A 112288-nucleotide genomic window follows, 5' to 3' on the forward strand; every position below is an offset into this window, starting at 1 on the left:
TGCAAGAAATTCTCTAACTGCAGGGGACGCTTCTTTTACAGAAGGACAAGCTAAAGCCACATGACGCCAATGGGTTAAATTTAAGGTACCTAATTGAACGTTTGGCTGCGTTTTTAAAAATAACTCCGGACCAATTGTAATGCCAAGACCTTCCTGTACCATATTTGCTATTGTATTACAATCATGCACTTCAAAACGAATAGTTGGGTGTATATTTTCTTGCTTAAACAAAGCTTCAATATGCCGTTGATACATCCCTGTTGGCATAATAAAAGGTTCTTTTTGCAAATCTTGAATATTTATAATTTCTTGGTAATTCAACATATGATTACGGGGAAATGCTACAACCATTTTATCTTTAATAAGAGGTATTATTTCAAATGTCGAAGTTGAATCCATTTCTACAACAAACCCAATGTCAATAATACCAATATTTAGCCATTCTGTTATTTCCTCATATGAACCCTCATAAAATTTAAACTCTATTTGTGAATGCTTTTTCTGAAATTCAGAAAGTATTTTCGGTAATAAACAGGATGATGCACTGGCAAAAGTACCGATACGAATCGTACCTATTTCTAGATTTCTAACTAATGCAATCTCCTGATTAATATGTTCCATTCTATTTAAAATTTCTCTGATGTGAAGAAGTGATTTTTGCCCTATCTCAGTCAGCGTAATCCCCTTTCTTCGATCACGATTTATTAATAAAACTCCCCACTCTGATTCTAAACTCGTCATAGCATGACTCACTGCAGACTGGGTCATATTTAATTGTTGAGAAGCTTTCGTAAAGCTTCCAAGCTCTGCAATTTTACTAAATACTTCAAAACGCGCAAAACTCATGAGTAAACGCTCATCTCCTTTATGAAAAATATCAATTTTACTCATGATATCATGTTAGATAAAATAAAAACACGATAGAAAAAGGAGTGGAGAATTTTGAATCATTTTGCCATATATTTATTAACTTTAGGTGCCTTTGTAACAGGGACAGCGGAATTTGTAGTATCAGGAATTTTAGAAATAATTTCTTCTGATTTAGATATATCTGTTTCAGTCGCTGGACAATTAATCACTATATATTCCTTATGCTATGCAATAGGTGCCCTTATTTTAGTAATGGTCACTTCTAAGTTTGATCGAAAAAAAGTTCTACTCTATTCCATGGTTATCTTCTTAACAGGAAATATCATGGCATACATCAGCCATAATTACACAATTCTAATGTTTTCTCGAGTTGTGCTAGCTTTGAGTGGGGGATTATATATTGTCGTAGCAACGAATTACGCAGCTCACCTTGCTCAACCTGGCAAGCGCGGAAGTGCAATGGCAACCGTCATTACAGGATTTACTGTTTCTTTAGCGTTTGGAGTCCCGATTGGAACTTTTACTGCAGCATATATAGACTGGCGGAATATCTTTCTTATTATCGGAGTTGTAACATGTCTCAATATCATGTTACTTCAAAAATTTATTCCTAAATTAGATGGGAATAAACCAATGCCCATAAAACAACAATTGATTCTAATAAAAGATAAACGATTACTCATTGGGTTATTTATTACAGCTTTTTGGATTCTCGGATACACCCTTGTTTTCGCTTACATTTCTCCTATTCTAAGCCTGTATGCAGGTTTTTCAATAGAAATGATAAGTATGACTCTTTTAATTTTAGGAGTTTCTGCCTTTATCGGTTCACGTTTTGGAGGGTATGCTGTTGATAAGTGGGGATCGTACCTAACAATAACTATCAGTTTAGTAATTCATACAATAGTGCTAATGGTTTTAACATTTACTATACACTCTACTATAGGAACACTAATCACTATCATGATTTGGGCAATTGCAGCTTGGACAACAACTCCAGCAAACCAATTCTATCTGACTTCTTTAAAACCACAATCGTCAGAAATTATTTTAAGTTTCAATACCGCCATTATGAACATTGGTATGACATTAGGAGCTGGATTAGGTGGATTGGTAATAGAATATACAGAAATTATTTACTTGATATGGTTAGGAGGCCTAATGGTATTCATAGCCTTAGGAATAGCATGTTATTCCTTTAAACTGGGTAAAAAAACAGCCTAGTACTAAAAATCATATCATAACTTTTTTATTAAAATTTATATCTCCTAAAGATAGAATACGGAACTTGTAAACTAAAATCTAAATTCGATAAATTATAAGTAATACTAATCAGGTCCGGAAAAAGCCACCTGTTTTCCGCTGACGAGCCAGCTAGCCTCCGCTTACTTGTGTTGCAATGAATTTGAAAAAACTCGCTACTTGGACATGGCGAGATACACAAACAGCGTAAGCAGCACTCGTAAGAGACACTGACTCTACAGACCAACACGTGTTTTGTACAAAAAACCACAGAAAAAACTAAAAGGTATAGGGAATACTGGGCATTTCTGATACCTTTTAGTTTTTTAACTACCAGTCACCTTAACTTCTCCATTGTTTATAATTTTTTTGAAATGCTTCTACAAAATAGGAATCGAGCTGGACATTCATCTGTTTAAAAGCTCCTATGACTGCCCCTCCAATTGGTTGTAAAACCGGTATCATAAATCGCAAAGGTAGTGCATCCTCTTTTGCGAGTTGCTGTAATTTTGGCATAAAATAGGCTTCATTGGTAAAGACCCCACCTGCTAAAACAACAGGCACATCCTTTAGCCCCCATATCATGCGAGTGTAACATGCTTTTATCGCCTTGTAATATTTTTCACATGCACCCTCAATTATGCTAACTGCAACATTGTCCCCCTTGTCTGCCACATCAAAAACATATTGACTTAACGGTGCAATCACTGTTCGTGGATGATCCTTACCATAAATACACTCTATTAATTGCGGTACATGTTCAACAGAAAAATGATGCAATATGACATCGGTTAAGGCTGTTGGCTTCGCCCGCCGATCATAGCTTTGAAATACGGCCTTGAGCGCCTGATTGCCTAAGTCATAACCACTCCCCTCATCATCAAAAAGGTAACCCCAACCACCAACACGATGATAATTCCGCTGACTATCGTAGCCCATTGTGATAGCACCTGTCCCGGCTATTTGTACAATGCCCTCCTGTCCGAGTGTACCTGCATACAGGGCAATACAAGCATCATTTTCAATCACAATAGCCGTCGTCTTGTCAACATACTGCTGCATAATCGCTTTCACTTTTTGCTCAGCTTGTCGCTCTTTCACCCCTGCCATACCTGCAAAACAACTATGTAGCGCAGCAAATACTTGTGGATTTTGTGCCTGTAATTGTTGTAATAAATCATGAATCGTTGACTCAAAGCTATGGGCATCCATCGCAGTTGGGTTGCTTCGTGACGTGACTACTTTGGCATAAATACTGCCATGTTCATCACAAATAACTGCAGATGTTTTTGTGCCACCGCCATCAATTGCCAGTATATACATCCTCTTCTCCCCTTAAAAAAGGATTGAGCGCAAACGCTGTTGGCTCAATCCTTAGTCCAGTTATCAATTATTTCGTAAAGCCAAATGACGCCCACGGTTGAATCTGCTTTATTAAAAATTGCTCTTCTTCTACAACTCTCGCTACTACATTTGTTGAGCCCGCATTCGGTATTTCTTTTAAGACTATTTGTAGCTCCCCTTTATAGCGAACATCCAAATTATTATCAATTGTGATATCACCTGGCTTCAATGGTTGCGTATCATGGACTTGAAAATCTCCATTTTTATACTTAACACGAGACTGTGTACTACGAATAACATATTCTGAAACATCTCCACGGTTAAAATGGGGTTCTTTAAATAGTATAGCTTGCTCTAAAATACTCGTTTCGGGTGCCTGCACAACTTTCAGCTCTAGCTTGTGTCGATTCAATTGCCCTAATGCCCGTATCTCTTCTTCAGAAGCATACATATTGCCGATAATACAATCATCGATTAAACCAGTGTGCCATAAATCTTTCGCTTGCACAGTAATTGGCAGATGACGATGCTCCTCTAATGTTGGTAAGCCATGCAGTGTTTTTTCCCAAGGACCAAATATTGCATGCTGAGAGGAAATCATAGCAGCTGTATGAACGTGATTTGCTTTAAATAGGTTGGAGGTCTCTAAAAAATGCTGACGTGAAAGACCTGTAAACTGTCTAGGATAAAAATTATGGCAACCAATAATATTATCTTTGTTCGGTTGGTAGGATAATATATTTTCTAGATATTTTGTGCCATTACTAATATTTAACTCTATTTTCAAATTACTAGCATCTAGTGACATAAATGCTTCCTCTTGACCTGAAAATCCCATGTCTAAACGCAATGCCGCTAGATGATATTGTTCTTTGAAAACAGCTATGTCTTTATACGTTAAGCCAAGCTCCTCAAAAACGGCAGGTGCGATATCAGCAGATATATCAAATCCCAGTTGCTTTGCAATAGCATTAATTTGCTGTAATTTTATTCGTTCATCCTCATTGTTCAAGGACATCAGACAAGTAAAAATACGATCAAAGCCATTGTCATGCGCTAGCTGTACATACTGTTTCATTTCTTCTAATGTACTATGCTGAGGATATAGTGAAATACCTAATCGTCTCAATTCAAATACCTCCATCACTAAGCTTTTACACTTCTACATTTTGAGTTTCTGATTCCGGTTTTTGTTCTTGCTTTGCTACGCGATTTGCCATCGCTAGGAATGGTAAGTAAATACAAACTGCTACAACAATCAGTATGATACTTAATACAGCCCCACGCCAAGATTGAGTCACTAAGAAACCATTGATAATCGGTGGTGTCGTCCACGGTACTGGAACCGTCGCCGCTGGAACCCAACCCCATTTTGTGGCAAAGAAAGCAATTGTTACATTAATCATCGGTGTTAAGATAAATGGTATAAATAAAATGGGATTTAATACGATCGGTAGACCAAAAAGCAACGGTTCATTAATATTGAAAATACCTGGTGCAGTTGATAATTTTCCAACCGTATTATATTGTTTATTCTTTCTTGCAATAATGAAAATAGCGATAATAAGTGCAATTGTCGTACCCGATCCACCCATATTGATAAAAGCATCAAAGAATGGTTTATTTACGATATACGGCGCTGCTTTACCAGCTGAAATCGCTGCAACGTTCGCATCGATTGCCGGTAGATTAATAGATTGCATAAATGGTTCGATGATGTTCGCACCATGAACACCCAATGTCCATAAAAACGTAGGAATAAACGCTAAAATTAGTGCTGCAACCCATGTATTCGTTAAGCCCATAAATGGCTCTTGAATTGTTGCGTAGAATGAACCCACAATATCAGGAATATCAAAGCCAGCCGAAATGATTGTACGCACTAAAGCAAATATGCCAATTGTAATAATAGCAGGTAGTAATGCTGCAAACGATTTAGAAACAGCTGGTGGTACACCATCTGGCATTTTAATCAGCAGTCTACGATTGCCTGACAATCTACAAAATACTTCAGTAGAGAGTAATGCAATGATAATGGCTATAAATATACCACCTGTACCTGTTGTTAAGCCTGTTAAACCACCCTCACCAAAAGTACCGAAAGTCATGTAACTTGAAAGACTGATGACCCCTGCTGACAGTCCATCCTTGTCATAACCTTTTGCGAGGTGATAAGCAATAGAAAAGGCTAATAATAGTGAGATTATTCCGAATGTTGCTCCCCACATATTGCCGCCCCATTGTGTCCAAGTTTCATGTTTCCAAATGGAGTCAAGTGCATTTTGATACAGGTCTATAGGTAGGTTATTAATTAATACCGCTAGCGATCCCACTATTGTCAATGGCATTATCGTGATAAAACCGTCACGTATGGCAACTAAATGACGCTGATTCCCAACTCTTGCAGCTACCGGAACAAATTTTTCTTCTAAAAAACGGAACATTTCACACACTCCCTTTTGCTTTTTATTGTGACATCAAAAGTTGATGCTACTCCCCTGTGATACGTTCATATAGCTCTATCATTTCTTGCGCTAAATCACGGAATGTAATGGCATTCATTAAGTGATCTTGTGCGTGAATTAAGAGCATCGAGACTTCCACTTTTTCTCCCCTTGCTTCTTGCGTCAATAAAGCTGTCTGTGAATGATGTGCTTCTGTAAGCGCTTCATTCGCCATGTTTATTTTTTCCTTTGCTTCACTGATAAGCCCCTTTTTTGCTAACTGAATGGCTTCCATACATTCACTCTTCGTATTACCACTATGCACAATTAAGCCCATAATGGCCTGCATCATAACTGTTTCTTCCATTGGTCAGCCTCCTTCATCCAATCAGCTTTAGTGCCTGTTTTAAAACATTTTCACCATTCATCATGCCGTAATCAGCCATATTAATGACATCGATTGGGAAATTCTTTTCCTTATATTTTGTTTCAAATGACCCCTTTAAGTAACGCACTTGTGGGCCCAGTAAAAGTACATCAGCCGCTTTATTTGCTAATACTTTTTCAACCTCACTTTCAGCAATGGCATAAATATCAGCCTCAATATTTTGTTCTTGTGCTGCCTTCTGCATTTTTGACACTAGTAAACTCGTACTCATCCCTGCTACGCAAACTAACATAATATTTTTCATCGTCCGCACTCCTTTTCTTTTCTCAAATTGTCTGCTCGATTGAACGCCATTTTACAACTATCACATGTCATGTAATCGCTTTCTTAATATGAGAATAGCACCAATTGGTATATACCACAATATACTTTTTACATGCTTTTCTTTACTTGAAATGGGTATTAATAATTGGGCTATCACTTCATAACTTGCTAATAAATGGATTAACCCAACTGGTATAGTCCAGAAAAAACTTTAAAAATTTTTTGATATTTTAAAAATATTCATAGAATACTGGTCGATTACGCGGAATCGCTTGTTGCCACGTATCCACTACTTCTTTTATAGCATCCTTTTTTGCATAAATTAGCGCTTCCTGAACCGGAAGATAACCGACCATCATTGCAGAAAATAGATTGATTGGTAATGCTAGCATATGCTTATCCGATATCGAATTTGCCTCGATTATGGAGACATTACCATCTTTATTTATTTTGTATACACATTCATTCCAAGGACAAAAAGCATCCTCTAAAGACACATATAGTGGTTCTTGTATGTCCTCCCACGGATAACGCTGCATAAAAGCAAAAGCATCGACTATTCTTACCATTACATCCATTTTGACTTCTCTTTTAAATTGTGGTTCCTGAAATTGAAAACCAAAATGATGGTCATTTGCAGTGATACCTTCAATCGTGTATACGCTTGATGCATGTGACGTTATAAAACGCCAGATTGCCTGTTCTGCTAGCATATCCTGAGCTATAAAATCATGAATCATAAATGTTCCCTCTTGCATTGTATAACGAATATAGCCTGCTACTTTATCTTCTTGAAAATACGCAGCGAAATGGCTATCAGGTGCTCTTCTCTCAATTCTTTTCCACCAAGCTTCGTCGCGCAGCATACTACCATTGTTAAGCAGTGCTTGTGTATTATGAAAATCCTGAATAGCTTGGAAGAGATCTTCATCTCGCCATTCAAAACTCATGCGTTTCACAATATCTACTTGTTTTCCTAGGTTTGGAAACAAGGAATGTGGAATTGAATAGTGAAGTTTCTCAAAGAATAGTTCCCAGCCAAAATAACGATAGAAGGATACTGAAAATGGTGCTAATACAGAAATGGCTTGCCCATTTTGTCGCATTTCCTTAAGCGCTTCTAGCATAAGTTTTTTAATAATCCCCCGCTGACGATACTCAGGAAAAGTCCCGACAAATCCAATACCACCCATTTTATAATTCTCACCATGCACCGTCATATTTAGCGGAAGAATGAAGAGCTGCCCGACAACTTTATCCCCATCATAGGCTCCAAGTGTTGTACTTTGCTCAATCCAATATTGAAAATCCTCACGGCGAGTGCCAACATATTTATTCGGAAAACAATAATCCCTTAGTCGATGTACTTGCGTATAATCTTTTGGAGGAATTAATTTTATTTCCATAACCTATTCACCCTTATCTAATTTTAGAATATTCTAACTATTAATCTTGTTTTAATAGGAACTTCCTGACATATTCTTCTACATCAGACGCAGTAGCTAGCATTAAAATTTTTTCAACATGTTGTTTAAGTTGCTTTTGTGAATAGTTAGAAATTTGTGCACGTGTTTTTAAAATTGAAGACGCAGTCATGGAAAACTCATCTAATCCAAGCGCCAGTAATATCGGAATTGCTATTTCATCTCCTGCCATTTCGCCACACATACCGACCCATTTGCCGTGCTGATGGGCAGCATCAATAACATTTTTAACCAACCTAAGAATCGCTGGATGGTATGGCTGATAGAGGTACGAGACGTTTTCATTCATACGATCTGTTGCCAATGTATACTGAATTAAATCATTTGTCCCTATTGAGAAAAAATCCACTTCCTGCGCAAATAAGTCCGCAATCATTGCTGCTGATGGGATTTCAATCATAATGCCAACTTCGATTGTATCCGATACGATGAATCCCTCGCTTTTCAACTGGTCCTTTTCCTCAAGCAATAATGTTTTCGCCATTCTAAATTCATCTATTGTGGCAATCATCGGAAACATAATTTTCAAGTTGCCGTATGCACTTGCTCGTAGTAATGCGCGTAGCTGGGTACGGAACATTTCTGGATGCGATAAACATACACGAATCGCACGATAGCCCAAAAATGGATTCATTTCAACTGGTAGTTTAAAATAAGGAAGGTTCTTATCGCCACCGATATCTAGTGTACGAACAATTGTTGGTTTACCCTGCATTTTTTCAAGTACTGTTCGGTACGCAACGAACTGCTCTTCCTCATTCGGTAACTCCTGACGCTCCATATATAAAAACTCTGTTCGAAACAAGCCGATGCCATCGCCACCAGCGCAATTTACCATATCTACATCATCAGGTTTTCCGATATTACCAGCAATTTCTACACGCAATCCATCAGCGCTTATACTTGGTAGTGACCGAAATTGCTCAAGCTCGCTTTGTCCCTGATTATGTATCTGTTGCTGGCGGACATAAAATTGTGATGTTTCCGGCGTAGCATCTATAATGATTTTGCCGTTTATGCCATCAATGATAATAGGTGTTCCCTGTGTAATAACTTGTGTGGCAGTTTTTGTTCCTACTATCGCTGGAATTCCTAATGTACGTGCGAGAATCGCAGAATGAGAAGTCCGTCCGCCAATATCCGTAACAAATCCTTTGACATGCTTTGTATCTAACTGTGCTGTCATAGATGGTGTTAAATCTTCAGCTACGATAATTACATTCGAAGATAACCGACTAATATCCGGCATTTCTACACCTAATAGATTGGCTAATACTCGCTTCGATACATCTCGTATATCTGCTGCTCGCTCCTTCATATAGTCACTGTCTATTCCTTCAAACATCGCTATAAACATCTTAGTTGCTTCATCCAATGCAGATTCAGCATTAATGCCTGTGTTAATTTTGTTTTCAATAGTAGCTAACATTTCTGGATCCTCTAACAATAATTGATGTGCAGCAAAAATAGACGCTTCCTCATCACCAAATTTCGTCTGAGCGCTTGTATAGATTTCTTGCAGTTCTGCTTTCGATTGAACTACTGCTGCTTTAAATCGCTTCAGTTCTGCCTGTATATCCGTGATTGTTATTTTTTCAAACGATAGATCTGGTTCCATTAAACAATAGGCATTTGCAAAGGCAATGCCCTCAGAAACGGCAATTCCCTGTATTTCTAGCATTCTTCACCAATTCCTTTAGTTATCATAACGTCTGTTACCGTTTGGAAAAGCTTGTCAGCATCTGTCCCTTCTGCTGAAATATCAACAATGCTTCCTGGCGTTATGCCTAGTGCCATGACACCCATAATGGATTTTAAATTGACGGACTTTTCCTTATAGATTAGCTGAACGTCACATTTGAATGCTGTTACGGCAGTTACTAGTAAAGCTGTTGGTCGCGCATGTAGACCTTCCGGTGTTGTAATTTTATATGTCTTCTTCATCTTTACCCCTCCAATTTTCACTTGAAATTAATACGTTTTTGATAATTCGCAATCATGACTTCGTTATGATGCAGATTAGCTTCTACATTGTTACTTTCAAAAACAGGCAAGATGCCATGTTCATCTGCCATTTGCTCAATGACTTGACTAAAAATAGCATTCAGTATAGCCGAGCCAATAACCGTTGAAGCGGGAGCATACTGCATATTTTGGCGATGTAACAAACCATCACCAACCGGTATATGTGTATTTATGATGACATCGACCACATCTTCTAAACGCTTCCCACTACTGTGGCGTGACTGCTGCTCTTGATAAGCAAGTGATTGTAGCGACATGACAAGTACATCTGCCTCCTTTGCTAGCAATGCAGCATCTATAGGTGCATAATTTCGTCCCGAAGTCGAAATCACGATGAAAACATCATGTTCTTGAAAATCAAAATAATGTTTATGTCGTTCGATTATAGTAGGATCTTTTTCATTTTTTGAAGAAGTTAATGCCCCTGCATTTAATGTTAATGGCTCAATCGTAATTGGATGTACAGGTACAAGCCCACCTGCACGGTAAAATGCATCTTGTGCTAACAGGTGAGAATGGCCACAACCAAATAATTGAACAATTCCACCACGTTGAATTCGTTGAACGATCATTTGTGCAGCATCTGCTATATGCGCTTGCTCCTGCACAATCACCTCTTGTAAAAGTCTCTGTATTTCCAGAAAATAATCATGCATAGTATCACCTTTTAATTTCACTAATGAATTTGTATCGATCTGCACGATAAGTACTACGCACCAGCTCAAATGGAACACCATCTGCTAAGTAACTTATTCGTTTAATAATTAAAACTGGGGCTGTACCATTAATTTGTAAATACTTACTATCTTCCTTAGCGACAATGGCTGCCTCCATTTGTTGAATGGCATTGCCAATTTTTTGATGAAATTTCGCTTCAATCAACGCATATAGTGAGCCCATAATTTTCTTTTCATCTAATTCTGGATATACTTTTACAGGAATATACGTTCTTTCAATTGCCATAGGCTTAGAATCAGCGTTACGTATCCGCACAACAAAGAATACCTCTTCACCTGGTGCTATCAATAAATCTCCTGCTACATCTACGGGTGGAATAATTTTTTCAAAGCGTAAGACCTTACTACTTGGCTCCATTCCACGCGCACGCATATCCTCAGTAAAACTCGTTAATCCCATCAGTGGTTGCTCTAATTTGGGATTGGCTACATAAGTACCTCTCCCCTTTTCGCGGTACAAAAGCCCACTGTTCACTAAATTTGTAATGGATTGACGCACTGTCATGCGACTAACATCAAACTGCACTGAAAGCTCCCGTTCAGATGGAATATTTTCGTCAATTTTGTATTCCTCTAAATAAATGCGCTGCTTTAAAATTTCTTCTATTTGTATATAGATTGGTATATGAGAATTTTTATCTAACAAGCCTTGCACCGTCCTTATCTACTCCTACTTTGATTTCTCAAATACAACTTTACCTCGACAAATAGTTTTTTGTACATTTAATTTTTCATCCAGTAATACAAAATCTGCATCATAACCTTCTGCAATACGCCCTGTTGTTTCTAGTTGTAATTGTTGAGCCGCATTTGCAGATGACATGGCGACAAGCTCCTGTAAAGAACAATTTGTTACCGCTTTCATATTTTTCACGGCTTGTTCCATCGTCAAAACGCTACCAGCTAGGGCTCCATTCGATAAATGTGCACCACTTTCTGACACATGAACCGTTTGACCACCTAAATCATAGTCCCCATATTGAAGCCCCTTTGCACGCATTGCATCGGTAATTAATATAATCCCTGCCGCTCCTTTAATACGATAGGCTAGTCTCACAGACTGTGGATGACTATGCACAAAATCAGCAATTAACTCAACCTTCACCCTATCTTCTAAGAAAACGCCCCCTACAACGCCTGGACTCCGATGATGGAAAGGACGCATTTGATTGTATAAATGAGTCGCCTGTTTTACCCCCAATGTTATCGCCCTGTTGACCTCTTCTATTGTTGCATCAGAATGTCCAATCGAAACAAGCACCCCTTGTTTACTTAATTCTTCAATAAATGCAAATCCACCCTCTACCTCAGGAGCTACAGTCATTTGTTTAATGCGTTTTTTACTTAGTTGTTGCCAGTGAGTAAATTGCTCAATAGAGGGTAAAATGATATGTTCTACTGGCTGTGCACCTGCACGTTGCTTTGACAAATATGGTCCTTCAACATGTATGCCTAACATTCTCGCTTCTTCAGCACCAGTTTCGAATTGAGCTAAATTAACGAATACATTTTCAATCGTTGGAATAGATTGTGTCATTGTCGTAGCAAGGAAACCTGTAACACCTTCTTTTACTAATGAACGAGCCATTTGATGAAGCGATTTCTGAGTAGCATCCATCGTATCATGTCCTGCAGACCCATGAATATGCATATCAATATATCCAGGAAGTAGCAACCAGTTTTGATCCTTGCCATCAATATATTGCTCCGCCTTGTCGGTTAATTCATGACTTATTTTAATAATCTGACCATTCTCAATAAATAAATCACCCTTAAATGGCGTCTCATCATGATTAACAATTGTGACATTGGAAATTAACAACGTATTTCCCAACCGTACACCCCCTCAGCATTTATTTTTTAGAAGGCATTCTTTAAGGTAAAGACAAGCTATTTACTCAGTTGGTATAGTTGTCTATACCAATTATATAATGTTCATACAAAAATAAACAGATAATTTTTCTATTTTTCTAATTTTTTATCTTAAGGTTACATTTCTATGTATCTTGAAAAGCTGCTTTTGTTCTAAAAAAAGAAGCATCTTTATGAGTCCGTTGATTTCCACTTCGGCGGACGCTCTGCGGGGCCTTCAGCTCATGCTATTCCAGCAGAAGTCGCCGCCTGCGCTCCAATCAACTAGTGTACGTTTATAAATGATTGAGGTGATGGATAGGTTGACGATCAAAAGTAATAATGAACGACATCCATTAGACATGCTGACAATTGACCAAATGGTGCCTGAAGACCATTTAGTTCGCAAATTGGAATTTTCTTAAGTATTTATATGAACCCGTTGCTTTCTACTACGGCGGATGCTTTTCGCGGGCACGGCTTCAGTCAACTAGTGTATCCTATTCAACGACAACGAAAAAAGGCAGAAGACATTATAAATCCTGTCCATTTCAATGCGCAAGTTCTCCGTTATTGGCTCCATGTACGACGAATAATTCGGAAAATCATTGAACGTAATATTTGAACACATCATGTGGAAGAACCCGATCATTTATTTCAACAAAGTGACATGTAACAAATCTATGCACGACGTAAAGAGACGATTGAACGAGTAAGTGTGGATGCTAAAGAACCTTACGAAGGATTAAAAAATTGTCCATCCAGACAATGCTTAATGCCATGAATTTGAAGAAGCTAACTAATTGGACGTGGCAAAGTCCAAAAATGGCAGAAAATAGTTGATTGTAGCGTACTACTATCGTTAAGAGGGGCTATTTGTTACGAATATTACTCCATAAAAATTTCAAAAGGTATTCGGCATGTGATCATGCCGAATACCTCTTGTCGTAAATCTGAAGTAGCCATAACATTTAAAGGCTACTGATTTCTTATGTATGGACGAATCCCGATAGTGCCGTAATGCCGATGAAACATTCGTTTTGAACCCGCAATTTGCAGGTGGGTGCCCGCTTCATAGCGTTAAACTTCCCTCTCCGTATGGGGCATGTTTGCAACTACAAAATGGAAGGCTCCCGACGATATAGTGTTGGTCAAAACTGTTTAATATAGTTAGCAGTTAGACAAACACATCAGGATTCGTGTTACAGTTATAATAACATCATATTTCAGATAATTCAAACGATTTTCTATTAAAAATTTAAAATTCTTGCAAAAACGCAAAAAATACCTAGATTTCCAACAACTTTTGCTAGAGAATCAAGGTATTTAGCATTATATAACTCCGGTTTTGATATACTTCTGTAAACTTTATAGCTGGGTTAATTGGCGTGCCTACAACTCGACTCCAAGAGGCTTAGCTGCAGCCTCCAGGAAAGCGAGCGTATATAGACACGAAAATCCACAGTTGGAAGATACCTGAGCTTATTTTTTAAACGGTTTGATCGCTAAACTTAGCTCACTCAATTGGTCAGGAGATACTGTACTTGGTGCATTTGTCAGTAAGCAGCTTGCACTTGCTGTTTTCGGGAATGCAATTGTATCACGCAAGTTTGTACGACCCGCAAGTAGCATCACAAAGCGGTCAAGACCAAATGCAAGACCAGCATGTGGCGGCACACCGTATTCAAATGCTTCTAATAAGTAACCGAATTGTGCTTGTGCTTCCTCTACTGTGAAACCAAGTAATTCAAACATTTTTTCTTGTAGTTCACGCTCGTAAATACGTAACGAACCACCACCAAGCTCATAACCATTTAACACGATATCATAAGCTTGTGCACGAACTGCTGCTGGATCTGTATCCATTAATGCAATATCTTCATCAAATGGACGTGTGAATGGGTGATGCGCTGCTTTGTAGCGACCATCTTCTTCAGAGTACTCCAATAATGGCCAGTCTGTAATCCATAAGAATGCAAATTGTGATTCATCAATTAGTTCTAAATCTTGACCCAATTTTGTGCGAAGTGCACCAAGAGAAGCTGCAACAACAGAAGCTTTATCGGCAACAAATACTAAAATATCGCCAACTTTAGCACCCATACGTTCGACTAATGCTGCTGCTAATGCTTCATCAAAGAACTTTGCGATTGGACCATTTAAGCCTTCATCCGTTACTTTTAGCCATGCCAGACCTTTAGCACCATAAATACCAACGAATTTTGTTAACTCATCCATATCCTTACGTGAGTATTTGTCTGCTGCACCTTTTATGTTGATACTTTTTACTTGTTTGCCCTGCGCCACTGTATCAGCAAATACTTTGAAATTACAGCCATCAAAAATATCGTTAAGCGCCACTAGCTCTAAACCAAAACGTACGTCAGGTTTATCTGAACCATAACGATCCATTGCTTCTTGATATTTCATACGTTGGAATGGTGCAGGGATATCGATGCCTTTTACATTTTTCATAACGGCTTGGATAAGACGCTCGTTCATTTCTAAAATTTCTTCCTGTGTGAGGAAGCTTGTTTCGATGTCGACTTGTGTAAATTCAGGTTGACGGTCAGCGCGTAAGTCTTCATCACGGAAACAACGTGCAATCTGGAAGTATTTCTCAAACCCAGCAACCATTAATAATTGTTTAAATAATTGAGGTGATTGTGGTAATGCATAAAATTCACCTTCATGTACACGAGATGGCACTAAATAGTCACGTGCCCCTTCAGGAGATGATTTCGTTAAAATTGGTGTTTCGACTTCTAAGAAGCCTTCGTTTTGTAAAAAGTTACGAATGGTACGCGTTACGTCTGAGCGCATTTTGAATGTATCAAACATTACAGGGCGACGTAGGTCAAGGTAACGGTATTTTAATCGTAAGTCCTCTGATACATCCGTACGGTCTTCAATTTGGAACGGTGTTGTTTTCGCTGTATTAATAACGACTAAACTTGTCGCTTCCACTTCAATTTTTCCGTTTGGCACATTTGGGTTAATTTGATCTTCTGAACGGAGAATTACAGTCCCTTCAATTTCGATAACGTACTCACTACGTACTTTATCAGCTAAAGCATGCGCTTCTGCTACATCCGGGCTAAAGACAACTTGTGTAATACCTGTACGATCACGTAAATCAATGAAAATTAAACCGCCCAAGTCACGGCGACGTTGCACCCAACCTTTTAATACGACTTTTTCGCCTTGTAACGCTTCCGATAGCTCGTTACTAGCATGTGTTCTTGTTGCCATTTGTAATTCCTCCAAAGATTATTTATTTAATAGATAGTTAACTAATTCTGAGAAAGCAATCTTTTGTTGCTCCCCTGATTCCATGTGTTTTACAGCTGCTACTTGCTCTTCTAGCTCTGTTTCACCTAGGACAATTGTAAATTTAGCGCCTAAACGGTCAGCTGATTTCATTTGAGCTTTCATTTTACGGTCTAAATAATCCATCTCCGTCGAAATACCTTTTGCACGAAATGAACTTGTTAACTCTACCGCTTTTCGTTTCGCTTCATCACCCATTGCAATCATGTAGACGTCAAGTGCCGAGGCTGTTTCCAGTTCTACATTCTCTGCTTCAAGTGCTAACAATAAGCGTTCGATACTCAAGGCAAAACCGATTCCTGGTACGTTTGGTCCACCGATTTCTTCTACTAAGCCATTATATCGACCACCACCACAAAGCGTTGTAATGGAACCGAAACCTGCAGCTGTTGACATAATTTCAAATGTTGTGTGATTGTAGTAATCTAGACCACGTACTAGGTTTGGATCTACTTCATACGTAATACCAAGCGTATCTAAATACGTTTTCACCTGTGCAAAATAGGACGCTGAATCCTCTGTTAAAAAGTCTGTTAAAGCAGGAGCAGTGAACATTAATGAATGCTCACGATCTACTTTGCAGTCTAAAATACGCAGTGGATTTTTTTGTAGACGGTTTTGGCAGTCAGCGCAAAATCCCTCTATATGCGGCTCAAAGTGGTTGATCAATGCTGTACGATGTGCATCACGCGTTTCTTTATCTCCAAGTGAGTTAATCACTAATTTTAAGTCCTTTAAACCTGCTGATTCGTAAACATCCATCGCCAGTGCAATAACTTCCGCATCGATTGCTGGATCTGCTGACCCGATAGCCTCAACTCCAAATTGCACAAATTGACGATAACGTCCAGCTTGTTGACGCTCATAACGGAACATTGGTCCTAAATAGGAAAGCTTTACGGGTTGATCTGGCGCGCCAAACATCTTATGTTCCACATACGCACGAACAACACCCGCAGTATTTTCTGGTCGAAGCGTTAATGAACGACCGCCGCGATCTTCAAATGTATACATTTCCTTTTGTACAACATCCGTTGTTTCACCGACACCACGAGCAAATAATTCTGTTTGCTCGAAAATAGGTGTACGAATCTCGTTGTAACGATAAACCCTGCATAAATCACGTATAATGGCTTCAACCTTTTGCCATTTTTCTGATTGGCCTGGCAGGATATCTTGGGTACCACGTGGCACTTTAAAACTCATGGTAATACCTCCTTTATTGATTGCTTATGAGCGAGTTTACCTTACTGGATTGAGGGGATCCTTCGCACGGATCTTTCCAAACCAATAAAAAAAGCCCTCGCCTCCTTGCATAATTGCAAGGGACGAGAGCTATATAAGCTTCCGCGGTTCCACCCTAGTTGACGCATTAACTGCATGCGCCCTCCTCATAATCGGATAACGGCCGATTCCGTTTTTTCCTACTAAGCATCCCTTTTCAGAAAAAAGCCTCACAAGTGTTGTTCACGCTATACATTTTTGTAGGAAAGATTGCAGCCTAGGTCTTTCCCTCTCTTTTCCAATAGAGGTATACGCTACTCGCTTGGTCATAAGCGATTAATCATTTTTTGATTACCTTTTATGTTAGTCACAACAACAGGTAATGTCAACTATTTTCGTATTTTTCATGCAACTGTTGTCAAAATAACGAATTCCATTACCTTTTTCCCACGAACAAATTAATAAAATCATGGTAAAATAGCTCAAGAATAGGAGGAATCTGATGACGACGAAACTTTTACACTTAACCATCATCTTCGTACTATTGTTAACAATTACGATTCCAAGTATACACGATGGTCAAAGAGCTCTTGCCGACACCAGTGATTTAAAAGTATCAGGGACCATTCTTCATCTGCGCGAGGGACCAGGACTTTCTTACCCGATTATCACGACATTAGAAGAAGGTGACTCGCTAACCTCTATCGGTCGTGAGGGTGATTGGATTCAAGTAAAAACAGAGGATTATGAAGGCTGGGTAGCATCATGGCTGACAACTTCTACAAACGCTAAACAGACCATTGAAAAAACAGTCATCTCGCAGGTTGATCGGCTGAATATACGAACAGAACCAGATATTTCTTCAGCAGTTCTTGGCCAACTTTCAACTGGTAATCAAGCAATTCTAATAAAGGAAAGTGGCGAGTGGGCAAAAATCAATTGGAATGGACTAGTCGGTTGGGTATCCTCAAGCTATGTTACGATTAACGAAACAACAGAAAAAACAACTGCGAAACCAAAAGTTGAAGTATCTACTGCCAGTAAAGATAAAAGTACAACCTTTACCGTTTTAGTTGATTCGCTTAACATACGTAAAAAGCCGGATTTAACAGCTAAAAAAATAGCGACCGTTTCAAAAGGGCAAAACTTTAAAGTACTTGCTCAAGAACATAACTGGGTACAGATTCAGTACAATGATAAAAAGTCAGGATGGGTATATAGTTTCTATGGTACGTTTTCAAACATAGTGAACACTCCCTCTAAAACTTCATCTGCTAAGGAACTAGAATCTGTAACAATTATTTATAATGGGACAAACCTACGAACTGACGCTACAACAGCAGCAGAAGTGGTTGAACGTGTAGATGCTGGTGAATCTTTTCAAATTGTGGGCACTAAAGATGATTTTTATGAAATTCAATTAGATGACAAAACCGCCTTTGTGGCAAATTGGGTCGTTTCTACTTCCAAAAATAAATCGATAACAACAGTAGAAAAGACTGAAACACGTAAGAAAGGAACATTAAAAGGCATTACAATCGTCGTTGATGCTGGACATGGTGGTAATGACCATGGTACGACAGGGCAACGCGGGACCGATGAAAAAAACATCACTTTAAAAACAGCATCGCTATTAGCCTCAAAATTAAGTGCCGCTGGAGCAAACGTCGTCATGACACGTGAATCAGACGAATATGTCGCGCTGCGCAAACGGGTTTCAGTTGCTCATCAGCATGAAGCCGATGCATTTATAAGTCTACACTATGATGCAACTGATAATAGTTCCATTTCTGGCTTTACTACTTATTATTTGAACGGCAATCAGAAAGGACTTGCGGATTCTATACATAATGGACTTGCAAGTAAGATTGATTTAAAAGATCGTGGTACACAGCAAGGGAATTACTTAGTACTACGAGAAAACCGTCAAAAAGCAGTATTAATTGAGCTTGGATTTTTAAGTAATGCGAATGAGGAACGTGTTATTACAACAGAAAAATTCCGAGAACAAGCAACACTTGGTATCTATCAAGGCATTCTTGATTATTTTGAGGTAAACGAATAAGGGAAAACAAACTAAAAATAAGCACAGCCATTTTCAGTGGCGTGCTTATTTTTTATATATTCTCCATTAAACGCTTAGCAATTTTTTCAAACTCCTCTGGCCCAATACCTGGTGCAAATTCTTCTGGCATCTCGTCTAAATTTGGGATATCATAGCCCTTTGGCGAGCCTTCCTGTACATATAAACGTTGACCAGAGGTAGGATTTGTTCCTTTCCATATTCGATCGATATCTTTATAATCACCAACATTATTCCAGGTAAACAGGACATTGCCATAGCCCATATCCTCGTATTTTCGTGCATAATCGAATACACGATTATCAAGATTTGGAATTGGAATTAACTTAGAGACATCGACACCTGTAGCCATTTCAAGCGCCCTCGCATAAGCAAGTACATGCGTTCCACCACGGACAAGTAAATAGCCAATCATTTCTCTTGCTGTTGGATGATTGGTCATTTCATAAACACGCATTTTATGGGTTCTAGCACCGCATTCCAAAAAGAAATTATGCAATAAATCTAACACTAAATTACCACTCGTAAATACATTAGAACCTGTCCAAGGCATCCCCATAGAATCAACAGCAAGTGATGTTTGAGCAGAGGCAATAAATGCTGCAGTTGAGCGCATATCCTTGCCGTTTTCCAATGGTGTTAAATCTGGTGGAGCCGTAAATGAAGATCCTTTGTTCAACAAGTTTATTGTATTCGCCACCAGCTCAACATGCCCAAATTCCTCAGCGGTAATACTTGCCACTAAATCGTAAAAAGGCTTTAACTTCTTTTTTCCTCTAAAATTAAAAGATTGGTACATATAGTTATTTAATGTCGACATTTCTCCAAATTTCCCACCAAGTAACTCTTGTACCGCACTCGCTGCATTTGCATCACCATATTCGACTTCAGGTAAATCAATCACCAATTTGTTTACACGTTGAAACAAAAAAAGCACCTCCAATTCACATTATGTGAACATGAAGGTACTTATGCACTTATTTTCTTCTCGTTGCCAATGTAACCCATACAATCTCTTCCATACGAATAAAGAAGGGTGTACGACAAACCTCTACAACGATATGATCAGGTAAAACAGAGGTTAAAATACCTTGCTGAATATTTTTCACCGTTTGAACGACAATTGCCTGACCAATCATCATTCTTATTGTTTCATATAAATATGGATTCGATATGCTTCCCAACTGCGACATTACATATGCACTTCCTTCCAACAAACTAACCATTCATTTTTAGTGTATGAAGGAATTACAGGAAATGTACCATTATTTTGACTCTAGCAGTATTGTTACAGGCCCATCATTCGTAAAAGCAACGTCCATCATGGCACCAAAAACACCTGTTTCAACCCGCAACCCATGTTCGCGCAAGGTATCGTTAAAGGCCACCCATAATGGTTGTGCTACTTGTGGTCTTGCTGCACCCGTAAAGCTCGGACGATTTCCTTTTTTTGTATCCCCATACAAAGTAAATTGTGAGACGGATAGTATGGCTCCTCCGTGCTCTAAAATGGAATGATTCATTTTTCCTTCAGCATCTTCCCATAAGCGCAGATTAGCGATTTTCTTTGCTAAATAGGCTACATCCTCCGTTGTATCCTCATGTGTAATGCCAACAAGAAGTACATAGCCTTTATCTATAGCGCCTGTTACTTTTCCGTCAACAGTAACAGATGCCGCTTTACTACGTTGTAATACCACTTTCATTTTTTAAAACCTCTATTCTACCAAGTTCTGTACCAGCCACTTTATCAGTACATAAAAGCTCCGTGTCCCTGTCATTAAAACTCATCATAAATATCTGCAGCATGCATATCAGTGACTTACTATACATCACTAGCTCTACTGCATGATATTAGTTGATGACTCGCTGCACAGAGTATATATCCGGCGTTTGTTTAATACGTTCTACAACCTTATGCAAATGCGAAATATTAGAGATCGAAATTGTTAAATGAATCGTCGCAATTTTATCGCGATCTGCACGACCACTCACTGCTAAAATATTTGTTTTTGTTTCACTCACAATATGCATGACTTCGTTTAAAATGCCAGGTCGATCAAAAGCAGATACTTCAATATCAACAGGGTACTCTTTTTTCTCAGGTGTTAGTCCATGCTCCCATTCAACCTCGATTAAACGCTCTTGCTCATCTTCCACTTGGATATTCGGACAATCTGCACGATGCACAGAAACGCCTCTTCCTTTGGTAATAAAACCGACAATATCATCACCCGGCACTGGGGTACAGCAGCGGGATAATCGAATGAGCATATTATCTATGCCTTTCACGATAACGCCTGACTCCGTACGTTTTTGCGGAAGTGGATTTTTCATTTTTTGCTCAATTTTTTCAAGCGCTTCTTCCTGTTCACGCTCTTTACGGCGTTTTTCTGCCAAACGATTGACCACTTGTTGTGCAGTAATACCATTTACACCAACAGCTGCGAATAAATCATCTTCATTAGTGTAGTTAAATTTATCGAAAACACGTTTAAAGTTTTCTGCTGACATTGTTTCTTTTATGTCAAAGTCTTGTGCACGAATTTCCTTTTCAATCATCTCTTTACCTTTGATGATGTTTTCTTCACGAAGATGGCGTTTGAAAAATTGCTTAATTTTATTCTTCGCTTGGGATGATTGAGCAATTTTTAGCCAATCACGGCTCGGGCCAAATGATTGTTTCGATGTTAAAATTTCGATAATGTCACCTGTTTTCAGTGGTGTATCGAGCGGTACCATTTTGCCATTAATTTTTGCACCGATTGTACGATTTCCGACCTCTGAATGCACGCGGTATGCGAAGTCGATAGGTACTGAACCAGCCGGCAATTCAATGACATCCCCTTCAGGCGTAAAAACATACACCATATCAGAGAATAAATCGAATTTTAAAGATTCCATAAACTCCTCTGCATTGGAAGACTCGTTTTGGAATTCTAAAATTTCTCGGAACCATGTTAATTTTTGATCGACATTTTGTTTTTCGCTATCAATATTTTTACCTTCTTTATACGCCCAGTGTGCTGCGATCCCGTACTCCGCAATTTTATGCATTTCCTTTGTACGAATTTGCACCTCTAGTGGGTCACCATAAGGACCAATTACAGTCGTATGCAGGGATTGATAAAAGTTTTGCTTCGGCATCGCGATATAGTCTTTAAATCGTCCAGGCATCGGCTTCCATAGCGTATGAACAATTCCTAACACAGCATAGCAATCTTTAATGCTATCAACGAGGACGCGTATAGCTAATAAATCATATATCTCGTTAAATTGTTTCTTTTGCAACACCATTTTACGATAAATGCTGTAAATATGTTTGGGACGACCATAAACATCAGCATCAATTTCGACATCTGTCAGCTGAGATTTCATTTCACCCATGACATTGTCTAAATAGGCTTCACGTTCATCTCTTTTCTTTTTCATAAGACTCACGATACGATAATATTGCTGTGGGTTTAAATAACGAAGTGCTGTGTCCTCAAGCTCCCATTTAACGGTTGAAATTCCCAGACGGTGCGCAAGTGGTGCGAAAATTTCCAGCGTCTCTTTGGAAATACGGCGTTGTTTTTCAGCAGGTAAATGCTTTAACGTGCGCATATTATGCAGACGGTCTGCAAGTTTTATTAAGATGACACGAATATCCTGTGCCATTGCAACAAACATTTTTCGATGATTTTCTGCCTGTTGTGCTTCTTTCGATAAATATTTAATTTTCCCCAGCTTCGTCACGCCGTCTACAAGCATTGCAACTTCTTCACCAAATTCACCTACTAAGTCATCACGCGTAAATTCCGTATCTTCGACAACATCGTGTAAAAAACCAGCTGCTACTGTTTCAGGATCCATTTGTAATTCTGCTAAAATTCCGGCTACCTGCACTGGGTGAATAATATACGGTTCACCAGAGCTACGGAATTGCTCAATATGCGCATCTCGTGCCAGTTCATATGCTTTTTTCACGAATGCGACATTTTCATCATTCATGTAGGATTTGACTAAATCAAAAACGTCTTCAGGAGTCAAAATTTGCTCTTTCGCCATAATATGTCCACCTTGCCCGTCAAATTTTTCAGATTAGATATAAATTTAATTGTATAAAAAATAGAGGTCGATTGTAAAGGGACTGTGTCATTTAGTTTAGTTAATCTCGTGAACAGCTTACTTCCATGGAAAATTTATTCATTTAGATAAATAAAAAGACCCCCTGCTACGCCGGTGAGCTTCACAGAGAGTCGTAATATGTTTTAGTTTGCTTTATTATAGGCTACGGCAATTTTTGAACCGATTACTGCATTGTTTTTCACTAATGCGATATTCGCATCAAGGCTCTTACCTTCTGTTAGTTCTTTCACTTTACCAAGTAAGAATGGCGTTACGTTTTTACCCTGAATACCATTTTCCTCAGCTTCTTGTAAAGCCTTTTCAATGATGTTAGTGATGAATTCGTGCTCTAGCGCTTCAGCTTCTGGTATCGGGTTTGCAATAACCGCTCCACCACGTAAACCTAATTGCCATTTTGCACGAAGCATTGCTGCAACTTCTTCAGGTGTATCGGCCTTGAAGTTTACTTCAAAACCACTTTGGCGTGTATAGAATGCTGGAAGTTCATCCGTACCATACCCAACTACTGGTACACCTTTTGTTTCAAGATATTCAAGCGTTAAGCCAATATCTAAAATTGACTTCGCACCTGCACAAATTACCGCTACATTTGTTAGCGATAATTCTTCTAAGTCTGCTGAAACGTCCATTGTAGTTTCTGCACCACGGTGTACACCACCAATACCACCTGTAACGAAGATTTCAATGCCTGCAAGCTCTGCACAAATCATCGTTGCAGCAACCGTTGTCGCGCCTAATTTTTTTGTTGCTAGTAAGTAGGCTAAGTCACGGCGAGAAGCTTTTGCCACACCTTGTGCATTGCCAAACATTTCAAGTTCTTCTTCTGATAAACCGATTTTAATTTTCCCATCTATTAATGCGATAGTAGCTGGTACTGCACCGTTGTCGCGAATAATTTGCTCCACTTCACGCGCTGTTTGTACATTTTGTGGATATGGCATACCATGCGAAATAATTGTTGATTCTAATGCAATAATTGGTAGACCTTTCTCTTGACCTGCTTTTACCTCTTCTGATAATACGATGAATTCTTTCATGATGTTATTCCTCCATTTCATTTTTCAATAATTCTTCTGATAATTCAGGTCTTACTGTGTACGGAGACGCCAATGTTTTTTTGGCGTTTGTTAAGCCCGCATCTATACATGTTGCTAAGGGTTGTCCCCTTAACCAACTGTGTATGACCGCACTCACAAAGGCATCGCCCGCGCCAGTAACATCTTCAATTTTTTCTATGGCCTTAGCCGCAAAATGACTTGGTGCAATTGAAGTTGACGCTGCAAATACACCTTTTCCACCTGCTGTGATAATCACATGTTCAGCGCCTAGTTGCAGAAGCTGCTGAAGCGCTTTTTCATAATGTGCTGCGTTGTCAATTGCATGACCGACAATCGTCTCTGCCTCATCTGTATTGCAAATAAACCATGTGACTCCTTGCAATGTATCCGGAAGTCGATTCATTTTCGGAGAAGATACTGGCACAATTACTAGTGGAATTCCACGAGCAATCGCTACTTGCTGGATGTATGCAACTGTTTCTTTTGGACAATTTAAGTCCATAATAAAGCTGCCGGCATTCATAAGCATTGCCTCGTGTTGCTTTAACAAACTTGGCACCAATAAGTCATAGACTTCCATATTGGCAACAGCTAAAGCTAGCTCACCTTGCTCGTCCATAATTGCGGTATACGATCCTGTTGCAGCATCAGGTAGCTGTTCGACATAGCGTAAATTCATGAATGGTTCGGAAGCTTCTTGAATCACCAGCCAGTCGACATCCTTTCCAGCTGTCGTCAGTAGCGTAACCCCATGATTAAGTCGGCCTAAGTTTTCAGCAATATTTCGACCTACGCCACCTACACTAAATGAAGAACTAGCAGGGTTTGATGTTCCGAGTTGCACGGTTCCCTTTACATGAAATTTACGGTCGAGATTTGCGCCACCGATGCAAATAATTTCATTTTCCTCAGGTAAAATATATGCACGTCCAACAATTTTGCCTTGCTTTGTTAAGCTCGACACTAAATTTGCAAGTACTGGGCGAGACAAGTTCATTTTATCTGCCATCTCTTGTTGAGACATAAACGGATTTTGGCGAATTAATGCGAGTACCGCCTGTTCTCTTTCATTCATAGCATCACCTTTTGTTATATTTGTTTATATTATAAACTTTTGTTTAATTTAAGTCAAAAGTTTTCTTTGCATAAAGCAAAACACCCGTAAAATTTAGATTCGATCTAACTTTTACGGGTCAGTTTAATTCGCTTATTCTGTTAAACTTTCATTTACACTAAATTCACAGTATTTGGTTGTTGTTTTTTAACAACTATTACAAATAGACTTGCTAAAACACAGAAAACGCCTGCTAAGAAAAATGCCCATGTGTAAGAATCGAAATATTTATAGATAAGGCCGCCGCCATATGCAGCTACCGCAGCACCCGCCTGATGAGATGCAAAAATCCAACCGTAAATAATTCCACTTTTATTCGTACCAAAAATCTGCCTTGAAATACTGATTGTTGGTGGGACTGTTGCAATCCAATCTAATCCATAAAATACTGTAAAAATAACGAGCAAGGTAAATGAACCTTGTACTAATGCATAAGGTAGCAAAACGAGAGAAGCTCCTCTTAAAAGATAATACCAAAATAATAACCATCGATTATCGAAACGGTCAGATAGCCACCCTGATAAAGTTGTGCCAACGAGATTAAAGATTCCCATAAAAGAAAGAAACGAAGCAGCTGTCACTAAAGGAACGCCCAAACTAATACAGTATGAAACAAAATGAGTACCAATTAAACCACTAGTTGAAAGCCCACAGATAAAGAAGCTACCGGCCAATAACCAAAATTCTTTCACTTTCACTGCGCGAAAAAGGCCGTTGAAAGCAATAATAATAGGATTATTCTTTTGCGCTACATCGTTAACTTTTAACTCCTTTTCACGCCCATAAGGAAGAATGCCCACATCCTTTGGTTTGTTTTTCATAAATAATAAAATAATGATAAACATGATGGCACTTAGAACCATAATTAATGCAATCGCCCATCGCCAGGAATAATTCTCTATAATCATCGCCAAAATGGGTAACAAAATTAACTGGCCTGTCGCTGTACTTGCTGTTAAAATTCCGACGGCAAGCCCTCTTCTTTTTTCAAACCAATTATTAGCCACATATGGACTTAGAACTGTTAAAAAAAGGCTTGCACCTAGACCGATGATAAAGCCCCAAATAATGGTTAACTGCCATGCTTGATTCATGAAAAGAGTAAGCATAATACCTATTATTAATGTCGCCATCGCGGCTAACATCATTTTCTTTAAGCCAATTACTTCAAGCAACGCTGCCATAAAAGGACCTGATATGCCATATAAAAAAAGACTGATTGCAAAAGCCATTGCAATCATTGAACGATCCCAGCCAAATTCTTTTTCGAATGGGCCTATAAAAACGCCTGATGATGACAAAGTGATACCAGCTACAATTATTGAGAAAAATGTAATGACAAGGATAAACCAACTATAGTGAATACGTTTCAAAACTCCACCTACCTTTCTCCAAAGTATCTTAAAACAATGATTTTCTAAGTTACATTATTAAAATTTCATCCTTTTCTCAGCATTATTTTCCACATCACTAAAATACATGTATATACATATATTTGTTCAAAAAAATATAGAATATCCATTTCTTTAAATTATATGTATCTACATATATAATGATATGAATAGCGTTTTCTACTGTCAAGAAATAAATTTATGTTCAACGATGAAACAAATTGAGTTTTCCTTAACTTGAAATAACGCAAAAGGAGTTTTTTATGGATAAAGAATACACTAACATAGACTATACACAGATTTGTGTATGTGCGAACCTTAGAAAAAAGACAAGAGTCGTTACACAAATATATGACAAATTGCTCCAACCTACCAATTTAAAAATCACCCAATATTCTATGTTGGCCAATATCGATCATCAGAAAGCTGTTTCAATAAGCAAATTAGGGGAGATTTTGTTACTTGATCAAACTACAGTTACGCGTAATGTCAATCTACTGAAACAAAGTGGCTATGTTGCTATTACTAGAGATCAACAAGATGCTAGAACAAAAATCCTTTCGCTTACCGATGCAGGCATTGAAAAATTACATGAAGCTGCGCCTATTTGGCGTGAAATTCAGGAAAGAATTATCAATGATATTGGCCTAGAGAAATATAAGGACTTCTATGAAACGCTTAGACACATTCAAAAAATAATTAAATCCTACAATTACTAATACGTAGAAAAAAACGACTGTCTATAAGTTTTTCACTTATGTAGACAGCCGTTTCATTATATTAGTATTGAATCAATGTTTTCATATTTAGATCGCCCAGTTTTGCACGACCGTTTAGTTCAGTCAGTTCGATTAAAAATGCACAGCCAACAACTACACCACCCAATTCTTCAATTAAACGAACAGTTGCTTCCACTGTACCACCCGTTGCAAGTAAATCATCACAGATTAACACTTTTTGGCCTGGCTTAATAGCATCTTTGTGCATCGTTAATGTATCCTTACCATACTCAAGGCCATAGTCTGCACTGACCACCTCACGAGGTAATTTTCCTGGTTTACGAACAGGGGCAAAGCCAATTTCAAGTGCATAAGCAACTGGGCAACCAATGATGAAGCCACGCGCTTCAGGACCTACGATAATTTCCGCGCCCATCTCTTGTGCGTAAGACACTATTTGATCTGTCGCATATTTGTATGCTGGTCCATTATCCATAATTGTTGTAATATCCTTGAAGCTGATGCCTTCTTTAGGCCAGTTCTCAACTGTTGTCACATATTGCTTTAAATCCATTTAGATGTTCCTCCTACGAAACTTTTTTCGTATATTAATGTATTCGTTCATCAAACCATTGCTTTAACTCTATATAAGGTGCATAGACAAGCTTTTGCTCCATATCAATCTGTTCTGAACGTTGTTTGTAAGACGGTGCCTCCGTAAGCGCTGTTTTTGGTGCATTCACGTGGACAGTCGTCAGTCCACTGTCCATTTTAACAAAATCAAGCTCAAAAAACACCTGTGTCATAAATTTTAATGCATCTAACGGCCAGCCTGTATGCTTTGCTAAATCTGGCAAATGCATATTCAACGGGAATGCTGGGCGGTTTTTCAAAAATTTATAATACCAAGCAAATTGCTCACGCGTAGGCATACCGTTGAAATACTGGGAATCCGGCATATAAAAATGTGCATAAATGCGAGAAGGCGCTGTTTTTTGTAAAACATTTTCTAACAATTGAACATTTTGTGGCAAATCAAGTAACACAATATAATTTGTTTGCGCTATATTTGAAAGTGCTGCATCAACAAACACAATTGGTACACCAAGAAGTGATTGATAATAGGTACCCGTTTCAGGACGGAACGCTAAAAAAGTTGCTTCCTCTTTCGGTACTGTATTTAACCAACGCGAAGTTTGACGAATGCCACGAATATCAAATAATTGCCACTCTGTCGTCTGTACGTCCTCAATCATAAACTGTGGCTTTTTACGGCCTTGCCACTCATTAATTTGCAAATCCCCAATGAAGGATACTTTAATTCCATGCGTCAGTTCATCGTGTAGATGTCCTTTATTAAAGCCGACACTATCCAATGTTTCATAGCCATCAGTTAATTCCATTTTAATATGATTTTCAGCTGCACCAATTTTACGCATTGTCGCTATTTCAACATCTTCTAGCACATAGACAGGTTTCGGAAAATCCGTGCCAAACGGTCCAAGATTGGCAATTTCCTCAATAGCGTCTGCTGAAATTTCATCAAGCTTTAGTGGAATATCTATATTGAGGACTGGTGTCAATTGCTCCTCTGTTAAACAAGCTCTTGCCTGGGCGTCTAACCTTGCTCGTAATTCATCGACATGCTCAATTGGCAAGGTCATACCTGCCGCCATCGGGTGCCCACCAAAATGCGGTAAAATATCTCGATTGTTGGCCAGTTCATTAAACAAATGGAACCCTTCGATACTACGTGCCGAACCTTTCGCTGTACCTTTATCAAAGTCTAGTGATAGAACAATAGTCGGACGATAATATAGCTCAACAAGACGAGATGCTACAATCCCGACAACACCCGCATTCCAACCTTCTCCAGCAACAACTAATACCAGTGATTCTCTAATTTTTTCGTCCGCTTCAATTAATGCTACAGCTTCATCTGTAATACTTTTCACAATATCTTTGCGCTCACTATTACAAGCATTCAGTTGTTTCGCTAATGAAATGGCCTTTGTACTATCCTCTGCCATTAGAAGCTCAACACCTGGGGCTGCTTCTCCTAAACGGCCAACTGCATTTAAGCGCGGACCAAAGTAAAAACCAATTGTTTCTTCATTGATTTTGGATTGTTCAGCACTTGCTACCTCACACATTGCCTGTATCCATGGGCTTAGTGAACGGCGCATTTCTTCAATACCACGCTTGACTAGATAACGGTTTTCATCGACTAATGGCACTAAATCCGCCACTGTACCAATCGCCACAAACTCAAATAAATGCGTTGGTAGCTCCCCGTATAAAGCATGCGCCAATTTAAATGCCACACCCACGCCTGCTAGTTCACCAAATGGATAGTGTCCCTCTGGCACCCGCGGATGTAAAATAACATCCGCAGGTGGTAGTTCCTCACCAGGTTCATGGTGATCTGTCACAATGACATCCATACCAAGCTCTTTCGCCACACGAATGGGCTCAAGACCTGAGATACCGTTGTCTACAGTAATAATTAATTGCACGCCCTCTGCATGTGCCTCACGAAATAATGCTTCATTCGGGCCATAGCCGTGCAAGAAACGGTTTGGAATTTTAAACGATACATCTGCACCAAGATCTAATAACACATTAAACATCACCGTCGTACTTGTGATACCATCTGCATCATAATCACCATATATTAATATTTTTTCGCTGTTCTCAAGTGCATGTTCGATACGTGCCACTGCTTCTGCCATACCATGCATTAAAAACGGGTCATGAATATTTATGTCTGTCATATTTAGTAAACTCTCTGCTGCAGCAGGCGTTTCGCAGCCACGTGCCGCTAAAATTTTTGCCGCAATCGCAGAAATTTGCAAGTCATTTTGTAATGCTTGTACCAGTTGTGCGTCTGGACGCTCTACTAGCCATCTCTTTTTTGATAGAATCATTTTTTCACTTCCTCACGAAGGTTATTATACCGAAAATCAAGCAGGGACGCTATCTGCTAGTTTCTATGGAAGTTATTAGTCAGTCTGAGTGTGCTATCCGTCACTTTTGCAATTCTATCCGTCAGTTCGAGTGTGCTATCCGTCACTTTTCTAGTTCTATCCGTCAGTTCGAGCGCGCTATCCGTCTACAGCATAAAAAAAGCCTACTCTAATTAAAGAGTAGACTTCTCTCGCATATTTTTAGAGGCAGCGACCAGTGCTTCAACTTTGGCAAAATCGCCTTCATGTAATGCCGCAACAATCGCACTGCCTACGATCACCCCGTCACCTAGTTCACCCATGCTCACCACTTGTTCAGGTGTGGATATCCCAAAACCTGCTAACACCGGAATATGGCTCGATTCACGAAATTTCGCAAAATGTCCTGCTAATTCATTAGCAAAACTTGTACGTGCTCCTGTAATACCATTTACCGTAACAGCATAGACAAAACCTTGGCTTGCTGTGACGATACGTGCAATTCGCTCAGGCGGGCTAGTTAATGATACGAGCTGTACAATATCCACGCCATGTGGATTCAACTTTTCGCGTAAAATTGCACTTTCCTCTAATGGTACGTCAGGTACAATTAAACCCTTAACGCCAGCTGCAACACAAGCCTCCCCAAATGATTCTAATCCATAAGCCAATACAGGGTTAAAATACGTCATCACCACTAACGGGACTGTTATCTCTTCACGAAATGAGGCAAGTGTTTCGAACACTTTGCGCAATGTCACCCCATGCGCTAAAGCGCGCTCACCTGCCTGTTCAATTGTAGGTCCATCTGCTACAGGGTCAGTAAATGGAATGCCCACTTCAATCGCAGTGACTCCCATTTGTTGTAGCTTCAAGATAGTTGGTTTTACGGTTGTAAGTCCTCCATCGCCTGCCATGATATACGGCACAAATGCCTTATTGCCTGCTATCTTTGCTCGTTCAATTGCCTGCTGTAATGTTGTCATGATACCTCACCTCCAAGTACTGCGTGTACTGTATGAACATCCTTATCACCGCGACCAGATAAACACACAACAATGATGTCGTCCGCACTCATCGTTTTGGCAAGCTTTGCTGTATATGCAATCGCATGAGAACTTTCTAATGCGGGTAAAATGCCTTCCGTCCGGCTTAATAATAGCAAACCTTCAAGCGCCTCACTATCTGTTATCGAATCAAATTTTGCTCGACCAATATCATGTAAATAACAATGCTCTGGCCCCTTCCCTGGATAATCAAGACCAGCTGAAATAGAATGCGCTTCCTGAACAAAGCCATTTTCGTCCTGCAGCAAATACATGTAAGCACCATGTAATACCCCTAGCTGTCCACCTGCAATGGCGGCTGCCTGCTTGCCAGTGTCAATTCCATTACCTGCCGCCTCGACACCATACAAAGCAACTTTTTCATCATCTACAAATGGGTGGAACATCCCAATGGCGTTACTCCCTCCCCCAATACAAGCAACAACGGCATCAGGTAAACGCCCTTCTTTTTCTAACATCTGCGCACGTGTTTCCACACCAATAACGCGCTGAAAATCCCGCACAATCTTCGGAAATGGATGCGGTCCCAAAGCTGAACCTAAAATATAATGTGTATCCTCGACATTCGTTACCCAATAGCGCAAGGCCGCATTGACTGCGTCTTTCAATGTTTTTGAACCAGTTTCAACAGATTCGACTTTTGTACCGAGCAGCTCCATCCGGAAAACATTTAATTGCTGGCGTTTTATATCCTCGGCTCCCATAAAGACAACGCACTCGAGATTTAATAATGCACAAGCCGTCGCAGTGGCTACACCATGCTGGCCTGCTCCTGTTTCAGCTACAATTTTCTTTTTCCCCATACGTTTTGCTAGTAACGCTTGCCCGATAGCATTGTTAATTTTATGGGCACCTGTATGGTTTAAATCTTCACGTTTTAAGTATATTTTTGCACCGCCAAGTTCTTTCGTTAAATTTTCAGCAAAGTACAGTGGCGTTTCACGACCTACATATTCTTTTAAATAATATGCTAGCTCATCTGTAAACGCTTTGTCCGCCATTGCTTCTTCATACGCCATTTCTAGTTCCAACAGTGCTGTCATCAATGTCTCTGGAACATACTGCCCACCAAATTTTCCATAACGCCCTTCCTTTGTCGGCACGCTATTTGCAATCGATTTCGTCATTTTACGCTCTCCTTCTTTGCTACCTGTAAAAAGGCCGTTATTTTCGCTCTATCCTTGACACCATCTGTCTCGACGCCACTTGAAACATCCACCATTGACGGCAACACAAGTGACACTGCCTCCTCAATATTTTCTAACTTCAAGCCACCTGCAAGAATCAGTTTTTCATGAGGAATGCCTACCGTTTTAAGTAGCGCCCAGTCAAATGTATGGCCACTGCCTCCTTTAAAATCCGTGCCCGGTGCATCGAACAAATAATAATCGACATCATAACGTGTAGCTTTTTGTACATCTTCAGCACAACGAACGGATAGCGCCTTAATAGCAGGATACCCTTGCTGACGAATAAACTCAGGTGTTTCCTCCCCATGATATTGCACATAATCTAATGGCACTTCTTGCACTGCCGCCTGTAGTTCCTGTGAGGTTGGATTGACAAAAACACCAATTTTCAAGACCCCTTCCGGCACATGCTTTGCTAATTCCTGTGCCTGCTCAATTGACACCCGACGCTTACTCGGTGCAAATACAAAGCCAATTGCATCTGCTCCTGCCCGCACAGCCGCTTGCACATGCTGCACTTCTTTCAGCCCACAAATTTTCACTTTCGTCATACAGATGCACCCGCTTTCCTTACTTGTAAACTCTGTAGTGCAGATCCTGCATTACCACTGCGCATTAACGACTCACCCACAAGAACACCACTAGCCCCCATCGCCGCCACTGCCTGCGCATCGTCTGTCGTCCAAATACCACTTTCACTAATGAGCACGCGCTCTTCTCCAAATGGAAAGGCTTCGGCAATTTCACGTGTACGCTCTAGACTCACTTCAAATGACCGTAAATCGCGATTATTGACGCCAATTAATCTAGCACCGACAGCGATAGCTCGTTCAAGCTCCCCGATATCATGTACCTCTACTAATATTTCTAACCCTAAGCTTGTGGCATAGCTATATAGATCACATAAAAGTTCATCTTCTAAAGCTGCCACAATCAGTAAAATAATTGATGCACCTGAGGCTTTGGCAAATCGAATTTGTACACGATCAATCATGAAGTCTTTACAAAGTATGGGTATGTCGACTGATGCTGCTACGGTTGCCAAATCATTAAACGAGCCTTTGAAAAACTCTTTATCTGTTAATACAGAGATTGCTGCTGCCCCAGCCTCTGCATAAATTTTTGCCTGTTTGACCGGGTCTGCTCCTTCGGCAATTAAGCCCTTCGAAGGCGATGCACGCTTCATCTCAGCAATAACTTGCAATGTTGCCGATTCTCGTAATGTATCAAACAATGATCTACGTTTTTTTTCGGTGAAATTTGCTAATGGATCTGGCAGTTCAAGTAAAGCCCCAACTTCTAATTTTTTTTGTTCAAGAATTTTGTGTAAAATATTCATTGCCCTACCTCCACTTCTTTAATTTGCTCACTATAGGCAACGACCGCCTCTAATTTTTGTAATGCGCGTCCGCTAAATATACTTTCCTTCGCCATGTCGACACCTTCTTTAACGGTTAGAGCACTACCATAGCTGAACAATCCGATACCAACGTTTAACAAAACCGTATCAAAGTAAGCACTTTGTTCACCAGCTAGTAATTTACGCATAATAGCAGCATTGTCGTCTGCATTTCCTCCGCGAATTGCTTCTAATGGCGCATAATTTAGTCCTGCATCCTCAGCCGTTAATGCAAACGGAATTAAATCTCCCTTATCCACTAAAACAAAGGTGTTTTGCCCGGCCAAAGATGCCTCGTCTAATCCTTGTGGACCGGAAACCACCATTGCTCGTTCACGACCTAGCATTTGCAAAACGGAAGCATACTCCATCACAAAATTTGGTCGATTAATGCCCGTAAATTGTGTGGATAACGTCACTGGATTTGTTAACGGACCAACAAGATTAAAAATGGTTGGTTTGCCAAGGGCACGACGCACTTCACCGATACGTTTTAATTTTGGATGCACATTTGGCGCATATAAAAATGCAATGCCTTCTTTTTCTAAGAGCGCTATCGTTTGGTCGACAGAAATATTTGTATGAATTCCAAGAGCCTCCAAAACATCAGCGCTACCCGATGCAGATGAAATTTTACGATTGCCATGCTTTGCCATCTTGACACCTGCACCAGCTAATACAAATGCAGATGCAGTACTAATGTTAAATGTATTTAAGCCATCACCACCGGTACCGCAATTATCCATATAAATAGCAGATTTTGCTGGCACATCTAGTGCGAACGACCGCATGACTGTTGCTAGTGCAGCCACTTCGTGTGCCGTTTCACCTTTTGCTGACAAGTCCGTTAAAAAATTGGCCATTTCATCCTTTGATGTGTCATCCTGAAACATCCATTTTGCTGCATCTAACATTTCCTCAAACATTAAATGTTCACATTGCCGTACTTTTTCACGTATTTTTTCCATTAATTTGCGCCTCCTTCTTTTGCAAGTAGGTGTGAAACTAATTCCCCTGCCTCTTCCACTTTGCGGCGTATTTCTTTTACATTGCTATATTTTGTAACCGTTGCCGTCGTTTGCATATGCATGATTTCGTTTTCTACGACGATAGATTGCCCTGTTAGCGCAAAATCTAGATATCCATTAAACCCGATAAATCCTAGCGCACCACCGAAAATACCAGCTGGTTGAGTCGTGATCTTTAACTGATTTTGTACCTGTTCCTTTGGTATACCTGTAGAAACGAATGGTGGTAAAGTTGCAGCTAATACATCTAAAGCATGGAGCATCGGTAAAATTTGACCCTCGACACGTGAAGTCATATGCAAATCTTGCTTTGAACACTCAATTCTCATGGCATCAATCACCTGAATGGAATCGCGCAAACAAACAGATCGAAGCGCTTGTTGCATCGCAGTAACGACTACAGCATGTGATTTCCTCACCTCCACGTTTTCATATAACATCCGTTCATTTTCTAAGTCCTCTACTTTTGTATACCCCCGTGAATATGTCCCTTCACTAGGTGTTGTAATTACACGTTCCCCCTTCACTCGAATTAGACTTTCTGGTGATGTTCCCAAAACAATATGGTCATCAAACGTTACATAATACATATAGGGGGCAGGATTTTTTTTACGCAGTAGACGATATAGCGCAAAAGCGTCCCCTTCTAAAGTTGCTAAAAATTGTTTCGATAGTACAACACGTGCATGCTCTTTATCTAAAGTATCTTTGATCTTTGTTAAAGACATTTCAACGTGTTCACTCGATGTTGAATCCCGTATTTGATAGCTACAAATTGTATCCTCACACTCTCTACCTTTTAACAGTTGCTCAGCTAATTCTTCAAGATTGGGCTCTTTTTTCTCTGCATCAATATTTGTATGAATCAATGTCACTTCGTCTGTTACATGGTCAAAAACAATAATCGTTTCATATACATGAAAATGCACATCAGGAAGCTGCATTTTTTCTTGGCCGGCTGCTAATATTGTCGTTGCACCATGACCAACATAGCCAACTGCCCCACCTGAAAATGGGAATTGTGTTGTAGTAGAAATGCGCGGCATTAAGCGCTTTAATAATACGAATAGGTCTCCCTTATGCGTATAGCTTTTCTCTGTTTTATAGGAGAATTCTTGTATTTCATCGCCTACTCCTTTATACGTTTTCCGCGGGTTGGCTCCGATGAACGAGAAACGTCCTGTACTCTCATGCTGTGCGGAACTTTCAAGCAAAAATTTGTGCGTACCTTGTAACCGTCTAAAAATTAAAATAGGTGTGAGTGAATCACCGTTAATCGTTTTCATCTTTGTTCTTGAACTCGTTGTTTGCATATCGACTAAGCTCCTTTATTCAAAAAAATTCGTACTAGCGGCTTAAAAGCCCCTAAAAACAAAAAAAGCCCTCTGCAAAAAGGATTTTCCTAATTGCAGAGGACGATCATGACCGCGTTGCCACCTCATATTAGAGCTATATGCTCTCACTTGTGTGCTCCATCAAAAACTGCCTCAGCGAAATTGTACCCGTCATTTTTCCGTACAATAGTTCAATCTGCGACTGTCACTTTATTCAACGGCTATTTAGTAAACCGCAAAAATAAAGTCAAAGCACACCCGATAACGTGGGAATCCGTTCGCTATTATAAATAGCGACTCTCATAAGTCCATTCACATAAGCTACAAATCAGTTTCCACCACCCACTGACTCTCTTATATTGCACACCTATGCTACTACTCTTATTCAACAATTTCTCAGCTATTCTCGTCTACACTCGGCTCATCTGTTCTAAGGCTGATCTCGCTCCCGAGACCTTCTACCTTGTATCGAACGAAAAGTTAGCCTTATTCTATGCCAATCCATAACAATTGTCAATTAATTCTGATGAGAATAGGCTATCGCCATGTAAAATGTGAAATGTGATGACAGGGGAATAAATACCTCCACTATGTCCTAAGAAAGTCGGTTAAATATCTTATTATTGAATAATTTCCATGTATTGACCTTGTAAAAATATCAAGTTATAGTAATTTTAGAACATAGATTCTCTAATAAACATAGAAAGCAGGAACGTATATGTCCGTTCGCAAAAAGTTAAATATTGGTTTTAGCGCCCTCACAGTATTATTATTAATCTCCAGTATCATTGCATTTATTCAATTTAAAGCGGTTGAGAGCGACCTTGTTGAGGTGCTTGATCATCGAATTGTACAAATTCAACTAACTGAAGAAATTCAACAAGAGCTTGCTTCTCACGGTTTGTTTTTACGTTCATATGTATTAAATAATGAAGATGCTACTACCAAAAAAAACTTACAGCGTTATGAAACCCTTTTACCAGAGACGATTCAACAACTCTCAGACATTGTTCGTTCTGATTACACAACAACTATCATGCAGCAAATAAATGCGTTAAATAAGGATCTATTAACAAGTTCTACTAAGGCTGTACAAGCATTTAACGATGGTGATACTGAATTAGCCTTATCTTACATAAATGGTGACGTCACAAAATTTAACAAGGAAATTTACACGCTTACAAATGATTTAATCAACTATCATGATGAACAGCTGCAACAAGTTAAACATACAGCTAAACAAACCGTCACACGTGCGATTATTATTTCTATTGCATTACTTATTTTAAGTGCAATTGTTGGTTTATATTTTATGTACTTTGTGAAAAATTCAATCGTTCAACCGTTGCGTAAAGTGATTGCTGCCGCACATACATTAGCGCAAGGTGATTTAACAATTGCACAGCTCAAGCATCGTTCAAATGACGAGATTGGCACTCTGGCATCTGCGGTAGATACACTAAAGCAAAATTTATCTGTGTTGATTAAAAATGTACAAGATAACGCTTCCCATTTATCGGCTGCTTCTGAAGAACTTTCAGCAAGCACTGAAGAAGTGACAGCAACTTCAATAGATATTGCGCAGCGTGTGCAAGAAACTACTACACATTTAGCTTCTTCTGCGAGTGCTTCCAAGGAAAGTGCTGTGGCAATGGAAGAAACAGCTGGTGGTGTACAACGTATTGCTGAGGCTACACAAAATTTACATCATGATGCCATGAAAATGACGCAAACTGCCAATGATGGTGGTCATACGATAACAACAGCGAAAGAGCAAATGGAGACCATTTCTGTCTCAACTTTACGTATTGCCAAATTAACACAGAAGTTAAGCAAGCAATCTGAAGAAATCGGACAAATAACAAAGGTAATTACTGCAATTACAGAACAAACGAATTTACTAGCACTGAATGCAGCAATTGAAGCCGCACGAGCGGGTGAGCATGGCAAAGGCTTCGCAGTTGTAGCCAATGAGGTACGTAAGCTTGCCGAAGAGTCCAATCAATCTGCTGGGCAAATCGTTGCCCTTACTACTGAAATTCAAGTAGATACACGTAATGTAGCAACTGCGGTTGATGAAGGCTTATCATCTGTACAAGATGGTGTCACAATGATTCACGAAGCTGGAGATGCCTTCAACTCCATTGCCTCTTCCGTTCAGGCATTTACTGATCAAATTGAAGACATTTCTGCAACTACCGAACAAATTTCTGCAAGTGCGGAAGAGGTAGCTGCTTCAGTAACAGAGATCGCTAGTGGTGCTGGCATTTCTGCTAACAATTCACAAATGATAGTAGAGGCTGTAGATGAACAAGCAGCTACGATGCAACAAGTAAATGTAGTGGCTGAGGAATTAAGCAACAATGCACAGCAACTACAATCCTTACTGCAACAATTTAAAATATAGCAAAAGGCGACCACAGAGAATACTTCGTTTGTGGTCGTCTTTTGTTTTTTTGTGAAGAAAGTATAAATACTTTATTTGCCCTTTTGTGGCTATAAACAACCTTTAAGCGTACATGTACTTGTTTCAACCAACACGTTCTACAATTCCTCTCATGGCCGAACAACACAGCCTTATCTAGTAAAGTAACAACCTTATAAGTCAGCTTCATAGATGAACCCATATTTATTATTTCAATGAAATCTCAAATTTGGAGCCAACTTCTCCTGCAAATACTACTCTACCGTTCTCTGGTAACAGAACTTCATTGTTACCGCTGACCACGGTATAGTTAATGCAAACACCTGCTTGATCATATACAGCAAAAGAGCCCTTCGTAGGCATCTTAACCGTCATAACCTTTCCTTTTGCAGCCTCAGGCACTGAAAACCAGTTCGCATAGCCGTCCGCTTGAATCGTTGTCGAAGACGTAAATTCTTTACCAGTGTAGAGCGGTTTTACAAGTTGCTCACTTGCGTATAAGTTTCCTCCTGCCGTAACATACTCTAATCCATTCTTCTTAAAGAAATTGATTTCCAGAGTATCTCTCCCAGCCATGCTAGGGATTTGCAGTTGGTTAGCTGCATTGTTTTCTCCAATAATCTTATTATTTAAAAAATATCCAGGAACTTCTTTAACCATATCAATAGGTATCATTGATCCAGAATTGAAGTAAAGCATCGATGTATATTTCTCACTCACCAAGTAATATTTTTCACCTTCACGTTTCTCCCATGCGGCAGCTACGCCATTGGGTAATACATTGGCTTCGAGCTTTTCAGCATTATACCCTGAGACAGCTGTTTGTCCTAGCCCCGGGACGGTTATATATAAGCTGGACCATAAGTAAGTGCGCCCATTTTTCTCAACAACGAATTTTAATTTTTCTGTGCCTTCAGCGTTCACAAAAGAACCATCAGCCGTATACATATACTGTTGAACTGGATTGTCCGGAGCCGTTACCGTGGAAACAGACAATTCGCCTACAAGATTAATTTCTACCTTCATTAAATTACCAGAACCACCGCCGTAAATACCTGTATACTGAGAAAATTCCTGCGGCATACTCGCCTTTATAGGCAAACCATGCAACTTGTCTGGCATCCGTTCATGAATAACCCCCTTCTCCTGAAGTGCACTAAGCAGCAGTTCATTCGCTAACAATTGATTTACTACGCTGGAACCACCTGAAGAAATAACAGCCGCAGCCATATTGTGTTCTGGAAGCACGACTAACGAAGAGTGATAGTTCATCGTATCTCCACCTTTCGTAAGTGCCTTGATGCCGTATTCATTGTATGGGAACAAATTCACACTATCCCAGCCTAGTCCGTATGCGATGGAAGAAGGATCAGTTTCCTCTGGCCACATGCCTCTTTTATACTCTTCTTGTGCCATAGCTTCCACCGACTTCTTAGAAAGAATATCATCTGCATGTCCAGTGAAAATTTGTGAGAATTTAACGAGATCTTCAGCTGTGGAATACATGCCACCTGTTGCAATAATATTGTAATTCTCACTTGGGAGTTGTCCATTATAAGCAGGGGAATAGATCCCGGCCATTGTCGCTGAATCCACTCGATCCAGCGGTGTTTTCGTATGATTCATTTTTAGAGGCTCTGTCAAATACTTGTGTATAAAAGCTGTAAAAGACATGCCACTTACTCTCTCTACCAAAATCTCAGCTAATGTAAAACCATCGTTGCAATATACCGAGTACGCTCCTGGCTCTGCCTTTAAATTTTGAGTCGCCAATTGCTCTAACAAATTATCGTGTGCATAAGTATCATTATCCCCATACAAACCTGTATTACGGTACGAGGTTCCAAGTAGACCAGAGGAATGATTCAGCAGCATACGTGGTGTAATCTGTTTATAACGATCGTCTTTCATCTTAAAATCAGGTATATATTTTACAACGGGTAAATCCAAATCTACCTTACCTTCGTCTACAAGCTTCATAATGGCAGCCGTGAGTACCATTTTGCTTGTAGAACCTATACCATACATTGTATTTGAAGTAAGAGGTATATTGTCCTTTATGTCGTTTTTGCCTGCATGCCCTGAGATGACAATTTCTCCATCATCAATGATCGCATATTGCGCACTTGAGATGCCGTAAGTTTCTGTTATCAGCTTGGCTTTCTCGGTCGCTATTTTCTTAGTCGCATCAAATGTAACAACACTGCTATCGGTGGTTGTTGTGGCCATTGCAGACATTGGAGCAAGCATTGTTAGCATAAGGGTTAAAGCGACGATTGGAGTTCGTTTTCTACCTTTTCTCGGGCCCATCTTCAATTTTATTTCTTCTCTTGATTTCACTCGTATCCTCTCCTATCATTATCTGTTTATTGGGCTACCTTAACGGGCCCTAAGAAAAAGCCTATACGACGAAAATATTCTACCAGTGACGACAGTATGAATGGAGTATGAACAAATGAAAAAAATGCTACGGCGCACATGCCAGGAAGCTTGCACATAATGCCGTAGCATGGATAATACGAGGACTGTGTTTAGATAATGCGAATGAGAGCATGTTGTTACATCAAATAGTTACAAACAAACTTTCATTTTAAAAATTATCTACTGTCTTGCTTTACTTCTTCCATAAACGCCCTGAAGTTTTCAGCGATTTCTTTTGATTTGGTATGGTGTAAATAATGTGTTCCTTCAAATGTCATCACTTTTCCATATACAGAATCTTTTACTTGCTCTTCATGTAGTGTTGACCATCCTTCAATTCCAGTACTATTCGGTTGTAAAAAGAAAATAACAGGAAGGTTTTTTGGGAATGTTAAATTTTCAGCTGCTTTAAAATTAGGAAACCTATTTTCTATTTCATTCACAATGGTGGGATTTCTAAAGTTTTTGTAAGAAAGAATTCTCATTTGTTCTTTTGTTTCATCATCAACTGGTAGAGTAGCATATGGGTCAGCACTTAGTTTCATTACTAATCTGCCTAAACCTGATTCTTTGAGTAGTGTAATTACTGAATTAGGTATTGGAGATTCAACAACCTTATCACCATATTGCCTTGGAGCACTGCTATCGATCCCGACAAATGCACTCACTTCGTGTTCATATTTGTTCACATAATCTAGTCCGTAAATGCCCGCAATGGAGTGACCCATTAGAATATAGCGGTCAATTTTAAGAATCTGTAAAGCTTCATGAATTTCACTTACAATATTTTCTGTGCTTCGTTCTTTTTCGGTTATATCACTTAATCCATAACCAAATGGCTCAATCACTACGACTTTGTAAAATGGCGATAACTCTTCTACTAGCGGCTTAAAATCAAGTGCTGGTGTTCCTGTTCCCAAACCTGGTAGTAGCACGACGGTTTCTTCGCCTTGTCCTTGAATCAAAACATTCATATTTTTCCCATCTACTGTTACAGACTGACCATAGGGTTTTATTTTTCCTTCCTCTGATTTGCTAATGATCTTATCAACGACAAAAACGATGGCTATAAAAACGACGATTGCTATAACTAATGCTGCTAATATTTTAAGTAAAATGATAAGCATTTTTTTCATCTTATTAGCTGGTTTTTTGCCTGTTGTTGTGTCCAAGTCCATTTTCTTCACCTCTCGTATTTTCACTCACATCTTCTCCTATCGTTACCTCTCTATTGGACTGCCTGCCTTATCGGGCAGTTAAGACAAGCATATACGGCGAAGATGAACTCACTGTGACGTCAATATGAACCGAGTATGAACAAGCAAAAAAATGCCACATCATCATATGTACAGTGAAAAACCGCCCCAAAGGACGGTTTTCATATCACTTATGCACACTTACTTTGCTTCTTTCATAAATTCTCTAAAGTTTTGAGCGATTTCTTTGAATTGGGTATGGTGTAAATAATGTGATCCCTCCATTGGGATCATTTTTCCATGTACAGAATCTTTTACTTGCTCTTCATGTAGTGGAATCCATCCTTCTACGCCTGCATTATTCGCTTGTACAAAGAGAAGAAGAGGAAGGTCTTTAGGGAATGACAAGTCTTGAGCCCCTTTAAAATTAGAAGATATATGTTCCATTTCATTCAAGGTAGTGGCATTATACATGTTTTTATTCGAAATCATTTTCATTTGCTCTACAGTTTGAGCATCAAACGCTAGTCCAGCATAGGGGTCACCACTTACTTTCATGATCAATCTTAAGAGGCCTGATTTTTCGACAAATGCAAACGTTTTTACTGGCAATTCGACATCCATACCCGGTTGTGTTGGAACACTGCTATCGATTCCGACAAATGCACTCACTTCGTTTGGATATTTGTTGACATAATCAAGTCCATAGATACCTGTAATGGAATGGCCCATTAGCGTAAATTTGTCAATATCAAGCTGTTGTAAAGCTTCATGCATCTCACTGACAATATTCTCAGTGCTTCGTTCTTTATCGGTCTCATCACTTAATCCATATCCGAAAGGCTCAATCGCAACGACTTTGTAAAATGGAGATAACTCATCGATAAGCAGCTTAAAATCAAGCGCTGGTGTAGCTGTTCCATAGCCAGGTAGGAGCACGACGGTTTCTTCTCCTTCACCTTGAATGAAGACATTCATATTTTTTCCGTCTACTGTTACAAACTGACCATAAGATTCTATTTTTCCTTGCTCCATCTTATTGCAGATAATATTAACTAGAAAAACAATAGCTAGAAAAAGTACTATGACTATAGCTAAAACTGCTATTATTTTACCTATGATGGTTAACGTTTTTTTCATTATGTTTGCACGAGTGGTGTACAGCGGCAACTGCAGCTTGTTTTCTACCTTTACTCGTGCCCCCCTCCCTTTCATTCTCTATTCGCATCTTCTATCCACATCCGTATATTCCGGCTACTTTTACAAACCTAAATACAGCTTATACAACAAAAGTGTACTATCTATGACAACAATATGAACGGAGTATGAACAAATAAAAAAATGTTACGGCGTCACATGCTATGGAAACTGAATCGTAGCTTGGAAAATGTGGCTTAGACAATCTAATTGATACAAAACTATTACAACAATTGTGATGGGATTTTTTCACTACACTTATTTTATTTCATCCATATACGCCCTGAAATTTTCTACAATTTCTTTTGCTTTTGTACGATATAAATAATGATCCCCTTCAAATGTCATCACTTTCCCGTGTACAGAATCTTTTATTTGTTTTTTATGCTCTGGTATCCATCTTTCAGTTACTTTATGATTCGCTTGTATAAAGAAAATAACGGGTAGATTTTTTGGGAATGATAAATTTTCAGCTGCTCTAAAATTAGCATACATATTTTCAGCTTCATTTAATTGGTTAGGATTATACCTGTTTTTGTGTATAAGAATGCTCATTTGTTCTTTTGTTTTATCATCATAAGGTAGTGTAGCGTATGGGTCATCACCTAGCTTCACTTGCAATCTGGCTAAACCTGATTTTTTGAGTAGTTTTAAAGTGCCTATTATTGGAGATTCAATCTTTTTCTCGCTTAGCGTTGGCACACTGCTATCGAGCCCGACAAATGCACTCACTTCGTTTGGATATTTGTTCACATAATCCAGTCCGTAAATGCCAGAAATGGAGTGGCCCATTAGAATATAACGCTCAATGTTTAGCTGCTGTAAAGCTTCATGTATTTCACTGACAATATTCTCTGTGCTTCGCTCCTTATCGGTTAGTTCACTTAATCCATAACCAAAAGGCTCAATTACAACGACTTTGTAAAATGGAGATAACTCATCGATGAGCGGCTTAAAATCAAGTGCTGGTGCTGCTGTTCCATAACCTGGTAGGAGCACAACTGTTTCTTCTCCTTCACCTTGAATGAAGACATTCATATTTTTTCCGTCTACTGTTACAGACTGACCATAAGTTTCTGTTTTTCCTTGCTCCATTTTGTTGCAGACAATATTAACTAGAAAAACAATAGCTAAAAAAAGTATGATGGCTATAGCTAAAGCTGCTATTAATTTACTTATAATGGTTATCGTTTTTTTCATTATGTTTGCACGAGGTTGTAGAGTGTCAAGCTCGTTTTCTCCTTTGTTCTCGTGCCTCTCCCTCTCTTTCATTCTCTATTCGTATCTTCAATCCGCAACCGTGTATTCCGGCTATTTTCACAAACCGTTAAGGATAGCTTATACAATGAAGTTGTACTCCCTATGACCACAATATGAACGGAATATGAACAAATAAAAAATGTTACGGCGTCACATGCAACAAAGTTTACACATGACGCCGTAACATGGAGTATACGAGGTTGTTACCATAATTCGAATGTAAGATTTGAATGGCGTTACTCTTTCGGTGTTACGATTGGCAAAGTGACAATGAACGTCGTTCCTCTGCCGGGTTCGCTTTCCACGCGGATGTCACCTTGATGTAGCGATACAATCTGTTTAACGATGGCAAGTCCCATACCACTACCAGCATACTTACGACTGTGTGAACGATCCGCCTTAAAAAACCGCTCGAATATACGCTTCTGGTCCTCGTAGGAAATACCAATACCTTTGTCGGATATTCGTACTGTCGCATTTTTGGTATCTTGTTTGATGCTAACGTTAATAACGCTGTTATCCTTGGAAAATTTGATACTATTCACGAGAATGTTTGTCCATACCTGGTTTAATTGATCATAATCAGCTTCTAGACGAACGGCTTCCAAATCAAGCTCAAAACGGATGTTGCGAGCCGCCCACTGCGGCTGAATTGCCACGATGGCTCGTCTGATTTGTTCATCAACACTGAATGTGACCAACTGCAATTGCTGCGACTGCGATTCAAGCATACTCAATTTTAAGAGACTATCGCTCATTTTGGACATCCGATGTGCTTCAGCAATGATAATATCGAGATAACGATGTCTTTCGTTATGTGTGATGTCTTCTTGCTTGAGCGCTAGAGCATAACCCGCTATCGAGGTAAGCGGTGACTGAACTTCATGTGACACATTGGATACGAATTCCCTCCGCATCTGCTCAAGTTGCTGCAGATCGTGCGTCATTTCTTCGAAGCTGCGCGCTAAAGTACCTAGCTCGCCCTTTTGCTTAATATTCAGCTTGACGTTAAAATCGCCACCTGCTATATGCCTAGTTGCATTTGTCAGCCTTTTGATCGGTTTGACTAGGAACATGGCAGCAACCAGTATCAATAGGCTTCCCGCTATCAACGAATAGCTTGAAAAGTTCAAAATCCACTTTATTACAAAAGAGGAGGAGGGGAGGGCAATCGGTTCTATAAACATCGCTTTCGTTCCCATTTCGGTTGTCAATGGCAACCCTAAGAGAACCGTAGAAATACCACTTTTATTGATTTGAACAGTTTCCCCATCTAGTACTTTTTTTACTTGTTCCATCGTCACAGTAACAAGCTTGTGTCCGTTCAGCTCTCCGTAAGACTGGAACTGACCCGTTTCTTCGTAAATTCGAATATGATAGGAATTGAGTTGATTCATGCCACTTATGAATGTGTCCGCTTCACGTAACGGTAAAGTCTCATAAATCCGAGAAATGTCCTGACCAAAGTTAAATAAGGGGATTTGCAGATTTTCATTCAATTTCTCTTCAAATACCCAAACTGCCAGAAAAAAAGCAAAGATTGTGCCCACGATAACGGACACTAAATATGTCAAGACAACACGTGTATATAAGGACTTAATCATTCGACGACCTCAAGACGATAACCAAGCCCACGTACCGTTTCGATACGAAAATCGGTTGTATTCGAGAAGCGTTCACGCAGGCGTTTAATATGTACGTCTATCGTTCGATCATCTCCGGCGTAATCAATCCCCCAAATTTGATCGATCAACTGCTCGCGTGTATAGACTTGTCCAGGCGTTCCAGCGAGCTTATATAGTAATTCAAACTCCTTCAGCGGCAACATGAGCGCCTCCGTCCCTCGCATCACCTTATAGGTCTGTCGATCTAGAATGACATTGCCTAACTGAATTGTCTGCGTGGAGCCAATTCGGTATCGTTTCAATAGTGCCTTAACACGAACCGACAACTCCAACGGATCGAATGGTTTCGTCAAATAATCATCCGCTCCAAGTTCAAAGCCTTTCACTTTCTCCCATGTTTCGCCCCTTGCAGTCAGTAAAAGTAACGGTAAATCAGGGTTGGCCCTCCGGAGCTCCTTGCATAACGTCCACCCATCCATCGTCGGCATCATGATATCAAGCACGACAAGATCGACTTGCTCCTTAGTATAGACAGCCAGTGCTTCCTTGCCATCCGCTGCTTCTACTGTTGTGAATCCGTCCTTGCGTAAAAATAAACAAACGAGTTCGCGAATGTTCGTATCGTCGTCAGCAACCAGTATAGTAGTCATGCGTTTCATCTCTCCCTGTTTCCCATCCCATATTTGAAGTAATCATTATACTATAACTAAAATAGAATTCCCTCTAATTTTCCTATAATCCTGAACTGGCCTATTATTAACTGTGCCATCGTTCAGTATTCGAAACTCGGAACGCTGAATCTCTTTCACTCTCAACTATTCTTGAATCTAATAAGTGGAGACGTTTGCTGTATGATTTACGCTAATTATTATGATGTTTTCTATCGGATTTAAAAAAGATGCCGTCTGTAAATTACAGACAGCACCTTCTTATGTTACCTAAAGCTTTTTAAATGTCCTTTAAAGGATACACTTTATCTAGCAAGTAAGTTTATAAATATTTATTAAACAGTAGGTTCGTCAGTTCCCCATTGTTTTTTCTCTTTTTTGTGTAACTGACCATCTGATTTTTTCATCTCACGAATTTTTAGTGAGTACCAGATTTGTGCTGCGATACAGATAGAAGAGTACATACCTGTGAATAAACCAATTAATAACGCAATTGAGAAGTTTTGAATAGAAGGTGCACCAAAAATTAACAGGGCCACAACGACGATAATTACTGTTAATACCGTGTTCACAGAACGTCCCATTGTTTGACGTAATGATTTATTAACAATATTCGCCAACACTTCACGATCTTTAATTGTTTCATATTGATTTAAGTTTTCACGCATCCGGTCAAACGTAACGATTGTATCATTGATAGAGTAACCGACTATCGTCAGTACAGCGGCAATGAACGTAATATCAACCTCTAAACGGAAGAAGCTAAATACAGCAACGATTAAGAATACGTCATGGAGCAACGATACAATTGCCCCTACACCCATGCGCCATTCGAAACGAACCGCTACATAGATAATGATGCCAAGAGCAGCAAGTGATAAAGCATAAATCGCATTTTTCACAAGCTCTTTTCCGACAGTCGCGGAAACAGTACTAACTGACGGTTCATGGCCATATTTTTCGCCAGCATCTTTTTTGAATTTTAAAATCTCATCTTGTGATAAGTCATCTTTATAACGGATAACCGCCGAAGTGCTCTTTTCACCAGAAAGAACGATATCCTCTGATGGGAAGCCGATGCTATCGATATATTTAGAGACTTCTTCTTTGTTTAATGTTTGGTCTGCTTCAATCTGCACACGTGTACCACTTGAGAAATCAATGCCAAGATTTAAGCGGAAGATACCAATGACTACTAAACCAGCTACTAAAATAGCTAATGAGAAGGTATAGAATTTTTTACGATTATGAACAAAGTCAAAACGATCAAACTTCGTTGATAAATCTAGCGTACCTATATTTTCGTCTAAACTATGCTGTTTAGATTTTGCAATACCAAATAAAGCTGGGTTATTGACGTAACCACTGTTCACAAGTAATCCCAATAGTACTCGAGATCCCCAAACAGCTGTTAGGAAACTTAGTAAAATCGAAATAATTAATGTTGTAGCAAAACCTTTAACAGAGCTTGTCCCAAATTGGAAGAGTACAGCTGCTGCTAATAACGTAGTTAATTGCGCATCGATAATTGCAGATAACGATTGTTTCGAACCTATTTGGAACGCCTGCTTTACCGAGTGTCCTACGCGCAGTTCCTCTCGGATACGCTCCGCAGCTAAAATATTCGCATCTACTGCCATACCAATACCGAGCACGATGGCTGCGATACCTGGAAGTGTTAAGACAGCATTAATCCAATCGAATACGACAAGGACTAGGAATGTGAAAATACATAGTGTAATAATTGATATGAAGCCAGGTAAACGATAATAGAATAGCATGAAGAGGAAGATGATTACTACCCCAACAATCCCAGCAAAAACTGTACTTTTCAGTGCTTGGTCACCAAATTGTGCGCCAACTGAAGTAGAGTAAGTTTCCAGTAGTTTTACTGGGAGTGCCCCAGCATTTAATATGCCTGCTAAATTCTTTGTTTCTTCAACTGTAAAATTACCACTAATCATTACATCTGTAGTGTTTAATGTTTGGCTTACTGTTGCTGCTGACGCATAGCGAGGTTTAGCTTTTTGTGATTCCGCTTTATATGAATCAACACCCTCTTCAAAGTCTAACCATACAACAAGTAAGTTTTGACCTGCTGGCTTTGCTGCAATTTTACTTGTAATATCCGCAAATTTTTTCGCATCTTTTAATGTAAGTGAAACAATTGGACGATTTTGTTGGTCAAAGGAATCACTCGCTCCATTTGCCTTTAAATCATCACCGTCTAATAATAAATTATCATCGACATCACGAAATGTTAAATTCGCTGAAGTCGACAATAACTTACGCGCAGATTCTTGGTCTTCGACACCCGCTAATTGCACACGAATGCGGTTCTCACCCTCAACTTGAATGCTAGGCTCACTTACCCCCATCGTATTAATACGATTGTTAAGAGCCGTTGCAGTAGCTGTCACAACTTCTGGTGTGATTTTTTGTCCTTCTTTTAATTCTTGTACTTCATAAAGAACCTCAAACCCGCCCTGTAAATCAAGGCCAAGCTTAATGTCCTTTAAGACGCCTTCTACAGTCGTACTCATGGTTGATATAAATAACACCAAAAGCAGCACGAATGCAACAATACGACTTCTTAATTTCATCTAAAAATCCTCCTCGAAATGGTGCAAGGTCATCCCTTACACTACAAACAAGTATACTTGCAATACTTTTGAAGCGTTTATTCCTCCTTTTCTTCTAGAATAATGTTACGTGTGCTTCAAAAGAGATTGCTCACCTTATTTCAATCGTTCAATAACGCGCAAATTTGTCCCGTACTAACGGATGCTAAGACTCCCACTTGGCAATAAATAGTAAGCGGAAGAGCAAGTACCCGTAAGTACCCGATTCGTTCAACTACTAATCTGAAGGGATAAAGCCCCTCCGATTAAAGTTTCACTTTGTACAGTCAGATTTTAACGAAACTTGTACAAAGTAAAAAAGCGCAACACACTCATTATGAAACACGTTGCGCTTGGTGTCAATTCTACACTGTAGTATTCTTTTAATCTTTTACAAATCCTACATATTCTGGTTCGTTTTTAACAGGGCCAAGCAATGATTTTAGCTCGTCCGCGTTCACTTCTGTAAACCAATCATTACTTTGTAAAAACTCCACTTGGTTAAACGATACGATATCGGACGGCCTTACAGCAAAAATAGTAGCGATTACTTCATAGAGACGTAATTGCTCAACATTTTTTTTCCGCCATTTCTTTTCTACACAAAAACGCCATAGTTCCTCCGCTGTTATAGCATCGTACTGAAAATGCTTAAATTCTGCTATCTTACTATCAATTGCCGGACGAATTTTTTCAAATAGTTGCGCATGTTGCATACTCATTTTGAATCATCTCCAATCAAAGTTGTATCGTAAGACGTGTTTGCATACAAATAGTGTAAATGAATTTTTGCGGCTTGAGAAGGGACGGATGGCATGAGTTCTTTTGTACGGGGTACACTATTTTTAATGTTTGTCATTTTTTTATCTAAACTCTTTGGCTTCTTTTATAGAATGCAATTTATGCGTATTGCTGGAGAAGAGGCTGTCGGCATTTACATGACCGCCTACCCTGCTTTTATTTTCTTCATCTCACTCATTCAATTGGGACTACCTATCGCTGTAGCTAAAATTGTGGCAGAATTACTAGCAAAAAATAAACGAGAAAGCATTTTCGGTGTTATGCGTACGGCCATTCTTTGGTCGCTTATTGGTATGATTGTTTTTATGCCACTCGTTGCACTCACTATACCATATATCTCTTCTACACTTTTACATAATGAACAAACAACATTTACACTATGGATTGCTCTCTTTGCTGTGCCAGTATCTGTAGGCTCTGGGTTATTGCGTGCTTATTTACAAGGTGTCGCAAAAATAACACCAACAGCTTGGGCACAAATGCTTGAACAGATTGTACGTATTGGTTTTATTACCTTTATGCTACCATTTGTAGCTACTTATAATAATGCTGCAGTGACTGCAGCCTCTGCAATGGGTATTACGCTGCTAGCTGAAGTGGTTGCTTTCTTGTATTTATGGCTCCACTATATTGTTTCAAAGAAAAAATTATTGACACGAAAAAGCAAAATTGAGTCCTACCCTGCTACCCCCATGCTACGAGTTGCCCTGCCATCTGCGGGTAGTAAACTTTTTGGCTCCTTCACTTGGTTTCTAGAGCCAATTATATTTTTAAAAGCATTAACGATGGCAGGTCTAACTGCTTCTGCGGCAACTATTTTATACGGGGTCATTTCGGGTGTTTTAGTGCCACTTCTATTATTCCCAGCCTTCGTTTCCACAGCACTGTCAATCGTACTGATACCAGCTGTTAGTGATGCCGTAGCACGTCAACATACGTCTCTCTTACAGGAAAGGATTTCTGTGTCATTACGCCTTTCTTCTCTGGTAGGTTGCTTTGCCGCTACGTATTTTTTTATTCATGGTGACGAACTGGCGATGAAGCTCTTCCACTTAGAAGAAAACCGTGGTTATGTGAAAATTTTAGCGCCGATTTTTTATTTTTATTATATTCAAAGTCCATTACATTCGATTTTGCAAGCCATTGGTGAGGCTCGAGCTGCCATGATGAACTCCATTTATGGTGGCTTAGGTAAATTATTTGTTATGTTTGTTCTTGCTTCACAAGCGGGGATACAGGAAAAAGGTGCTGTTGTAGCCATTGGCTTTGGTGTCTTGCTCACTTCTTTCTTGCATATTGCCACTGTACGACAACGCAAAAACTTACGTGCTGGCTTCCGTATGTTTGTTGTTCCTTATAGCTGCTTTATAGCTGTTTGTATCGCTCAATATTTTATCATGCAATTCATGCCGCTTCCCTTTATTTTAAGTAGCTGTGTAACCCTATTTTTACTGTTCACGTTCTTATTATTTTCCAATCAGTTACGCATGACCGATTTACGCTATATTCGTAAGCTGGCAAAAAAAGTTTAGGATTCTTTCAGTTGGATATGAAGTCGATTGTCTTCCCATATACAGAAAAACACAGTGTTACTATCCTTAATGTTATTTTTACCTAGCTCTGCCATTAACCATTCAACATCCTTATGCAGGATCATTAAATGCCTTTCCTGAATATCACCATCGATAATAAGTGGATAGACAAAAGCCTTCTCGTCTTTCTTATAAACGGAAAGATTACCAGAAGGCTCTAAATATGCAAAAGCAATTTCAGTAATCGAAGCGATACCATTTTCTCGTAATTGCTGACATAAATCATCTAAATTATAACGTTGCTTGCGCATCTCGCTTTCTAAGATAACACCATCTCTAACGAGTAATGCTGGTTCGCCATCAACCAAATCACGTATTTTTTTATTTTTCAACGACAAATAGGCACTTACAATTTGAATGACAAGTAATATGAGTATTGGTAAGATGGCATTAAATAATGGGTTTTCATAGTCATCTAGCGCAAAGGCTGCTACTTCTGCAATTAACACAAAGACAACTAGATCAATCACGGATAACTCACCAACTTCTCGTTTACCCATCAAACGAAAAACAATTAGTATGAACACGTATAGAAAACATGTTCTAAAGATAATCATGAAATATTCTTCCATACAGACACCCCCATACTATCAAGGTGACCGTGAAAGCTACTTTTTATACAAAAAAAGCTGTGTTAAAAATGTATCACCATTTCACGACATAGCTTCCTGAATTACATAAGGCGCTGTCCAAATAAGTTTGGGACAACGCCTTTGAAAATTATTTTTGATCATTTGCTACACGTCCGATTGCTTGACGGTCAAATTTCACACGTACATTATCAGCTATGATTAATGTGACAGATGTGTCCTCGATTGAGTCAACAACACCATGTAAGCCACCGATTGTAATAATTTTATCACCACGCTGTAAGCTACTTTGCATATTTTGCGTTTCCTGCTGTCTTTTTTTAGCAGGACGGATTAAAATAAACCACATCGCAACGAACATTACTAAAATCATTATTAAGCCAGAATATTGCTCCATAATTCTTGCCCCCTTTCCAAATCTCACTTTTTTAGTATAGACTATTCCACCCTAAAAAAGCGATGGACAAGCCCAAAATTTTTCTATATTATCAATAGTTTTTCTATTACAGGTAAAATTTCGCTAAGCTGCATTCCAAATTTAGAAGTTTTTTGCATTCGGTCCGTTAAAGCCATACTTCTCGAAAAATTCTTCACGGAAATCGCCTAGGCGGTCCTCACGAATTGCTTCACGCACTTGTTCCATTAATTTCAAAAGGAAGTGCAGGTTATGATAAGACGTTAAACGAATTCCAAATGTCTCTTCCGTACGAATTAAATGACGTACATACGCACGAGAATAGTTTTTACAAGTATAGCAATCGCAGTTTGGATCGATTGGACCAAAGTCACGAGCATACTTTGCGTTTTTCACGACTAGTCGACCTTCAGATGTCATTAATGTTCCGTTACGTGCAATACGTGTCGGTAATACACAGTCAAACATATCGATTCCACGAATAGCTCCGTCAATGAGTGAATCTGGAGAGCCAACACCCATTAAATAACGAGGTTTATTGTCAGGCATTAATGGTGTCGTGAATTCTAAAACTTTGTTCATGATATCTTTTGGTTCACCCACCGATAAACCACCAATTGCATAGCCTGGGAAGTCCAGCTCTACTAAAGCTTCAGCTGAGCGGCGACGTAAATCTTCGTATTCCCCACCTTGAATAATCCCAAATAAACCTTGCTCTTCTGGTCGAGCATGGGCTTCTTTACAACGCTTCGCCCAACGCGTTGTACGATCTACCGATTTCAACATATATTCATGTGTTGCAGGGTATGGTGGGCATTCATCAAACGCCATCATAATATCTGAACCAAGATCATTTTGAATTTCCATTGCTTTTTCTGGACTTAAAAATAGCTTGTCCCCGTTTAAATGGTTACGGAAATGTACGCCTTCTTCTTCAATTTTACGGAATTGGCTAAGTGAAAACACTTGGAAACCACCTGAATCCGTTAAAATTGGGCGATCCCAGTTCATGAATTTATGCAAGCCACCTGCTTCCTTTACGATATCATTACCTGGACGAAGCCATAAATGATACGTATTAGATAGAATAATGCCGGCATTCATTTCTTTTAATTCCTCAGGAGACATCGTTTTAACAGTTGCCTGTGTCCCGACTGGCATAAATGCTGGCGTTTCAAATGATCCGTGCGGTGTATGCACGATGCCAAGACGTGCCCCTGTTTGCTTACAAGTATGGAGTAGCTCATAACGAATTGCTGGTTGTGTCATATAATAAATAATCCTCTCTTATCTGAAGTAAAAACAGTACTTCGATTTGTTTCCTTTACAGTCCTTTTGGTCGAATAAACATCGCATCGCCAAAGCTAAAGAAGCGATATTTTTCTTCTACAGCTTGTGTATAGGCACTTAAAATAGTATCTCTTGTCGCAAGTGTACTAACAAGCATCACAAGTGTAGATTTAGGTAAATGGAAGTTTGTAATTAAGCCATCTACTACTTTAAAATTATAGCCCGGATAAATGAAAATGGATGTCCATCCTTGTTCTGCACGCACTTCGCCTTCATATTTTGAGCCGATTGTTTCCAATGTACGTGTAGACGTTGTACCTACTGCAATGACATTGCCACCGTTCATCTTCACGCGGTTTATGGTCGCCGCTGCTTCTTCGGTAACACTATAAAATTCAGCATGCATTTCGTGGTTTTCAATGGCGTCTACATTTACAGGGCGGAAAGTTCCAAGACCAACATGTAGTGTGATGAAAACGATTTCTACACCTTTCGCTTTCACTTGTTGTAATAATTCTTGCGTAAAATGTAGACCCGCTGTTGGTGCCGCCGCAGAGCCACGTTCCTTTGCATATACGGTTTGATAACGCTCCTGGTCATCTAATTTCTCACGAATATATGGTGGCAGTGGCATTTCTCCTAACTGCTCCAAAATTTCGTAAAATATACCTTCGTAATTGAAGGCAAACAAACGTCCTCCATGATCGAGTTCACCTGTACAAGTTGCTGTCAGTAAACCGTCTCCAAACGTCACAACTGTGCCGACTTTCACACGTTTGGCAGGCTTTACAAGTGTTTCCCATTCATCCGTTCCTGTGATTTGCTTTAATAGCAACACCTCAATATGAGCACCCGTTTCCTCTTTCACACCCATTAAGCGCGCTGGTAAGACACGTGTATCATTTAACACAAGGCAGTCTCCTGCATTTAGTTCATCTAAAATATGTGCAAAATGATGATGCTCTACTTCCTCTAATCCTGGTGTAACCACCATTAATCGGCTCGCTGTACGGTCAACAAGCGGTGTTTGCGCTATAAGCTCTTCTGGTAATTCAAAATCAAAATCTTCTACACGCATTAAAAAAACTTCCTTCTTCTATGTTTGTTGGGGATAATCATATCCAAAATGTTCGTAAGCTAGATGTGTCGCTACTCGACCACGTGGGGTACGTTGAATAAAACCAATTTGCATCAAATACGGCTCATACACATCTTCAATCGTCACACGTTCCTCGCCTATAGAAGCAGCGAGTGTATCTAAGCCTACTGGACCTCCACGGAAGCGCTCAATCATATTGGTCACAAGTTTATGGTCAATATGGTCTAGCCCTCTAGGATCGACTTGTAGTAATTCCAGTGCTTGCTTCGCAAGATCCTCCGTTATCATACCATCTCCAAGGACCTGTGCATAATCTCGCACTCGTTTCAGTAAACGATTGGCAATACGGGGGGTACCACGTGAACGTCTTGCCATTTCACCGGCAGCGACTTGCTCAATATGCACAGCAAATAAATGTGCACTTCGCACAACGATTTCAGCGAGTGACGTATCATCGTAGTATTCTAAGCGCAGCAACACCCCAAAACGATCTCGAAGTGGTGCTGACAATGCGCCCGCTCTTGTGGTAGCACCAACAAGTGTGAATGGCGGTAAATCAAGGCGGACAGAACGAGCTTCAGGCCCCTTACCCACAACGATATCTAAACAAAAATCCTCCATCGCTGGATACAGTACCTCTTCAATCGCGCGTGGCAGACGATGTATCTCATCAATAAATAACACATCTCCCGGTTCGAGTGAGCTTAATATCGCCGCTAGATCTCCTGGTCGTTCGATAGCAGGGCCACTCGTCATGCGCACATTGACATTCATTTCATTGGCAATGACTGCAGCCAAAGTTGTTTTTCCAAGCCCAGGAGGACCGTATAACAGCACATGATCTAAACTTTCTTGACGAAATTTGGCCGCTTCAATGAAAATTTGTAAATTCTCTTTTACCTTATGCTGCCCAATATATTGCGCTAATCTTTGTGGTCGAAGAGATAATTCAAACTGGTCATCATAACTTCCTGCTTCACTAGCCATCATTCGTTCTGACATGTACTTGCCCTCCTTCCTTTATTTTATCTTCAATAGTAATTGCAATGCTTGTTTCATATAGGCGTCTGTCGTTTCAAGTTTATCATTATCCTCAAGCTGTGGACGAATTTTTTCCAGTTCCTTTTCAGAATAACCAAGTGCCATAAGCGCAAGTAGAGCTTCTTCAAGTTCATGTTTATGCGGATTCACACCAAATAATGGTAACTCATCATCTGTACTAGGTAAATCGATGGTATCTAGTAAAGAACCAAGCTTGCCTTTTAAATCTAAAATCATTTGACGGGCCGTTTTTTTGCCCACACCTGGGAATTTCACTAAAAATGTCTCATCTTCCCGTTCTATTGCACTTATCACCTGTTGCGGGTTACCTGTTGCCAAAATCGCAAGCGCACCCTTTGGCCCAATACCTGATACTAAAATAAGCTTACGAAATAGCTCTCGTTGATCTAAATTTGGAAAACCATACAACAGTTGTGCATCCTCACGAACATGCAAATGGACATATATTTGTTGTTCAGTTGCCGTTGTACGAAACGCGAATGGATTAGGTGTATTCAACTGCCACCCAATCCCTTGTTGCTCAAGCACAATGTATTCTGGGGTAATACGCATTACTTGCCCTTTTAAATAATCATACATATAAAATCCCTCACATTCATCGTCTTCGATTATAGCATATAGCGAACGAATGCTCGACTATATTAAATGGTGATAGTGGGCGTTCACACACAAAAATGACCGCCCATAGACGGTCATTTTTTCATGAATCTATCAATATCGTACCACAGTTTCGGCCAGTATGTGAGGGCACGTTTAGTAAACGGTATTAAATAATCTAAAAATACAAGCTGTTGCTCTAAAGGTAAGTCCACTGCAAAAAGCCATTCTCGTAGTAACTCATTAGGAAATTTTAAACGATGGTATTTTCTTTTATCTAAATCCTTGAGCTCAGGTAACTCAGCTAAAATTTTACCTAGGTCATAATCTACTGCCGGTAATACACGATGTAACCATAAAATATATTCATCATCAGCTTCTCCTAGATGTGCTAAATCAAAATCGATTAAGCGTAATTCTCCGTCACTACACCATAAAAAATTATGATGCACGACATCGCCATGTAATAGCGTAATATCTTTTTCTGGCACATCCTCCATAGCAATTAACTGTAATGACTTTTCACTATAATGTACTATTTGATTTACTTCTTCTTTCGTTAAAAATGCACGAAAATCATTTCGTCTGCTTTTAAAACGCATGTGACGCATTTGCCATTTTAAAAGCTGTGAATAGGTGTGCAAACCTGGCACTCGTTGCCATGCGATTTTTTTATGTGTCTCATGTAAAGCCATTAATAGCTTAAGTGATTGCTCACGATCTATTTTATGTGCAAAATTCGCACTATGACTCCCCTCTTGCCACAATTGCACAATAAGCTGCTCATCATCACTTTGCACTAAAGGTAGGACGAGTGAGGGTTCAAGACGTCCAAGTTGTCGATGAATTGCCCTCACCTTTTCTGCTACTTCTAATTGCTTCGCCCTTTTAACAAAGTAATTATTCGATCGGTAATTATATTTCCAGATATTAGGCTTTACTTCCTCTACAATGTAGGCTTTACCATCGATAAGGCGTCATCCCGCCTGGGAAAAAATGCGGGGACATCCATGGTCCACATGTTGGGCACGGCGGCGGACATGGTGGTGGACATGGTGGCGGACAGTTGCATTGGTCAAATTGCCAATTTGGCATCATCGCTGGCTGTGAACCACAACCACAGGACTGCCCCATCTGCATCTCTGGCATTGGCTCAAAATGATGCTGAACATGTGCATCATTCACAGGGAAGAATGGAGATGTGCTTGACTCTAAGAAATGACCTGCACCAGCAACGTCACTTGCAGGCATTGGCATTGGGCAAGATGCTGGTTGCTGTGGCATTGAACATGGCTCTACTTGTGGGTGCATGTGATGCATCGGCATTTGATGCATCGGCATTTGATGCATCGGCATTTGATGCATTGGCATTTGATGCATTGGCATTTGATGCCACCACATTTGATGATGCACCGGCTGATGGCAACTCGGACAATGTGGGACCATTGGCATTTGTGGCATGACATGAATAGGCGGTGCTGGTGGCGGTGTCGGTTTGGCTACTGGTGGAGGTGGCGGTGCTGGTGGTTGAATTTGAATTGGTGGTATAACAGGATGCTCAACTTGCGGCATGACTAATTGTTGATTCCAATTAAGCTCTACTGGTTGAGGCACCCACATTGGTTGCTGTGGCATTGGTTGTGGCATAGGCATAGGTATTGGATATGGTATTGGAATCATTTGTGGCTCTGGCATTGGCATCGGTGGCGGTGCGACAATAGGAGGCGCTGGCATAGGCTTCTGCACCTCTTTTTTGACACTTTCTTTCACAGGCTTATGAGTAGGCATCTCTTTATGGATTGGTGTTTCCTTTTGCTGTCCTTTGTTATGTGCTCCTTGGTTATGTGCTCCTTGGTTATGTGTTTCCTTGTGTATTTTTTCAGGCAGAATAATTTCCATGCCCGGTACAATATAATCAGGGTTGGCAAGATGGACATTGAGCCGCTTCAAATCTTCAAACGAAATGCCGTACTCTTTCGCAATCTTCCACAATGTATCTCCCTTTTGAACAATATGAATACGCAATTTTTTCCTCCCTTCTTCTCTTCGTATCATATGTTCAATGTTTCATTTGGATACAAAAAATTCACGCATGTTGTAAAAGCTTCATGGTACACTAATGCTTAAGGAATACGTTTCCTTCATTACAGGCAGAGGTGATCTCTTATGAAAAAAATGTTAGGCGAAGAACGCCGACTGCAGATTCTAGCACAACTAAAAAAAAGCAATACACCTATAACAGGAACAGACTTAGCTAAATTTGCAAACGTTTCAAGACAAGTCATTGTCAATGATATAACTTTATTAAAGGCTAGAAATGAACCCATTATAGCAACGAGCCAAGGCTATATTTATATGCACCAAGACCAACTATACCAAACTGTTGAACGTACCATTCCATGTTTTCACACGCCGGAAGAAGCAGAAGATGAGCTTCTGGTGATTGTGGATTGTGGAGGTACAGTGAAGAATGTAATTGTTGAACACCCCATTTATGGAGATATTACAGCTTCCATTATGGTATCTAATCGCCATGATGTTAAAAAATTTGTGCAACGTGTTAACGATACACAAGCGAGCTATTTATCTGCGCTAACAGGCGGGACACATCTTCATGTCATTTCTGCTCCATCTGTAGAAATTTTAGATTTAATTGAACAAAACTTACAAAAAAAGGGCTATCTAGTAATAGATTAAATAACATGAAATTGAATGTTTTCTAAAAAAGAGGGATCCCAAAAGCAAATGGGACTCCTCTTTTTAACGGTTATTTTCAGGTGTATGAATCCTCTTGCCAAGCGCATCTACCAGTAAATCATTATCATTATTAAATGACATACTATAATAAGGAGCCATCTTAATTTACAGACCGATCATCACACAAAAACGGAGCTGTCCAAAAAATTGGACGCTCCAGCGTAATTAGAGAAATCTTTTTCGTTGAGTAGGTGTTGGTAATAGACACGCTTCTTTTTTACCGAAAAGACGATAGCGATTTTTAGCAAATTTTCTATAGACGACATTTCGGATAAAAGGAGGGATGACAATGAAAGCATAACAGCTAGGCCACAAGCCATCTAAACGCCGACTAATTTTAAGAGCTGCCGTGGATTCAAAATAAGCTTTCCCATGCTCTACTAAAATAACACTATCTATGTTTCCCGGAACTTTATATGTTGCCAGAATCTCCTGTCCAACCTCACTTTGAATAGAGGCAAACTGAAAATAAGCAGCCTGATCACGTTTAATAACAAACTGTACACTGCTATGGCAAAAATTACAAACTCCGTCAAACAAAATAACACCAGCCACTATAATCCCTCCTAACCAATATTAAGCCTCGTCTGATGTTAGATACGTAAAGTATGTACCAAGTGACTTCACTTTACAGCCTAGAGCTGCTAACTCTTCCATAGCACCTCGCATCATCGGTTCTTTTTCATCGGCTAATACATCAATCATAAAGAAATAATCACCCAGTCCTGTTTTTAATGGACGCGATTCAATTTTACTTAAATTTAGCTGGCGCCATGCAAATACTGAAAGTACCTGATGCAACGCCCCTGAACGGTCCGTTGGCAAAGTAATCATGAAGGTTGTTTTTGCCTGTCCATCTGATAATTCCTGCGGCAATCGCTTGTTTTGTTTTGATAATACAAAGAAGCGAGTATGGTTAAAATGAAAATCATGAATATTTGATTGCACGATGTCTAAGCCATATCTTTCAGCCGCTACCGCGTTACCCACTGCTGCGATACACTCAGTCGGATTTTCAGAGACATACTTTGCCGCTGCCGCTGTTGATGTTGTTTGATGTAACGGAACATCACTGAAACGATAGAACAAGTACTTATGACATTGAGCTAGCGCATGAGGGTGCGAATATATACCCTCGATGGACTCCCAATTGTCCTGTTGTGCTTTGTTCACCATTAAATGTTGCTGAATTTTCAATTGTAATTCACCTGTTACATAAAGTGTCGCCTCATGGAATAAATAATCAAGGGTTAATGGCACTGAGCCCTCTAACGCATTCTCTAGTGGTACAACTGCTAAATCAACTTTTCCCTCTGCTACTGCCTCAATACACTCTGGAATCGATGCACAAGGGACTAACCATTCAGTAGGAAAAATAGCTTTTGTTGCCAAATATGTAAAAGATGCCTCTGGTCCTAAATAGGCGATTCGTTTCTCCCAATTTTGCTCTGTCATTGAATTTACCTCCTTCGCTACGATAGGTAGCTATACATCCGTCTTAATTTTTCGAAAACTCTTGCTAAAAAAGAAAGAGGCCTATGACAAGCCCTTTCTTTGAAAAAGTTTTCATGCCTACAGAACGAGGTGACTCAGATATAACTCTGAGCCACCCCTTTTACAATGCGCCAGAACTAATAACTTCCGCAGACTCTACAAAATCTAAACGCTTTAGCTGATGCATTAAATCATCAAGCTCACAGCTCATACTTGTTACATCTAAAGACAGTGTAACATTGGCACGACCTTGAATTGGAATCGTTTGATGGATTGTCAGTATATTGCAATGCGTGTTTGTTACAGTTTCTAAAAGCTTTGCAAGTGTTCCTTTACGGTCCTGAAGCTGTAAAAAGACTGTTAAAATCCGTTCTTGCACAATAGAGTGGAAAGGAAAAACAGCATCACGATATTTGTAAAACGCACTACGCGATAAATCCACTTGTTTTACCGCATCCCATATGGAAGATACCGTACCACTTGAAAGTAAGTGTTTCGCCTCCAAAGTTTTTTGCATAGCATCTGTCAAAACGTCTTCACGAACTAAATAATATCGCTGGTTAGCAACGTTTTTCATACTCTTCCCCCTAAAACCTATTCTTAGTCGACAAATTCAAATTCGAATTCTAATAAGCGTACAATATCTCCATTTTGTGCACCACGTTCACGCAATGCTTCATCGACACCCATACCACGTAATTGGCGTGCAAAACGACGTACACCGTCCTCGCGGCTGAAGTCTGTCATTTTGAAGATACGCTCAATCGCATATCCACCAAGAATGAATGTACCATCAGGATCACGAGAGATTTCGATTGAATCTGCTTCAGATTGGTGTTTGTAAAGTACCGTTGCATCAGATTCTTCATCTAGCTCATCGAATAATGGGAATTCAGGAGTCACTTCCAGTAAGTCTGCAATTTCAAATAATACCGGCTTTAAGCCTTGGCGTGAAACTGCAGATACTGGGAAGATTTTTACATCTTCGCCCACTTTTTCTCGGAAAATTTCTAAGTTTTCCTCTGCATCTGGCATGTCCATTTTGTTTGCCACAATAATTTGCGGACGCTCTGTTAAACGAAGATTATATTGTTTTAACTCATCGTTGATTGTTAAGTAATCTTCATAAGGATCGCGACCTTCCATGCCTGACATATCAATTACATGCACGATAACACGTGTACGTTCAATATGACGGAGGAATTGGTGACCAAGACCTACACCTTCGTGCGCACCTTCGATTAAACCTGGTAAATCGGCCATTGCAAAGCTACGATGATCATCTGTTTCAACCATACCTAAATTTGGCACGATTGTTGTAAAATGATAGGCACCTATTTTTGGCTTTGCCGCAGAAACAACAGATAGTAATGTTGATTTACCTACACTTGGAAAGCCTACTAAACCTACATCTGCCAGTACTTTCAACTCTAATATAACATTTAATTCTTGTCCTGGCTCACCTTTTTCAGAAAGTTCTGGAGCAGGATTGGCTGGTGTTGCAAAGCGAGAATTCCCTCGACCACCACGGCCAGCTTTTGCGATAATCGCTTGTTGACCATGCTCGACTAAATCGGCAATAACAACGCCTGTTTCCTCGTTCATTACGACTGTGCCTGGTGGTACTTTAACGATTAAATCGTCTGCGCGTCTACCATGCATCCCTTTACTCATACCATGCTCACCACGGTCAGCCTTGAAGTTACGTTTGTAACGGAAATCCATTAACGTACGCAGACCCTCTTCAACTTGAAACACAACGTTCCCACCGTGACCGCCATCGCCACCAGCGGGACCACCATTCGGTACAAATTTTTCACGACGGAAGGCTACCATTCCATCCCCACCGTCGCCACCTTTTACATAAATCTTGACGTGATCGACAAACATTTAATTCACTCCCTGCTTGCACTCAATACATATATCCAAGACGTATTTGTCTCTTCCACTGTTTGAATGTCGAATTGTTTCAAACCTTTTTCGGTGAATGCATCAGCACTCCAGCGTCCATTTAGGGTGAACGTTACAGCAAATGTATGGGCGTCAACACGCACATCAATCGCTAAGCTCTGTTCGGTAAATGGATCTAATGTATCATAAACATGCATAACTGTTTTATTTAAGTATTCTACAACTGCCGCATCTATATTATTCGTGACAGGTTTGTTAATCTCACCACTTATTTTCATTGGTAACGAAGGATAGCACCAATTTGCTGTTTGTAGCCACTCCATCGTTTGTGGTAACTGTAGTCGATTTATGCTAGAAAGCACCCGTAATTGTTCAGAAAAATTTTGAATAAGTTTCTTTGATTCATCGATTCTACCTAAATCTAAATTCATGCGAATTAGTTGAAGCTGATTCACATAATCATGATTTGCAAAACGTAATACTTCACTAATGGTTAGTGATTGACTGTTCATTCCATTCACTCCAATAAAGTTATCTTCATTAGTATAACAAGTTTTGACGTTTTTTTCTCTTAATTCCTCATAACAATTATGCTTTTTGAAGAAAAAAAAGGACTGCAATATATGCAGCCCTCCGCTTTATGATCATATTTATGAAAATTAAGCTTGTTGAGTTTCTGGGTATACAGATACTTGTTTGCGATCGCGACCTAAGCGTTCGAATTTAACAACGCCGTCAACTTTAGCAAATAGTGTATCATCACCACCACGACCTACGTTTGTACCTGGGTAAATTTTTGTACCGCGTTGACGGTAAAGAATTGAACCACCAGTTACGAATTGGCCATCAGCACGTTTAGCGCCAAGACGTTTAGACTCAGAGTCACGTCCGTTTTTAGTAGAACCTACCCCTTTTTTCGATGCGAAAAGTTGAAGGTCTAATGCTAATAACAATTTCATTCTGTTCCACCTCCTACTTGGTTGTAGTTGATTTGGATATATTGCCCGTAATTTTGCACCATAGAATACACTTGAGCTGTCATTACTTGGACAATTAATTGTAGTTTTGCATCAATTTCAGGCTCTAAATCTGTTGGTAAATCTACCTTTAGATAGCCTCCACCTTCAGCTGCTTGTTCCACTTCCGGTTGTAATTGTAATAGTGCATAAATAGCATTTACCGTACCAATAGCAATGGTAGATGCCCCCGCACATACTAAATCTTTACCAGATTCGTCGTACTCAGCATGTCCTGAAAATTCAAATGCAGACACATGTCTATTTTCATCATGATGTATCGTAACTTGTATCACTCGTTACACCTCACAATTAAGCGTTGATAGACTCAACAACTAATTTTGTGTAAGGTTGACGGTGACCTTGTTTACGACGGTAGTTCTTTTTAGCTTTCAATTTGAAAACAACGATTTTCTTTTGACGGCCTTCTTTCACAGCTTTAGCTGTTACTGTAGCGCCTTCTACGAATGGAGCTCCAACTTTAACGTTTTCGCCACCTACGAATAAAACTTTATCGAAAGTTACAACTTCGTCAGCTTCTACGCCTAATTTCTCAACATAGATTTCTTGACCAGCTTCTACTTTGATTTGTTTACCACCAGTTTCAATAATTGCGTACATTTTACTGCACCTCCTCTTAGACTCAGACTCGCCTGTATATGAAGGTGATCATACGATACTTTAACCTTCCCAGAGCGGTTGTAGTAGCACGGGTGCTACAAACAATAACATTAAAATATTACCATATGGAATTTCTCAAGTCAACCTGTTCATAACATATTTCTCAAAAGCTAAACGATATTTTCGGTAATTCCATTCTTTGATTACTTGAAGCCATATAAATAGACAAAGAACAGCTAAAAAAATAGACTGTGGCAAGTAACCTAATGTCATGATAAATAATAGCGTCACAATTGCAAGACAAAACGAGTAGTAATGTTCAAATGCTCGCACAGTCGGATAAAATAAAAATAAACATGCTATCATTATTCTTCCGCCATCTAGCGGAAGAATGGGTATTACATTTATAGCCAACAATACAAGCTGTACCTCGATAAGTTTAGTAGCAAGTAGCTCGGGCATAAAAAAAGCGAGACCAATCCCTAATAACGTAGCGATTGGTCCTCCTAATGCAATCCATAGTAGTGATGTTGCCTGCACAACCGCTGGATTATCAAATTCAATCTCCCCCCCATACGGTGTAATGACACACGATTTTACCTTTACACCACAAATTTTTGCAGCCAATAAATGCCCTACTTCATGCCAGAGTAACGAGGATAGAATAATAGCATAGTAAGCAATTTGACCACTTAAAATCATGACAAATACCAGAGGGATACATAATATATGCAATTTAATCTTCATCTTTTTCTGTTTGAAGCCACTGTACTATTTGTTCTAAACTATAGTGAGTATCATCTTTTTCTATCGATAAGTACAGTTGCCCAGCCTGTTTCATGCCAATTAAATCATTTGCCTGCACCGTTGTATACGGCAATTGAGCTAAACTATCGAGCATCCCATAGGATACCGTTGTGCCATCCTCATAGCTTATGGTCATCGTTTTGCCTGTATATTTTGTATGACCTGTAAAAACAACTAGTCCACTCTGCCCAGCATACACAGGAAGCCCGACATCATACTGCATCATAAAACCTTCTTTGAAAACCTGTGCATTGGTGAAAGTTAATAGTTCAGTTTGCCCTACATCACTGGATACCATAATGGTTTCCTCTTCTTTATTTAACCAACTTTTCCCAAGCTCACTTAAATAGGTTATATCTGCTGATGTCGTTACAAGCTTTCTCACAGGTGTTTCTAATACACCTTGATCTTCTAAACGAATAACGAGCATGATTGCAGCTACGAGTAATATCATGACAATCCATTTCCATTTTTTAAACAAGCCCTCATCCTTTTTTCACACTATATGAGGTTGCATGTCCGTTCATGCACAAAAAAGCACATTCACACGCGATTGTTGCTAACAAAAAACTTGTCCTAAGGTAACGAATGCTTGCAAGAAATCAATACGCTAAAGTACTCGTACACACTCGATAGTTCCTTGTTTTGTAGTTCCTAAACAAGAAAAAACCTTTCGCGCAATTGCACGAAAAGGTCTTCGTTATCTTGAAAATAATGCTTTAAATTTTGAAAACATCCCTCTATGCTCATCTTCAATTGCCATAAGCGGCACCGATTCTCCTAATATGCGTCGTGCAATATTACGATAACCTAAAGATGCTTTATTGGCAGGGTCCATCACTACTGGTTCCCCTTTGTTTGATGACGAAATAACACCCTCACTATCGACGATGATACCTAATAAATCAATCGACAAATGAGTTGTAATTTCATTAACATCCAATGTATCACCGTTTTTCATCATATGCTGACGAATACGGTTGATAATTAGTTTGGGTGCCGTAATTTCCTCTTGCTCTAGCAGCCCAATGATACGATCTGCATCACGCACAGCTGAAATTTCAGGTGTCGTTACTACAATTGCATGATCTGCACCCGCTACAGCATTACGATAGCCTTGTTCGATACCTGCTGGACAGTCTATTAAAATATAATCATAGTCTCTTTTTAATTCCTCTATTAAGCTCTTCATCTGCTCAGGTGTCACAGCATTTTTATCTGTTGTTTGAGCAGCAGGTAGTAAAAATAGTTTGTCATCAACACGTTTATCTTTAATTAAAGCTTGATGTATCTTACAACGTCCTTCAATCACATCAACTAAATCATAAATAATACGATTTTCCAGACCAAGAATTACGTCTAAATTTCGTAATCCAATATCCGTATCAACCAAACATACTTTTTTCCCTTGTAGAGCCAATGCAGTCCCAAGGTTAGCCGTTGTCGTCGTTTTCCCGACACCGCCTTTACCTGAAGTTATGACGATCGCTTCTCCCACACTAGCTTCCTCCCTTAGACACATTTAACAATGGTCGAATATTTTTTAACGCATGAATTTGATCGTACGTAATACGCCCATCATAGCCGATAAAAGCACAAGCCATCTCTGCTTGATTGATAGCTTTTACATGCTCATCTGACATTGCCTCAACCTGATCGGCAATCATTATATGTGTGGCTTCTAAACGAGAGGCAGCAATGATTGCTTCCTTATTACCATGTACACCAGCATGCACAATTCCCTTTAGTTTGCCTAGGACATACACATTGCCACCAGCTTCTACACGTCCATTCGGATTGACATTGCCAATAATAATAATGTCCCCGGAAGAACGGAGTATTTGCCCCGATCTGACCACACCTATATATGTATCTTGTTGACTTTCTATCATTTTCTGGTTGCTTTCATGGACAGTCAGTACATCACTTTGCACTTTAGATACGATTAGTTGTTCCGTTTCCTGAACGATTTTCACGAGCTCTTTTATTTGTTCATCAGAACAGTATCGATTGCCTAAATGTAATTGTACATCTACTTTACCATCGATACCGCCTTCTGAAACTTTTCTCTTTAACTCTTCTATTATTTCGGTATACGCACACTGATCGTCTAAGCGGAGAACAAAACCATCTTTTGTCCCCTTCATATTAACTAATTGTTTTTTCATGAATGCCTCACCTCACGTTGCTCTTATTAAGAAACTTCACGTGCTCTCTGTAAGACACGCGCATTAATTAAATATTTGAAGGCCCAACCAAGAATCATTAAAAATAACGCATTTGCAATGATCGTTGGTAGTAGTCGTGAACGTAAGAAATCCGTTAATGGTATCGTTGTAAAATCTATTAGATAAAAGAATTGATAAAGTACAAACTCTAAAATTGCTACTAAAACAACTGAAATCGTCGTTGTCACAACTAAGTGCTGATGAATAATTTTTACAATAGAACCAGCTAAAAAACAGATTAGTGGATAAAGCACAGAATATAATCCAATAATATCAATGTAAAACACATCATACAAGACACCAAAAAAAAGTCCATACATTACCGCTCTTTGACGGCTGTAATAGATGGATATAAATATTAAATATAAGATTAAAAATCGAGGAACTAGGTAAAAAATGTGCCCCTTCACTTCAATTGGTGAAAGCATAGCAAACTCTGGTTCTAGTAAAAATAACAAAACCGCCACAGAGGGGATGAGAAATCGAACCATCATTCAGCCTCCTCCTCACTCGCCTTTTGCGGATTTGATAAATCCTCATTCGTTGCCTTGCCATCGGAACCATCAATTACTGTCGTTGTACGTTTCGCAATGACAACATGATCTATAATTGAAAAATCAGCTGATGGTTTAACATAGGCCATTTTCGTTAAGCCAAAATCATCTGTACTTACTTCAGTAATTTCTCCGATTGGCACTCCTTTTGGGAAAATACCGCCAAGTCCTGATGAAACTACCTGCTCGCCTTCTTTAACTGTTAAACTTGAATCGATTCGCTTCATAATGAGTTCATTACGCTCTTTATCAAAGCCCTCGATTAAACCGTATGCTTCTTTTTCTCCTAAAACCATCGCAGAAACACGATAGTTTGGATTATTTGTATATAAAAGCTCTACCTCAGAGGTGAAAGGAGTCACTAAAGTAATCTTACCGACTAATCCTTTCGCTGTCATAACTGCCATATTTTTTTCCACACCATGAGAGGAACCCTTATTTAAAATAATCTTCTCTTCCCACTGATCAGGATTTCTAGCAATAACCGTTGCTTGAATTGGATTAAATGCATTTAAACTTTCCTTTTTATCGAGGAGCTCTTTAAGTTTATCATTATCTTTTTTCATAGCCAATGCTTCGGTTTGTACAGCTGCAAATTCTTCTAAGCGCGCTTTTAAACGTTTATTTTCTTCGTACGTGTTTAAGAGGGAGTCAATATCGTTAAAAATACCCGTAATATAATTCGCCGGCTTCGCAACAATGGATTGTGCGACGCCGACAGTATCTTTAATAATTTGCTCTGGTAAAGTTGCATTCGTTCGATCACGTAATGAGAAGCTAATCAATGCCACAAGAAAAACCATGCCCACGAGCAGCAATATTAATTTCTTATTGAAAAAAAAATGTGGCATTGCCTAAACCTCCTTAACCTTTTACTTGTTGTCGACGAATCAAATCAATATTATCTAAAGCCTTACCTGTACCAATAGCAACACAGTCTAATGGATCTTCTGCGATAAATACGGGCATATTCGTTTCACGGCTAATGACTTTATCTAAATTAGATAAAAGTGCTCCACCACCCGTTAGCACGATGCCGCGTTCCATCACGTCTGCAGACAATTCAGGTGGAGTTTGTTCTAGTGTTTTTCGCACACCATCAATAATGGATGATACTGCTTCACGTAATGATTCTGAAATTTCCTGAGATGATATTTCAATCGTTTTTGGTAAACCAGTTAATAGGTCACGACCTCTAATCTCCATTTTCTCTTCAGGACCCTCAGCAAATGCTGTACCAATCTCGATTTTGACAGCCTCTGCAGTACGTTCCCCGATTGTTAAGTTATATGATTTACGGATATATGAAATGATTGCTTGATCCATTGCATCCCCGCCGACACGTACCGATTCACTTGTTACGATACCACCTAACGAAATAACAGCTACCTCTGTAGTACCACCACCGATATCGACTACCATTGAACCCGTTGGATCCCATACTGGTAAGTTCGCACCAATAGCTGCCGCAAAAGGTTCTTCAATCGTGAAAGCCTCTTTTGCACCCGCTTGACGTGACGCATCGATGACCGCACGTTGTTCCACAGAAGTAATTCCGTAAGGCACGCAGATCATTATATTCGGTTTCTTCCAATTCCCACCAGAATTTTTAGAAGCCTCTTTTAAATAATACTCAATCATCGCTGTTGTAATATCAAAATCAGCAATAACGCCATCTTTCATCGGACGAATGGCTACAATTGAGCCAGGTGTACGTCCTATCATATTTTTTGCATCATTACCAACTGCGACGATATCGCCAGTTTTCGTATTTTTTGCTACGACTGAAGGTTCGCGTAGAACGATTCCCTTCCCTTTAATAAACACTAATGTATTCGCTGTGCCGAGGTCAATCCCGACATCTTTACTACCTAATCCAAACAAATTGTGTACTCCCTTTCTATTTAAGCCATACTTTCGTTGACATAAAATCATACCGTTCATTATAACGGAAAAACCCAAGAATTTATAGTGCCATACACCTCATCTTGCGGAAAATATACTATTTTCATCCCTCTTAAACTTAAAATAGTACGTATAGATTAGCATATAATTTTTATTCATCTAAGACAACGTCTAATAGGCTACCAATTTTTGTGAATCATAAAGTTATTTCTACCAACTACATTAACGTCATTCATCAAAAAAGGTTCGCAATTAAATTAATGACCATTAATTTTCATTGTCTCAAGAACATCAGACTGCCAACAATGACTTGCGCAAATTGCTTAGGCTTGAGTGGCGTGACAATATATTGCTAGAAATTTAAGTTCTTCCACATCAGTGTTATTTCTTCTTAGTTAATGACCTCAAAAAGCTCTGCAAAATTGCTTGCAGAGCTAAAAATACCCTTTTTCTTTTAAACTTATATATTGATGATCACCAATGATAACATGATCAATCAATTCAATGCCAATAATATAGCCCGCTTCCTGAATTCTCTTTGTTACCTCAATATCTTCTGGACTCGGTGTCGGTACGCCGCTAGGATGATTGTGCGCGCAAATAAGAGAAGCAGCTGAACGTTTTACAGCCTCTCGGAAAATTTCTCTTGGATGGACGATGCTGGCATTTAAGCTACCTATAAAAATTGTCTGTTTATGAATAATTTGATTTTTCACATTTAGAAAGAGCGCAACGAAATGTTCTTGGTTAAGGGAAGTCATATCAGGCATCAAGTACGCAGCGGCATCTTGCGGGGATCGAATCGTATATTTTTCATCATTGTGCTTTTGAGCTAAGCGTCGGCCTAGCTCAATCGCAGCTAATAACTGAATTGCCTTCACCTCTCCAATTCCTTTAATAGCCACCATTTCTTCAATCGTCGCATGCTTTAAATGATGTAAATGCTCGAAAGCACCTAATACACGATTCGCAAGGACAAGAACCGACTCTTCTTTCGTTCCTGTCCTTAGTAAAATAGCCAGTAACTCCTGATTCGATAAGCTCATGGCTCCTTGTCTTAACAGTCTCTCACGTGGTCGATCTGCAATATGCACATCTCGTATCATCATGCTTGGTAATACATCTGTTGGCAAAAATCTTCACTCCCTCGCAAATTGGATAATATGAAGTGCTACCAATTGCGTAAACAACGCTGCAAGTGGTAAGCCAACAACATTGTTATAATCACCTTCAATTTGCTTAACTAAAAGGGTACCAGCAGTTTGAATGCCATAACCGCCCGCTTTATCAAAAGGGTCTCCTGAGGCTACATATGCTTCGATAAGCTCCTGTGATAATTCGTTAAAGACAACAGTTGTTTGTTCTACAAATGTTGTTTCTTGTCCATCAGGATTAATAATAGCAACTGCTGTCATAACCGCATGACGGGCACCTGATAATCGTGTTAAGTGAGAAATCGCTTCCTCACGTGTTTTTGGCTTATGCAGTAGCTCATTGTCAAAAACTACGATAGTATCTGCACCAATAATCGTTGCATTCGGCACTTTTTTTGCTACATCGCGTGTTTTTAAAAGTGCTACACCTTTTACATAATCTTGCATTGTTGCTGCTTGGACGCTTGTCTCTTCTACTTCACTCGTAACAATATCGAAGGGAAGCGCTAGCATAGCAAGCAATTCCTTTCGGCGTGGTGAAGCAGAGGCAAGTACTAGCTTGTGTCTTGTTGTAAACATTATCTCACCATTCCTCCTTATACTTATCATAACGGAGAATTAGGTATTTGAAAATTTTCAAAAAATGAAGATAATGCCTATTTCACTATATTTCATAGTCAAAATTTAATTTGGAGACAAGTATTATTCTTCTTATAATGAGCAAATAAATGTAAGCGAATGATGTTTATATCGTTGGAAATAGAAGAAACTGCTGCACCTACAGTTTGCCAATCAGGAGGCAGCGTTGAATCTTTTGCGTTGTCCTTAAAATTTAATTTTGTAGCCTTTTTATCAGCAAACACGACCGGAAGTTCTTTAATCGTTGCTTCTTTACAGCTATCACCAGTAACACTAAACACTTTTTTAAATGTGGCAGGAGCTTCTAAAAAAACGAGTTGACTTTCCTCTATCGCAATACTTGTCCAAACATAATATTTGCCATCTACCTCTACAATGGCGCTTTCTTTTAATGCTGGATATTCTGCTAAAAATGCACTTGCACTTTCATAATTAGAAAATACACCTGCTTGACTTGCATACAGCATCGACGCGTTTGCGGTACCACCTGCTGTCGGAATTGTCTCTTTCTGTGCACCTTCACTTGCTACTTCACTATCTTGCTTTAAAGAAAACTGAGTACTTGCTTGGAGAATTCCTAAAAATATGGCAACACCAAATAGTCCTACAATACCCCCAATTAGCATTGCGCGAAATACTTGTTTTTTTATTACCTGACTAACAATTTTCATACGTCCTTCACCTCTTCCTTAACGTATCAAAATAAACATAAAAAAAGACAAGACTATTGTCGTCTATGATTTCATATTAGTATATGTTTAAAAATATGTGAAAATGCTAATTTACTGCATTTCAATTAATAGTATTTTTGGAGGTTTCAACATATAAATTGCCTACAATGTTGGCAAAAGTTTTACCACAGCCTATCGTTGTTACGCCATATTTTCATGAAGGCATCCTCTCTTTTGCACTTTTAAAAATAAATTTCAATATGAAGATGTGTGTAATTACCTCCTTGCAAAGACCTTTTAGCCTTCCACAGACATATTATGGAAGGCTAAAAACTATAGAAAGTAAGAATATTCAAGTCCGGAAAAAGCCACTCGCTTTCCAAACTGCCTTAACGCTCGGCTACAAGCTACATCCGCCCGAGTCAAGTAGGAGAATGCCATTTTCTGAACTTAAAAAATGACAAAAGCCTTCCACAGACATATTGTGAAAGGCTCAACATAAAAATTGAGGGTGCATTTAATTGTAAAAGGTGCTGCTTCTCATGATGTGTGGCTACAGAACCACACTTTAGCTGTTTCCAATTAATCTGTTACGTACTTCTGTTAATAAGTACAATGAACCAGATACTACAGTTCTGCAGTTATTTTCCGATTGTGTTTGTAAAAATTGAACATAATCACTTAACACTTCTGTTTGAGAAGCGCTAGAGAGTTCCACCATATCTTTTGCCGACATGGCACGCGGATTGTAGAAATCAACAAAATAAAAGCAATCACTCACTTGTTCTAACTGATTGAGTACCTTTTTTACATCTTTATCTGCAAGAATGCCCATAACGAAAGTAATCATCTCCTCTGGGAATTCCTGCCGAATTGTAGCGACCAATTTTTCCGCACTCGCTGGATTGTGTGCACCGTCTAATATAATATAGGGCATGATTTCTTCAAAGCGCCCTAATATTTTCGCCTTATTAATACCATTTTGAATACCTTGTATACTTATTGGTACATCCAATGCAGTTGCCACTTCAAAAAACGCAGTAATGGCTAGGGCCATATTATTTGCTTGATGCGGCCCTTTCATTTTTCGCAATAGATTGGCTATACGCAAACCGTTTTCATCATTCGTATAACACTCACCATGCTTCGTATGCTCTACATTAAATTGATGACCTAGTTCAAGAACAGTCGCTTGTTTCATACGTGCTTTTTCATAGATAACTGCCTTCGCTTCAAGCGGTAGATCACCGATAATAACAGGCTGGTGCTGCTTAATAATACCTGCTTTATGATGAGCAATACTCTCAATAGTATTACCTAAATAGGTCGTATGCTCTAACGCGATGCTCGGAATAATCGAAACAATTGGCGTCACCACATTCGTACTATCCAATAAACCACCCATCCCTGCTTCGATTATAGCCACATCCACATTACTATTAACAAAATGTAAAAATGCCGCAGCAGTAAGGAGCTCAAAATCTGTTAACTTACCACTCAGTCCCGCTAATTGCATTTGTTGAAACACCCGGTCCATCTCTTCAGCTGAAATAGGTCGATTCGCTACTTGAATTTGGTCATGAACATCTAAAATGCAAGGAGACATAAATTTGCCAACACGTAATCCATGTTCCTTTAAAATTGACTCTATGAATGTAAGTGTTGAGCCTTTGCCGTTCGTGCCAGCTAAATGGACAATTTGCAGATTTTTCTCTGGACTGCCCACAAGCGCCAATGCTTCTTCAATCGCAGCAAGACCTGGTTTGATGACATCATCGCTTTTTACAGCCCACTTTTCTTTATAAATATCAAATTTCGGAATCATCGCTCTTCCTCCTGTAGCCATTGTCGCACTTCAGCTATGAAATAGAGCGAACCTGTAATGACCACAATATCTTGTTCCTTCTTTTTTTGTATAACTGCACGGACCATATCCCGCCAATTTTCACTATATTCCTTATCGGGATGTTGTGACAAAGCAGCTAATTTTACTGCAGGCATAGCATTCGGTAGGTCTATTTGTGTAAATGACATAGCTGTTGCAACTGCATCCATTAAAGCAATACTATGCGCATGATCTTTATCAGATAACGCTGCGTAAATAAACCCATAATGTTGATTGGGATATACAACTTGTAGTGTGTGAATTAGAGCAGCTGTGCCTTCTGAATTATGGGCGCCATCTAGTACTATATTGTCGGTAAATTGTTCAAAGCGGCCTGGCCATTGCGCTTTTTGCAATGCATGAAGTATGGATGTCTGTGATACTTCAAGATGTCCCTTTTCCTGTAATAATAGTATAGCAGTGATTGCCAGGCTTGCATTAGCTACTTGATGTGGTCCAGCCATTTTCAACTGAATATCGTTTATCTCAACATCGGCTTTGCGGTAACTAAAGTGCTGCATAGCAACTTCTTGCTTATTTGCATTTACGATAAAGTCCTTTCCAATAACGTGACATTCAGCATGACGTTCTAGTGCAGCTTGTTTAATAACTGCAAATGCCTCGCCATTTTTTACACCTACTACTACAGGCACGCCTTCTTTTATAATGCCTGCTTTCTCAAAGGCTACTTTCGCAAAAGTATCTCCTAAAAACGCTGTATGCTCCAATGAAATGGTCGTAATGATTGACACTAGTGGCGTAATAACATTCGTTGCATCTAAGCGGCCACCAAGACCCGTTTCAATAAGTGCAAAATCAACGGCTTCCTCCGCAAAATACTGGAACATGATAAGTGTTACGACCTCAAAAAAACTAGGATAGTCCCCATCATAATTCGTCTCAACGATTGCAGCAATGTTGTTCATATACCTTAAAAATTGTGCGTCTGGAATCTGTTTTCCATTAATAGTCATTCGTTCATTGACACACTCTAAATGTGGAGATGTAAAAGTCCCTACAGTGTATCCAGCCTCTATTAATATTTCCCGCATCATAGTTACCGTTGAACCTTTGCCGTTTGAACCTGCGATATGAATCGTTTGTAGCTTTTCCTGTGGATTATCCAAACGTGCTAAAACTTCGCGCATCATAACGAGTGGCGCACGCTTATGGTCTACTGCCTTTAATGTAAAAATAAAATCTGTACAAGCTTTCATCGATGAAAACACAAGAAACACTCCCTCTAACTGCGATATCTCTATTTTAGTACAAAAGGTGCCTGGCACCCACACAATTCGTACACAATTTAAAAACACACAGAAAATCACTACTAAAGTGTGTTTGTGTGTGTTTTACAAGTTACTATGAAAGGCATAGATTTTATAAATATCTCATCAATTGGCAACCAGGCCATCCTAGCATGAAAGATTGTATATCTCTTCGCTTTAGACCCTAGGTTTTGCATTCCACCCTTTTGAATGGTTTGCCTTCACTTATTATACTAATCATTTTAAATCCTACTATTTAATTTACCCAAAATCATTATGTACCTTTTGATTCAAAAAAAGAAAAAACAATGGATGACTTTATTCGTCATCCACTGCCTTATATGATTACATATTTTTTAGTTCTTCTAAGCGTTTTAATACTACAGCATGTTTATCTTCATAGTCTGCTAATTTTTCACGTTCTGCATTGACTAAAACTTCTGGGGCTTTTGAAACAAATTTCTCATTTGACAACTTACCACTAACAAGCTTCACTTCTTTTGCCCATTTTTCTAATTCTTTTTCTAGACGGTTGATTTCTTCTTCTAGGTTAATGAGACCTACAAGTGGAAGGAATAGCTCAGCACCAGTCACGACTGCTGTCATAGCTTGATCAGGAGTCTCTAAGCCTTCACCGATTGTTAACGACTCAGGGTTACAGAATTTTTCAAGATATGCTTTATTTGCTTCAAGAACGGCAACCGTAGCTGCATCCTTTGCAGAAATGAATAATGGTACTTTTTTGCTCATTGGCGTATTTACTTCCGCACGTATATTACGCACTGAACGTATAATATCCATAAGGAGCTTCATATTGTCCGCTTCATCCGCAAAATGAAGATCCGTGCGTACAGTTGGCCATGCAGCCACTGTAATAGACTCACCTTCATGTGGTAAGTGTTGCCAGATCTCTTCCGTGATAAATGGCATAAATGGATGTAATAGACGCATTGTTTGATCTAATACGTAAGCTAAAATAGAACGAGTAGTTTTCTTCGCTGCTTCATCTTCACCATTCATTGGTAATTTCGCCATTTCAATATACCAAGAACAGAAATCATCCCAGATGAAATTGTAAAGCTCGCGGCCTACTTCACCGAATTCATATCGCTCAGCAAGCGATGTCACACGTTCAATTGTCTCATTTAAACGAGTTAAGATCCATTTATCGGCCACTGATTTTTCGCCAGTTAAGTCGATTTCATCATATGTCATGCCGTCCATATTCATTAACGCGAAACGAGAAGCATTCCAAATTTTATTAGCAAAATTCCAAACTGATTCTACTTTTTCTGTTGTATAACGTAAGTCTTGCCCTGGTGATGAACCTGTTGCTAAGAAGTAACGTAACGAATCGGCACCGTATTTTTCAATAACGTCCATTGGATCTACACCGTTACCTAGCGATTTACTCATTTTACGACCTTCTCCATCACGTACTAAACCGTGGATTAATACGTCTTTAAATGGAAGTTGATCAGTAAATTCAATACCTTGGAAGATCATACGAGATACCCAGAAGAAAATAATGTCATAGCCTGTTACAAGCGTACTTGTTGGGTAGTAACGCTTATACTCTTCATTTGCCTCGTCTGGCCAACCCATTGTACAAAATGGCCATAGTGCAGCTGAGAACCATGTATCTAAGACATCTTCATCTTGCGTCCAATGTTCTGCGTCTGCTGGTGCTTCTTTACCCACATAAATTTCACCCGTTTCATTGTGATACCAGGCTGGAATTTGATGGCCCCACCATAATTGGCGTGAAATACACCAGTCACGGATATTTTCCATCCAGCGAGAATATGTGTTTTCAAAGCGAGCTGGAACGAAATTCACTTTGCCTTCTTCGTCTTGTTGTAGCGCTAATGAAGCATCAGCAAGTGGTTGCATTTTAACAAACCATTGTGCTGAAAGATACGGCTCTACAACAGCACCAGAACGTTCAGAGTGACCTACTGAATGCATATGCTCTTCGATGTTGATTAACACACCAGCCTCTTGTAAGTCGGCAACAATTTGCTTACGGCATTCAAAACGATCCATTCCGTTATATTTGCCAGCGAGCTCATTCATTGTCCCATCTTCGTTCATCACAAGAATGCGTTCTAAGTGATGACGGTTGCCGACCTCAAAGTCGTTAGGATCATGGGCTGGTGTCATTTTTACTACCCCAGTACCAAATTCCATATCTACGTAGTCATCTGCTACGATTGGAATTTCACGGCCAATGATCGGTAGAATAACTGTTTTTCCAATTAAATGTTGGTAGCGCTCGTCTTTCGGATGAACCGCAATGCCTGAGTCACCTAGCATTGTTTCTGGACGTGTTGTCGCTAATTCCACGTATCCTGAACCATCTGCTAATGGATATTTCATATGGTAGAATGCACCTTGAACATCTTTGTAGATAACTTCAATATCTGATAACGCTGTTTTTGCAGCAGGATCCCAGTTAATAATACGTTCACCACGATAAATTAACCCTTTTTCATATAATTGAACGAATACAGTTTTAACAGCATCCGATAGGCCTTTGTCGAGTGTGAAACGCTCACGAGAATAGTCTAACCCTAGGCCAAGCTTCGCCCATTGTTGACGGATATGTCCTGCATACTCTTCTTTCCATTCCCATGTTTTTTCGAGGAATTTTTCACGTCCTAAATCATAACGTGTAATACCGTCTTCTCGCAGTTTGGCCTCCACTTTTGCTTGTGTTGCAATCCCAGCGTGGTCCATACCCGGCAACCATAGTGCATCATAGCCTTGCATACGCTTCATGCGAGTTAAAATATCTTGTAAAGCTGTATCCCACGCATGACCAAGGTGCAATTTCCCTGTTACGTTCGGTGGTGGGATAACGATTGAATATGGCTCTTTCCCACTGTCTGGTTGTGCTTCGAAAAATTTACCTTGTAACCACCATTCATAGCGCCCCGCTTCAATTGACTGTGGATCGTATTTCGTTGGCATTGAAATGTTTTCTGTCATCTTGACTCCTCCTGTTGACTAAAAATTTTTGATATACATCAAATTAGCTAAAACGATTTTGCTGTCCAGATTTTCCATTGTGTTTACACAATGAACTCCTTTGAAAATCTGAATATCTACTAGAGGCTTTATTGCCAAGAAATGTTTAAACATGATTTTTGGACAATAAAAAAACTCCTAGCGTCTACAAAAGGACGAAGGAGTTTAGTTCGCGGTACCACCTTTAATTCCAGCAGGGCTAAGTTAAGCAATCGCGTACATCCTCATTTCTTGTCTGACAGCGCTTTTTGCTAGCCCTAGTCACCCGAAATGGAATGATAGTTGATTTACTTATGCTTACTTCTACTGGCTCTTAATTCGATAACGGTGTTTAACCGGCTTTAACTACTGTTAGTTCACTAAAGCTGCTCGAAGGCTACGTTCAATTATGCACAAATAGAAACTTTTCAGCTACCGTTTCCTCTCTAAAAATGTGCGAATAATTTACTCTTCCCTGTCATAGCATCTATATTCGACTTTCCACATTGTAACGCAAAATCGTGCACTTTTTCAAGTGATTTAGTTATTTTTAGCTAGTCTGTAAAAAGTAAATAGAAAAGGAAGTGAATATTCATATGCGACGACGTAAATACAATCCCTGGTTTTTACCACCTTGGCTACGACAAATTCGTTTCTACTGCAGAACGATTATTATACCGATTTGTGCATTTCAGTTTGTGCGTATCATCATCGTACCAACTTCTGGCGATTTAATCTTCTTATTGCTACTGCTTCTTCTTTGCTATTTACTTTTAAATGATATCATTTGAAGCGCGGACTTTTAACGGTGTGTAATTTTCTGTTAAATCCCAAATCATTGTTGGCACTTCATCCCAAGAGCTGGACTCGCGCACAGCAGTGTGACTAGAAGATTCCCTTAACACTATCTTTTGCTCAACAGGAGCAGCCTTCTCTACATGAACAGCCACTTCTACAGGAGCAACCGGTTCTTCTAAAACTAAGGCTTTTTCTACTACAAGCTTTGGTTCACTAAAAATACTTGTAACTGTCCATTCCAACTGACACATTTGATTGGCCAGTGTCGGACGAACGTCTTTCACCATTAAATCTTCAATAGCGGCATCTTTCGGTAAATCGACATGTAATGGTACAGCATATTCAAAATATCCTGTATCACCTTGAATATCAAGCGCATCAATTTTAACTAGATCTTCAACATCCATAAAATTTTGCAAGTCTTGAAAATCAAAGCGAACATGTGAAGTAATATGGTAAATACCGACTAAACGTACTGAATCATCTAGCTGCGTAGCTTGCCACTGTGGCTTAATCTGTACAGCTGCAATTTCTGTTGGGCAACCATACCCTGGAAAACAAAATGTCTCACGCATATTCCAAGTTTTCTGTTCGATAATAATCCCTCCCTTTGCATCATATGACTTTCAAGAAGGTTGTATGCTTTAGATGAAGCTAGATATTGTTGTTTCGCGATATTTTTTCCGTTCAAATGTTGCTTTTTCTTTCGGATACAGTGAAACTTCACTCAGTGGGGGTTCTTCCCCCCACTGATTATTAGTTGAAACAATCGGGCTTTTACGGTCAGTTGATTGGCCTCCTGTTGTCATCTATCATCTTGAGTGGGGAAAGTCCCTCAAACAATATGATTTTGCTTTACTTTTGCCGTGAGCAAGGCATGAGCGGCATCAGAAGTCTCCGTGGATTTTTACCTTTATATTAAAAAATAGCATACTAGGAAGTACTCCTAGCATGCTATTTTCACTTTTGGAACAGCTCTGTTTTATACTTTGTGCGTACAAAATATTACCATGACTTCTAATGTGGCATAAAGGCAGTATGAGATTTCGACACCTACTGCAATAACAACATAAACATGTGCTTGGTGATCGGAAATCTCCTGCGAGTAAAGTTTTTCTTTATACGTTTACCATTTTTATTTTATTAGCTACTCGATCTGTTAACATTTGAGTTGCTTTCGGTACAATCGGTTTAAAAATTGGATTTAAAACAGGTCCTGCCAATCCGCCTGCTGTTACTTCTAAAAAGCCTGTCATTCTTGTATTTTGTGCGTCGATGCTTTCAGCAAGGAAATAGCCGTTTCCTGTGAAATTATCAGAGATACCTTTTAATTCAAACGTTACTTTTGAAGGTGCTGCCCACTCTAAAATAGTAATCTCTACTTCTACTGTTTTTTTCAGTACACCAACATTACCTTTAAATGTCCATGTAGAATTTTTATCATCTATCATCGTATGCGCGCTATAACCTGGGACAAGCTTTGCCCATTTTTCCATATCACTAACGAAATCCCATACATTTTCAATCTCTACGGGTACTTCTACTATATGTGTGCCTGTTGCCATTAAAACCACTACTTTCTTTTCTGAATAGCTTTATTATATATGATTTTGTCCACAAATTGGCTATGCTGAAAGTTATAATTTTGACAAAAAAAAGCCACCCAAAATGGATGGCTCTAAGTACAAATTATTTTGCTAGTTGTGCAAAGACTTTATGGAAGGCATCAACGGTTTTTGTTATATGCTCTTCTGTATGCGCTGTAGAAATAAATAAGCCTTCAAATTGAGAAGGTGGTAAGAAAATACCTTCTTCGGCCATTAATCGGAAATATTCAGCGAATAATTGTAAATCAGCCGTTTTTGCTGAGGCAAAGTCAATTACTTCTTCATTCGTAAAGAAGAAACCAATCATTGAACCAGCACGATTTACCGTATGTGGAATATTGTATTTCGTCGCGGCAGCTCGGAAGCCTGTTTCTAGTTGATCACCTAATTTTTTAAAGTACTTATAAGTGCTTTCATCAAGTCTAGACAAAGTTTCATAACCAGCTGTCATCGCTAAAGGATTACCTGATAATGTCCCAGCCTGGTAAATAGGACCTATTGGTGCCACTTGCTCCATAATTTCTTTTTTACCAGCGAATGCACCAACAGGAAGACCTCCGCCAATAACCTTACCTAGAGTTGTCATATCTGGTGTTACATCAAAATACCCCTGTGCGCAGCCATAGTCCACACGGAATCCAGTCATAACTTCATCGAAGATTAGGAGTGCACCATGCTCTTTTGTTAAATCACGTAAACCTTGCAGGAAGCCTGGTTGTGGTGGAACGACACCCATATTTCCTGCTACTGGTTCTACGATGACTGCCGCAAGTTCAGCACCGAATTTTTCAAAAATTTGTTTTGCACCGTCTAAATCGTTGTATGGCACTGTTAATGTGTTACGAGCAACGTCTGCTGGTACACCAGGGCTATCAGGTAAACCTAATGTTGCCACACCAGATCCTGCCTTAATAAGTAACGAGTCACCATGTCCATGATATGAGCCTTCAAATTTTAATATTTTATCGCGCCCTGTAACACCACGTGCTACACGTAGGGCTGACATCGTTGACTCTGTCCCTGATGACACAAAACGAATCATTTCCATTCCAGGTAAACGATCCAACACTAATTTTGCTAGTCTATTTTCCGTATAGCTAGGTGCTCCAAAAGAAGAACCTTTCGCTGCTGTTTCAGCAATCGCTTTTACTACTTCGGGGTGAGTATGCCCTAAAATTAGCGGGCCCCATGATAATACATAGTCGATATATTCATTACCATCAATATCTTTTATAATCGCACCGTGACCAGATTCCATGAAAATTGGATCCATGTTTACAGATTTAAATGCTCTGACTGGGCTACTTACACCACCCGGCATTAAATTTACTGCTTCTGCGTATGCTTGTTTTGATTTTTCATAAGAACGCGCCATTTATTTTCCCTCCAACCAATTTGCTACATCTTTTGCATGATACGTAATGATTAAATCAGAACCAGCACGTTTCATACTAAGTAATGTTTCAAGCACTACTTTTTTCTCTTCAATCCAGCCATTAATCGCTGCTGCTTTGATCATTGCGTATTCACCTGAAACATTATAGGCAACAATCGGTAATGGGTAGTTATTTTTCACATCACGAATAATGTCTAAATAGCTAAGTGCTGGCTTAACGATTAAGAAGTCCGCACCTTCTGCAATGTCTGATTCTGCTTCACGGAATGCCTCCATACGGTTCGATGGATCCATTTGATATGATTTACGATCGCCAAATTGTGGTGCTCCGTCAGCTGCATCACGGAATGGGCCATAGTAGCTTGAAGCATATTTTACTGCATATGACATAATCGGCACATTTTCAAAGCCCGCTTCGTCTAAACCTGCACGAATTGCCGAAACAAAACCATCCATCATATTAGAGGGTGCAATAATATCTGCGCCTGCTTTTGCTTGAGATACCGCTGTGCGCGCTAAAACATCTAGCGATGGATCATTTAAAATTTGTTCGCCTTCAATTAAGCCACAATGACCATGATCGGTAAATTCACAAAGGCATGTGTCCGCAATAACTAAAAGTTCAGGATGACGCGCTTTAATAAGACGTGTAGCTTCTTGCACAATACCATGATCATGGAATGCACCTGTACCAACCGCATCTTTTTCAGCTGGTAAGCCGAATAAAATAACTGCTGGAATCCCCAAAGTCACAACTTCATCAATTTCAACACCAAGGTTGTCTAATGAAAATTGGAAAACTCCCGGCATAGAAGGAACTTCTTTTTTAATATTTTCGCCTTCAATGACAAAAATCGGATAAATTAAGTCTTCTTTGTGTAAGTAAGTTTCTTTTACCATAGATCGCATCGCTGCACTCGAACGCAAGCGACGATGTCTTTGAAATTGTAATTGTGTCATTTTCTTTCCTCTTCTTTCATTATTTCCTCGATGACTGCTTGCATTGTATACACACTAGGCATAACATCCACAGTAGCACCGTGGTTTAAAATTGCTGCCTCTGTAATATGACCGATTGCCGCCACACGGGTGGCCTCCCAGCCAATTACTGATGCTACATCCATCGCATATACATCAACAGCAGATGGACTAGCAAAAATCACTGTTACATCCTCGTGTGAACGAATAGTGTTGATAATTACTTGTTTTTGGTCGTGACGTTCAATTGTTTCATAGACCGTCCATTCCTTAAGTTCCAACGGTAAACCTTCCTTTAATGTCTTTTTCGCTTTTTCACCGCGAATAAATAAACATGTTGGATTGCCTACCGCCACACTTGGAAATTCTTTGACAAAAACATCAGCACTAAACACTGAAGGCATAAAGCTAACATGGAACCCTAGCTGCTCTAATGCTTCAGTTGTTTTCGTACCAATGGATGCAATTTTCCCTTGAAAATGCCTTGCGTTTAAATTAAATCGTTTCATTTTACTAGCAAAAGCATCAACTGCGTTTTGACTCGTAAAAATTAACCACTTAAATTGACGTGCAAACTCTAAATGAACATCATCATTTCTATCTATGAGTTCGCAGGTTTCAATCAATGGGGTAATGACTACTTGGCCACCTAAAGCTGTTATGTCATCAATAATTGTTGAAGTTTTAGATGTACCTGTCAAAATTATTTTTTTACCTTTTAAAGGTAAATTATTTTGCATCTTGCTCTGCCTTCACACGTTGGATTAAATCAAAGGCTCCTTGCTTCGTTAAAATAGCAGCAAGCTCTTTTCCAGCCACTTCTGGTTTTGAACCTACTACCGTTTCTTTATAAATTACCGAAGCATCTGGCGCTGCAACTAAACCTGTCAGTGTAATTTTTTCCCCATTCCATTTAGCATACCCTGCGATAGGTACTTGACAGCCACCATCCATAGCCGCTAAAAAGGCACGCTCAGCATGTGCTTCTTGCCATGTAGTGTTATCTGTCAATTTAGCTAGTTCAACTAATAGCTCAGCATCATCTTCGCGACATTCAATGCCCAAAGAGCCCTGCGCTACTGCTGGCAAACAATCTTCTACAGATAAGAATTCAGTGACAACATCTTCGCTCCACCCAAGGCGTTTCAGCCCTGCAGCCGCTAATATAATGGCATCATATTCTTCTGTTTCAAGTTTCGCCAGACGTGTATCCACATTTCCACGAATCCATTTAATCTCTATATCTGGGCGCACCGTTAAGAGTTGAGCACTACGACGAAGGGAACTTGTACCAACAACAGATCCTGCTGGCAGATCTGCAAATTTTATATGTCCTTTTGAAATAAAAGCATCACGTGCATCTTCACGCGGTGGAATACATCCAATTACTAATCCTTCCGGCAGTACTGCTGGCATATCCTTCATTGAATGCACAGCAAAGTCAATTTCTTTGTCATATAGGGCTTGTTCTATTTCTTTTACAAAAAGCCCTTTGCCACCAACTTTAGAAAGTTGAACATCTAAAATTTGATCGCCTTTTGTGACAATTTCCTTTATCTCAAATTCAAATGGCACACCGGCTGCCTTTAACTCATTAATGAACCAATTCGTTTGTGTTAATGCTAGCTTACTTCTCCTAGAACCTACAATAATTTTTCTCACAAGTCTCCAACCTTTCTTCTAATACCATAAATGGAATCGCGATAAACTACTTCCTAAAAAGAAATTGGTCACAACTAACAAATAAGCATAAATATGCACCCATGCATAATTTGTACCTGTCAGCTTACCTTTACGATTCACATATAAAATACAGCAATATAATACTAAAATGATAAAGGACCCAATTACCTTCGCATCAAAAATAGATAGACGCTCTAGCGTTAGTAGTGCCCATTCTACCCCTAAAATTAAACTTATAAATAACATTGGAATCCCAATAAAAAATGAAACATTCATCCAATTGCTCGTTTGTTGTAAAGATGGTAAACGCGTCCATAAATGCGACCATTTTTTTTGTTTAAGTAAACGATATAAAACTAAATATAATATCGCAAAAACAAATGTCAGCGTAAAAGCGGCATACGACAAAATCGCAAAGGAAATATGAATAAAGAGCATTTCAGATATTAATGTTTCTTCTACTGCTCCAGTCGGTCGTTTCGGCATAAATGTAAAAATACTAGCGAACACAAATCCTAGTATATTAATGATAAATACCGGCAAATCAACTCTCGCTATACAATGCAGAATAATCGACAGCGTCACAAGTAGCCATGAGTAAAAAAGAATTCCTTCATACAAGGATAGTATCGGAAAACGCTTCGTCTCCACAAAAATTAATAAAATAATGGCACTTTGAATTACCCATACAAATGAAACTAGCCAAAAAGCAATTCGCCTTGCTTTCACTTGTTTATAAAAATAATCAGTAAAGTAAAATACAAGACTGATCGCATACAAGACGATCATCACTTCGTAGAGCCTTGTCATTGTCAAATCAGCCAATAGACATCCCTTCTTTATATCGAAAATTGCTAAAGTAACTTCAAATAGTACTTCAGCCTAGAAAACAAAGACGTTTTCGTATCCTTAGTTTACCATACAGATACGAAAACGCCTCATGAAATTACAATTAGAAAAGGCGCTTTCGCGCCCGTTTGTACCTGCCGCTGACGCTTTCGGCACGGAAAAAGATTTACTACTGTCGCTTCGCTTTCGCACAAAAAAATTGTTGCTAACTCTTCGCTTTCGCACTCAAGCTGTTATTAGCATTTCAGAAAGAGTATTTTGTCTCAGAAGAAGTTTGTGTTTGCTGTAATCGTTCCTTACGCTCGATTTCTTGCTTACTCATCGCTTCGACTTCTGCTTCCACAGCATCCTCAATACCAAAAATCTGTTGGAATAAACGTAACTGTTCATTCGCTTTTGGTGAATTTGCCATTTCTTTAGCTTGTAAAATAGGCTCTTTTAACAACTGATTTATAATGGATTTTGTATGCTTACTTAAAATTTTACGTTCACGATCCGTTAAATCCGGCATTTTATTTTCAATACTTAACATTGTTTCTTCTTGAATATAGTTCGCTTTTTTACGTAATGCAGAAATGACTGGCACGACACCAAGCGTTGCAAACCAATCTTTGAATTGCACAACTTCTTTATCAATCATTTGTGTAATATCAGCTGCTGCTCGCTCACGCTCAGCTAGGTTTGCCTCTACAATGCCTTGTAAATCATCTATATCATATAAAAAAACGTTCGCTAAATCCCCAACTCGTGGGTCAATATCGCGAGGCACCGCAATGTCTACCATAAATAAAGGTTTACCTTTACGTAAACGTTCAACAAATTGCATTAATTCATAGTCAATGACGAAATCTGTTGCGCCTGTAGACGTTATTAAAATATCTGCCTCTAATAGTGAACACTGTAATTCCTTCATTGATTTTGCTTCACCTTGGAATTTTGCAGCTAAACTTTCCGCTTTTTCAAACGTACGGTTAATGACTGTTACTTTCCCTACGCCACTTCCGTATAAGTTCTCAATTGCAAGTTCACCCATTTTACCTGCACCTAAAATGGCAACATGTTTTCGCTGTAAAGATCCGAAAATTTTCTTAGCTAGTTCTACTGCTGCATAAGAAACTGATACCGCATTCTCACCAATAGCTGTTTCATTATGTGCACGCTTCGCAAATGTGACTGCTTGTTTAAATAACTGATTGTAAACCGTTCCTGTCGTCCCAATCTCTTGTCCATTTAAGAAGCTTTTCTTTACTTGTCCTAAAATTTGCGTTTCACCAAGAACCATTGAATCAATTCCAGCTGTCACTTTGAATAAATGTTCTAATGCCTCATCTTCTTCACGAATTGTTAAATAAGAAGAAAATGTCTCCACAGGCAAGTTGAACCACTTAGCTAAAAATTGTTTTACAAAATGACGCCCTGTATGCAATTGATCCACAACAGCATAAATTTCTGTACGGTTACATGTCGAAACAATGACGTTTTCTAATATACTTTTTTGTTTTTGTAGCGCTTCCATTGCTTGTGGTAGTTCACTCTCTATGAATGATAACTTTTCACGAATCTCAACTGGCGCTGTTTTATAATTCAGGCCTACTACGATTGTATGCATGAATAACACCTCACACGTTCTAATTCACAAATCTCATTATAGCACAATTCGACAAGAGTTCCTCTAAAATTTGTGAACATGTCATGAAGAACTATAATTCAACTTTCTACATTAGAATTATTATAAACTAAGTGTAACAAATAATACGTGTTGTTTCAAATTAAAAAACTGCTGCTAGAATCTAAGAGCAGTCAGACCGCAGACAAACTCAAAAATTTGGGTTTGTTTACCGACTCTTTTCTTTTAAATATAGAAGTATCTAGTATGAAGCCATTGCTTTTCGCTACGACGGACACTTTTCGACGAGCATGGTTCAGTCTCCTCATCGCTATGCTCCTGTGGGGCCTTCTGCTCATGCTATACTTTGCAGAAGTCGCCGCCTTCGCTCCAATCAACTAGTTTACGTTTTTATATAATTTGAGTTGATATAGGATTACGGAAAATTTAAATCATGAACATCATCAATATGATAGTAATTAAATCTACACGTGTCACTAAGAAACAATTCAACGCGTTTTTGCAATTGTAAAGGAAAAGCATAGTATGCGTTATCCTACCCGCAGAGGGCTTAATAAATTGTTCATGCAGGTAATGCTTGCTTTGGCTGCCATGCCATTTGAAGAAATTTGCTAACTGAACATGACGAAGTCCAGTAATGACATAATAGATGAACTCGTAGCGTTCTACTCTCATTAATCATGGCTGATTTTGTGCAATTTTAAACGAAATGGAAAAAGGCATTCAGAATATAATCATTCTGAATGCCTTTTGTCGTCAAGCTGATTCCCTCTATAATCTAAGAGCTGTTTATCTCTTAATTGGTAATAGTAACAGTTTTCATAGCTAGTAACTTACCTTCATTATCATAAGCTAAAAACTCTATCTCGGCATTTACTTTGAAATCCTGCATTGTCTGAACTGACTTTGTCAGCATATAGACACTATCGCTACGCTTCGTCAAATCAAATTTAACATCCCCACTAACAGAAGAGTAACGCACACTGACACTTGCTACACCAGGGCAATTGCCATCAATTCTTGCATTCATCGTAATATAGCCTTTACGTAGAGATACTGTTGATTCTTCAAATAAATCCTCAGGATTAATGCAACTTGAAGGTGTTGTTTTACATAAAATTGCATCAATTAGTTTTTGATACACTTGATGTAATTGTAGATTATCAATTGCATGATAATATGCACCACCTGTTTCTGACGCTAATTGTGTTAGTATTGCCTCATTAATTTGATTTTTCTTGCCTATACTAACTGTGTAAACTTTAACGCCTTTCTTTTTCGCATCATTCAGTACTTTTGTCATTTTTGCTTTACTCGTTTTACCGTCTGAAACAACAACAATAGACTTGGAAGTTTTTGTATCATTCGAAAATTTTGATAGTGCTATCTCAATGCCAGCAAAAATATCCGTTGCCCCTTTGTCATTCGATGTGCGATAGAGGTCTTTCTTTAAGACATTTTCGATAGTACCTTCTCCTAGTACATTCGCACTCGTATTTGTTTCAATTACAATATTATTTTTCGCCTTAATTTGATCGATTAATTCAATTGTTTTCTTACCACGATAATTTGTTTTATCTATACGTTTCATAGAAGATGAATAATCGACTACATAAGCAACTTCTGTTGCTAACGAGCATGCATTTTTACTAAAGTAAGGATTTGTGAAAATTTCTTTCGTAATCGTTTTATCTGTTATGTTCTTTAAAATGGTTGCATAACGTGGATCTACTTTATTGACTAGCGTAGCTTCTATTTTAGATTTCCCATAAATAATCGAGTCAAAATACGCTACAGCAGTTCCCGGACTACCAGTATTGTCTACAGAATTTGAAGTATTTGTGATAAAGGACGCCGTTTTTTCAACACCATCAAATTTGATTTTAACTGTTCCCTGATAGTCTGTAATAATTTCGCCACCTGGACTTACGAGTGTTACCATAACTTTTGTATAACGGTCTTTACCCGATGGTCTCGATGCTTCTTCTTCACTTTCCTTTAATGCATCCACGCGCTTTTTATAGGCCTCAACTTGTCCAAGTAATTTACCGCCTTGATATTTCAATAACACTGTACGGTCATAATTACTTAAACTTGTTAAAATTGCATAAATTTTCATCACACTATCATAGTGTTCCAGAGTTAGTTGTTTTTCCTCTGGCATATAGCTCATCAGCTGTATGATAGACCCAACTGGATTAATGTTTTCTACTTGCGATGCGATAGCATCATCAATTCCTTGAATGCGATAGATTGGGCGACCATCTTCTGAAATCATATACATGATTTCAATTGTATTATCTTTATTTACAGAATTATCTAATCTCTTTTGAATGATTGTTTCAAAGAGCCAAACTGAAATATTATAGTTTTCAAATTGTAAAATCGCATTTTCATAGCCTAACGCAGGATATTTTGTATCACTACCCCCGTATTGTAAGTACATATTTTGAACATTTCCTAAAGGCGTTGTCACATTTGTTTGCTGTCCAATACTGAATACCTTTTTATCTGGGTCAATCCAATGGACGTTAACGATGTTTTCTGTAAAGAATTCTGGTAGTTTTTCGTATGGTACATATGGTGGAGTTACATTGCCATCACCATCATCTAAGTTCGCTGGGTCATACACTTCAAAATTTATGCGCATTTCCGGCTGAGGTGAGTAGCGAACTTGTGCATTTAATTTTTCTCCAACAAGACATTTCATGCTCGGATCAGTATTGTTAATAAGCTCAAAAGAAATTGTATCACGCACAGATTTTGTTAGTTTAGGAGCTACTACTATTGCTGATACTGTAGAGCCATCCGATTGTACGTTTCGAACAGCTTCACCGGCAGTGTCAACAATTTTCGCACCATACGATGAAGTTACTCGGAATGTGTAGGATTTATCATCCGCAATTGGATCTCCATTACAAGCCTTTAATGATACAGTAATGAGTGTTGAATCTTGATCGTTGGCAATTAAATCTGGTTTTTCAACTTCAATACTTTGTAATGCATTATTGACATATTCAGGACCCGTAAAATCATTGTTATTATCCTTTGGTTCCTCAAATTCTGAACTATTTGAACCCATAAAACCTGCAGGTAAAGTAATTTTGTCATTATCACGGCCTGCTGTTGCACGTTTTAATCCTTGTACCGCAAATGAATCGCTTTGTACACTACGATATAAAAATTCTGCTGCATCACTACGCGTAAGCTTCGTAGATGGATTAAAATCAGCAAATGTTTTTTTACCCGTGCTACCAGTGGAAATATCATTTGTATACAAAAATTGTACTGCTTGAGGCTCGTCTAAATCGAAACCTTTAAATGCTGCATATATACGAGCAAATTGTCCGCGTGTAATCGTTTTTGAACGATTCGTTGCTACATAAGTTCCTTCAAACGGTAAATAAAATTCACTATAAAAATTATAGGCTACACTTTCGTTATATGTTAATGCATAGTTTTTATCAAGCTTTGCAAACATTGTTACAAGATCTCGTTCTGCTACCTGTTCGTTCGGTAAGAAATTATTTGCACCATTTAATGATAGTAAATCATTATCGACAGCCCAAGAAATCGCTTTGTACTTACTATTATTCGTCGGAACATCCTGAATCGTCGTGGCAGCTAGAGTAACTGGCGTAGCTGTCATTAAGACGAGTACAAAACAAGCAAGTATTAGCACTACTTTTTTAGCATATGTCATTCGTTTCAGTCCTTTCTTTAGTTAAAGAACAATACATCGTCTCGATAGTTTTGTTTTAAGTCATTTTCTAAATAATTTAGGAAGCGATCAAGCATAACAGATGCTTGTGCCCGTGTTAACGGTTGATTTGGATTAAATCGACCTGTTACAGGATCACCTGTCATTAAACCTAACTCATTGACGATGTATATTCCATCTCGGGAATAGTTTGGTATTTGCGCATCATCAACAAATTTCGTAATATAACCAGGGTCTGGTGCTTTGTTTTCTAACCCCAATGCACGTACAAATATTGCAGCAGCCTGTGCGCGTGTAATCGCATTGTCAGGCTTGAAGTACTCTGATGTTACCCCTCTAATAATGCCTTTGTTTACTGCCGATTCAATGTATGGGTAATCTTTTACGGTGCGCTTTACATCTTTAAAAACACTCGTTGTTGATGTTTTCTTCGTTTTCTTTTCTTCCATAACACGTAAGTCTACTGCCTTACCAATTGCTATTGTAAAATCAAGTCGCTTCATTGGTGTGTTTGGTGAGAAGAAATTACTTGCATCCGTATAAATACCTAAAGAGTATAGTTTATCGACTGCATCTTTCGCATAATGATTTGTTAAATCACGGAATTTAGGGATGATTAAACGTTCAATTGTTGGCATATATTCTGTATCTAAATCAACTGTTCCCTTTGCCCCAGATGCTAAGTCATAGGTATATTCAGAGATAACATCCTTTTCACTAACAACTGCATAGCCTCCATCAAAGCTTGCTAGACTAGCTGGATTTTCCTCATAGTTTATGACACGAGATTTACTTGTAGATAAACGATTTTTCACATGACTCGTCGTACCATTGCTATACGAATAAATCGATTCTGTAATTTGTGTTTCTGTTGCCCCCCAGAAGTTTTCGTACCCAACGTGGCGACTATCTGTATCCACCGTTACCGTATTTTTTTTCGCATTCTTGCCGGTTCCCGTTTGATACGTATAGGTTTTTCTTGAAATCACATTTCCTGAAAAATAATCAGAGGCTGCACGATTGTCAGTCACAGTTCCTTGAGAGAATTGGAAGTCTACCAAAGTGTAAGTTATATTACCTGCAACTATTTTCTCTGAATACTTTTTCACAACACCATTTGATGTCTTTTGACCAATCGTTGCATAATCAACTACATCTGATTCGTAAGCCATATTTCGTGTAAGTGTAGCTCCATTGCTTGCTGTTAGTTTTAGGCTAAACGTTTCTGTTAATTTACCTTTTGTTTCTTTTTGTGTAATTTTAATGTCTTTACTAGTGCCTTTAAATACTATCGGTGTTCCTGTAATGAAAACAGCTTCTTCATATGTATATTCATTTTTTACAGCACCTGTCGTTTCTGCTGATGCAGCAGAAGCATCTACTGGTATATTCGCCACAATAACAAATACTACAAGAAATGCTAACATTACTTTCGATATATGTTTTCGCATTCGTTTTTTGTCCCTCTTTTCTAAAATACATAAATGTGGCTTTCTTATAAGACTAGCACATGCATAAAAAACAAGAATCTGCTCACAACCACGGGGTAAGCGCAATCCACAACAGCCGCTTCTTGCTTGGCTTACTTTCCCTCAGGAGTTGCGCAGATTCTTTTACTTTTTACGATTCCTATTAAAACAACTCTTCTACTTTATCAATCAACTAAAATGAAATGTGCTTTGACAAATCGGTCAGATAATACAACTAAACGATCAGATGGTTTTAGATCAGATGGTTGAATGACTTTACCCGCTTTAATTAGCGTAGCTTGATCAATATTCATATCAATCATTTCACCAGCCTCATACCAACGCCCATTTTGCCATTGACTAACGCTCTTCACGTTGATAACTGCTGGATATGTTGATTTTACCGATTGCAGCTTACCTGCCAACATTAATGGTGCCACTGGTTTTGCATTATTTAAAATATGAAGAGCTTGAACATGCCCATCTTTCACATAGAAGTAACCATAATCCCCTTCAGATAAATAAAGTTCAATATCCGGCATCACAGTGTATGTTTTATTACCATCATCAACCTTTGCCTTTGTCGTATTGCTAACGGACAGTACTACTTTATCCGTAGTATTCTTAAAGACATTCGATTCTATTTTTATGGCATCATCAATTTCTATTAAGTAGCCATCTGCTTGTGATAAACGACCATAGTATAAATCGTGCGTTGCTAAGTTTGGTGACATAAAGCTATCACTTGCCACTTGTACTACTTGTGCATAGTGGTCGCGAGCAGCACCGTCGGAAATAACAAACGCTGTACCGTAAGCTAGTAATCCTGTTGGTTCGATTAAACGATTATTACGAATTAAAATTGTTCCATCATGGAAGTACATCGTGCCAGCTGTTTTTAGCTTTAAGAATTGATAGTTTGTATCAACAGCGAGCATCGGTTCATAGTAAGTACGTTCATTGTTTTTTAATAGGACAATTTTTTCTATTACTTCTTTGCCAAACTGCTTGACAGTTGCATAATACGCTTCACTGCCAATGTAATTTTTCAATTGACCTTTTTCAATTTTGGTATTACCTACGTAAATTGGTACTTTTGAAGAAAAATTCATCGTTGTTAAAGCAGTCGTTGTCTGTGCCCCGAATTGCCAGTTCACAAAGGCATGCTGATTTTTTACAGTTAATTTATTTGCGTTAGCATTAACTGCCTGTATTTCACCTTTATAGAGATTTTCGACTAAAGTGCCCGACTCACTAATATTTACTTTTGTCACAATCGAGGTACTTGTGTTTTTAAGATTTAGCTTAACACGGTCACCTACATACATCGCACTAATATCAACAGATGAAGAATTTTTTTGATAGGTTGTATCCTTGTTAATATAGTATGTTGTCTCTTGCCCGATATCAGGCTTCACCATTATAAACATCCCATTAGGGTCGATGCTTGTTACTACCCCAGCAATCGTTGTCGCATTTTGTACAACCGTTGTAGTTTCTTCAGAAGTATTGGAAGTACCATGAAGCTCAACGACATTACGAAGTGAGACATTAGCTTCTACTTTCATGCCCATCTTAAAGCCCTCGATAGATGTCTCTGTGTTATTAATATACAGACGGGTATTATTATTAATATTGTACGTTACTGTTCGACCGCTATCATTTTGCAACGTAATTTTACTTAGCACCTTCTCTAATTCTCCGTTGGCATTCGTATATTCAGAATATGTTACATCAACGAAGGTTCCTGTTACTAACTGCGCAGCTTGTGCACTTTGCCCTGATGGAAACACAAGAGCAATTAGCAACAAAACCATAAATATGCATGGAATCTTTTTCAACAATTCCCGCCTCCTTAAAAATTTGTTATTTATGAATAGTATATCGCATTATTGGTAGTTTTTCTTATTGAAAAAGTTACATTTTAACACAATTCTATTTAAGATTGAAATTATCATTAAACATAAAGACGGAGGTAGCTTCCAAATTTAAGCTACCTCGCCATTATCATACTTGGATGTCAATTGTATGTCCGGCTGTCGGATGTGGAGCGTCTAACATTTCTACTAACTGCTCTGTATTTTGTTGTTGCATATCCATTGCTTGCTTCGTAACTGCTAAAGATACATTTTGCATGAGACTTGCTTGATTCATTGCGATAGATAAAGCTGCGATATCCATTTAGTCCACCTCCTATCTAATTTATCGGACAAAAATTTCGTTCATCAAGTTATTTCCCCATATTTCTACACAACTTTCGTGTGACGTATCAAGAAATAAATAGATGTCACATCTATGCAAAGTTAGCAATATGAAATGATGGCCACAGATGCATGAGCACACTGTGATTGACCTATATTTATGCACATACTGTAATATGAGGACAAATAAAAAACATCTACGGCCCTAGCTTTAGACGCAATAGATGTTTTTTCACTACATTTTATTTTCGATGAGACGCCAAGCTTCTTCAAAACCAATTCCTTTTTCAGAAGAGAACACAACTAAAGGATCATTTTTATCCATATCCAGTGTTTCCTTGACTACTTTCTTGTGTTTATCCCATTTACCTTTTGGAATTTTATCTGCCTTCGTAGCAATGACAATACATGGGATATTGTAATGCTTTAAGAAATCATACATCATACAATCATCATCAGTTGGAGGATGACGTAAATCAACAATTTGCACAACGGCCTTTAATTCTTCACGGCCAGTAATATAGCGCTCAATCATTTTCCCCCACGCTTCACGCTCCGTCTTAGAAACCTTCGCATAACCATAGCCTGGAACATCGACGAAAAAGAGTTGTTCCTCGATTTTATAAAAGTTTAGCGTTTGTGTTTTCCCCGGTTTAGAAGAAATACGCGCTAATGCTTTTCGACCAATCATACGATTAATGAATGAAGATTTCCCAACATTTGAGCGACCTGCTAATGCAAACTCTGGCAGTCCATCTTCTGGATATTGGTCCGGTCTTACTGCACTTATGACCATTTCGACGTTATGGACTTTCATTTCTTTAAAAACCTCCGTCCAGTGCATATGCTAAAACTTCATCAGCAGATGACACTAGTTTAAATGTAAGTTGCTCGCGCACACTTTCAGGAATATCTTCAATATCGCGCTCATTATCTTGTGGACAGATAATTGTCGTTAATCCTGCTCTATGGGCACTGAGCGTTTTTTCTTTCAAGCCACCAATTGGTAGCACACGACCACGTAATGTAATTTCACCTGTCATACCAACTTCACGACGAATTGGACGGTGTAAAATCGCAGACACAATCGCTGTAGCCATTGTAATACCAGCTGAAGGTCCATCCTTTGGCACAGCGCCTTCAGGTACGTGAATATGAATATCATGCGTTTCAAAATATTCTGCATCCACATCTAGATCCTCCATTTTTGTACGTACATAGGATAGAGCTGTTTGCGCTGATTCCTTCATGACATCTCCGAGCTTCCCTGTCAGCTGTATTTTCCCCTTACCAGGAGTTAATGAAACCTCAATTTGTAAGGTGTCGCCACCAACAGTCGTATACGCAAGTCCAGTTGCCACGCCAACCTGGTTTTCTTTCTCAGCTTGACCATAACGGAAGCGATGCTTGCCAAGTAAATCTTCTAATGATTTTGAACTTACCGTCACACGTTTCTTTTCGCCTGAAACAATGATTTTTGCGATTTTACGGCATAGTGTTGCTATTTGACGTTCTAAACCGCGGACCCCTGCCTCACGCGTGTAATAACGAATAATATCTAACACAGCTTCATCTTTTATGATGACTTGTGTTTTCTTCAGGCCATGTTCTTTTAATTGTTTTGGAATCAAATGATTGTTTGTAATTTGGGCTTTTTCAATTTCTGTATAGCCTGCAATCGATATAATTTCCATACGATCTAGTAACGGTGCAGGAATTGTGCTCAAATCATTTGCCGTTGCAATAAATAACACATTCGATAAATCATAAGGTTCTTCGATATAGTGATCACTAAATGTATTATTTTGTGCAGGATCCAGTACTTCTAGCATGGCAGCTGCAGGATCTCCTCTAAAATCATTAGACATTTTGTCGATTTCATCCAATAAGAAAACTGGATTAATGGTACCAGCTTTTTTCATGCCTTGAATAATACGACCTGGCATAGCTCCTACGTAAGTGCGTCGATGCCCTCGAATTTCAGATTCATCACGAACGCCGCCTAATGAAATACGAATAAATTTACGATCTAGACTTTCAGCAATTGAGCGAGCTAAAGAAGTTTTTCCGACACCTGGAGGGCCAGATAGACATAAAATTGGCCCACGCAATGAGTTTCTCAACTGTCGTACCGCCAAATATTCCAGTACACGTTCTTTTACTTTTTCTAAACCATCGTGATCGCGATTTAAAATTTCCTCTGCATGTGCAATATTCATGCGGTCCTCGGTTGCTTTTGTCCATGGTAACGATACAATCCAATCAATGTAATTACGGATAACACCACTTTCGGCACTAGCTCCTGGAACCTTTTCATAACGGTCGAGTTCTTTAAGCACGACTTCTTTTGTCGATTCAGGCATACCCGTCTCATCAATACGTTTGCGTAATTCTGCAACCTCACCAGTTTTCCCTTCACGATCCCCTAGCTCTGTTTGAATCGCCTTCATTTGTTCACGTAGGTAATATTCTTTTTGCGTACGCTCCATAGATTGCTTAACTTTTGTATTAATTTTCTTTTCTAGATCAAGTACCTCTTGCTCATCATGTAGGCGGATTATTAAATGGTCTAAACGTTTTTTCACGCTTAGCATTTCCAATACTTCCTGTTTATCAGCGATCTTAATTGGCAAATGCGACGCAATAATGTCTGCTAAACGACCGGGCTCTTCGATGTCAGTAACAGTATTAATTGTTTCTGTGGTAATTTTATTGGAGGATTTTGCGTATCTTTCGAAATACGTTAACAACGTCCGCATTAAAGCCTGTGTTTCAACATCTTTATTTGCAGTTTCTTCCTTGACATCAATATCAACAACAGTATATTTTTCTAACGCTTGATAGTTAGACCATGTTGCGCGTGTTACACCTTCCACTAAAATACGAAGTGTACCATTCGGTAATTTTAGCATTTGCTTTACGTATGCCATTGTACCAACTGCATATAAATCTTGTTCTTCCGGCTGTTCATCATGCATTTCTTTTTGTGTTACCAATAAAATCAATTGGTCCTCTAACATTGCTTGTTCCAGCGCTGCTACAGAACGATTTCTACCCACATCAATATGTAACACCATCGAGGGGTATACTAAAAGTCCACGTAAAGGCAATAATGGTACATTTGTTGTTTTTTGTATTGTCACCATGCGGGTATTCACCTCCGTCAAAATTTTGTTTACAATCCCGCGTTACTAGTATGTGTCTAAATAATGGATTCACACTATCTAATCAAACGAGCCAAAAATTTCATTCATTTACAGTTGGCTTTATGTATGAATAAAAAGCTGACTGTCGATATGTGCGAATATTGCACAATCGAAGTCAGCTAAGTTACTCTTTATCTCATAACAATAGACAGCCAAGTCTGTTCATTATGCTGAAGTTTTTGTGTCGCTACCTTCATCGAGTTCAGTGCCATCTTCAAGAAGCAATTTCGGTTTTTCTTTATCCGTAATTGTTTTTGCTGTAATGATACATTTTTTCACGTCATCACGTGATGGTAGTTCGTACATTACTTCTAGCATTGTTGACTCAATAATTGAACGAAGACCGCGTGCACCTGTTTTACGTTCAATTGCTTCTTTCGCAATTTCAGAAAGGGCACCTTCATCAAACTCAAGCTCAACACCATCTAGCTCAAGCATTTTTTGATATTGCTTCGCTAGTGCATTTTTTGGCTCGGTTAAAATTTGTACAAGCGCCGTCTCGTTTAATTGTTCAAGACTGGCAAGTACTGGCAAACGACCAATGAATTCCGGAATAAGACCAAATTTCAGTAAATCCTCTGGAATCAGCTTCGCCATTAATGAGCCTTCATCCACTTCTACTTTATTTGGATCTGAACCGAAGCCAATTATTTTCTCGCCTTGACGGCGTTTGATAATAGATTCAATACCATCAAATGCACCACCTACGATGAATAAAATATTTGTTGTATCGATTTGTAAAAACTCTTGGTGTGGATGCTTACGTCCGCCTTGCGGTGGCACACTTGCAACAGTTCCTTCTAGAATTTTCAGAAGTGCCTGTTGAACTCCTTCACCAGAAACATCACGAGTAATCGATGGGTTTTCTGATTTTCGTGCAACTTTATCGATTTCATCGATATAGATAATGCCTTTTTCTGCACGTTCAATATCATAGTCTGCTGATTGGATTAATTTTAGTAAAATATTTTCTACGTCCTCACCTACATAACCAGCTTCTGTTAAAGAAGTAGCATCCGCAATTGCGAAAGGAACGTTTAATATACGCGCTAGTGTTTGAGCTAATAATGTTTTACCGCTACCAGTTGGGCCGATTAACACAATGTTCGATTTTGCTAACTCTACATCATCAATCTTACTATTCGTATTGATGCGTTTGTAGTGATTGTAAACCGCAACCGCTAAGGCTTTTTTAGCACGTTCTTGTCCAATTACATACTCATTTAAAATCGATAAGATCTCTTTTGGTTTCGGAATATCTTGGAATTCGATTTCTTCCTCTACACCTAGTTCTTCTACAACGATTTCAGAACAAAGCTCGATACATTCATCACAAATATAAACACCAGGACCTGCAACTAGTTTACGCACTTGTTCCTGTGGCTTTCCACAGAATGAGCATTTTAAATTGCCTTTTTCATCATTAAATTTGAACAATATGTTTCACCCCTATTCAAGCAACAATCTTACAAGATTATTGAACCATTATCAAATAAATTGACTGCATCAATTACGCTTCCGCCTAATTACGTCGGTATTTTGAATTTGTACTAGGCCTGTAAGACCCAAACCAGTTAGCCGCCTACATCGTATGGAAACAACACAATTAGCTAACATTCTAAAATAACACCTTCAAAAAACGTAATATCCGCTTGTGGCTTAACTTCATTCAGCAGGGGTTTGTTATTCATCATTTGATGGAAAACCCTTTGATATTCACTCCCACTATGAGCAGGTAGAATGTCTCGGTCTCGTATGATACTTATCGTTTGCAGTAAAGACAACTTTTGTGTAAACGATTCATTTTCGAGAAAATCTGCTGAATGAAGTTAAAATTTAGCATCGTGTGATAAGTCAAACAACAATACTATGTATAAGAAAGAGTATTAAGGCTCTTGCCTATCCCTTAGAGCAGGCTTTAGCTTAGATTTAAAAATTTATATGTGATAAAACAAGGCACGGTAAAATGCCGTACCTTGTGTCTTATAAATTCACTATCTAGTTACCAAAAAATCTTATTCAGTAATTTTAGCGTTTTCTACTAAAAATTCAACTGTTTTTTGAATTTTAATGTCATTTTCAAGAACTGCAGTGCCGCCTAAAGCGCCAGTAATTTGTTCTTTAGTCATGTTGAATTGAGCAGCCATTTTTTCTAATTCCGCTTCAATATCAGCTTCAGTTGCTTCAATTTTTTCAGCTGCAGCGATTGCTTCAAGTGTTAAAGAAACACGTACACGGCTTTCAGCTTCTTCTTTCATTTGACCACGTAAATCTTCTTCTGTTTGACCAGAGAATTGGTAATAAAGGTCTAAGTTCATACCTTGTGTTTGTAAACGTTGACCAAACTCTTGTAGCATACGATCAGTTTCAGAATTTACCATACCAGCTGGTACTTCGAATTCTGCGTTTTCTGCCGCTTTTTCCACTAATTCGTCACGTAGTGTAGCATCTGATTCTGCTTGTTTTTGTGTAGCAGTTTGCTCTTTAATTTTTGCACGTAATGCTTCTACGCCTTCTACTTCTGGATCTAATTCTTTCGCAAACTCATCGTTTAGTTCTGGAAGAACTTTTGTTTTTACTTCTTTTACAGTTACTTTGAAAGTAGCTTCTTTTCCAGCTAATTCTTCAGCGTGGTATTCTTCTGGGAAAGTAACAACTACGTCTTTTGCTTCGCCAGCTTTTAAGCCTACAACTTGCTCTTCAAAGCCAGGGATAAATGAACCTGAACCGATTTCTAGTGGATAGTCTTCGCCTTTACCACCTTCGAAAGCTTCCTCACCTACAAAACCTTCAAAGTCGATAACAGCTGTATCGCCTTCAACAATCGCTTCGTCTTCTTTAATTTCAAGTTCAGCTTTACGAGCTAATTGTTCTTGAATTTGTGCTTCTACTTCTTCGTCAGTTACTTCAACTGGAAGTTTCGCAACTTCTAAGCCTTTATAGTCACCTAGTTTTGGTTCTGGTTTCACAGTTACTTGCGCAGTGAAAGAGAAATCTTGACCATGTACAAAGTTTTCTGTACCAGAAATTTCTGGGTAGTCAACTGGCATAATACCAGCTTCATCAATTGCTTTCGAATACGAATCTGGTACGATGATTTCTAATGCATCTTGGTATAAAGATTCGATACCGAAACGTTGTTCAAACATTTTACGAGGCATTTTACCTTTACGGAAACCTGGTACATTAATTTGTTTTACAACTTTTTTGAATGCTTGATCCATTGCTGCGTCTACTTCTACAGCTGGTACTTCTATAGTAAGAGTACCGATATTACCTTCTTGTTTTTCCCATTTTGCTGACATGTATAAATACCTCCAAATAAATAATCAAGTTTAAAATGTTAGACAATTCATTCGTAACTACGATTTTGACAACCATTTTAGTATATCATAGATGCGTATAGTTTCAACTTATTTCATACTTCCTGTAGTTCTGTTAGTTTTTCTAACAATTGTAAAAACTCGATGATTTCATAGTCCATTTCCTGTACCTTCCCAAGCATCGTTTGAACAAAATCAATATAACTATAGGCAATATCATCCGTTTCAAACGGATACCATTCAAACGGATACGTAACAATGGCATGCTTTGCCATTAAATATTGTACCATTTCTAGGGTCGATGGGTCTTGTTCTAATTTACTCTCGATAATTTTTTTCACTCGTCCATACTGAGGTAACTGATTAGGCAATGCTAATTCAGCCGGGTTGATGGCTTTTGACTGATCAAATTTTGTGACATTGAGTTCAATGGACACCTCTTGCTCCACAAGTAAAATTAACGCTAAGCTTTGTACAAATGGATGAATAGTAGGACTTTCAATAATAGCCTTGAGCGCCGTTTTTAACTGTCGTACGTTTGTATCCATTAAGCGATGCAGACGCATTGACTGTTCATTTGGCGTTAACGAACTAAAATTGGCCAATTCATACTCTTGTTGTTCCATCATTAACTGTGTATCTTCTTTTTGTTGAAGATTTTTTGCTACTTCTCTATTCAAACTTTGTAAACGCTCAAACTTTTCAAGCTGTGCTGCTGGAAGTACATTTTCTTCAATGAGCGCAGAAATTAACGCCTCTACTTGATGATATTCCTTTAGCTGCATACAAATAGTTATATAGAGTTCCATTACTTCGACATACATCGAAGTACCCATTGCGAGTAACCGCTCACAAATCTCCTTAGCTTTCACATACGCCTTTAATTCATATAAAGCATACGCATAAGCACTTAATGCTACTTCATCTCCCTCCTCATATAAAAATGCCTTTTCAAAGCTTGCCACAGCTTCTTCGTATTGATAATTTTCTGCAAACATTTGGCCCTGTCGTATTAACATTTGGGCTGCGCCAGGAAAAACAACAACATTATCATGTTTAATGACATGACGCTTTCGTTTTGTCATTTTTCTCACCTCTTTACTTGTATTTTCTACGTAAGTCTTCTACTAAATAATTTAAAAATTGCTCATTTTTTACAAAACATCATTGCTTTTACATTCATATTTTGTAATAAATTGTATTATAATTAATTAAATTCATCATAAAAAATTTATTGGCAGGCCTCTTTCAACCATTCGGTCTGCATGAGTAAACAAGTTCTTCACAAGGAGTGGAATACATGCAATTAATGGATACAATCAATGAATTCGATAGTCGCATCTCCCCCGATTTCGAGGCACTATCTATTAGAGTTACTTCAATTACGACCGCGGATGGTCCGCAACAAGATTATCCGATTAATTTCGAGTTTTTCACACGCACAAAGATTGATATGTACACGCGCGAAGCCATCACGCATATCACGAGTATCCGTGGGAGCATTCCGGGTTCCATTTCGATTGGTCACCAACACGAATCACTTTTTATTATTCCCCAAAGCGTACACATTGAATGCAACTATAAGCTTCTACGTATAGATATGAAAGATATGCATCGTATTTTACAGCATGCCCAACCTAACATCCATTATAGCGAATGGATAATTGATGCGATAAAAAACGCAAATATTCTTGTGGATTTAAAGACAAATCACAGCACAATTATTGAATGGCCACTTGGTATAAAAGCAGCCATTATTCTGTAAATAGGATGGAGCCGTCTAAAAAAACGCCGTCTTCCTTTCATCAGGCAAGGCACGAGCCGCACTGCTTTCTATCTTCACTCCATGCTGGATCTCATGCTCTTGCTTTTCCTACTCCTGTCGCTACGTTCTACTCACGCTTTCATTTCAAATACGATTGGCAGGCGTCTACGTTAGATTTTTTCCTTTGTATCAACAAAATAGTAAAAGTAGGATGCCTTTAAACACATTGTTTTTACTTTGTGTACGCCCCTTTTATTTGTTGCAAACCGTATAGCAATTAGCTGTTCCCTTTTTACTGCGTTTCTATCATATCAACTTTCAATAGTTTCTGATATGCCCCTTGGTATTTTCACTCAATACTACTGTAAAATATCAACTTTCAATTAAATGTTTGCAAAAAGGCGGTATAATTATTAATAGTATTATCATTGGGGGCTTTTCATATGGATATCAAAGAAACATTACAATTATTTTCTATTAAGACACTTACTGAGCGCCAGGACTTTTTTTTAATAAAAGGCGATTGGCTCTTACAACAAATGTTGACGCATATTGGCTCAACCGACGCAACGCTTCGCGATCATCTTATTCATCGCACATTCATTGACTTACTCAGTGACAACTTACTGAGCCCACAGCAATTACAATTTTTGTTTGATACTGCGACAACTGAGGATTTTTTATACTTAAACATTGGTGAAACATTTTCAGATAGTGTGTTTACACGTTCATTTTCGGCTTTACTTGTGGCAAATATACTCGCAAAGGATGCTGAACAACTTACTTTAAATGATGAAAGTTTACAACAATTCTTTAAAAAGATCGGACGTTATCTGTTATTAGAGCAGGACACACGCGGACAGGTTGAAGGCAAAGGATGGGCACATAGTATTGCACATGGCGCTGATTTAGCAGCTACAACTATTAAACATCCGAAGTTTGACTTACACCACGCACCTTCTATCCTCCATGCACTAAAGCTAACAACTTGGAAAGATACTGTCTATATCAACGATGAGGAAGAACGCTTAGTAAACATCATTGAGGCATTACTGAATCGTAGCTATTCCGAGGAAGCATTAATGGAATGGGTAGAACAAGTTTTCGACAAATTTGAAATGCATTTAATGACTCAAGGCTATAACCAGCTTTTTTTTAGCGGACGCACCTGCACACTAAATGTAATGAAAACATTGTACTTTGCCCTAAAAATGAATAATCAAGCAGCAAAGCTTCAAAATATCATTTATGGACAAGTCGCTAAATGGTTGAAGCTTGGCGCATAATTGACTATAGTGGCTATTTAAAAAGAACAACTTGTGTGTTAGGCATATTCCTAGCACACAATTTTTTTATATAAATAAGGTAATAAACCGTTTAGACTACTGCAAATCGTATTTGCAACAAAAGTGCAACGTCCGCTACAGGAAACACGAGACCCAGTAGTGAGCATAAGCACATGCTTCCGTTCGCGTCTTGCCAGAGAAAAATGCCAACCTGACCAATGCTATTATTATCACCCCTCAAATATAAACCACCTAAAATTTGGATGATAATGAAATTATGTAATTATATTAACATAATTATTACTTACATCCATATTTACCCTTTTCCTCCTTCCGACAATAGATATATTACCCTTTACATCCCCAAAAACTGTCTTTTTACATACTCCTTTTTTTAAAAAAACACAACTAAATTGTATCGAATGTCTAAGCATGGCGATGATTTTATTACAAATCAACGTCTAAAATGTGAAACAAAACTTTTCACAAAAAAAATGTTTACTTAGCTAAATTCGATAAACCCAGTGTTTTCAACGTTTGCACAGTGTTTATTTTATTTAACCTGAAAATACCAATGGTGAAATAACAATTTTTGTTCAAAAAATGTTCATATTCACACCCTATTGGTCATTCAAACTATAACAAAATAATTTTTTTCCTGAAGAATCGGGCGTATAATCCAATGTGCAAACAACGACAACTTGTGACCATCGACAGTTACTAACTGTCCTTTTGTGGTTGAGCAAATCATTGTCATTGCAATCGCTTGCACTAGACCATTCAAATACTAGATTTTACGTTTCATATTGAACCATGCCATTGTAAGTGCACATGTATTTGAATTGGTACATCAGATAAAAGAGGTGACCTCAATATCCACTATTTGTAAATGTGAATATATACTACACCACATGAATTTTATGAATAGCCGTTTAATAGGAAGGAGTCAAACATGAATAAAAAAATAAGCTTAATGTTTTTAGCATTCGGCGCTCTTGCGATCCTTGCTGGTTGTGAACCACTTACAATTTTCGATCCAAAAGGGCCAAATGCAAAAACATTATCAGACACAATTATTTTATCCATTATTACAATGGCCGTTATATTACTAGTCGTGTACGTGCTTTTGGCATTTATGCTAACAAAATACCGTGCATCAAAATCATCTGCTGATTACGAGCCTCCTCATGAAGAGGGTAGTCATCTACTTGAAATTACATGGACAGTTATTCCAATCATTATCGTAGCATTCCTAGCAGTTGTTACTGTGAAAACGACAAGTACAGTTGAGACAACACCCGAAGGTTATGATAATAAGGAGCCACTTGTTATTTACGCATCTTCTTCAAACTGGAAATGGCATTTTAGCTATCCAGAAGAAGGCATTGAAACAGTAAACTATGTCAATCTACCAACTGACCGTCCAATAGAGTTCAAACTTTACTCATTCGGACCTATTACAAGTTTTTGGATTCCACAGCTAGCTGGTCAGAAATACGCTATGAGTGACATGTTGACAACTATTCACCTGGCAGCAGATGAGGTTGGTTCTTTCATGGGTCGTAACTCAAACTTTAGTGGACGTGGATTTGCGGAAATGGAATTTGAAGCCCAATCTATGACACAAGCAGATTTCGACGAATGGGTTACTGATGTAAAAGCGAACGAAAAACCATTAACTGAAGAAAAATTTAATGAGCTATTAGCAGCTGAGCACGTAGGTCGTTCAAGCTACTCATCTACTCATTTAGAATTTAGTCCACCGCCTATGGAACATGGTGACATGGATATGGATGGCATGGATCATGAACAGATGGACCATTCAACTGATTCACACAAAGATTCCGAATCAACACATTCACATTAATTTTCAAATCTGAAAGGAGCGCATCCTATGAGTATGGAAGAAGTATTCCATCCAATGCAAGAACCGATGATTTTAGCGGCAGCTATTAGCATCGTTGTTGGTGCAGTTGCTATCGTAGCAGGCCTTACGTATTTCAAAAAATGGGGCTATTTCTACAAAAATTGGCTATCAACCGTTGACCATAAAAAAATCGGGATTATGTATATCGCCGTTGCACTTTTAATGCTATTCCGCGGTGGTATCGATGCACTATTAATGCGTGCACAAACAGCGGTTCCTGATAACGGACTTCTTGATGCACAACATTATAATGAAATTTTCACAACACACGGTTTAATAATGATTTTATTTATGGCAATGCCATTCGTTATTGGTTTAATGAACGTTGTCATTCCACTGCAAATTGGTGCACGTGACGTTGCCTTCCCACGTCTAAATGCAGTCAGCTTCTGGCTATTTGCAGCTGGTGCTGGCTTACTGAACCTATCATTCATCATCGGTGGTTCACCAGATGCAGGTTGGACTGCCTACTTCCCACTATCTGGCACAGAATTTAGTCCGACTGTAGGGAACAACTACTATTCTTTAGCACTGCAATTATCAGGGATTGGTACGTTAATGACGGGTGTTAACTTCATCACAACGATCATTAAAATGCGTACACCTGGTATGACATTAATGAAAATGCCAATGTTTACTTGGTCGATTTTAATTACAAACGTTATTATTGTATTCGCGTTCCCAGTGTTAACTGTTGCGCTAGCACTAATGATGTTAGACCGTCAATTCGGCACAAAATTCTTTGCTATGCAAGATGGCGGTATGGATATGCTTTGGGCCAACCTATTCTGGGTTTGGGGACATCCTGAGGTTTATATCGTTATTCTACCAGCCTTCGGTATATTCTCAGAGATCATTGCAACATTTGCACGTAAAAACTTATACGGCTATAAATCAATGGTTATGAGTATGGTTGTTATTTCTTTACTATCATTCTTAGTATGGGCCCACCATTTCTATACAATGGGTCACGGCGTTATGGTAAACAGTGTCTTCTCTATTACCACAATGGCGATTGCTGTACCGACCGGGGTTAAAATATTCAACTGGCTGCTCACGATGAGGCACGGTAAAATTCAATTTACGACCCCAATGCTTTATGCACTTGGCTTTATTCCGATCTTCACAATCGGTGGGGTTACAGGGGTAATGCTAGCAATGGCAAGTGCCGACTATCAATATCATAATACGATGTTCCTAGTTGCCCACTTCCACTATGTATTAATTCCAGGTACAGTGTTCGGGGTACTTGCAGGTTACCACTACTGGTGGCCAAAAATGTTCGGTTTCCGTTTAAATGAAAAAATAGGTAAATTAGGCTTTTGGTTTATCGCAATTAGCTTTAACGTGGCATTCTTCCCTCTATTCATCTTAGGTTTAGATGGTTATGCACGTCGTATGTACACATACTCAGAGTCAACAGGCTACGGTCCACTAAACATGCTATCGTTTATTGGTGCACTTGGTCTTGCAGTCGGCTTTGCGTTTATCGTTTATAACATTTACTACAGCTGGAAACATATGCCGCGTAACGAAAAAGCAGATGTTTGGGATGGTCGTTCATTAGAATGGACAACGCATTCTCCAGTACCTGAATACAACTTTGCAGTAGTTCCCACTGTTACACGTTTAGACGAGTTCTGGTTTGCGAAAAAAGAAGGCCGCGATATTACTGCTGGTAAAATTGAAAAAATCCATATGCCTAACAACTCAGGGGCACCGTTCTGGATGAGTGGATTCTTCTTCCTTGCAGCATTCTTCGCTGTATTTAATCAATGGATTCCAGCCATCCTAAGTATGCTAGCTGTATTTGGCTTTATGGCTTATCGTTCATTTGAAAAAGATCATGGTCGTTATATTTCTGTTGAGGAAATTAACGAAACTGAGAAACGTTTGAGAGGTGACAAATAATATGAAAATCGATTCTTCACTTCCATTAGAATATAGTACAGAGGAAAACCGTCTAAAAATCTTTGGTTTCTGGATTTTCCTCGGCGCCGAAATCGTGTTATTCGCCACACTCTTTACCGTCTATTTTACGCTTCACAACCGTACAGGTAGTGGCCCAACTGGCGCAGAAATTTTCGAGTTAACACCAGTATTACTGGAAACATTTTTACTTTTAGCAAGTAGTTTTACAATTGGTCTTGGCGTACATGCTATGCGTCTTGGCAATAAAAAAGCAATGATGACATTCTTCATCATTACACTTGTGCTTGGTCTTGGTTTCTTAGGTATTGAGATTGATGAATTTGTCACTTATGTACATGAAGGTGCGACAATTACTACAAGCGCATTCTTATCATCATTAATGACTTTACTTGGTACGCACGGTGCCCACGTAACATTTGGTTTCTTCTGGGGCGTTGCAATTTTAATCCAAGTAGCAAAACGTGGTTTAAACCCACAAACGGCTAACAAAGCGTTTATCTTCTCACTGTACTGGCATTTCCTAGACGTTGTTTGGATTTTCATCTTCAGCTTCGTCTACTTGAAAGGACTGATTAGCTGATGAAGGAATTATTCCCAAAACAACATGTGATGGGCTTCGGCTTCTCACTTTTACTAACACTTGTCGCGTTATCTGTTATCGCATTTGACATGTCTTACACAATGGCATTCGCTATTCTACTAGTGACTGCTCTTGCGCAAGCAACAGTTCAATTAGTATTATTCATGCACATCGGTGAATCTGAAGACAAGAAAACGTTATATACAACGATTTTATATTCTGTATTCGTAGGTGTCGTAACAATCCTTGGTACATTATTTGCCATGATCTGGGGTTATTAATCATTAAAGGTCGCGAAAATGCTTGTCATTTTCTCGGCTTTTTTTCTTTTCTAAGATTAATATTTTCTCCATTTAACCCGACATTATACAGGAATACAGGATGAAAGGAGAAAATACAAATGACTTCAAGTGTAAATTTATGGCCTACTATTCCTAGCCTTAGTACAAAATTATCACTAACAAACAAAAACGCAGCAACGACTAGTGACTTTACTGCTTATTTGTTACATGCAACTGCTGCTCTCAATAAAACAAGCTCCACTTCTAACAGCATAGACGCACTACTATCTGAAGCTTACGAGCAAAATAAAACCAGCTCGACTTCGCTTTATAATTTGTTTGGTGATATGTATGGGCATTCCAATACCTCGACGATGAAAACCCCAACAATGTCCGATTACCTACAGAACGGTTTTCAAACGCAGCAGTTTAAAACATTGTCAATGGCACAGGACAAACTACAAACACAAATGACGAATTTCGCCGCAACTGTCCATGAAAACAGTCCTCTCTCTGTCCAACAAAACCTTGCAAAAATGAAAAACAATATTGCCCTATTAAATGACTACTTAGCACAGCAAACAGATACAGCAATTAATACTAGTACTCTGTGACTGCACTAATAAATAGTCCTTCTACAAGCAATCATATAGTAGATGTCCTGGCTCCTCATTGTCGCACTATTTACTGCAAAAAAGTAATGGGTAACAAACTCGTGGCTGTCTAAACAAAAATAACAGTTAGATAGCCTCTCTTCTTCTCTAGATCTTCCTTCCTCATAATTCAAAAGACATTCCTTTAATATAGTATTTATGATTCATTATTTATTTTTTCGAAACTTTTACCTCTATCCCTCGTATACTAGTAAATAGTGTGTTTTTTCACAATGAATAGGAGATGAATGACATGAAGAAAATTTTCAAAGTTTTAAGTGTAGGGGCGTTCGCACTTGTATTAGCAGCCTGCAACACAAGCGCAACACCAACGAAGGATACAACTAAAACAAGCTCACTTACTTTAGAACAGGTGTATGACAAGGCCGTAGATCGTCAAGCAGACATTAAAAGCATGAGTGCAAATATGGAGACGAATCAAGTAACAAAAATTGGTACAGGCGAGGAATCAATGGAAGTAGCGATTGACTCAAAAATGGAAATGGATGTAATTGCAGAACCTCTTGCCATGCACTTAACAGGTTCTATGACAATGCCTGATATGTTTGGCGAAGGCACTGAAAAATCCGATATGCCAATTGAAATGTATATGAAACAAGATCAAGGCTTCTTTATGAAGGATGTGGCATCTGACAGTTGGTTTAAGTTACCTAACGAAAAATTTGATGACATTCTAGACCAAACAGCTTCTTCCGCTGATGCAAAACAACAATTACAACAACTTAAAGAATATATTGATGATTTCACATTCGAACAAAATGACGATGCATATGTACTAACACTTAAATCAAAAGGTGATCGTTTTAAAGATCTAATTGATTCACAAGTTCAAGAGTCTATACAGGGGCTTGGGCTTGAAGAAAATCCTCTAGATAACTTAACAATTGATAAAGTGAACTACGTGCTATATATCGATAAAGAAACATTCGATACAACAAAAATGGATATGAATTTTGACTTCAAAATGAAAGTTGAAGACGAAGAATTAGCGATGACAACGAAGTCAGTGATTACCTATACTGATTTCAATCACCTTAAAACAATTGATATTCCACAAAATATTATCGATAATGCAACTGAGCCACAATAATCGAAAACAGCCAGTTTCCGAGATTTCGGAGACTGGCTTTCTTTATCGAAAATTTATTATTTTTTCAGATGACTATCTACTGTAATAAACCAGTCTTACAGAAGTATAAACGCTCTTATCATTTACTGTAAGCAATGTTGAGTAGAATGCTTTATCCCATTTTGTCGACAATGTGTATACATTATCCGTATGGAAGAAATAATCATTTACCAACTCACTTACTAATATATTCCATAAAATCACAACGAATAAAGTCAATTCAGTCCATTAACTCTTACTTCCTGCTGAAACAATCGCTGATAGCATTGAACTGGTCTTTCCTAGTTACGTGCAATGATGAAATACATTTATTCGCTTTATTATGTAAAAAAGAAAAAGTGCTTTAACCCTGTTAT

The 112288-nt window shown here is 38.9% G+C and carries 99 protein-coding genes, 1 other RNA gene, 1 riboswitch and 4 other annotated features (1 of these 105 only partly in view); of the genes, 15 read left to right on the top strand and 85 right to left on the bottom strand.

What is annotated here, in order from left to right:
• Window positions 1-846, bottom strand: the 5' portion of a protein-coding gene (locus tag ACOMCU_RS05865) for a LysR family transcriptional regulator (RefSeq protein ID WP_036130400.1). The gene continues 33 nt to the left of window position 1, outside the view; 846 of the gene's 879 nt are visible here — the first part of the coding sequence; it begins with the start codon at window positions 844-846; its stop codon lies off the left edge, out of view.
• A gap of 96 nt (window positions 847-942) precedes the next feature.
• On the opposite strand from ACOMCU_RS05865, the gene ACOMCU_RS05870 reads away from it, so the two are divergent.
• Complete coding sequence (locus ACOMCU_RS05870) at window positions 943-2094, top strand: MFS transporter (RefSeq protein ID WP_421049652.1); 1152 nt, start codon at window positions 943-945, stop codon at window positions 2092-2094.
• Window positions 2095-2454: 360 nt separating this feature from the next.
• Here ACOMCU_RS05870 and ACOMCU_RS05875 read toward each other — a convergent pair whose 3' ends face one another.
• The 14 genes from ACOMCU_RS05875 to hisS all read right to left on the bottom strand — a co-directional run bounded on the left by ACOMCU_RS05875 (window position 2455) and on the right by hisS (window position 17245).
• Entirely contained in the window at window positions 2455-3435 is a 981-nt protein-coding gene (locus ACOMCU_RS05875; protein ID WP_421049653.1) for an N-acetylglucosamine kinase, read from the bottom strand.
• Between the two features lie 67 nt (window positions 3436-3502).
• Window positions 3503-4585 carry a DUF871 domain-containing protein gene (locus tag ACOMCU_RS05880; protein ID WP_421049654.1) on the bottom strand — a complete coding sequence of 361 codons (1083 nt, stop codon included), beginning with the start codon at window positions 4583-4585 and terminating at the stop codon, window positions 3503-3505.
• A 25-nt stretch (window positions 4586-4610) separates the two neighbouring features.
• Window positions 4611-5900 carry a PTS sugar transporter subunit IIC gene (locus ACOMCU_RS05885; protein ID WP_036130403.1) on the bottom strand — a complete coding sequence of 430 codons (1290 nt, stop codon included), beginning with the start codon at window positions 5898-5900 and terminating at the stop codon, window positions 4611-4613.
• A 46-nt stretch (window positions 5901-5946) separates the two neighbouring features.
• On the bottom strand, window positions 5947-6267 hold the full coding sequence (locus tag ACOMCU_RS05890; protein WP_010860001.1) for a PTS lactose/cellobiose transporter subunit IIA: 321 nt from the start codon (window positions 6265-6267) through the stop codon (window positions 5947-5949).
• 13 nt (window positions 6268-6280) lie between these two features.
• Window positions 6281-6592 (bottom strand): PTS sugar transporter subunit IIB, encoded by a 312-nt coding sequence (locus tag ACOMCU_RS05895; RefSeq protein ID WP_036130405.1) that lies wholly within the window; start codon window positions 6590-6592, stop codon window positions 6281-6283.
• A 250-nt stretch (window positions 6593-6842) separates the two neighbouring features.
• On the bottom strand, window positions 6843-8018 hold the full coding sequence (locus ACOMCU_RS05900; protein ID WP_421049655.1) for a GNAT family N-acetyltransferase: 1176 nt from the start codon (window positions 8016-8018) through the stop codon (window positions 6843-6845).
• A 40-nt stretch (window positions 8019-8058) separates the two neighbouring features.
• Complete coding sequence (ptsP, locus tag ACOMCU_RS05905) at window positions 8059-9777, bottom strand: phosphoenolpyruvate--protein phosphotransferase (protein WP_421049656.1); 1719 nt, start codon at window positions 9775-9777, stop codon at window positions 8059-8061.
• Entirely contained in the window at window positions 9771-10040 is a 270-nt protein-coding gene (locus tag ACOMCU_RS05910) for an HPr family phosphocarrier protein (protein WP_421049657.1), read from the bottom strand. Before ACOMCU_RS05910 ends, ptsP begins: the two co-directional genes overlap by 7 nt.
• A gap of 17 nt (window positions 10041-10057) precedes the next feature.
• Window positions 10058-10777: a sugar isomerase domain-containing protein gene (locus ACOMCU_RS05915; protein ID WP_036131555.1), complete on the bottom strand. Its 720-nt coding sequence runs from the start codon at window positions 10775-10777 to the stop codon at window positions 10058-10060.
• A 4-nt stretch (window positions 10778-10781) separates the two neighbouring features.
• Window positions 10782-11504 (bottom strand): GntR family transcriptional regulator, encoded by a 723-nt coding sequence (locus ACOMCU_RS05920; RefSeq protein ID WP_036131557.1) that lies wholly within the window; start codon window positions 11502-11504, stop codon window positions 10782-10784.
• 24 nt (window positions 11505-11528) lie between these two features.
• Window positions 11529-12692 (bottom strand): N-acetylglucosamine-6-phosphate deacetylase, encoded by a 1164-nt coding sequence (gene nagA / locus ACOMCU_RS05925; protein ID WP_421049658.1) that lies wholly within the window; start codon window positions 12690-12692, stop codon window positions 11529-11531.
• A gap of 1025 nt (window positions 12693-13717) precedes the next feature.
• Window positions 13718-13909: non-coding RNA, 6S RNA (gene ssrS, locus ACOMCU_RS05930), on the bottom strand.
• 282 nt (window positions 13910-14191) lie between these two features.
• The gene (aspS, locus tag ACOMCU_RS05935; RefSeq protein WP_421049659.1) at window positions 14192-15961 is read right to left on the bottom strand and encodes an aspartate--tRNA ligase; all 1770 of its coding nucleotides are present in this window, start codon (window positions 15959-15961) and stop codon (window positions 14192-14194) included.
• 18 nt (window positions 15962-15979) lie between these two features.
• A complete protein-coding gene (gene hisS, locus ACOMCU_RS05940; protein WP_421049660.1) occupies window positions 15980-17245 on the bottom strand; it encodes a histidine--tRNA ligase in 1266 nt (421 codons plus the stop codon).
• A gap of 115 nt (window positions 17246-17360) precedes the next feature.
• Window positions 17361-17602, bottom strand: a binding site (T-box leader).
• A 163-nt stretch (window positions 17603-17765) separates the two neighbouring features.
• Here hisS and ACOMCU_RS05945 point away from each other — a divergent pair.
• Window positions 17766-19328: an SH3 domain-containing protein gene (locus tag ACOMCU_RS05945; protein ID WP_036130413.1), complete on the top strand. Its 1563-nt coding sequence runs from the start codon at window positions 17766-17768 to the stop codon at window positions 19326-19328.
• A gap of 52 nt (window positions 19329-19380) precedes the next feature.
• On the opposite strand, the gene ACOMCU_RS05950 is transcribed toward ACOMCU_RS05945, so the two are convergent.
• The 7 genes from ACOMCU_RS05950 to ACOMCU_RS05980 form a co-directional block, all read right to left on the bottom strand.
• Complete coding sequence (locus ACOMCU_RS05950) at window positions 19381-20274, bottom strand: manganese catalase family protein (protein WP_421049661.1); 894 nt, start codon at window positions 20272-20274, stop codon at window positions 19381-19383.
• A 49-nt stretch (window positions 20275-20323) separates the two neighbouring features.
• On the bottom strand, window positions 20324-20539 hold the full coding sequence (locus tag ACOMCU_RS05955) for a DUF2642 domain-containing protein (RefSeq protein WP_036130420.1): 216 nt from the start codon (window positions 20537-20539) through the stop codon (window positions 20324-20326).
• 72 nt (window positions 20540-20611) lie between these two features.
• Complete coding sequence (dtd, locus tag ACOMCU_RS05960) at window positions 20612-21052, bottom strand: D-aminoacyl-tRNA deacylase (protein ID WP_421049662.1); 441 nt, start codon at window positions 21050-21052, stop codon at window positions 20612-20614.
• 148 nt (window positions 21053-21200) lie between these two features.
• Window positions 21201-23396: a RelA/SpoT family protein gene (locus ACOMCU_RS05965; RefSeq protein WP_010860015.1), complete on the bottom strand. Its 2196-nt coding sequence runs from the start codon at window positions 23394-23396 to the stop codon at window positions 21201-21203.
• Between the two features lie 203 nt (window positions 23397-23599).
• Window positions 23600-24514 carry a pseudouridine-5'-phosphate glycosidase gene (locus tag ACOMCU_RS05970; protein WP_036130423.1) on the bottom strand — a complete coding sequence of 305 codons (915 nt, stop codon included), beginning with the start codon at window positions 24512-24514 and terminating at the stop codon, window positions 23600-23602.
• A 4-nt stretch (window positions 24515-24518) separates the two neighbouring features.
• Complete coding sequence (locus ACOMCU_RS05975; protein WP_421049663.1) at window positions 24519-25610, bottom strand: carbohydrate kinase; 1092 nt, start codon at window positions 25608-25610, stop codon at window positions 24519-24521.
• Window positions 25611-25762: 152 nt separating this feature from the next.
• Window positions 25763-27022, bottom strand: coding sequence for an MFS transporter (locus tag ACOMCU_RS05980; protein WP_421049664.1), 1260 nt, complete (start codon window positions 27020-27022; stop codon window positions 25763-25765).
• A gap of 281 nt (window positions 27023-27303) precedes the next feature.
• Here ACOMCU_RS05980 and ACOMCU_RS05985 point away from each other — a divergent pair, with 281 nt between their 5' ends.
• On the top strand, window positions 27304-27759 hold the full coding sequence (locus tag ACOMCU_RS05985) for a MarR family winged helix-turn-helix transcriptional regulator (RefSeq protein WP_010860019.1): 456 nt from the start codon (window positions 27304-27306) through the stop codon (window positions 27757-27759).
• Between the two features lie 61 nt (window positions 27760-27820).
• Here the strand turns inward: ACOMCU_RS05985 and ACOMCU_RS05990 are convergent, their stop codons facing one another.
• From ACOMCU_RS05990 to ACOMCU_RS06025, 8 genes are all read right to left on the bottom strand, one after another.
• Entirely contained in the window at window positions 27821-28333 is a 513-nt protein-coding gene (locus tag ACOMCU_RS05990) for an adenine phosphoribosyltransferase (RefSeq protein ID WP_010860020.1), read from the bottom strand.
• Window positions 28334-28367: 34 nt separating this feature from the next.
• The gene (gene recJ, locus ACOMCU_RS05995; protein WP_421049665.1) at window positions 28368-30686 is read right to left on the bottom strand and encodes a single-stranded-DNA-specific exonuclease RecJ; all 2319 of its coding nucleotides are present in this window, start codon (window positions 30684-30686) and stop codon (window positions 28368-28370) included.
• A gap of 212 nt (window positions 30687-30898) precedes the next feature.
• Entirely contained in the window at window positions 30899-31690 is a 792-nt protein-coding gene (trpA, locus tag ACOMCU_RS06000; RefSeq protein WP_421049666.1) for a tryptophan synthase subunit alpha, read from the bottom strand.
• Window positions 31687-32898, bottom strand: coding sequence for a tryptophan synthase subunit beta (trpB, locus tag ACOMCU_RS06005; protein ID WP_421049667.1), 1212 nt, complete (start codon window positions 32896-32898; stop codon window positions 31687-31689). The genes trpA and trpB overlap by 4 nt, the downstream gene beginning before the upstream one ends.
• Window positions 32895-33512, bottom strand: coding sequence for a phosphoribosylanthranilate isomerase (locus tag ACOMCU_RS06010; RefSeq protein WP_421049668.1), 618 nt, complete (start codon window positions 33510-33512; stop codon window positions 32895-32897). Before ACOMCU_RS06010 ends, trpB begins: the two co-directional genes overlap by 4 nt.
• Window positions 33509-34300: an indole-3-glycerol phosphate synthase TrpC gene (trpC, locus tag ACOMCU_RS06015; RefSeq protein WP_010860025.1), complete on the bottom strand. Its 792-nt coding sequence runs from the start codon at window positions 34298-34300 to the stop codon at window positions 33509-33511. The genes ACOMCU_RS06010 and trpC overlap by 4 nt, the downstream gene beginning before the upstream one ends.
• Window positions 34297-35328: an anthranilate phosphoribosyltransferase gene (gene trpD, locus ACOMCU_RS06020; protein ID WP_421049669.1), complete on the bottom strand. Its 1032-nt coding sequence runs from the start codon at window positions 35326-35328 to the stop codon at window positions 34297-34299. Before trpD ends, trpC begins: the two co-directional genes overlap by 4 nt.
• The gene (locus ACOMCU_RS06025; protein WP_010860027.1) at window positions 35328-36701 is read right to left on the bottom strand and encodes a chorismate-binding protein; all 1374 of its coding nucleotides are present in this window, start codon (window positions 36699-36701) and stop codon (window positions 35328-35330) included. The genes trpD and ACOMCU_RS06025 overlap by 1 nt, the downstream gene beginning before the upstream one ends.
• 95 nt (window positions 36702-36796) lie before the next feature.
• Window positions 36797-37120 (bottom strand) — a binding site (T-box leader).
• A 320-nt stretch (window positions 37121-37440) separates the two neighbouring features.
• On the opposite strand from ACOMCU_RS06025, the gene ACOMCU_RS06030 reads away from it, so the two are divergent.
• Entirely contained in the window at window positions 37441-39129 is a 1689-nt protein-coding gene (locus tag ACOMCU_RS06030; protein WP_421049670.1) for a methyl-accepting chemotaxis protein, read from the top strand.
• Window positions 39130-39354: 225 nt separating this feature from the next.
• Here ACOMCU_RS06030 and ACOMCU_RS06035 read toward each other — a convergent pair whose 3' ends face one another.
• From ACOMCU_RS06035 to ACOMCU_RS06070, 8 genes are all read right to left on the bottom strand, one after another.
• Window positions 39355-41457 carry a serine hydrolase domain-containing protein gene (locus ACOMCU_RS06035; protein WP_421049693.1) on the bottom strand — a complete coding sequence of 701 codons (2103 nt, stop codon included), beginning with the start codon at window positions 41455-41457 and terminating at the stop codon, window positions 39355-39357.
• A 287-nt stretch (window positions 41458-41744) separates the two neighbouring features.
• Window positions 41745-42746, bottom strand: a complete 1002-nt coding sequence (locus ACOMCU_RS06040; RefSeq protein ID WP_421049694.1) for an alpha/beta fold hydrolase — start codon at window positions 42744-42746, stop codon at window positions 41745-41747.
• A 219-nt stretch (window positions 42747-42965) separates the two neighbouring features.
• Complete coding sequence (locus ACOMCU_RS06045) at window positions 42966-43904, bottom strand: alpha/beta fold hydrolase (RefSeq protein WP_421049695.1); 939 nt, start codon at window positions 43902-43904, stop codon at window positions 42966-42968.
• Window positions 43905-44219: 315 nt separating this feature from the next.
• Entirely contained in the window at window positions 44220-45161 is a 942-nt protein-coding gene (locus ACOMCU_RS06050) for an alpha/beta fold hydrolase (protein ID WP_421049671.1), read from the bottom strand.
• Between the two features lie 296 nt (window positions 45162-45457).
• Complete coding sequence (locus ACOMCU_RS06055; protein ID WP_421049672.1) at window positions 45458-46825, bottom strand: sensor histidine kinase; 1368 nt, start codon at window positions 46823-46825, stop codon at window positions 45458-45460.
• A complete protein-coding gene (locus tag ACOMCU_RS06060; protein WP_036130433.1) occupies window positions 46822-47496 on the bottom strand; it encodes a response regulator transcription factor in 675 nt (224 codons plus the stop codon). The genes ACOMCU_RS06055 and ACOMCU_RS06060 overlap by 4 nt, the downstream gene beginning before the upstream one ends.
• Window positions 47497-47849: 353 nt before the next feature.
• On the bottom strand, window positions 47850-50117 hold the full coding sequence (gene secDF / locus ACOMCU_RS06065) for a protein translocase subunit SecDF (RefSeq protein WP_421049673.1): 2268 nt from the start codon (window positions 50115-50117) through the stop codon (window positions 47850-47852).
• Between the two features lie 401 nt (window positions 50118-50518).
• Entirely contained in the window at window positions 50519-50857 is a 339-nt protein-coding gene (locus ACOMCU_RS06070) for a post-transcriptional regulator (RefSeq protein ID WP_219362574.1), read from the bottom strand.
• Between the two features lie 93 nt (window positions 50858-50950).
• On the opposite strand from ACOMCU_RS06070, the gene ACOMCU_RS06075 reads away from it, so the two are divergent.
• Window positions 50951-52468, top strand: coding sequence for a putative polysaccharide biosynthesis protein (locus ACOMCU_RS06075; protein WP_010860037.1), 1518 nt, complete (start codon window positions 50951-50953; stop codon window positions 52466-52468).
• Here the strand turns inward: ACOMCU_RS06075 and ACOMCU_RS06080 are convergent.
• The 8 genes from ACOMCU_RS06080 to ACOMCU_RS06115 form a co-directional block, all read right to left on the bottom strand.
• Window positions 52465-53100: a DUF421 domain-containing protein gene (locus tag ACOMCU_RS06080; protein ID WP_010860038.1), complete on the bottom strand. Its 636-nt coding sequence runs from the start codon at window positions 53098-53100 to the stop codon at window positions 52465-52467. The genes ACOMCU_RS06075 and ACOMCU_RS06080 overlap by 4 nt on opposite strands.
• Before the next feature lie 148 nt (window positions 53101-53248).
• The gene (gene yajC, locus ACOMCU_RS06085) at window positions 53249-53515 is read right to left on the bottom strand and encodes a preprotein translocase subunit YajC (RefSeq protein WP_036130438.1); all 267 of its coding nucleotides are present in this window, start codon (window positions 53513-53515) and stop codon (window positions 53249-53251) included.
• Window positions 53516-53656: 141 nt separating this feature from the next.
• The gene (gene tgt / locus ACOMCU_RS06090; protein ID WP_010860039.1) at window positions 53657-54802 is read right to left on the bottom strand and encodes a tRNA guanosine(34) transglycosylase Tgt; all 1146 of its coding nucleotides are present in this window, start codon (window positions 54800-54802) and stop codon (window positions 53657-53659) included.
• 55 nt (window positions 54803-54857) lie between these two features.
• Window positions 54858-55901 carry a tRNA preQ1(34) S-adenosylmethionine ribosyltransferase-isomerase QueA gene (gene queA, locus ACOMCU_RS06095; protein ID WP_421049674.1) on the bottom strand — a complete coding sequence of 348 codons (1044 nt, stop codon included), beginning with the start codon at window positions 55899-55901 and terminating at the stop codon, window positions 54858-54860.
• 18 nt (window positions 55902-55919) lie between these two features.
• Window positions 55920-56924 carry a Holliday junction branch migration DNA helicase RuvB gene (gene ruvB, locus ACOMCU_RS06100; protein ID WP_036130443.1) on the bottom strand — a complete coding sequence of 335 codons (1005 nt, stop codon included), beginning with the start codon at window positions 56922-56924 and terminating at the stop codon, window positions 55920-55922.
• 18 nt (window positions 56925-56942) lie between these two features.
• The gene (ruvA, locus tag ACOMCU_RS06105) at window positions 56943-57563 is read right to left on the bottom strand and encodes a Holliday junction branch migration protein RuvA (RefSeq protein WP_010860042.1); all 621 of its coding nucleotides are present in this window, start codon (window positions 57561-57563) and stop codon (window positions 56943-56945) included.
• A 113-nt stretch (window positions 57564-57676) separates the two neighbouring features.
• Complete coding sequence (locus ACOMCU_RS06110) at window positions 57677-58552, bottom strand: phosphotransferase (protein ID WP_329600454.1); 876 nt, start codon at window positions 58550-58552, stop codon at window positions 57677-57679.
• Window positions 58542-59606 carry a LysM peptidoglycan-binding domain-containing protein gene (locus ACOMCU_RS06115; protein WP_421049675.1) on the bottom strand — a complete coding sequence of 355 codons (1065 nt, stop codon included), beginning with the start codon at window positions 59604-59606 and terminating at the stop codon, window positions 58542-58544. The genes ACOMCU_RS06110 and ACOMCU_RS06115 overlap by 11 nt, the downstream gene beginning before the upstream one ends.
• A 141-nt stretch (window positions 59607-59747) precedes the next feature.
• On the opposite strand from ACOMCU_RS06115, the gene ACOMCU_RS06120 reads away from it, so the two are divergent.
• Complete coding sequence (locus tag ACOMCU_RS06120) at window positions 59748-60278, top strand: transcription repressor NadR (RefSeq protein ID WP_010860045.1); 531 nt, start codon at window positions 59748-59750, stop codon at window positions 60276-60278.
• A 225-nt stretch (window positions 60279-60503) separates the two neighbouring features.
• On the opposite strand, the gene ACOMCU_RS06125 is transcribed toward ACOMCU_RS06120, so the two are convergent.
• From ACOMCU_RS06125 to ACOMCU_RS06225, 21 genes are all read right to left on the bottom strand, one after another.
• Complete coding sequence (locus tag ACOMCU_RS06125; protein WP_010860046.1) at window positions 60504-60893, bottom strand: thiol-disulfide oxidoreductase DCC family protein; 390 nt, start codon at window positions 60891-60893, stop codon at window positions 60504-60506.
• Window positions 60894-60914: 21 nt separating this feature from the next.
• Window positions 60915-61793, bottom strand: a complete 879-nt coding sequence (gene pheA, locus ACOMCU_RS06130; RefSeq protein ID WP_010860047.1) for a prephenate dehydratase — start codon at window positions 61791-61793, stop codon at window positions 60915-60917.
• 160 nt (window positions 61794-61953) lie between these two features.
• Complete coding sequence (locus ACOMCU_RS06135; protein ID WP_010860048.1) at window positions 61954-62409, bottom strand: ACT domain-containing protein; 456 nt, start codon at window positions 62407-62409, stop codon at window positions 61954-61956.
• 23 nt (window positions 62410-62432) lie between these two features.
• A complete protein-coding gene (obgE, locus tag ACOMCU_RS06140) occupies window positions 62433-63722 on the bottom strand; it encodes a GTPase ObgE (RefSeq protein ID WP_010860049.1) in 1290 nt (429 codons plus the stop codon).
• A 5-nt stretch (window positions 63723-63727) separates the two neighbouring features.
• Window positions 63728-64255 (bottom strand): Spo0B domain-containing protein, encoded by a 528-nt coding sequence (locus ACOMCU_RS06145; protein WP_036131575.1) that lies wholly within the window; start codon window positions 64253-64255, stop codon window positions 63728-63730.
• 147 nt (window positions 64256-64402) lie between these two features.
• A complete protein-coding gene (rpmA, locus tag ACOMCU_RS06150) occupies window positions 64403-64702 on the bottom strand; it encodes a 50S ribosomal protein L27 (protein WP_010860051.1) in 300 nt (99 codons plus the stop codon).
• Window positions 64699-65055: a ribosomal-processing cysteine protease Prp gene (locus ACOMCU_RS06155; RefSeq protein WP_036130449.1), complete on the bottom strand. Its 357-nt coding sequence runs from the start codon at window positions 65053-65055 to the stop codon at window positions 64699-64701. The genes rpmA and ACOMCU_RS06155 overlap by 4 nt, the downstream gene beginning before the upstream one ends.
• Before the next feature lie 16 nt (window positions 65056-65071).
• Window positions 65072-65380 carry a 50S ribosomal protein L21 gene (gene rplU, locus ACOMCU_RS06160; RefSeq protein WP_010860053.1) on the bottom strand — a complete coding sequence of 103 codons (309 nt, stop codon included), beginning with the start codon at window positions 65378-65380 and terminating at the stop codon, window positions 65072-65074.
• 14 nt (window positions 65381-65394) lie between these two features.
• Window positions 65395-65470, bottom strand: a sequence feature (ribosomal protein L21 leader region).
• A 45-nt stretch (window positions 65471-65515) separates the two neighbouring features.
• Window positions 65516-66115, bottom strand: coding sequence for a site-2 protease family protein (locus ACOMCU_RS06165; RefSeq protein ID WP_421049676.1), 600 nt, complete (start codon window positions 66113-66115; stop codon window positions 65516-65518).
• Between the two features lies 1 nt (window position 66116).
• Complete coding sequence (locus ACOMCU_RS06170; RefSeq protein ID WP_036130452.1) at window positions 66117-66668, bottom strand: M23 family metallopeptidase; 552 nt, start codon at window positions 66666-66668, stop codon at window positions 66117-66119.
• A gap of 219 nt (window positions 66669-66887) precedes the next feature.
• On the bottom strand, window positions 66888-67685 hold the full coding sequence (minD, locus tag ACOMCU_RS06175; RefSeq protein WP_010860055.1) for a septum site-determining protein MinD: 798 nt from the start codon (window positions 67683-67685) through the stop codon (window positions 66888-66890).
• A gap of 1 nt (window position 67686) precedes the next feature.
• Window positions 67687-68355 carry a septum site-determining protein MinC gene (minC, locus tag ACOMCU_RS06180; protein WP_010860056.1) on the bottom strand — a complete coding sequence of 223 codons (669 nt, stop codon included), beginning with the start codon at window positions 68353-68355 and terminating at the stop codon, window positions 67687-67689.
• Between the two features lie 26 nt (window positions 68356-68381).
• Window positions 68382-68906, bottom strand: coding sequence for a rod shape-determining protein MreD (gene mreD / locus ACOMCU_RS06185; protein WP_421049696.1), 525 nt, complete (start codon window positions 68904-68906; stop codon window positions 68382-68384).
• A complete protein-coding gene (gene mreC / locus ACOMCU_RS06190; protein WP_010860058.1) occupies window positions 68906-69820 on the bottom strand; it encodes a rod shape-determining protein MreC in 915 nt (304 codons plus the stop codon). Before mreC ends, mreD begins: the two co-directional genes overlap by 1 nt.
• Before the next feature lie 13 nt (window positions 69821-69833).
• Complete coding sequence (locus ACOMCU_RS06195; RefSeq protein ID WP_036130458.1) at window positions 69834-70853, bottom strand: rod shape-determining protein; 1020 nt, start codon at window positions 70851-70853, stop codon at window positions 69834-69836.
• Window positions 70854-71308: 455 nt separating this feature from the next.
• Window positions 71309-71980, bottom strand: a complete 672-nt coding sequence (gene radC, locus ACOMCU_RS06200; RefSeq protein WP_196228928.1) for a RadC family protein — start codon at window positions 71978-71980, stop codon at window positions 71309-71311.
• Window positions 71981-72013: 33 nt separating this feature from the next.
• Complete coding sequence (locus ACOMCU_RS06205) at window positions 72014-72607, bottom strand: Maf family protein (RefSeq protein ID WP_010860061.1); 594 nt, start codon at window positions 72605-72607, stop codon at window positions 72014-72016.
• Window positions 72608-72705: 98 nt separating this feature from the next.
• On the bottom strand, window positions 72706-73338 hold the full coding sequence (locus ACOMCU_RS06210; protein WP_036130461.1) for a hypothetical protein: 633 nt from the start codon (window positions 73336-73338) through the stop codon (window positions 72706-72708).
• 568 nt (window positions 73339-73906) lie between these two features.
• Window positions 73907-75163: a bifunctional folylpolyglutamate synthase/dihydrofolate synthase gene (locus ACOMCU_RS06215; RefSeq protein ID WP_421049677.1), complete on the bottom strand. Its 1257-nt coding sequence runs from the start codon at window positions 75161-75163 to the stop codon at window positions 73907-73909.
• Window positions 75160-76452, bottom strand: coding sequence for a bifunctional folylpolyglutamate synthase/dihydrofolate synthase (locus ACOMCU_RS06220; RefSeq protein WP_421049678.1), 1293 nt, complete (start codon window positions 76450-76452; stop codon window positions 75160-75162). Before ACOMCU_RS06220 ends, ACOMCU_RS06215 begins: the two co-directional genes overlap by 4 nt.
• A gap of 168 nt (window positions 76453-76620) precedes the next feature.
• Window positions 76621-76721, bottom strand: a riboswitch (cyclic di-GMP riboswitch).
• 115 nt (window positions 76722-76836) lie between these two features.
• The gene (locus ACOMCU_RS06225; protein WP_421049679.1) at window positions 76837-79482 is read right to left on the bottom strand and encodes a valine--tRNA ligase; all 2646 of its coding nucleotides are present in this window, start codon (window positions 79480-79482) and stop codon (window positions 76837-76839) included.
• A gap of 187 nt (window positions 79483-79669) precedes the next feature.
• Window positions 79670-79991 (bottom strand) — a binding site (T-box leader).
• Between the two features lie 105 nt (window positions 79992-80096).
• Between ACOMCU_RS06225 and ACOMCU_RS06230 the strand changes: the two genes are divergently transcribed.
• Window positions 80097-80291, top strand: a complete 195-nt coding sequence (locus ACOMCU_RS06230; protein ID WP_080647676.1) for a hypothetical protein — start codon at window positions 80097-80099, stop codon at window positions 80289-80291.
• Here ACOMCU_RS06230 and ACOMCU_RS06235 read toward each other — a convergent pair.
• The 18 genes from ACOMCU_RS06235 to ACOMCU_RS06320 form a co-directional block, all read right to left on the bottom strand.
• Window positions 80274-80873: a valyl-tRNA synthetase gene (locus tag ACOMCU_RS06235; RefSeq protein ID WP_421049680.1), complete on the bottom strand. Its 600-nt coding sequence runs from the start codon at window positions 80871-80873 to the stop codon at window positions 80274-80276. The two genes, ACOMCU_RS06230 and ACOMCU_RS06235, sit on opposite strands and share 18 nt — an antisense overlap.
• Before the next feature lie 69 nt (window positions 80874-80942).
• A complete protein-coding gene (locus ACOMCU_RS06240; protein WP_421049681.1) occupies window positions 80943-81107 on the bottom strand; it encodes a hypothetical protein in 165 nt (54 codons plus the stop codon).
• 309 nt (window positions 81108-81416) lie between these two features.
• Window positions 81417-81863, bottom strand: a complete 447-nt coding sequence (locus ACOMCU_RS06245) for a CoxG family protein (protein WP_010860065.1) — start codon at window positions 81861-81863, stop codon at window positions 81417-81419.
• A gap of 124 nt (window positions 81864-81987) precedes the next feature.
• Entirely contained in the window at window positions 81988-83280 is a 1293-nt protein-coding gene (gene hemL, locus ACOMCU_RS06250) for a glutamate-1-semialdehyde 2,1-aminomutase (RefSeq protein ID WP_421049682.1), read from the bottom strand.
• On the bottom strand, window positions 83281-84261 hold the full coding sequence (gene hemB, locus ACOMCU_RS06255) for a porphobilinogen synthase (protein WP_010860067.1): 981 nt from the start codon (window positions 84259-84261) through the stop codon (window positions 83281-83283).
• Complete coding sequence (locus ACOMCU_RS06260; RefSeq protein ID WP_421049683.1) at window positions 84258-85019, bottom strand: uroporphyrinogen-III synthase; 762 nt, start codon at window positions 85017-85019, stop codon at window positions 84258-84260. The genes hemB and ACOMCU_RS06260 overlap by 4 nt, the downstream gene beginning before the upstream one ends.
• Window positions 85009-85941: a hydroxymethylbilane synthase gene (hemC, locus tag ACOMCU_RS06265; protein WP_010860069.1), complete on the bottom strand. Its 933-nt coding sequence runs from the start codon at window positions 85939-85941 to the stop codon at window positions 85009-85011. The genes ACOMCU_RS06260 and hemC overlap by 11 nt, the downstream gene beginning before the upstream one ends.
• 18 nt (window positions 85942-85959) lie before the next feature.
• A complete protein-coding gene (locus ACOMCU_RS06270; RefSeq protein ID WP_010860070.1) occupies window positions 85960-86787 on the bottom strand; it encodes a cytochrome C assembly family protein in 828 nt (275 codons plus the stop codon).
• A 268-nt stretch (window positions 86788-87055) separates the two neighbouring features.
• A complete protein-coding gene (gene hemA / locus ACOMCU_RS06275; RefSeq protein WP_010860071.1) occupies window positions 87056-88420 on the bottom strand; it encodes a glutamyl-tRNA reductase in 1365 nt (454 codons plus the stop codon).
• 814 nt (window positions 88421-89234) lie between these two features.
• Window positions 89235-92141 carry a vWA domain-containing protein gene (locus ACOMCU_RS06280; protein WP_421049684.1) on the bottom strand — a complete coding sequence of 969 codons (2907 nt, stop codon included), beginning with the start codon at window positions 92139-92141 and terminating at the stop codon, window positions 89235-89237.
• 17 nt (window positions 92142-92158) lie between these two features.
• Window positions 92159-93610 carry an S-layer homology domain-containing protein gene (locus tag ACOMCU_RS06285; protein WP_010860073.1) on the bottom strand — a complete coding sequence of 484 codons (1452 nt, stop codon included), beginning with the start codon at window positions 93608-93610 and terminating at the stop codon, window positions 92159-92161.
• Window positions 93611-93813: 203 nt separating this feature from the next.
• On the bottom strand, window positions 93814-95469 hold the full coding sequence (locus tag ACOMCU_RS06290; RefSeq protein ID WP_421049685.1) for a hypothetical protein: 1656 nt from the start codon (window positions 95467-95469) through the stop codon (window positions 93814-93816).
• Window positions 95470-95635: 166 nt separating this feature from the next.
• Window positions 95636-95809 carry a YjfB family protein gene (locus ACOMCU_RS06295; RefSeq protein ID WP_080647677.1) on the bottom strand — a complete coding sequence of 58 codons (174 nt, stop codon included), beginning with the start codon at window positions 95807-95809 and terminating at the stop codon, window positions 95636-95638.
• A gap of 255 nt (window positions 95810-96064) precedes the next feature.
• Window positions 96065-96646 carry a ribosome biogenesis GTP-binding protein YihA/YsxC gene (gene yihA / locus ACOMCU_RS06300; protein ID WP_036130482.1) on the bottom strand — a complete coding sequence of 194 codons (582 nt, stop codon included), beginning with the start codon at window positions 96644-96646 and terminating at the stop codon, window positions 96065-96067.
• 4 nt (window positions 96647-96650) lie between these two features.
• Window positions 96651-98975: an endopeptidase La gene (gene lon, locus ACOMCU_RS06305; protein ID WP_036130484.1), complete on the bottom strand. Its 2325-nt coding sequence runs from the start codon at window positions 98973-98975 to the stop codon at window positions 96651-96653.
• Between the two features lie 225 nt (window positions 98976-99200).
• Window positions 99201-100472: an ATP-dependent protease ATP-binding subunit ClpX gene (clpX, locus tag ACOMCU_RS06310; RefSeq protein ID WP_010860076.1), complete on the bottom strand. Its 1272-nt coding sequence runs from the start codon at window positions 100470-100472 to the stop codon at window positions 99201-99203.
• 578 nt (window positions 100473-101050) lie between these two features.
• Complete coding sequence (tig, locus tag ACOMCU_RS06315) at window positions 101051-102340, bottom strand: trigger factor (protein WP_421049686.1); 1290 nt, start codon at window positions 102338-102340, stop codon at window positions 101051-101053.
• Window positions 102341-102453: 113 nt separating this feature from the next.
• Window positions 102454-103443 carry a hypothetical protein gene (locus tag ACOMCU_RS06320; protein WP_421049687.1) on the bottom strand — a complete coding sequence of 330 codons (990 nt, stop codon included), beginning with the start codon at window positions 103441-103443 and terminating at the stop codon, window positions 102454-102456.
• 215 nt (window positions 103444-103658) lie between these two features.
• On the opposite strand from ACOMCU_RS06320, the gene ACOMCU_RS06325 reads away from it, so the two are divergent.
• The 8 genes from ACOMCU_RS06325 (at window position 103659) to ACOMCU_RS06360 (ending at window position 111893) form a co-directional block, all read left to right on the top strand.
• Window positions 103659-104123 carry a hypothetical protein gene (locus tag ACOMCU_RS06325; RefSeq protein WP_421049688.1) on the top strand — a complete coding sequence of 155 codons (465 nt, stop codon included), beginning with the start codon at window positions 103659-103661 and terminating at the stop codon, window positions 104121-104123.
• Between the two features lie 443 nt (window positions 104124-104566).
• Window positions 104567-105409, top strand: a complete 843-nt coding sequence (locus ACOMCU_RS06330) for a DUF2785 domain-containing protein (RefSeq protein WP_036130491.1) — start codon at window positions 104567-104569, stop codon at window positions 105407-105409.
• Between the two features lie 952 nt (window positions 105410-106361).
• Window positions 106362-107276 carry a cytochrome aa3 quinol oxidase subunit II gene (gene qoxA, locus ACOMCU_RS06335; RefSeq protein WP_010860080.1) on the top strand — a complete coding sequence of 305 codons (915 nt, stop codon included), beginning with the start codon at window positions 106362-106364 and terminating at the stop codon, window positions 107274-107276.
• Window positions 107277-107303: 27 nt separating this feature from the next.
• Window positions 107304-109247 (top strand): cytochrome aa3 quinol oxidase subunit I, encoded by a 1944-nt coding sequence (gene qoxB / locus ACOMCU_RS06340; protein WP_010860081.1) that lies wholly within the window; start codon window positions 107304-107306, stop codon window positions 109245-109247.
• A gap of 1 nt (window position 109248) precedes the next feature.
• Window positions 109249-109848 (top strand): cytochrome aa3 quinol oxidase subunit III, encoded by a 600-nt coding sequence (qoxC, locus tag ACOMCU_RS06345; RefSeq protein ID WP_036130494.1) that lies wholly within the window; start codon window positions 109249-109251, stop codon window positions 109846-109848.
• Window positions 109848-110129: a cytochrome aa3 quinol oxidase subunit IV gene (qoxD, locus tag ACOMCU_RS06350; RefSeq protein ID WP_010860083.1), complete on the top strand. Its 282-nt coding sequence runs from the start codon at window positions 109848-109850 to the stop codon at window positions 110127-110129. The genes qoxC and qoxD overlap by 1 nt, the downstream gene beginning before the upstream one ends.
• 119 nt (window positions 110130-110248) lie before the next feature.
• On the top strand, window positions 110249-110743 hold the full coding sequence (locus ACOMCU_RS06355; protein ID WP_421049689.1) for a hypothetical protein: 495 nt from the start codon (window positions 110249-110251) through the stop codon (window positions 110741-110743).
• A 292-nt stretch (window positions 110744-111035) separates the two neighbouring features.
• Window positions 111036-111893, top strand: a complete 858-nt coding sequence (locus ACOMCU_RS06360) for a DUF6612 family protein (RefSeq protein ID WP_421049690.1) — start codon at window positions 111036-111038, stop codon at window positions 111891-111893.
• Window positions 111894-112288: the final 395 nt, after the last annotated feature.

It is taken from the genome of Lysinibacillus sp. UGB7, from assembly GCF_049058285.1.
In the GTDB taxonomy this organism is placed as follows: domain Bacteria; phylum Bacillota; class Bacilli; order Bacillales_A; family Planococcaceae; genus Lysinibacillus; species Lysinibacillus sphaericus_B.

Excerpts from the sequence above, each read along its gene's own strand:
- qoxC (WP_036130494.1), top strand. The coding sequence starts at position 109,249 with ATGAAAATCGATTCTTCACTTCCATTAGAATATAGTACAGAGGAAAAC.
- ACOMCU_RS05875 (WP_421049653.1), bottom strand. The coding sequence starts at position 3,435 with ATGTATATACTGGCAATTGATGGCGGTGGCACAAAAACATCTGCAGTT.
- ACOMCU_RS06280 (WP_421049684.1), bottom strand. The coding sequence starts at position 92,141 with ATGACATATGCTAAAAAAGTAGTGCTAATACTTGCTTGTTTTGTACTC.
- yihA (WP_036130482.1), bottom strand. The coding sequence starts at position 96,646 with ATGAAAGTCCATAACGTCGAAATGGTCATAAGTGCAGTAAGACCGGAC.
- hemB (WP_010860067.1), bottom strand. The coding sequence starts at position 84,261 with ATGACACAATTACAATTTCAAAGACATCGTCGCTTGCGTTCGAGTGCA.
- ACOMCU_RS05985 (WP_010860019.1), top strand. The coding sequence starts at position 27,304 with ATGGATAAAGAATACACTAACATAGACTATACACAGATTTGTGTATGT.
- ACOMCU_RS06330 (WP_036130491.1), top strand. The coding sequence starts at position 104,567 with ATGGATATCAAAGAAACATTACAATTATTTTCTATTAAGACACTTACT.
- hisS (WP_421049660.1), bottom strand. The coding sequence starts at position 17,245 with ATGAGTTTTAAAGTGCCACGTGGTACCCAAGATATCCTGCCAGGCCAA.
- secDF (WP_421049673.1), bottom strand. The coding sequence starts at position 50,117 with ATGAAATTAAGAAGTCGTATTGTTGCATTCGTGCTGCTTTTGGTGTTA.
- ACOMCU_RS05970 (WP_036130423.1), bottom strand. The coding sequence starts at position 24,514 with ATGAAAGAATTCATCGTATTATCAGAAGAGGTAAAAGCAGGTCAAGAG.
- recJ (WP_421049665.1), bottom strand. The coding sequence starts at position 30,686 with ATGATTCTATCAAAAAAGAGATGGCTAGTAGAGCGTCCAGACGCACAA.
- ACOMCU_RS06030 (WP_421049670.1), top strand. The coding sequence starts at position 37,441 with ATGTCCGTTCGCAAAAAGTTAAATATTGGTTTTAGCGCCCTCACAGTA.
- ptsP (WP_421049656.1), bottom strand. The coding sequence starts at position 9,777 with ATGCTAGAAATACAGGGAATTGCCGTTTCTGAGGGCATTGCCTTTGCA.
- ACOMCU_RS06245 (WP_010860065.1), bottom strand. The coding sequence starts at position 81,863 with ATGGCAACAGGCACACATATAGTAGAAGTACCCGTAGAGATTGAAAAT.
- ACOMCU_RS06325 (WP_421049688.1), top strand. The coding sequence starts at position 103,659 with ATGCAATTAATGGATACAATCAATGAATTCGATAGTCGCATCTCCCCC.
- ACOMCU_RS05975 (WP_421049663.1), bottom strand. The coding sequence starts at position 25,610 with ATGAATGAAAGAGAACAGGCGGTACTCGCATTAATTCGCCAAAATCCG.
- ACOMCU_RS06260 (WP_421049683.1), bottom strand. The coding sequence starts at position 85,019 with ATGCAAAATAATTTACCTTTAAAAGGTAAAAAAATAATTTTGACAGGT.
- ACOMCU_RS06355 (WP_421049689.1), top strand. The coding sequence starts at position 110,249 with ATGACTTCAAGTGTAAATTTATGGCCTACTATTCCTAGCCTTAGTACA.
- ACOMCU_RS05885 (WP_036130403.1), bottom strand. The coding sequence starts at position 5,900 with ATGTTCCGTTTTTTAGAAGAAAAATTTGTTCCGGTAGCTGCAAGAGTT.
- ACOMCU_RS06050 (WP_421049671.1), bottom strand. The coding sequence starts at position 45,161 with ATGAAAAAAACGATAACCATTATAAGTAAATTAATAGCAGCTTTAGCT.
- ACOMCU_RS06055 (WP_421049672.1), bottom strand. The coding sequence starts at position 46,825 with ATGATTAAGTCCTTATATACACGTGTTGTCTTGACATATTTAGTGTCC.
- radC (WP_196228928.1), bottom strand. The coding sequence starts at position 71,980 with ATGATACGAGATGTGCATATTGCAGATCGACCACGTGAGAGACTGTTA.
- ACOMCU_RS06075 (WP_010860037.1), top strand. The coding sequence starts at position 50,951 with ATGAGTTCTTTTGTACGGGGTACACTATTTTTAATGTTTGTCATTTTT.
- pheA (WP_010860047.1), bottom strand. The coding sequence starts at position 61,793 with ATGACAGAGCAAAATTGGGAGAAACGAATCGCCTATTTAGGACCAGAG.
- ACOMCU_RS05915 (WP_036131555.1), bottom strand. The coding sequence starts at position 10,777 with ATGCATGATTATTTTCTGGAAATACAGAGACTTTTACAAGAGGTGATT.
- ACOMCU_RS05965 (WP_010860015.1), bottom strand. The coding sequence starts at position 23,396 with ATGGCGAAAGAGCAAATTTTGACTCCTGAAGACGTTTTTGATTTAGTC.
- qoxA (WP_010860080.1), top strand. The coding sequence starts at position 106,362 with ATGAATAAAAAAATAAGCTTAATGTTTTTAGCATTCGGCGCTCTTGCG.
- rplU (WP_010860053.1), bottom strand. The coding sequence starts at position 65,380 with ATGTACGCAATTATTGAAACTGGTGGTAAACAAATCAAAGTAGAAGCT.
- ACOMCU_RS05990 (WP_010860020.1), bottom strand. The coding sequence starts at position 28,333 with ATGGATTTAAAGCAATATGTGACAACAGTTGAGAACTGGCCTAAAGAA.
- ACOMCU_RS06210 (WP_036130461.1), bottom strand. The coding sequence starts at position 73,338 with ATGAAAATTGTTAGTCAGGTAATAAAAAAACAAGTATTTCGCGCAATG.
- trpD (WP_421049669.1), bottom strand. The coding sequence starts at position 35,328 with ATGGAAAAAATACGTGAAAAAGTACGGCAATGTGAACATTTAATGTTT.
- ruvA (WP_010860042.1), bottom strand. The coding sequence starts at position 57,563 with ATGTATGATTATTTAAAAGGGCAAGTAATGCGTATTACCCCAGAATAC.
- ACOMCU_RS05945 (WP_036130413.1), top strand. The coding sequence starts at position 17,766 with ATGACGACGAAACTTTTACACTTAACCATCATCTTCGTACTATTGTTA.
- ACOMCU_RS06010 (WP_421049668.1), bottom strand. The coding sequence starts at position 33,512 with ATGACGAAAGTGAAAATTTGTGGGCTGAAAGAAGTGCAGCATGTGCAA.
- mreD (WP_421049696.1), bottom strand. The coding sequence starts at position 68,906 with ATGGTTCGATTTCTCATCCCCTCTGTGGCGGTTTTGTTATTTTTACTA.
- qoxD (WP_010860083.1), top strand. The coding sequence starts at position 109,848 with ATGAAGGAATTATTCCCAAAACAACATGTGATGGGCTTCGGCTTCTCA.
- rpmA (WP_010860051.1), bottom strand. The coding sequence starts at position 64,702 with ATGAAATTGTTATTAGCATTAGACCTTCAACTTTTCGCATCGAAAAAA.
- ACOMCU_RS06120 (WP_010860045.1), top strand. The coding sequence starts at position 59,748 with ATGAAAAAAATGTTAGGCGAAGAACGCCGACTGCAGATTCTAGCACAA.
- ACOMCU_RS06235 (WP_421049680.1), bottom strand. The coding sequence starts at position 80,873 with ATGCGTGAGACATTTTGTTTTCCAGGGTATGGTTGCCCAACAGAAATT.
- ACOMCU_RS06205 (WP_010860061.1), bottom strand. The coding sequence starts at position 72,607 with ATGTTTACAACAAGACACAAGCTAGTACTTGCCTCTGCTTCACCACGC.
- ACOMCU_RS06080 (WP_010860038.1), bottom strand. The coding sequence starts at position 53,100 with ATGGAAGAATATTTCATGATTATCTTTAGAACATGTTTTCTATACGTG.
- ACOMCU_RS06215 (WP_421049677.1), bottom strand. The coding sequence starts at position 75,163 with ATGATTCCGAAATTTGATATTTATAAAGAAAAGTGGGCTGTAAAAAGC.
- dtd (WP_421049662.1), bottom strand. The coding sequence starts at position 21,052 with ATGAAAGTGGTATTACAACGTAGTAAAGCGGCATCTGTTACTGTTGAC.
- ACOMCU_RS05890 (WP_010860001.1), bottom strand. The coding sequence starts at position 6,267 with ATGGAAGAAACAGTTATGATGCAGGCCATTATGGGCTTAATTGTGCAT.
- ACOMCU_RS06295 (WP_080647677.1), bottom strand. The coding sequence starts at position 95,809 with ATGGATATCGCAGCTTTATCTATCGCAATGAATCAAGCAAGTCTCATG.
- mreC (WP_010860058.1), bottom strand. The coding sequence starts at position 69,820 with ATGCCACATTTTTTTTTCAATAAGAAATTAATATTGCTGCTCGTGGGC.
- lon (WP_036130484.1), bottom strand. The coding sequence starts at position 98,975 with ATGGTGACAATACAAAAAACAACAAATGTACCATTATTGCCTTTACGT.
- trpC (WP_010860025.1), bottom strand. The coding sequence starts at position 34,300 with ATGAATATTTTACACAAAATTCTTGAACAAAAAAAATTAGAAGTTGGG.
- ACOMCU_RS06135 (WP_010860048.1), bottom strand. The coding sequence starts at position 62,409 with ATGAAAAACGTTGCTAACCAGCGATATTATTTAGTTCGTGAAGACGTT.
- hemA (WP_010860071.1), bottom strand. The coding sequence starts at position 88,420 with ATGCATACAATCGTAGTAGGCCTGAATTATAAAACAGCGCCAGTTGAG.
- minC (WP_010860056.1), bottom strand. The coding sequence starts at position 68,355 with ATGAAAAAACAATTAGTTAATATGAAGGGGACAAAAGATGGTTTTGTT.
- ACOMCU_RS05900 (WP_421049655.1), bottom strand. The coding sequence starts at position 8,018 with ATGGAAATAAAATTAATTCCTCCAAAAGATTATACGCAAGTACATCGA.
- aspS (WP_421049659.1), bottom strand. The coding sequence starts at position 15,961 with ATGGCAACAAGAACACATGCTAGTAACGAGCTATCGGAAGCGTTACAA.
- hemL (WP_421049682.1), bottom strand. The coding sequence starts at position 83,280 with ATGGCGCGTTCTTATGAAAAATCAAAACAAGCATACGCAGAAGCAGTA.
- ACOMCU_RS06070 (WP_219362574.1), bottom strand. The coding sequence starts at position 50,857 with ATGAGTATGCAACATGCGCAACTATTTGAAAAAATTCGTCCGGCAATT.
- ruvB (WP_036130443.1), bottom strand. The coding sequence starts at position 56,924 with ATGTCAGAACGAATGATGGCTAGTGAAGCAGGAAGTTATGATGACCAG.
- ACOMCU_RS06060 (WP_036130433.1), bottom strand. The coding sequence starts at position 47,496 with ATGACTACTATACTGGTTGCTGACGACGATACGAACATTCGCGAACTC.
- ACOMCU_RS06285 (WP_010860073.1), bottom strand. The coding sequence starts at position 93,610 with ATGCGAAAACATATATCGAAAGTAATGTTAGCATTTCTTGTAGTATTT.
- tgt (WP_010860039.1), bottom strand. The coding sequence starts at position 54,802 with ATGACACAACCAGCAATTCGTTATGAGCTACTCCATACTTGTAAGCAA.
- yajC (WP_036130438.1), bottom strand. The coding sequence starts at position 53,515 with ATGGAGCAATATTCTGGCTTAATAATGATTTTAGTAATGTTCGTTGCG.
- ACOMCU_RS06360 (WP_421049690.1), top strand. The coding sequence starts at position 111,036 with ATGAAGAAAATTTTCAAAGTTTTAAGTGTAGGGGCGTTCGCACTTGTA.
- queA (WP_421049674.1), bottom strand. The coding sequence starts at position 55,901 with ATGCGTGTAGAAGATTTTGATTTTGAATTACCAGAAGAGCTTATAGCG.
- trpB (WP_421049667.1), bottom strand. The coding sequence starts at position 32,898 with ATGACGAAATCGATTGCAAATAGCGTGCCGACAAAGGAAGGGCGTTAT.
- obgE (WP_010860049.1), bottom strand. The coding sequence starts at position 63,722 with ATGTTTGTCGATCACGTCAAGATTTATGTAAAAGGTGGCGACGGTGGG.
- tig (WP_421049686.1), bottom strand. The coding sequence starts at position 102,340 with ATGTCAGCAAAATGGGAAAAACAAGAAGGTAATATCGGTACTCTTACT.
- ACOMCU_RS05895 (WP_036130405.1), bottom strand. The coding sequence starts at position 6,592 with ATGAAAAATATTATGTTAGTTTGCGTAGCAGGGATGAGTACGAGTTTA.
- ACOMCU_RS06035 (WP_421049693.1), bottom strand. The coding sequence starts at position 41,457 with ATGGGCCCGAGAAAAGGTAGAAAACGAACTCCAATCGTCGCTTTAACC.
- ACOMCU_RS06320 (WP_421049687.1), bottom strand. The coding sequence starts at position 103,443 with ATGACAAAACGAAAGCGTCATGTCATTAAACATGATAATGTTGTTGTT.
- ACOMCU_RS06040 (WP_421049694.1), bottom strand. The coding sequence starts at position 42,746 with ATGGACTTGGACACAACAACAGGCAAAAAACCAGCTAATAAGATGAAA.
- ACOMCU_RS06240 (WP_421049681.1), bottom strand. The coding sequence starts at position 81,107 with ATGACAACAGGAGGCCAATCAACTGACCGTAAAAGCCCGATTGTTTCA.
- ACOMCU_RS05910 (WP_421049657.1), bottom strand. The coding sequence starts at position 10,040 with ATGAAGAAGACATATAAAATTACAACACCGGAAGGTCTACATGCGCGA.
- ACOMCU_RS06145 (WP_036131575.1), bottom strand. The coding sequence starts at position 64,255 with ATGAACAGTCAATCACTAACCATTAGTGAAGTATTACGTTTTGCAAAT.
- ACOMCU_RS06230 (WP_080647676.1), top strand. The coding sequence starts at position 80,097 with ATGCGACGACGTAAATACAATCCCTGGTTTTTACCACCTTGGCTACGA.
- ACOMCU_RS06225 (WP_421049679.1), bottom strand. The coding sequence starts at position 79,482 with ATGACAGAAAACATTTCAATGCCAACGAAATACGATCCACAGTCAATT.
- ACOMCU_RS06025 (WP_010860027.1), bottom strand. The coding sequence starts at position 36,701 with ATGCAAACAACGAGTTCAAGAACAAAGATGAAAACGATTAACGGTGAT.
- qoxB (WP_010860081.1), top strand. The coding sequence starts at position 107,304 with ATGAGTATGGAAGAAGTATTCCATCCAATGCAAGAACCGATGATTTTA.
- ACOMCU_RS06045 (WP_421049695.1), bottom strand. The coding sequence starts at position 43,904 with ATGAAAAAAACGTTAACCATCATAGGTAAAATAATAGCAGTTTTAGCT.
- trpA (WP_421049666.1), bottom strand. The coding sequence starts at position 31,690 with ATGACAACATTACAGCAGGCAATTGAACGAGCAAAGATAGCAGGCAAT.
- ACOMCU_RS05955 (WP_036130420.1), bottom strand. The coding sequence starts at position 20,539 with ATGTCGCAGTTGGGAAGCATATCGAATCCATATTTATATGAAACAATA.